97 protein-coding genes and 3 pseudogenes are annotated in these 90086 nt (G+C 72.7%); 58 read left to right on the forward strand and 42 right to left on the reverse strand.

Translation table 11 applies throughout. From position 1 onward, the window contains the following. Nucleotides 1-94 precede the first annotated feature (94 nt). From ACIBO8_RS18385 to ACIBO8_RS18395, 3 genes are read right to left on the reverse strand one after another with little or no spacing between them, the layout of a single operon-like run. A complete protein-coding gene (locus ACIBO8_RS18385) occupies nucleotides 95-1606 on the reverse strand; it encodes a GntP family permease (protein WP_396116429.1) in 1512 nt (503 codons plus the stop codon). 59 nt (nucleotides 1607-1665) lie between these two features. Continuing rightward, nucleotides 1666-2256 carry a TetR family transcriptional regulator gene (locus ACIBO8_RS18390; protein WP_396116430.1) on the reverse strand — a complete coding sequence of 197 codons (591 nt, stop codon included), beginning with the start codon at nucleotides 2254-2256 and terminating at the stop codon, nucleotides 1666-1668. Beyond that, nucleotides 2253-3779 (reverse strand): DHA2 family efflux MFS transporter permease subunit, encoded by a 1527-nt coding sequence (locus tag ACIBO8_RS18395; RefSeq protein ID WP_396116431.1) that lies wholly within the window; start codon nucleotides 3777-3779, stop codon nucleotides 2253-2255. Before ACIBO8_RS18395 ends, ACIBO8_RS18390 begins: the two co-directional genes overlap by 4 nt. 45 nt (nucleotides 3780-3824) lie before the next feature. Here ACIBO8_RS18395 and ACIBO8_RS18400 point away from each other — a divergent pair, with 45 nt between their 5' ends. The 4 genes from ACIBO8_RS18400 to thrS all read left to right on the forward strand — a co-directional run bounded on the left by ACIBO8_RS18400 (nucleotide 3825) and on the right by thrS (nucleotide 7199). Continuing rightward, on the forward strand, nucleotides 3825-4703 hold the full coding sequence (locus ACIBO8_RS18400) for an amidohydrolase family protein (RefSeq protein WP_396116432.1): 879 nt from the start codon (nucleotides 3825-3827) through the stop codon (nucleotides 4701-4703). Between the two features lie 100 nt (nucleotides 4704-4803). Then, nucleotides 4804-4959 carry a hypothetical protein gene (locus ACIBO8_RS18405; protein WP_396116433.1) on the forward strand — a complete coding sequence of 52 codons (156 nt, stop codon included), beginning with the start codon at nucleotides 4804-4806 and terminating at the stop codon, nucleotides 4957-4959. A gap of 5 nt (nucleotides 4960-4964) precedes the next feature. Then, a complete protein-coding gene (locus ACIBO8_RS18410) occupies nucleotides 4965-5813 on the forward strand; it encodes a PfkB family carbohydrate kinase (protein ID WP_396116434.1) in 849 nt (282 codons plus the stop codon). Between the two features lie 180 nt (nucleotides 5814-5993). Continuing rightward, nucleotides 5994-7199: a threonine--tRNA ligase gene (gene thrS, locus ACIBO8_RS18415; RefSeq protein ID WP_396116435.1), complete on the forward strand. Its 1206-nt coding sequence runs from the start codon at nucleotides 5994-5996 to the stop codon at nucleotides 7197-7199. A gap of 4 nt (nucleotides 7200-7203) precedes the next feature. Here the strand turns inward: thrS and ACIBO8_RS18420 are convergent, their stop codons facing one another. After that, nucleotides 7204-7605, reverse strand: coding sequence for an HIT family protein (locus tag ACIBO8_RS18420; RefSeq protein ID WP_396116436.1), 402 nt, complete (start codon nucleotides 7603-7605; stop codon nucleotides 7204-7206). On the opposite strand from ACIBO8_RS18420, the gene ACIBO8_RS18425 reads away from it, so the two are divergent. Further along, the gene (locus ACIBO8_RS18425) at nucleotides 7604-7927 is read left to right on the forward strand and encodes a hypothetical protein (RefSeq protein WP_396116437.1); all 324 of its coding nucleotides are present in this window, start codon (nucleotides 7604-7606) and stop codon (nucleotides 7925-7927) included. The two genes, ACIBO8_RS18420 and ACIBO8_RS18425, sit on opposite strands and share 2 nt — an antisense overlap. Before the next feature lie 11 nt (nucleotides 7928-7938). On the opposite strand, the gene ACIBO8_RS18430 is transcribed toward ACIBO8_RS18425, so the two are convergent. The 3 genes from ACIBO8_RS18430 to ACIBO8_RS18440 all read right to left on the reverse strand — a co-directional run bounded on the left by ACIBO8_RS18430 (nucleotide 7939) and on the right by ACIBO8_RS18440 (nucleotide 11671). Further along, nucleotides 7939-8946 carry an NADP-dependent oxidoreductase gene (locus tag ACIBO8_RS18430; protein WP_396116438.1) on the reverse strand — a complete coding sequence of 336 codons (1008 nt, stop codon included), beginning with the start codon at nucleotides 8944-8946 and terminating at the stop codon, nucleotides 7939-7941. Between the two features lie 68 nt (nucleotides 8947-9014). Then, nucleotides 9015-10859, reverse strand: a complete 1845-nt coding sequence (htpG, locus tag ACIBO8_RS18435; protein ID WP_396116439.1) for a molecular chaperone HtpG — start codon at nucleotides 10857-10859, stop codon at nucleotides 9015-9017. Between the two features lie 80 nt (nucleotides 10860-10939). Next, entirely contained in the window at nucleotides 10940-11671 is a 732-nt protein-coding gene (locus tag ACIBO8_RS18440; RefSeq protein WP_396116440.1) for a hypothetical protein, read from the reverse strand. A gap of 275 nt (nucleotides 11672-11946) precedes the next feature. On the opposite strand from ACIBO8_RS18440, the gene ACIBO8_RS18445 reads away from it, so the two are divergent. The 3 genes from ACIBO8_RS18445 (at nucleotide 11947) to ACIBO8_RS18455 (ending at nucleotide 13441) form a co-directional block, all read left to right on the forward strand. Continuing rightward, nucleotides 11947-12180, forward strand: coding sequence for a hypothetical protein (locus ACIBO8_RS18445; protein WP_396116441.1), 234 nt, complete (start codon nucleotides 11947-11949; stop codon nucleotides 12178-12180). A 46-nt stretch (nucleotides 12181-12226) separates the two neighbouring features. Further along, on the forward strand, nucleotides 12227-12997 hold the full coding sequence (locus ACIBO8_RS18450; RefSeq protein WP_396116442.1) for an alpha/beta hydrolase: 771 nt from the start codon (nucleotides 12227-12229) through the stop codon (nucleotides 12995-12997). Between the two features lie 75 nt (nucleotides 12998-13072). Beyond that, nucleotides 13073-13441, forward strand: coding sequence for a hypothetical protein (locus ACIBO8_RS18455; RefSeq protein WP_396116443.1), 369 nt, complete (start codon nucleotides 13073-13075; stop codon nucleotides 13439-13441). Here ACIBO8_RS18455 and ACIBO8_RS18460 read toward each other — a convergent pair. Beyond that, complete coding sequence (locus ACIBO8_RS18460) at nucleotides 13407-13781, reverse strand: hypothetical protein (protein WP_396116444.1); 375 nt, start codon at nucleotides 13779-13781, stop codon at nucleotides 13407-13409. The genes ACIBO8_RS18455 and ACIBO8_RS18460 overlap by 35 nt on opposite strands. 93 nt (nucleotides 13782-13874) lie before the next feature. Between ACIBO8_RS18460 and ACIBO8_RS18465 the strand changes: the two genes are divergently transcribed. Then, a complete protein-coding gene (locus ACIBO8_RS18465) occupies nucleotides 13875-14759 on the forward strand; it encodes an ABC transporter substrate-binding protein (protein WP_396116445.1) in 885 nt (294 codons plus the stop codon). Between the two features lie 6 nt (nucleotides 14760-14765). Here ACIBO8_RS18465 and ACIBO8_RS18470 read toward each other — a convergent pair whose 3' ends face one another. Then, complete coding sequence (locus tag ACIBO8_RS18470) at nucleotides 14766-15563, reverse strand: CDP-alcohol phosphatidyltransferase family protein (protein WP_396116446.1); 798 nt, start codon at nucleotides 15561-15563, stop codon at nucleotides 14766-14768. 128 nt (nucleotides 15564-15691) lie between these two features. Between ACIBO8_RS18470 and ACIBO8_RS18475 the strand changes: the two genes are divergently transcribed. The 9 genes from ACIBO8_RS18475 (at nucleotide 15692) to ACIBO8_RS18515 (ending at nucleotide 24072) form a co-directional block, all read left to right on the forward strand. Continuing rightward, nucleotides 15692-16675 carry a zinc-binding alcohol dehydrogenase gene (locus ACIBO8_RS18475; protein WP_396116447.1) on the forward strand — a complete coding sequence of 328 codons (984 nt, stop codon included), beginning with the start codon at nucleotides 15692-15694 and terminating at the stop codon, nucleotides 16673-16675. Continuing rightward, nucleotides 16676-17074: a 6-pyruvoyl trahydropterin synthase family protein gene (locus ACIBO8_RS18480; RefSeq protein WP_396116449.1), complete on the forward strand. Its 399-nt coding sequence runs from the start codon at nucleotides 16676-16678 to the stop codon at nucleotides 17072-17074. Next, complete coding sequence (locus ACIBO8_RS18485) at nucleotides 17071-18105, forward strand: glycosyltransferase family 4 protein (protein WP_396116450.1); 1035 nt, start codon at nucleotides 17071-17073, stop codon at nucleotides 18103-18105. The genes ACIBO8_RS18480 and ACIBO8_RS18485 overlap by 4 nt, the downstream gene beginning before the upstream one ends. Beyond that, nucleotides 18105-18902, forward strand: a complete 798-nt coding sequence (locus tag ACIBO8_RS18490) for a methyltransferase domain-containing protein (RefSeq protein ID WP_396116451.1) — start codon at nucleotides 18105-18107, stop codon at nucleotides 18900-18902. The genes ACIBO8_RS18485 and ACIBO8_RS18490 overlap by 1 nt, the downstream gene beginning before the upstream one ends. 60 nt (nucleotides 18903-18962) lie before the next feature. Then, entirely contained in the window at nucleotides 18963-19994 is a 1032-nt protein-coding gene (locus ACIBO8_RS18495) for a lysylphosphatidylglycerol synthase transmembrane domain-containing protein (RefSeq protein ID WP_396116453.1), read from the forward strand. A gap of 40 nt (nucleotides 19995-20034) precedes the next feature. After that, the gene (locus ACIBO8_RS18500; protein WP_396116454.1) at nucleotides 20035-20736 is read left to right on the forward strand and encodes a RibD family protein; all 702 of its coding nucleotides are present in this window, start codon (nucleotides 20035-20037) and stop codon (nucleotides 20734-20736) included. Continuing rightward, the gene (ribA, locus tag ACIBO8_RS18505; RefSeq protein WP_396116455.1) at nucleotides 20736-21377 is read left to right on the forward strand and encodes a GTP cyclohydrolase II; all 642 of its coding nucleotides are present in this window, start codon (nucleotides 20736-20738) and stop codon (nucleotides 21375-21377) included. The genes ACIBO8_RS18500 and ribA overlap by 1 nt, the downstream gene beginning before the upstream one ends. Nucleotides 21378-21481: 104 nt before the next feature. Next, entirely contained in the window at nucleotides 21482-23443 is a 1962-nt protein-coding gene (locus ACIBO8_RS18510; protein WP_396116456.1) for a SpoIIE family protein phosphatase, read from the forward strand. 29 nt (nucleotides 23444-23472) lie between these two features. Then, the gene (locus ACIBO8_RS18515) at nucleotides 23473-24072 is read left to right on the forward strand and encodes a DsbA family protein (protein ID WP_396116457.1); all 600 of its coding nucleotides are present in this window, start codon (nucleotides 23473-23475) and stop codon (nucleotides 24070-24072) included. A 541-nt stretch (nucleotides 24073-24613) separates the two neighbouring features. Here ACIBO8_RS18515 and ACIBO8_RS18520 read toward each other — a convergent pair. From ACIBO8_RS18520 to ACIBO8_RS18530, 3 genes and pseudogenes are all read right to left on the reverse strand, one after another. Next, nucleotides 24614-24976 carry a carboxylesterase family protein gene (locus ACIBO8_RS18520; RefSeq protein WP_396116458.1) on the reverse strand — a complete coding sequence of 121 codons (363 nt, stop codon included), beginning with the start codon at nucleotides 24974-24976 and terminating at the stop codon, nucleotides 24614-24616. A gap of 110 nt (nucleotides 24977-25086) precedes the next feature. Beyond that, nucleotides 25087-25357: pseudogene (locus ACIBO8_RS18525) on the reverse strand (carboxylesterase family protein); the annotation flags it as partial. Further along, nucleotides 25300-25494, reverse strand: a complete 195-nt coding sequence (locus tag ACIBO8_RS18530; RefSeq protein ID WP_396116459.1) for a hypothetical protein — start codon at nucleotides 25492-25494, stop codon at nucleotides 25300-25302. The gene ACIBO8_RS18530 and the pseudogene ACIBO8_RS18525, both read right to left, overlap by 58 nt. A gap of 78 nt (nucleotides 25495-25572) precedes the next feature. On the opposite strand from ACIBO8_RS18530, the gene recQ reads away from it, so the two are divergent. After that, nucleotides 25573-27414 (forward strand): DNA helicase RecQ, encoded by a 1842-nt coding sequence (recQ, locus tag ACIBO8_RS18535; RefSeq protein WP_396116460.1) that lies wholly within the window; start codon nucleotides 25573-25575, stop codon nucleotides 27412-27414. Here recQ and ACIBO8_RS18540 read toward each other — a convergent pair. From ACIBO8_RS18540 to ACIBO8_RS18550, 3 genes are all read right to left on the reverse strand, one after another. Beyond that, entirely contained in the window at nucleotides 27381-27872 is a 492-nt protein-coding gene (locus ACIBO8_RS18540) for an NUDIX domain-containing protein (protein WP_396116461.1), read from the reverse strand. The genes recQ and ACIBO8_RS18540 overlap by 34 nt on opposite strands. A gap of 4 nt (nucleotides 27873-27876) precedes the next feature. Next, nucleotides 27877-28638, reverse strand: a complete 762-nt coding sequence (locus ACIBO8_RS18545) for a class I SAM-dependent methyltransferase (protein ID WP_396116462.1) — start codon at nucleotides 28636-28638, stop codon at nucleotides 27877-27879. Between the two features lie 91 nt (nucleotides 28639-28729). Next, a complete protein-coding gene (locus ACIBO8_RS18550) occupies nucleotides 28730-28942 on the reverse strand; it encodes a hypothetical protein (RefSeq protein WP_396116463.1) in 213 nt (70 codons plus the stop codon). Between the two features lie 107 nt (nucleotides 28943-29049). On the opposite strand from ACIBO8_RS18550, the gene ACIBO8_RS18555 reads away from it, so the two are divergent. The 5 genes from ACIBO8_RS18555 to ACIBO8_RS18575 all read left to right on the forward strand — a co-directional run bounded on the left by ACIBO8_RS18555 (nucleotide 29050) and on the right by ACIBO8_RS18575 (nucleotide 32449). Next, entirely contained in the window at nucleotides 29050-29412 is a 363-nt protein-coding gene (locus tag ACIBO8_RS18555; protein ID WP_396116464.1) for a YybH family protein, read from the forward strand. Between the two features lie 175 nt (nucleotides 29413-29587). Further along, complete coding sequence (locus tag ACIBO8_RS18560) at nucleotides 29588-29896, forward strand: hypothetical protein (protein ID WP_396116465.1); 309 nt, start codon at nucleotides 29588-29590, stop codon at nucleotides 29894-29896. Beyond that, the gene (locus ACIBO8_RS18565; RefSeq protein WP_396116466.1) at nucleotides 29893-30177 is read left to right on the forward strand and encodes a hypothetical protein; all 285 of its coding nucleotides are present in this window, start codon (nucleotides 29893-29895) and stop codon (nucleotides 30175-30177) included. Before ACIBO8_RS18560 ends, ACIBO8_RS18565 begins: the two co-directional genes overlap by 4 nt. A gap of 113 nt (nucleotides 30178-30290) precedes the next feature. Further along, complete coding sequence (locus ACIBO8_RS18570; protein ID WP_396116467.1) at nucleotides 30291-31523, forward strand: EAL and HDOD domain-containing protein; 1233 nt, start codon at nucleotides 30291-30293, stop codon at nucleotides 31521-31523. 41 nt (nucleotides 31524-31564) lie between these two features. Continuing rightward, on the forward strand, nucleotides 31565-32449 hold the full coding sequence (locus ACIBO8_RS18575) for a glutathione S-transferase C-terminal domain-containing protein (RefSeq protein WP_396116468.1): 885 nt from the start codon (nucleotides 31565-31567) through the stop codon (nucleotides 32447-32449). Here the strand turns inward: ACIBO8_RS18575 and ACIBO8_RS18580 are convergent. The 4 genes from ACIBO8_RS18580 to ACIBO8_RS18595 form a co-directional block, all read right to left on the reverse strand. Then, on the reverse strand, nucleotides 32397-33095 hold the full coding sequence (locus ACIBO8_RS18580; protein ID WP_396116469.1) for a TMEM175 family protein: 699 nt from the start codon (nucleotides 33093-33095) through the stop codon (nucleotides 32397-32399). The genes ACIBO8_RS18575 and ACIBO8_RS18580 overlap by 53 nt on opposite strands. 18 nt (nucleotides 33096-33113) lie before the next feature. Next, on the reverse strand, nucleotides 33114-34358 hold the full coding sequence (locus tag ACIBO8_RS18585; RefSeq protein WP_396117092.1) for an RNA polymerase sigma factor: 1245 nt from the start codon (nucleotides 34356-34358) through the stop codon (nucleotides 33114-33116). Further along, nucleotides 34355-34711, reverse strand: coding sequence for a YciI family protein (locus ACIBO8_RS18590; RefSeq protein ID WP_396116470.1), 357 nt, complete (start codon nucleotides 34709-34711; stop codon nucleotides 34355-34357). The genes ACIBO8_RS18585 and ACIBO8_RS18590 overlap by 4 nt, the downstream gene beginning before the upstream one ends. A 99-nt stretch (nucleotides 34712-34810) precedes the next feature. Further along, nucleotides 34811-35812 (reverse strand): 3-oxoacyl-ACP synthase III family protein, encoded by a 1002-nt coding sequence (locus ACIBO8_RS18595; RefSeq protein ID WP_396116471.1) that lies wholly within the window; start codon nucleotides 35810-35812, stop codon nucleotides 34811-34813. Between the two features lie 184 nt (nucleotides 35813-35996). Here ACIBO8_RS18595 and ACIBO8_RS18600 point away from each other — a divergent pair, with 184 nt between their 5' ends. After that, on the forward strand, nucleotides 35997-37556 hold the full coding sequence (locus ACIBO8_RS18600; RefSeq protein WP_396116472.1) for a M4 family metallopeptidase: 1560 nt from the start codon (nucleotides 35997-35999) through the stop codon (nucleotides 37554-37556). A 64-nt stretch (nucleotides 37557-37620) separates the two neighbouring features. Continuing rightward, nucleotides 37621-37890, forward strand: a complete 270-nt coding sequence (locus ACIBO8_RS18605; protein ID WP_396116473.1) for a hypothetical protein — start codon at nucleotides 37621-37623, stop codon at nucleotides 37888-37890. 9 nt (nucleotides 37891-37899) lie between these two features. On the opposite strand, the gene ACIBO8_RS18610 is transcribed toward ACIBO8_RS18605, so the two are convergent. Next, nucleotides 37900-38712, reverse strand: coding sequence for a polysaccharide deacetylase family protein (locus ACIBO8_RS18610; protein WP_396116474.1), 813 nt, complete (start codon nucleotides 38710-38712; stop codon nucleotides 37900-37902). A 107-nt stretch (nucleotides 38713-38819) separates the two neighbouring features. Between ACIBO8_RS18610 and ACIBO8_RS18615 the strand changes: the two genes are divergently transcribed. After that, a complete protein-coding gene (locus ACIBO8_RS18615) occupies nucleotides 38820-39713 on the forward strand; it encodes an LLM class flavin-dependent oxidoreductase (protein ID WP_396116475.1) in 894 nt (297 codons plus the stop codon). 183 nt (nucleotides 39714-39896) lie between these two features. Here ACIBO8_RS18615 and ACIBO8_RS18620 read toward each other — a convergent pair whose 3' ends face one another. After that, nucleotides 39897-42770 (reverse strand): M36 family metallopeptidase, encoded by a 2874-nt coding sequence (locus tag ACIBO8_RS18620; RefSeq protein WP_396116476.1) that lies wholly within the window; start codon nucleotides 42768-42770, stop codon nucleotides 39897-39899. A 161-nt stretch (nucleotides 42771-42931) separates the two neighbouring features. On the opposite strand from ACIBO8_RS18620, the gene ACIBO8_RS18625 reads away from it, so the two are divergent. From ACIBO8_RS18625 to ACIBO8_RS18635, 3 genes are read left to right on the forward strand one after another with little or no spacing between them, the layout of a single operon-like run. Further along, on the forward strand, nucleotides 42932-44383 hold the full coding sequence (locus ACIBO8_RS18625; protein WP_396116477.1) for an FAD-linked oxidase C-terminal domain-containing protein: 1452 nt from the start codon (nucleotides 42932-42934) through the stop codon (nucleotides 44381-44383). Continuing rightward, on the forward strand, nucleotides 44383-45525 hold the full coding sequence (locus ACIBO8_RS18630; protein WP_396116478.1) for an FAD-binding oxidoreductase: 1143 nt from the start codon (nucleotides 44383-44385) through the stop codon (nucleotides 45523-45525). The genes ACIBO8_RS18625 and ACIBO8_RS18630 overlap by 1 nt, the downstream gene beginning before the upstream one ends. Beyond that, on the forward strand, nucleotides 45525-46895 hold the full coding sequence (locus tag ACIBO8_RS18635; protein ID WP_396116479.1) for a (Fe-S)-binding protein: 1371 nt from the start codon (nucleotides 45525-45527) through the stop codon (nucleotides 46893-46895). Before ACIBO8_RS18630 ends, ACIBO8_RS18635 begins: the two co-directional genes overlap by 1 nt. Here the strand turns inward: ACIBO8_RS18635 and ACIBO8_RS18640 are convergent. Beyond that, nucleotides 46888-47232 carry a putative quinol monooxygenase gene (locus ACIBO8_RS18640; protein WP_396117093.1) on the reverse strand — a complete coding sequence of 115 codons (345 nt, stop codon included), beginning with the start codon at nucleotides 47230-47232 and terminating at the stop codon, nucleotides 46888-46890. The genes ACIBO8_RS18635 and ACIBO8_RS18640 overlap by 8 nt on opposite strands. Nucleotides 47233-47280: 48 nt before the next feature. Here ACIBO8_RS18640 and ACIBO8_RS18645 point away from each other — a divergent pair. The 8 genes and pseudogenes from ACIBO8_RS18645 to ACIBO8_RS18680 all read left to right on the forward strand — a co-directional run. Then, nucleotides 47281-47394, forward strand: a pseudogene (locus tag ACIBO8_RS18645) (hypothetical protein); the annotation flags it as partial. 301 nt (nucleotides 47395-47695) lie between these two features. Beyond that, nucleotides 47696-47929: pseudogene (locus ACIBO8_RS18650) on the forward strand (IclR family transcriptional regulator C-terminal domain-containing protein); the annotation flags it as partial. Nucleotides 47930-48346: 417 nt separating this feature from the next. After that, a complete protein-coding gene (locus tag ACIBO8_RS18655; RefSeq protein WP_396117094.1) occupies nucleotides 48347-48778 on the forward strand; it encodes a hypothetical protein in 432 nt (143 codons plus the stop codon). Nucleotides 48779-48787: 9 nt separating this feature from the next. Next, nucleotides 48788-49327 (forward strand): SsrA-binding protein SmpB, encoded by a 540-nt coding sequence (gene smpB, locus ACIBO8_RS18660; RefSeq protein ID WP_396117095.1) that lies wholly within the window; start codon nucleotides 48788-48790, stop codon nucleotides 49325-49327. Nucleotides 49328-49540: 213 nt separating this feature from the next. Beyond that, nucleotides 49541-50764, forward strand: coding sequence for an ABC transporter substrate-binding protein (locus ACIBO8_RS18665; RefSeq protein WP_396116480.1), 1224 nt, complete (start codon nucleotides 49541-49543; stop codon nucleotides 50762-50764). Nucleotides 50765-50808: 44 nt separating this feature from the next. Then, on the forward strand, nucleotides 50809-51720 hold the full coding sequence (locus ACIBO8_RS18670; RefSeq protein WP_396117096.1) for a carbohydrate ABC transporter permease: 912 nt from the start codon (nucleotides 50809-50811) through the stop codon (nucleotides 51718-51720). Nucleotides 51721-51722: 2 nt separating this feature from the next. Next, on the forward strand, nucleotides 51723-52556 hold the full coding sequence (locus ACIBO8_RS18675; RefSeq protein WP_396116481.1) for a carbohydrate ABC transporter permease: 834 nt from the start codon (nucleotides 51723-51725) through the stop codon (nucleotides 52554-52556). A gap of 51 nt (nucleotides 52557-52607) precedes the next feature. Further along, on the forward strand, nucleotides 52608-53786 hold the full coding sequence (locus ACIBO8_RS18680) for an ABC transporter ATP-binding protein (protein WP_396116482.1): 1179 nt from the start codon (nucleotides 52608-52610) through the stop codon (nucleotides 53784-53786). Nucleotides 53787-53792: 6 nt separating this feature from the next. Here the strand turns inward: ACIBO8_RS18680 and ACIBO8_RS18685 are convergent, their stop codons facing one another. Then, entirely contained in the window at nucleotides 53793-54266 is a 474-nt protein-coding gene (locus ACIBO8_RS18685; RefSeq protein ID WP_396116483.1) for a hypothetical protein, read from the reverse strand. A 99-nt stretch (nucleotides 54267-54365) separates the two neighbouring features. Here ACIBO8_RS18685 and ACIBO8_RS18690 point away from each other — a divergent pair, with 99 nt between their 5' ends. From ACIBO8_RS18690 to ACIBO8_RS18725, 8 genes are all read left to right on the forward strand, one after another. Next, a complete protein-coding gene (locus ACIBO8_RS18690; RefSeq protein ID WP_396116484.1) occupies nucleotides 54366-55505 on the forward strand; it encodes a hypothetical protein in 1140 nt (379 codons plus the stop codon). A 15-nt stretch (nucleotides 55506-55520) separates the two neighbouring features. Then, entirely contained in the window at nucleotides 55521-56381 is an 861-nt protein-coding gene (locus tag ACIBO8_RS18695) for a hypothetical protein (RefSeq protein ID WP_396116486.1), read from the forward strand. A 112-nt stretch (nucleotides 56382-56493) separates the two neighbouring features. Beyond that, entirely contained in the window at nucleotides 56494-57615 is a 1122-nt protein-coding gene (locus ACIBO8_RS18700; RefSeq protein ID WP_396116487.1) for a helix-hairpin-helix domain-containing protein, read from the forward strand. 174 nt (nucleotides 57616-57789) lie between these two features. Beyond that, complete coding sequence (locus ACIBO8_RS18705; RefSeq protein ID WP_396116488.1) at nucleotides 57790-58500, forward strand: energy-coupling factor ABC transporter permease; 711 nt, start codon at nucleotides 57790-57792, stop codon at nucleotides 58498-58500. Beyond that, nucleotides 58497-58865: a PDGLE domain-containing protein gene (locus ACIBO8_RS18710; RefSeq protein WP_396116489.1), complete on the forward strand. Its 369-nt coding sequence runs from the start codon at nucleotides 58497-58499 to the stop codon at nucleotides 58863-58865. The genes ACIBO8_RS18705 and ACIBO8_RS18710 overlap by 4 nt, the downstream gene beginning before the upstream one ends. Beyond that, nucleotides 58865-59626, forward strand: coding sequence for a cobalt ECF transporter T component CbiQ (gene cbiQ, locus ACIBO8_RS18715; protein ID WP_396116490.1), 762 nt, complete (start codon nucleotides 58865-58867; stop codon nucleotides 59624-59626). Before ACIBO8_RS18710 ends, cbiQ begins: the two co-directional genes overlap by 1 nt. Then, nucleotides 59623-60363, forward strand: coding sequence for an energy-coupling factor ABC transporter ATP-binding protein (locus ACIBO8_RS18720; RefSeq protein ID WP_396116492.1), 741 nt, complete (start codon nucleotides 59623-59625; stop codon nucleotides 60361-60363). Before cbiQ ends, ACIBO8_RS18720 begins: the two co-directional genes overlap by 4 nt. A 218-nt stretch (nucleotides 60364-60581) precedes the next feature. After that, the gene (locus ACIBO8_RS18725; RefSeq protein ID WP_396116493.1) at nucleotides 60582-60971 is read left to right on the forward strand and encodes a hypothetical protein; all 390 of its coding nucleotides are present in this window, start codon (nucleotides 60582-60584) and stop codon (nucleotides 60969-60971) included. On the opposite strand, the gene ACIBO8_RS18730 is transcribed toward ACIBO8_RS18725, so the two are convergent. Together ACIBO8_RS18730 and ACIBO8_RS18735 are read right to left on the reverse strand one after the other, a co-directional pair. After that, nucleotides 60961-61671 (reverse strand): SGNH/GDSL hydrolase family protein, encoded by a 711-nt coding sequence (locus ACIBO8_RS18730; protein ID WP_396116494.1) that lies wholly within the window; start codon nucleotides 61669-61671, stop codon nucleotides 60961-60963. The two genes, ACIBO8_RS18725 and ACIBO8_RS18730, sit on opposite strands and share 11 nt — an antisense overlap. Nucleotides 61672-61713: 42 nt before the next feature. Further along, nucleotides 61714-62907, reverse strand: coding sequence for a thiolase family protein (locus ACIBO8_RS18735; RefSeq protein ID WP_396116495.1), 1194 nt, complete (start codon nucleotides 62905-62907; stop codon nucleotides 61714-61716). A gap of 81 nt (nucleotides 62908-62988) precedes the next feature. Between ACIBO8_RS18735 and ACIBO8_RS18740 the strand changes: the two genes are divergently transcribed. Then, on the forward strand, nucleotides 62989-63549 hold the full coding sequence (locus ACIBO8_RS18740) for a TetR/AcrR family transcriptional regulator (RefSeq protein ID WP_396116496.1): 561 nt from the start codon (nucleotides 62989-62991) through the stop codon (nucleotides 63547-63549). 9 nt (nucleotides 63550-63558) lie between these two features. Here the strand turns inward: ACIBO8_RS18740 and ACIBO8_RS18745 are convergent, their stop codons facing one another. Continuing rightward, nucleotides 63559-64083, reverse strand: coding sequence for a LytR C-terminal domain-containing protein (locus ACIBO8_RS18745; RefSeq protein ID WP_396116497.1), 525 nt, complete (start codon nucleotides 64081-64083; stop codon nucleotides 63559-63561). A gap of 108 nt (nucleotides 64084-64191) precedes the next feature. Here ACIBO8_RS18745 and ACIBO8_RS18750 point away from each other — a divergent pair, with 108 nt between their 5' ends. Further along, complete coding sequence (locus tag ACIBO8_RS18750; RefSeq protein ID WP_396116498.1) at nucleotides 64192-64617, forward strand: STAS domain-containing protein; 426 nt, start codon at nucleotides 64192-64194, stop codon at nucleotides 64615-64617. Here the strand turns inward: ACIBO8_RS18750 and ACIBO8_RS18755 are convergent. Next, a complete protein-coding gene (locus ACIBO8_RS18755) occupies nucleotides 64610-65191 on the reverse strand; it encodes a redoxin domain-containing protein (RefSeq protein WP_396116499.1) in 582 nt (193 codons plus the stop codon). The genes ACIBO8_RS18750 and ACIBO8_RS18755 overlap by 8 nt on opposite strands. 150 nt (nucleotides 65192-65341) lie before the next feature. Here ACIBO8_RS18755 and ACIBO8_RS18760 point away from each other — a divergent pair, with 150 nt between their 5' ends. Together ACIBO8_RS18760 and ACIBO8_RS18765 are read left to right on the forward strand one after the other, a co-directional pair. Then, entirely contained in the window at nucleotides 65342-65674 is a 333-nt protein-coding gene (locus ACIBO8_RS18760) for a hypothetical protein (RefSeq protein ID WP_366152341.1), read from the forward strand. A gap of 55 nt (nucleotides 65675-65729) precedes the next feature. Further along, nucleotides 65730-65975 (forward strand): DUF3040 domain-containing protein, encoded by a 246-nt coding sequence (locus ACIBO8_RS18765; RefSeq protein ID WP_396116500.1) that lies wholly within the window; start codon nucleotides 65730-65732, stop codon nucleotides 65973-65975. 12 nt (nucleotides 65976-65987) lie between these two features. Here ACIBO8_RS18765 and ACIBO8_RS18770 read toward each other — a convergent pair whose 3' ends face one another. After that, entirely contained in the window at nucleotides 65988-68603 is a 2616-nt protein-coding gene (locus ACIBO8_RS18770) for a CHAT domain-containing protein (protein WP_396116501.1), read from the reverse strand. Nucleotides 68604-68671: 68 nt separating this feature from the next. On the opposite strand from ACIBO8_RS18770, the gene ACIBO8_RS18775 reads away from it, so the two are divergent. Continuing rightward, nucleotides 68672-69982 (forward strand): S8 family peptidase, encoded by a 1311-nt coding sequence (locus tag ACIBO8_RS18775; RefSeq protein ID WP_396116502.1) that lies wholly within the window; start codon nucleotides 68672-68674, stop codon nucleotides 69980-69982. Between the two features lie 13 nt (nucleotides 69983-69995). Here ACIBO8_RS18775 and ACIBO8_RS18780 read toward each other — a convergent pair whose 3' ends face one another. Both ACIBO8_RS18780 and ACIBO8_RS18785 read right to left on the reverse strand, forming a co-directional pair. Then, nucleotides 69996-70505: a hypothetical protein gene (locus ACIBO8_RS18780; protein ID WP_396116503.1), complete on the reverse strand. Its 510-nt coding sequence runs from the start codon at nucleotides 70503-70505 to the stop codon at nucleotides 69996-69998. A 52-nt stretch (nucleotides 70506-70557) separates the two neighbouring features. Continuing rightward, nucleotides 70558-71151, reverse strand: a complete 594-nt coding sequence (locus tag ACIBO8_RS18785; protein WP_396116504.1) for an RNA polymerase sigma factor — start codon at nucleotides 71149-71151, stop codon at nucleotides 70558-70560. Nucleotides 71152-71320: 169 nt separating this feature from the next. On the opposite strand from ACIBO8_RS18785, the gene ACIBO8_RS18790 reads away from it, so the two are divergent. Further along, entirely contained in the window at nucleotides 71321-71878 is a 558-nt protein-coding gene (locus ACIBO8_RS18790; RefSeq protein WP_396116505.1) for a GNAT family N-acetyltransferase, read from the forward strand. Here ACIBO8_RS18790 and ACIBO8_RS18795 read toward each other — a convergent pair. Together ACIBO8_RS18795 and ACIBO8_RS18800 are read right to left on the reverse strand one after the other, a co-directional pair. After that, entirely contained in the window at nucleotides 71875-72294 is a 420-nt protein-coding gene (locus ACIBO8_RS18795) for a hypothetical protein (protein ID WP_396116506.1), read from the reverse strand. The two genes, ACIBO8_RS18790 and ACIBO8_RS18795, sit on opposite strands and share 4 nt — an antisense overlap. A 4-nt stretch (nucleotides 72295-72298) precedes the next feature. After that, nucleotides 72299-73483 (reverse strand): acyltransferase family protein, encoded by a 1185-nt coding sequence (locus ACIBO8_RS18800; RefSeq protein ID WP_396116507.1) that lies wholly within the window; start codon nucleotides 73481-73483, stop codon nucleotides 72299-72301. 111 nt (nucleotides 73484-73594) lie between these two features. On the opposite strand from ACIBO8_RS18800, the gene ACIBO8_RS18805 reads away from it, so the two are divergent. After that, nucleotides 73595-74263: a response regulator transcription factor gene (locus ACIBO8_RS18805; protein WP_396116508.1), complete on the forward strand. Its 669-nt coding sequence runs from the start codon at nucleotides 73595-73597 to the stop codon at nucleotides 74261-74263. Here the strand turns inward: ACIBO8_RS18805 and ACIBO8_RS18810 are convergent. Genes ACIBO8_RS18810 through ACIBO8_RS18820 form a run of 3 tightly spaced genes read right to left on the reverse strand, consistent with a single transcriptional unit; the run spans nucleotide 74239 to nucleotide 77199 of the window. Beyond that, nucleotides 74239-75837, reverse strand: a complete 1599-nt coding sequence (locus ACIBO8_RS18810) for a DNA polymerase ligase N-terminal domain-containing protein (protein WP_396116509.1) — start codon at nucleotides 75835-75837, stop codon at nucleotides 74239-74241. The genes ACIBO8_RS18805 and ACIBO8_RS18810 overlap by 25 nt on opposite strands. A gap of 2 nt (nucleotides 75838-75839) precedes the next feature. Further along, nucleotides 75840-76832: a Ku protein gene (locus ACIBO8_RS18815; protein WP_396116510.1), complete on the reverse strand. Its 993-nt coding sequence runs from the start codon at nucleotides 76830-76832 to the stop codon at nucleotides 75840-75842. A gap of 10 nt (nucleotides 76833-76842) precedes the next feature. Continuing rightward, complete coding sequence (locus tag ACIBO8_RS18820; protein WP_396116511.1) at nucleotides 76843-77199, reverse strand: PRC-barrel domain-containing protein; 357 nt, start codon at nucleotides 77197-77199, stop codon at nucleotides 76843-76845. Nucleotides 77200-77275: 76 nt separating this feature from the next. Here ACIBO8_RS18820 and ACIBO8_RS18825 point away from each other — a divergent pair, with 76 nt between their 5' ends. Then, on the forward strand, nucleotides 77276-78289 hold the full coding sequence (locus ACIBO8_RS18825; RefSeq protein WP_396116512.1) for a radical SAM protein: 1014 nt from the start codon (nucleotides 77276-77278) through the stop codon (nucleotides 78287-78289). Here the strand turns inward: ACIBO8_RS18825 and ACIBO8_RS18830 are convergent. The 5 genes from ACIBO8_RS18830 to ACIBO8_RS18850 form a co-directional block, all read right to left on the reverse strand. Continuing rightward, nucleotides 78274-79485: a threonine synthase gene (locus ACIBO8_RS18830; RefSeq protein ID WP_396116513.1), complete on the reverse strand. Its 1212-nt coding sequence runs from the start codon at nucleotides 79483-79485 to the stop codon at nucleotides 78274-78276. The two genes, ACIBO8_RS18825 and ACIBO8_RS18830, sit on opposite strands and share 16 nt — an antisense overlap. A gap of 16 nt (nucleotides 79486-79501) precedes the next feature. Further along, the gene (locus ACIBO8_RS18835; protein WP_396116514.1) at nucleotides 79502-80155 is read right to left on the reverse strand and encodes a putative glycolipid-binding domain-containing protein; all 654 of its coding nucleotides are present in this window, start codon (nucleotides 80153-80155) and stop codon (nucleotides 79502-79504) included. Next, nucleotides 80152-80355, reverse strand: coding sequence for a hypothetical protein (locus ACIBO8_RS18840; protein WP_396116515.1), 204 nt, complete (start codon nucleotides 80353-80355; stop codon nucleotides 80152-80154). The genes ACIBO8_RS18835 and ACIBO8_RS18840 overlap by 4 nt, the downstream gene beginning before the upstream one ends. 99 nt (nucleotides 80356-80454) lie before the next feature. Further along, a complete protein-coding gene (locus ACIBO8_RS18845; protein ID WP_396116516.1) occupies nucleotides 80455-80970 on the reverse strand; it encodes a MarR family winged helix-turn-helix transcriptional regulator in 516 nt (171 codons plus the stop codon). Nucleotides 80971-81022: 52 nt separating this feature from the next. Next, nucleotides 81023-83302 (reverse strand): putative bifunctional diguanylate cyclase/phosphodiesterase, encoded by a 2280-nt coding sequence (locus ACIBO8_RS18850; protein ID WP_396116517.1) that lies wholly within the window; start codon nucleotides 83300-83302, stop codon nucleotides 81023-81025. A gap of 82 nt (nucleotides 83303-83384) precedes the next feature. Here ACIBO8_RS18850 and ACIBO8_RS18855 point away from each other — a divergent pair, with 82 nt between their 5' ends. The 3 genes from ACIBO8_RS18855 to ACIBO8_RS18865 all read left to right on the forward strand — a co-directional run bounded on the left by ACIBO8_RS18855 (nucleotide 83385) and on the right by ACIBO8_RS18865 (nucleotide 87811). Beyond that, nucleotides 83385-84842 carry a peptide MFS transporter gene (locus tag ACIBO8_RS18855; RefSeq protein WP_396116518.1) on the forward strand — a complete coding sequence of 486 codons (1458 nt, stop codon included), beginning with the start codon at nucleotides 83385-83387 and terminating at the stop codon, nucleotides 84840-84842. Nucleotides 84843-84912: 70 nt separating this feature from the next. After that, nucleotides 84913-86637, forward strand: a complete 1725-nt coding sequence (gene lysS, locus ACIBO8_RS18860) for a lysine--tRNA ligase (RefSeq protein ID WP_396116519.1) — start codon at nucleotides 84913-84915, stop codon at nucleotides 86635-86637. A gap of 298 nt (nucleotides 86638-86935) precedes the next feature. Continuing rightward, entirely contained in the window at nucleotides 86936-87811 is an 876-nt protein-coding gene (locus ACIBO8_RS18865) for a hypothetical protein (protein ID WP_396116520.1), read from the forward strand. A gap of 241 nt (nucleotides 87812-88052) precedes the next feature. Here ACIBO8_RS18865 and ACIBO8_RS18870 read toward each other — a convergent pair whose 3' ends face one another. After that, a complete protein-coding gene (locus ACIBO8_RS18870; RefSeq protein WP_396116521.1) occupies nucleotides 88053-88415 on the reverse strand; it encodes a hypothetical protein in 363 nt (120 codons plus the stop codon). A 330-nt stretch (nucleotides 88416-88745) separates the two neighbouring features. Between ACIBO8_RS18870 and ACIBO8_RS18875 the strand changes: the two genes are divergently transcribed. Continuing rightward, nucleotides 88746-89423: an alpha/beta hydrolase gene (locus tag ACIBO8_RS18875; RefSeq protein ID WP_396116522.1), complete on the forward strand. Its 678-nt coding sequence runs from the start codon at nucleotides 88746-88748 to the stop codon at nucleotides 89421-89423. Nucleotides 89424-89439: 16 nt separating this feature from the next. Here ACIBO8_RS18875 and ACIBO8_RS18880 read toward each other — a convergent pair whose 3' ends face one another. After that, nucleotides 89440-89808: a hypothetical protein gene (locus ACIBO8_RS18880; RefSeq protein WP_396116523.1), complete on the reverse strand. Its 369-nt coding sequence runs from the start codon at nucleotides 89806-89808 to the stop codon at nucleotides 89440-89442. Between the last annotated feature and the right edge of the window lie 278 nt (nucleotides 89809-90086).

Below are 90086 nucleotides of genomic sequence, written 5' to 3' on the forward strand. Positions count from 1 at the left end.
GGCGCGGCGGGGGGCTGGGGGGGGGGCCCCCCCCCCCCGCCCCCCGCGCCCGCCGCCCCCCCCCCCCCCCCCCCCCGCCCCCCCCCCGCTCGGGTCAGACGAAGATGTCGAGGATCATCACACAGGCGAACCCGACCACCGAGATGATCGTCTCCATGACGGACCACGTCTTGATGGTCTGCCCGACGGTCATCCCGAAGTACTCCTTCACCAGCCAGAACCCGGCGTCGTTGACGTGCGAGAAGAACAGCGAGCCGCTGCCGATCGCCAGCGCCAGCAGCGACACCTCGGGCTTGTCGAGGGTGGCGGCCAGCGGCGCCACGATGCCGGCGGCGGTGATCGTCGCGACGGTGGCCGAGCCGGTCGCCACCCGGATGCCGACCGCGACGAGGAAGCCGAGCAGCAGGGCCGAGATGTTGGCGTCCTTCGCCGCGTCCGCCACCACGTTGCCGACGCCGGCGTCCACCAGCACCTGCTTGAACCCGCCACCGGCCGCCACGATGAGCAGGATGCCGGCGATGGGCGGCAGCGCGCCGCCGAGCACCGACGAGGTCTGCGCCCGGTCGAAGCCGGCCCGCTTGCCCAGCGTCCACATCGCCAGCAGCACGCCGAAGAGCAGCGCGACCACCGGCGTGCCGAGCACCTCGAAGACCTTCCGCAGGCCGGTGCCCTCGTCCAGGACGAGCTCGGCGACGGCCCGCAGAAGCATCAGCACGATCGGCAGCAGCACGGTGAGCACCGCCGGCCAGAAACCGGGCCCGCTCCGCCCGGCGGGCAGGCCGGCATCGACGGGCTCGTCCGGCTCGCGGGCGCCGGCATTGGCGAGGTCGTCACGGTCGACGAAGTCCTGACCGCCCACCGGGCCCGAGCCGGGACGGTCCCCCACGGCCGCCCGCTCCCGGGTCGCGCCGGTCATCAGCGCGCCGGCCGGCACCGCCACCGGCACCCGCTTGGCGATGAAGTTACCGAAGACCGGGCCCGCCACGATCACCGTCGGGACGGCGCAGATCAGTCCGAACGCCAGCGTGAGCCCCAGATCCGCGTTGAGGTTCGCGATCGCCACCAGCGGGCCGGGGTGCGGCGGGACCAGACCGTGCAGCACCGACAGCCCGGCCAGCGCCGGAATGCCGATCTTCAGCAACGGTACGTCGGTGCGCTGCGCCACCAGCAGCACGATCGGCACCAGCAGCACGACGCCGACCTCGAAGAACAGCGGCAGGCCGACGAGCGCGGCGACACCGGCCATCGCCCAGGGCAGCGCCGAACCGGAGAACCGGCGGACGATGGTGCCGACGATGCCGTCGGCGCCGCCGGACTCGGCCAGCAGCGCGCCGATCATCGAGCCCAGCGCGATCAGCAGGCCGACGCTGCCGGCGGTGCTGCCGACCCCGGCGGTGAACGAGGTGACCGTGTCGCCCGGCGCGGCGCCGGCGACGATCCCGAGCACGGCCGCGCCCAGGATCAGAGCGAGGAAGGGATGCCACTTCGCCCACGCGATGAGCAAAATGACCACGGCGATGCCGAGCACCGCGGCGAGGATCAGTTGGCCGGTACCGGCAGAGGTGATGGCCTCCGCCGCCAGCACAGGAGCGGCGTGCGCTGTCATGGGCGAGCCGTACCCGGATCGAGGGAAATCGAATCACGGTCGGGCCGGCACCCGGCTGATCAGCGCTCGAGCGGCAGCCCCGCCCGGAGCAGATCGAGGGCGCGGTCCAGCGCCACGAACTCGTGCTCCTCGAAGGACATCTCGCCGGGGGGCAGCGCCGCCAGGCAGACGCCCATCACGGCGCCGGCCAGGACCCGGGCCTGGAAGTCGTCGGCCGGCAGCCCGGCTCGCTCCGCGACGGCGGCGGCGAGCTGGCCCATGGTCGACGTGTACTGGTGCAGCGCCCGGGCACGCAGGTCGTCGACGGAGAGCAGGATGCGCTGCCGGCGGCGCTCCACGGCCCAGTCGTCGGCGGCGATGGCGCTGAAGACCTGCCGGATGGCGAGCTTGACCGCCTCGACCGGGTGCGCGTCCGCCGGCTGGTCCCGCAGCGCCTGCAGCAGCAGCGGGTCGTAGTCGTCGGCGAGGACCACGTCCTCCTTGGCCGGGAAGTAGCGGAAGAACGTGCTCGGCGAGACGTCCGCCGCCTCGGCGATCTGGTCGACCGTCGTGGCGGCGTACCCCTGTTCCTCGAAGAGCCGCAGCGCGTGCTCGCGGATCGCGGCGCGCGTCCTGGCCTTCTTGCGTTCCCGAAGTCCCGGCGACGTCATACCGTCGATTCTGCCGCCGGCTGCGGCGGTACGGGCGCGAGGGGGACGTCCGGCGCGTGTCGCGGGCGGCCGGGCAGGAAGATCGCCGCCAGTACCGCTCCGGCCGCCGCGACTACGCCGGCGACGAGCAGCGCCGTACCCATGCCGTCGGTGAAGGCCGACCGGACCACGTCGAGGGCGCCCGGATCACCGAGCCGGGAAGCCACCGCCATGCCCGCCGAGACGCTGTCGCTTGCGGCGCCCGGCAGCCCCGAGCCGTCGATCCCGTCGCGGTACGCCGCGTTGAGCACCGTGCCGAGCACCGCCACCCCAACCGCGCTGCCGACCTGCCGCAGGGCCTGGATCAGCGCCGAGCCGACGCCGCTGCGCTCCCGCGACAGCGCGCCGAGCGCCGCGTTCATGGCCGGCGGCATGGTGAAGCCGAGGCCGATCCCGGTGACGGTGATCCAGCAGGCGACGTACCCGTAGCCAGTGTCCGGTCCGGTGGCCGTGCCCGCGAACAGCCCGGCCGCCATGAGCACCAGGCCGGCCGGGACGACGATCCTGGCACCGAGCCGGGGGTCGAGCCGTCCGGCGATGCGCGCGCCGGCCATCAGCCCGCCGATCACCGGCAGCAGCCGCAGGCCGGTGCCGAACGCGTCGTTGCCGCGGACCGCCTGGAAGAACAGCGGCAGCGCGAAGAGCAGGCCGAACATGCCGAAGCTGGCCACCGTGGCCAGGATCGAGCCCCAGGTGAAGGCGCGGGACCGGAACAGGGCGAGGTCGATCAGCGGTGCCGGCGAGCGCCGCTGCCACAGGACGAAGGCGGCCATCACCACCGCGCCGGCGGCGATGGTCAGCAGCGAGCGCGGGTCGGCCCAGCCGCGTTCGCCGGCCTCGATGATCCCGTACGTCAGCGCGACCAGGCCGGCCGCCGACAGCGCGACGCCGGCCAGGTCGGGGCGCCGGGCCCGGTCACCGTGCGACTCGGGCACCCACAGCGCGACGGCGACCAGGCCGGCGACCACCAGCGGCAGGTTGATGAGGAAGACCGAGCCCCACCAGAAGTGGTCGAGCAGCCAGCCGCCGACCAGCGGGCCGAGCGGGATGCCGAGGGTGTTCGCGGTGATCCAGACGGTGAGCGCGCGGCTGCGCTCCCCCGGCTCGAAGATCACCGTGAGGACGGCGGCGCTGAGCGGCATGATCACCGCCGCGCCGAGGCCGAGCGCCGCGCGGGCGGCGATCAGCTGCCCGGAGGTCGTCGCGTACGAGCAGGCGGCCGAGGCCAGGCCGAAGATCGCCAGCGCGCCGAGCAGCAGGCGCTTACGGCCGAGGCGGTCGCCGAGCATCCCGGCCGGGAGCAGGGCCGCCGCCAGGACCAGCAGGTAGGAGGTGGTGAACCACTGGAGGTCCCCGGTCGAGGCCCGCAGGTCGCCGGCGAGCGTCGGCAGCGCCACGGACAGCACGGTGCCGTCCAGGCCGATGGCGATGGTGCTGAGCGAGAGCGCGGCGAGCGCCCACCAGCGCGAAGTGGAAGTAGCCATGAAATGACAGTAACTCTCAAAAGCTACCGACGGTCAGAATGTGAGATGCGTCATCATCGAGCGGTGAACGACTTCGCCCGCACGCTGGGCCTGCCGGGCCTGGCCGACGTGCACACCCATTTCCTGCCCGAGCGGATGCAGCGGCGCGTCTGGGCGCACTTCGCCGAGGCGGGGCCGCTGATCGGCCGCGAATGGCCGATCCGCTACCGCGGCACGGAGGCCGAGCGGGTCGCCGAACTGGGCCGGCTGGGCGTACGGGTCTTCTCCGCGCTCGCGTACGCCCACCGCCCCGGCATGGCCGCCGACCTCAACGCATGGACGCTGGACTTCGCCGCCCGCACCCCGGGCTGCCTGCCCAGCGCCACCTTCTTCCCCGAACCGTCCGCGACCCGCGACGTCCGCGACGCGCTGGACCGCGGCGCCCGGATCTTCAAGCTGCACCTGCAGGTCGGCGGCTTCGACCCGCGCGACGACGCCCTGCACGACGCGTGGGGGCTGCTGGCCGAGTCCGGCACGCCGGTGATCGTGCACGCCGGCTCCGGCCCGGTCCCGCACGGCTTCACCGGCCCGGGCCCGATCGGCGAGGTCCTCGCCCGCCACCCGCGCCTGACGATGATCGCCGCGCACCTGGGCGCACCCGAGTACACCGGCTTCCTCGAGCTGGCCGAGCGCCACGAGCGCGCCGGGCTGGACACCACGATGGCGTTCACGGGCTTCTTCGAGGACATGGCGCCGTTCCCCCGCGACCTGCTCCCCCGGCTCCGCGACCTCGGCCTGGCCGGCAAGGTCCTGCTGGGCAGCGACTTCCCGAACATCCCCTACCCGTACGCCCACCAGGTCGACTCCCTGGCCGCGCTGGGCCTCGGCGACGACTGGCTGGCCGCGGTCTGCTGGCACAACGCGGCCCGGCTGTTCGGCCTCTGACGGCGCGTTCGGCAGGCCGCGCGTGCGCCGCTGTGTCACGATCACATCGACCGCGCGCCCGGGGAGCGACGCGTGCTGGCAGGGGAGGTGACCGGCGACGATGAAGAAGGCCGTCGGCTGGATCGTGCTCGTCCTGCTCATCTTCTACATCGGCACCAATCCCGGTCCCGCGGCGGACATCGCGCGGGGCATCGGCGACGGCGTCGCGGAGGTGTTCCGCAACATCGGCGTCTTCTTCTCCGACCTGGCGTCCTGACCGCCGTGCGGGTGGTCTGCGCCGGCCTGGCCACCGTCGACCTCGTCCAGCGCGTCGAGCGGCTGCCCGGCGCCGACGAGAAGGTCGAAGCGCTCTCCGCCGAGGTCGCGGCCGGCGGCCCGGCCACCAACGCGGCGGTCACGGCCGCCGCCCTCGGCGCCGACGTCGTGCTGGTCACCGCCGTCGGCGCGCACCCGCTCGGCGATCTGATCCGCGCGGACCTCACCGCCTGCGGAGTGACGCTGATCGACGCCACGCCGGACGCCGCCGCAGCGCCGCCGGTCTCCGCGGTCACCGTTCTCGAAGGCACCGGGCAGCGCAGCATCGTCAGCCGTAACGCGCGGGGCGCGGCGGTGGGCGTACCGGAGGGTCTGCGGGAAGCCCTGGCCGCCGCGGACGCCGTGCTGGCCGACGGGCATCACCCGGCACTGGCCCGGGCCGCCGCGCGCAGCGGGCGGCCGCTCGTGCTGGACGCGGGAAGCTGGCGCGAGGTCTTCGCCGAACTGCTCCCCCGGGCCGCGTTCACCGCCTGCTCGGCCGCCTTCCGCCCGCCCGGCGACCTGCCGGTGGAGCAGTCGTTGCGAGCTCTGGGCGTCCGCCGTGGAGCGATCACCCGCGGCGCGGACCCGGTGCGGTGGTGGTCCGGCGACGACGCCGGCGAGATCGAGGTGCCGCCGGTCGACGCCGTCGACACCGCCGGCGCGGGCGACGCCTTCCACGGCGCGCTCGCCGTCGCGGTCGCGCGCGGCGCCGGCACGACCGAGGCCCTGCGGTACGCGGTCACGATCGCCGGCGTGCGCGTCCGGCACCGCGGCCCCCGCTCCTGGCTGGCCGCCCTGGAAAATCGGTCGTGACGACGGGCGGCCGCCCCTAGCATCGGCGGTATGCACGCCAGGATGGTGACGACGACGCCGGGACACCCCGGCGTACGTTCGCGCTGATCCTTCTTCGAGCGACGACACGGCCCCGGGCGAGATGCCCGGGGCCGTCGTGCGTCCCGGCACCTCCCCGGCCACGATCCCAGGGAGACCACCATGCCCGCCGACCACCGCAGACTCGGGCGCGAGCTCGACGTCTTCGACTCCGACCCGCTCATCGGCGCCGGGCTGCCGTTCTGGCTGCCCGAGGGCGCCGCGGCCCGCCACGAGGTGGAGTCGTACGTCCGCGACCTCGAACGCCGCGCCGGCTACCGCCACGTGTACTCGCCGGCGCTGGGCAAACGGCAGCTGTACGAGCTGTCCGGCCACTGGTCCCACTTCGCCGACGACATGTTCCCGCCGATGCACCTCGGCGCCGGTGACGACGCGCTGGTGCTGCGGCCCAGCCTCTGCCCGCACCACGCGCTCGTCTACAAGGCACGGCAGCGCTCGTACCGGGACCTGCCGTTGCGCATCGCCGAGCTGGGCACCATGTACCGCGCGGAACGCTCCGGCGTGCTGGGCGGCCTGGCCCGCGTACGGTCCATCTCGCTCAACGACGGGCATGTCTTCTGCGCCCCGGAACAGGCCGGCGCGGAGGTGGCCGGGGCGCTCGGGCTGCTGCGCCGGGCCCACGAGGCACTCGGCCTGGACGTCTCGTCGTACCGCCTGTCGCTGCGCGGCGACGGCGGCAAGTACGCCGGCGACGACGAGTCCTGGCAGCGGGCCGGCCGCCTGCTGCGCGAGGCGCTCGACGACGCCGGCGTACCGTACGCGGTGGCGCCGGGCGAGGCCGCGTTCTACGGGCCGAAGATCGACGTGCAGATCGCCGACCCGGCCGGCCGGGAGTCCACCCTGTCCACCGTCCAGGTCGATTTCCACCAGCCGGCCCGCTTCGACCTGTCCTACCGCGACGCCGCGGGCGGCCGGTCGCGGCCGGTGATGGTGCACCGCAGCCTCGTCGGCTCGTTCGAGCGGCTGTTCGCGCACCTCGTCGAGGCCCACGCCGGGGCGTTCCCGGTCTGGTACGCCCCGGTGCAGCTCGCGGTGCTACCGGTCGCGGCCGGCCAGCTGCCCGCGGCCGACGCGTTCGCCGGGGAGGCGGTCGCCGCCGGCCTGCGGGCCGAGGTCCGCGCGGACGGCACCGTCGGGGCGCGGATCCGCGAGGTGGCCCGGCGGAAGATCCCGTACGCCGCGGTGATCGGCGCCAAGGAGGCGCCGGGCGAGGTGGCGCTGCGCCTGCGCGACGGCCGGCACCTTCCCGCCCGGCCGGGCGGGCAGGCGATCGAGCTGATCCGCGACGCGGTGGCCGCGCGGACCTGACCGGTCAGGCGTTGCCCAGGGCCTCGAGGAGGCGCTTGTGGTTCGCGTCCAGTTCCTCGGCGCTGACGTCGGCGTTCGCCCGGGCGAAGTCGAAGTCCCCCATGTCGTGCGCCGCGAAGACGTGCACGTGGGCATGGGGGACCTCGAAGCCGGCCACGATCAGCCCGACCCGCGGCGCGTCGAAGGCCCGCTTCAGGGCGGCCCCGACGGTGCGGCTCACGGTCATCAGGTGGGCGACCAGCTCCGGCTCGAGGTCCGTCCACTCGTCGACCTCGTCCCGCGGCACCACCAGGGTGTGCCCCGGGGTCAGCGGTGCGATGGTGAGGAACGCGGCGACCCGGTCGTCGGACCAGACGATCCGGCCGGGCAGCTCGCCGTTGATGATTCTGGAAAAGATCGTCGGCATGCCCACCATGACATCACGCCGCCGGGGGCGTGAGCTTCCTGCACCCGCCGGGGCACCCGTGGCCGCGTCTGGCCGGCCCTCGCGGCGGTGGCGGTCGCCGGGGTGGCCGCCGTGTCGGCCGCGCGGAGCCGGGCACCTGCCCAAGGGGGCGGCCACGATCAACGCCCGGCTGCCCTCCGGGCAGGTCGTCACCGGCGCCCACGACGGCGACATCTTCCTGATCTGGGCGCCGGGCGCATCCGTGCGAGGCGCCCGGCTCACCGCGGCCGGGCCGGACGGATCGATCGTCGACACGGCCACCGCCCCTGACGCTGCTACCTAGTCCACGGCCGGTCAGGCGATCCGCACCAGGTTCTTGCCGACGCCGTCGCCGCGCATCATGGCCAGGAACGCCTCCGGCGCCGATGCCAGGCCCTCGAAGATCGTCTCGCGGTGTTTGATGCGGCCGTCCGCGAGCGCCGGCGCCACGTCCTCGACGAACTGGCTACGCAGGTCGCCGTGGTCGCGGACGAGCATGCCGCGCAGGGTCAGCCGTTTGGCGATGACCTCGGCGAGGTTGCGCGGCGCCGGCGTGGGCTCGGTGGCGTTGTAGACGCTGATCATGCCGCAGACGCAGATCCGGCCGTGGACGTTGAGGGCCGCGATCGCGGCCTCCAGGTGGTCGCCCCCGACGTTGTCGAAGTAGACGTCGATGCCGTCGGGGGCGGCGGCACGCAGCTGATCGACGACGGGGCCGTCGTGGTAGTCGAACGCCGCGTCGAAGCCGAGCTCGTCGCGCAGGTACGCCACCTTCTCCGCCGACCCCGCGCTGCCGATGACCCGGGCGGCGCCCTTGAGCCTGGCGAGCTGGCCCACGACCTGGCCGACCGCCCCGGCGGCGCTGGAGACGAAGACGACGTCACCGGCCTTGAACTCCGCGCTGCGCAGCAGTCCGGCGTACGCGGTGAGCCCCGTCATGCCCAGCACGCCAAGGTACGCGCCCAGCGGCGCCACGGACGGGTCCACCTTCGCCGCCGACTTCGCGGGCACGAGGGCGTACTCGCGCCAGCCGAGGCCGTGCAGCACGATGTCACCGGGTTTGAAGCCGTCGGCCTCGCTGGTGACCACCTCGCCGACCGCGCCGCCGTCGAGCGGCTCCCCCACCTGGAACGGCGGCACGTACGACTTGCGGTCGTTCATGCGGCCGCGCATGTATGGGTCGACGCTCATCAGCAGGTTGCGCACGAGCAGCTGCCCCGGTGCCGGGTCCGGCACCTCGGTGCGGGCGGTCTCGAAGGTCTCGGCGGTCGGCCAGCCCTGCGGGCGCGCGGCGAGACGGATCTCGGTCGATTGGACACTCATGTGCCGACCCTAGACCCGGCTCCCCGTCACCCGGGCCCTCCGCCGGGCCAGGGCGACGAAGATCATGATCAGACGGTACGGGCGAGCCGGTCGGCGAGCAGCTTCGCGAACCGCGCCGGGTCGGCCAGGTCGCCGCCCTCGGCCAGCAGCGCCGTGCCGTACAGCAGCTCGGCGGTCTCGGGCAGGGCCGGGTCGTCGGCCTGCCGTGCGTACGCGTCGCGCAGCGCGCTCACCAGCGGGTGCTCGGGGTTGAGCTCGAGGATCCGCTTGACCGGCGGCACCTGCTGCCCCATCGCCCGGTACATCTTCTCGAGCGTCGGCGTGATGTCGTCGGCGTCGCTGACCAGGCAGGCCGGCGAGGTGGTGAGCCGGGTGGACAGACGCACCTCCTTGACCTCGTCCAGCGTCTCGCCCAGCCAGGTCAGCAGCGGCGCGTACTCGCCGGTCCGCTCCTCGGAGGGTTTCTCGTCCGTGGCCAGGTCCACGGAACCACGCGCGATCGACTGGAGCTTTTTGCCGTCGTACTCGGGCACGGCCTCGACCCAGATCTCGTCCACCGGGTCGGTGAGCAGCAGCACCTCGTACCCCCGGGCCTTGAACGCCTCCATGTGCGGCGAGTTCTCGACCTGGGCCCGGCTCTCGCCGGTCATGAAGTAGACGGCTTCCTGCCCCTCCTTCATCCGCGAGACGTAGTCGGCCAGCGTGGTCGGCTCGTCCCCCGCGGTGGAGGCGAACGACGCGACGTCCAGGATCGCCTTCTGGTCGTCGGCCTCGCCGAGCAGGCCCTCCTTGACCGCCCGGCCGAACTCGCGCCAGAAGGTGCGGTACTTCTCCGGGTCCTTGGTCATCAGGTCCTTGACGGTGGAGAGGACCTTCTTCGCGAGCCGGCGCCGGATCATCTGGATGTGCCGGTCCTGCTGGAGGATCTCGCGGGAGATGTTGAGCGACAGGTCGGCCGCGTCGACGACGCCCTTGACGAACCGCAGGTAGTCGGGGATCAGCTCGCGGCTGTCGTCCATGATGAACACGCGCTTGACGTAGAGCTGGATCCCCCGGCGGGCATCGCGCTGGAAGAGGTCGTGCGGCGCCCGGGACGGGATGAACAGCAGCGCCTCGTACTCGAAGGTGCCCTCCGCCTTGAGGTTGATGATCTCGAGCGGGTCGGTCCAGTCGTGGCTGACGTGCCGGTAGAACTCGGCGTACTCCTCGTCCTTGACCTCGGACCGCGGCCGCGCCCACAGGGCCTTCATGGAGTTGAGCGTCTCCGGCTCGCCCTCGGCCTTCAGCAGCCGGATGGGGAACGAGATGAAGTCGGAGTACCGCTTGACGATCTCCCGGATCTTCCACTCGTCGGCGTAGTCGTAGAGCGCGTCCTCCTCGTCCTTGGGACGCAGGTGGACGGTCACGGCGGTGCCGATGGGCGCGTCCGCGACCTCCTCGATCGTGTACGTGCCCTCGCCGGCCGACTCCCAGCGCGTACCCGTGTCCTCGCCGGCCTTGCGGGTGACCAGGGTGACGTTGTCGGCGACCATGAACGTGGAGTAGAAACCGACGCCGAACTGGCCGATGAGCTCGGCCGACTCCTTGTTCTCGCGGAGCTGGCGCAGCATCTCGGCGGTGCCCGACCGGGCGATCGTGCCGATGAGGCCCACGACCTCGTCGCGCGACATGCCGATGCCGTTGTCGCGCACGGTCAGCGTGCGGGCGTCCTTGTCGGCCTCGATCTCGATGTGCAGGTCGCCGTCGCGCAGCGCCTCGTCGTGCAGGCCGGCCAGGCGCCGCTTGTCCAGGGCGTCGGAGGCGTTGGAGATCAGCTCGCGCAGGAAGATGTCCTTGTTCGAGTAGATCGAGTGGACCATCAGCTGCAGGAGCTGGCGCGCTTCGGCCTGGAACTCCAGCGTCTCGGTGCTCATGTCATCCCTCCGTGCGTGCTTTCCGGGTTCGCCGCCGGCGAACTCCCTTCCCGCCGCTGATCGTATGACCCGCCGTGGATCTATCCGAAGGGGTTCCCGTCCGGCACGGCGGGCCAGCTCACCGAGTTCGGGCCGGGCAGGCCGCCGGTGCCGGGCTCCCACGGGAAGTCGTGGCCGCCGTCGTCATCCGGTTCGGACTTCGCCGGGATCGGCTCGGCCGGCACCTCGGTGGCCGGTGTCGTGACCGGAGGTGCGGCGGGCGTGGTCGCCGGCGTGGTGGCGGGCGTCGTGGCCGGGACGGTGGCGGGCGTCGTGGCCGGGACGGTGGCCGGCGTCGTGGCCGGGACGGTGCCCGGCGTCGTGGCCGGGACGGTGCCCGGTGTGGTGGCGGGCGGCCTGGTGGGCCGGTGCGGCACCGGCCGGGTGGTGGCCTTCGTGGGCGTCGGTACCGGGGGGCGCACCACCACCGGCGGACGGGGGACGGTGGTGGCCGGTTGCGGCGCGACGGGGCCCGGGGCCGGCGCCGTGCCCGTCGTGGCGGCGGCGCCCGCGGCAGCCGTCGTCGCCGCGGTCGTCGCCGGGGTCCACGGCGTCAGCGTCCGGATCCGGGACGGGGCCGGGGTTCGCACGCCGGGCCGCTGCAGCGGGGTAAGCCCCGGGCGCGCGGCGACGCCGGGGCGGGCGGCGGCGCCCAGCGCCTCCTCGGCGCCCGCGATCACGGCTCGGCCGCCCGGCGGGGGCGCACCCCCGTGATCGTCCACGGCGCCCACCATCACGGCGCCCGTGCCGGACACCAGGCACACCAGCGCCATGCATCCGATGATGTTCTTTTCCCGCCTCGTCAACTCAACCATGAAACCGTCATACAGGTATGAACCGGACTCCATAGCGTGTTCTGCCTTATTTCCCTCCGTGTCGCCGACGAGTGCAACTCCGCCGGTGATTACTCGCGGTGAGTAAGCCCGGCTATTGCGGCCCGACGACTACTCTGTGTATCTTTCTCTCGTCTCGGCGGCACCGTGCTGTCGAGTTCTGACGGGGGAATTACGTGAGGTTGAGCGAGATGGCAATGGCTACTGCCATCACGATGAGTGTTGCTGGCCTTTCTTACGCTGCGCTCAGCACGGGTCCCGTCACCAGCACCGCCGTCAAGGTCTCGAACCAGGCGTCGTGCCGCACCGTCGACGGGGCGATCGTCGCGTACGTGGCCCAGCACGGCGCGGCCCCCAAGCGGACGGCCGACCTGAAGCCGTACGTGAACGGCGACATCTCGGCGTACCGGATCGTCCGGGGACAGGCAGCCGGGCCCGGCTGCGCCTGACCCGCGGAAGCCGTCACGCCGCCACCGGCGGCGCGTTGATCGGCTGATGGACAGACGCACCCTGCTGACCGGGGCCGGAGCCGCCGTCGCGATCGCGGCCGTCGGCGGGTACGCCCGGTCGCGCTACGCCGCCGAGCCGGTCGTACCCGGCGCACCCGTGGGCGACGAGCGCCTCGAGCAGCGGCATTCGCCCGCCCGCGGCCGTACCGTCGACTTCTACACCGCCGTCCCGGCCGGGCACGGCGACGGGCGCGGCCTGCCGGTCTGCCTGATCCTGCACGGCGCCTCCAAGACCGCCGCGGACTTCCCCGCACTCGGCCTGGGCCGGTTCGTGACCGACTCGGTCCGCCGGGGCAACGCGCCGTTCGTCCTGGCCGGCGCCACCGGGGGCCGGCTCTCCTGGCGGCCGTCCGGCAGCGACGACCCGCAGCGGATGGTGCGCGAGGACATCCCGGCCTGGTGCGCCGAGCGCGGCTTCGACACCGGCCGGTTCACGGTGGCCGGCTGGTCGATGGGCGGCTACGGCGCCCTCCTGTTGGCCGAGACCTTCCCCGGTCTCGCCCGGGCGGTCGCCGCCTTGTCGCCCGCCGTGTCGCCCGGGGATGAGGTCTTCACTCACGTGGCGGCGCTGCGCGGCGTCCCGGTCGGATTGTGGTGCGGCATCGGCGACGGCCTGCTCACCGACGTACGGGCGCTGGAGCGGGCGTTGCCGCAGCCCAAGGCGGCCGGGGGGTACACCGGCGGCCGGCACAACTTCGCCTACTGGAGCACGTGCCTGCCCGCCGCGTTCGACCTGGTGGCGCGAGTGAATGGCTAGAGGCCTTTACCGGGCGGTCGCGGCTTCCGTAGCGTCATTACTCAGTGCAACGGTTCCACACGCTCGGAGGAAACCATGCGTCGTGCCGCCGTCCTCTCCGGATCCTTCCTCGCCACGCTCTGGATCGCCGCGCCCGCGCAGGCGTTCGCCCACAACAACGTGCAGAACGCCAATCTGCACGCCCTGCTCGACGGGCTCACCCTCGCCGTGGTGTCCGCGCCGGTCTGGACCGCCCTGCTGTGGCGGGGCCCCCGCCGCCTCCTGCTCGCCGCCCTGGTCGCCGTCGTCCAGGTGCCCGTGGCGGTCATCGGGTTCATGCCGGCCGTGAACCCGTATCTGCACCTCACACTCTTCGTCCTCGCGCTCGCCCTGACCGGGATCTCGCTGCGGCTGGCCCGCCGCGGCGCGCTCAGCGCGCCGGAACCGGCCCGCGACCGGCGGTGATCCACTCGCCGGACGGCGCCCGGACGGCCAGCCCCGACACCGGGGAGTCCGGGCCCGGACCGGCCCGCAGCACCCGCACCACCGGGCAGCCCTCGGTCTCGCGATGCCAGAAGCCGCCCGGGTCCCGCACCGACGACCAGCGGCAGTGCTCCTCGTCCGCCCAGCCCCAGGCGATCAGGACGTCCCGGCCGCCCATCGAGTACCGCCCGGCCGAGGCGACCCGGTCCCCCTCGGTGCGGTGGAAGAACTCGGCGTGCAGGCCCGGGACCGGGACACCCTCGAAGGCGGCGTTCGCGACCGTCCGGTGCGGGGTGTAGGTGTCAAGATCGGGAAGTGGCACCGGCCGACCCTGCCACGCCGGCCGCCGGTTCACCGGCACGGACACGGGCCCGCACCCCTTCGGGGGACCGCCGGGTGCGGCAGACTGCGGGTCATGCGCCTGGTCTCCCTGCTGCCGTCCGCCACCGAGATCGTGTACGCCCTGGGCCTCGGCGACGACCTCGTCGGCGTCACGTTCGAGTGCGACGAACCACCGCAGGCGCGGCGGGACAAGGCGGTCGTGGTCGGCGGCCGGGACACCCGCGGCATGTCGCCCGCCGAGATCGACGCGTACGTGAAGACGCAGATGGCGGCCGGCGCCGACCTGTACACCCTGCATGCCGGAGCGCTGGCCGGGCTGGATCCCGAGCTGATCCTCACCCAGGACCTGTGCCGGGTGTGCGCGCTGCCGTCCGGTCACGTCTCCGGCGCGCTGGACCACCTCGGCTGCCGGGCGGACGTGCTGTCGCTGGACCCGTACTCCCTGGAGGAGGTGCTGGCGACGATCGTCGAGGTGGGAGAGCGCGCCGGGGTGCCGCAGCGGGCCGCCGCGCTGGTGTCGGGGCTGCGCGCCCGCCTGGACGCCGTGGCCGAGGCGGTCGCGGGACGGCCACGGCCGCGGGTCGCGATCGTCGAGTGGGTCGACCCGCCGTTCACCGGCGGGCACTGGGTGCCGGACCTGGTGGCCGCCGCCGGCGGTGAGCCGGTGGCGGCGCGGCCGGGCCGGCGTTCGGTGGAGACCACCTGGGCCGAGCTGGCTGCCGCCGCCCCGGACGTCGTGCTGGTCACCCCGTGCGGGTTCCATCTGGCCGGCGCGGTCGAGCAGGCCGCCCGGGTCGTGCCGCACTTCCCCGCGGCCCAGGTGTGGGCGGTCGACGGCGACGGCCTGATCGTGCGCCCCGGCCCGCGGCTGGTCGACGGGGTCGAGGCCGTGGCGGCGATCCTGCACCCGGACGCGGTCCCGGCCGCCCCGCCGGAGGCGATCCGGCGGGTGCGCTGAGGACGGTCAGGCGCTGGCCGAGGCGGGGCGGCGGAGGATGCGCCGGGCCTGGCGTACGCAGACCGCGGGCGTCGAGTCCGCGACAGCCGCCGTGGTGACGGCTGCCCGGCGGGCCCGCTCGGCGCGCCACAGCCACGTGATGTCCAGGCCGAACGACCAGACCAGGGAGATCGCGACCGCGGCCACCGCGACGAGCAGCACGGCGTCGGGCAGCAGCCGCGCCGTGGCGACCACGAGGACCACGCCCTGCACCGCCGCGACGACCTTGCGGGAGAACCGCGGCGGGAGGGCCGAGTCGAGCCACGGCGCCGCCCAGGTCGCCGCGACGAAGGCGTAGCGGAAGGCGCCCAGCGCCACGGCCCACCAGCCGAAGGTCTCGGCGACGAACACGCTCAGCACCAGGGCGAGGATGGAGTCGACCTCCATGTCGAAGCGGGCGCCGAGGGCCGTCGTGCTGTTGGTGCGGCGCGCCACCTGGCCGTCGACGGCGTCCAGCGCCAGCGCGACGGCGACCAGGCCGACCAGGACCGGCAGGGTCACCGGGCGCTGGAAGGAGGTGACCACCAGGGCGGTCACCGCGCCGACGAGCGTCGCGCGGGCCAGGGTCACCGTGTTCGCCGGGCCCAGCGCGGTCATCCCCGCGCGGCGCAGGCCCGTACGCAGGAGCATGCAGAGCACGACGGCGTAGGTCGTACCGGCGAGCCAGCCGGCGAGGCTCAGCCCCGACGTCGCTGCCAGGACGGCCATGAGCACGACCTGGACGGCCACGCCCACGAGCGGCCCCCGCCCCGAACGAGCCGTCATCGTGCCGATACTCATAGTCACTCTGCCTCCGGATCCGCAAGATCGGGTCCCGCGTATGGTTGCCGCAGTCCCCCGAGAACACGCGCCATCGCCACGTTCGGTTCACCGGTCCGAGGAGAATCCACCCCATGACACGTACGGCCCAGGCGTTCTGGTTGGCCACGCCGGGCGAAGGCGAGATCCGGGAGGTGGCGTTGCCGCAGCCCGGCCGCGGCGAGGTGCTGGTCCGCACACTGCATTCCGGGGTGAGCCGGGGCACCGAGACGCTCGTGTTCCGCGGCGGCGTGCCGGAGAGCCAGCACGCGGCCATGCGCGCCCCGTTCCAGGACGGCGAATTCCCCGCCCCGGTCAAGTACGGCTACCTCAGCGTCGGCGTCGTCGAGCACGGCCCGGAGCACCTGCTCGGCCGCACGGTGTTCTGCCTCTACCCGCATCAGACGCACTATGTCGTACCGGCCGAGGCGGTCACCGTCGTGCCGGCGTCCGTTCCACCGTCGCGCGCGGTGCTCGCCGGCACGGTGGAGACGGCCCTGAACGCGCTGTGGGACGCCGCGCCCCTGGTCGGTGACCGGATCGCCGTGGTGGGCGCCGGCATGGTGGGCGCGAGCGTCGCCGCGATCCTGTCCCGCTTCCCCGCCGCGAAGGTGCAGCTCGTGGACGCCGACCCGGCGCGGGCCGAGGTCGCCCGGGCGCTGGGTGTGGGGTTCGCGCTGCCCGCCGACGCCACCGGCGACTGCGACCTCGTCGTGCACGCCAGCGCCACCGCGGCCGGCCTGACCCGCTCGCTCGAGCTGCTCGCGCCGGAGGGTACGGTCATCGAGCTGAGCTGGTACGGCGATCGCGAGGTGGGCGTACCCCTCGGCGAGTTCTTCCACTCCCGCCGCCTGACGATCCGCAGCAGTCAGGTCGGCGGCATCGCCCCGGCCCGGCGCGGGCGCCGCTCGTACGCCGACCGCCTCGCCGTCGCCCTCGACCTGCTCGCCGACCCGGTGTTCGACACCCTGCTCACCGGCGAGTCGGACTTCGCGGACCTGCCCTCGGTCATGCCCCGGCTGGCCGGCGGGGAGCTGCCCGCGATGTGCCACCTGATCACCTATCCGACAGGAGAGTGAATGTTCAGCGTCACCGTCCGTGATCACATCATGATCGCCCACAGCTTCTCCGGCGAGGTCTTCGGACCGGCGCAGAAGCTGCACGGCGCGACGTTCGTCGTGGACGCCACCTTCAAGCGCCCCGAGCTCGACGCGGACAACATCGTGGTCGACATCGGCCTGGCGAGCCAGGAGCTGCACGCCATCTGCGGCGCCCTGAGCTACCGCAACCTCGACGACGAGCCGGACTTCCGGGGGATCAACACCTCCACCGAGTTCCTCGCCAAGGTGATCGCCGACCGGCTGGCCGGCAAGGCCGCGGACGGCGGACTCGGCGCCGGGGCGAGCGGGCTCACCGGCATCGCGGTGACGCTGCACGAGTCGCACATCGCGTGGGCGAGCTACGAGCGGGACCTGTGACCTCACCGCTGCATGTGGTGCTGCCGGGCGACATCGACGACCCGGCGGCGCCCAGCGGCGGCAACACGTACGACCGGCGGGTGCTGACCGGCCTGGCCGCGACCCGCGAGGTGCACGAGATCGCGGTCGCGGCGCCGTGGCCGTATCCGTCGGAGCAGGACGCCGCCCGCCTCGCCGGCCGGCTGCGGACGCTGCCGGACGGGGCCACGGTGCTGCTCGACGGGCTCGTCGCCGCCGCCGTACCCGAGGTGATCGAGGGTGAGGCCACCCGGCTGCACCTGGTCGTGCTCGTGCACCTGCCCCTCGGCGACGAGACCGGGGCCGCGCCGGCGCTGCCCGCCCGCGAGCGCCGCACGCTGCACGCGGCCCGTGCCGTGGTGGCCACCAGCACCGGCGCTGCCCGGCGGATCGAGGCGCTGCACGACCTGCCTGCCGGCAGCGTGCGGGTGGCCCCGCCGGGTGTCGACCCGGCGCCGCCGGCCACCGGCAGCGCCACCGGTGGGCGGCTGCTGTGCGTGGCCGCCGTGACACCTCGCAAGGCCCAGGACGTGCTCGCCGAAGCGCTGCGTACCCTCGACGACCTCGACGCGAGGTGCGTCTGCGTGGGCGCGCTGGACCGCGACCCGGACTTCACCGCCCGGGTACGCGCCCGCGCCGGGGACCGGATCCACTTCGCCGGCACCCGCACCGGTGCCGCGCTGGAGAGCTCGTACGCCGCCGCCGACCTGCTCGTGCTCCCGTCGCTGGCGGAGACGTACGGGATGGTCGTCACCGAGGCGCTGGCCCGGGGCATCCCGGTACTCGGCACCCGGGTCGAGGGCGTGCCCGAGGCGCTCGGGCAGGCCCCGGACGGCACCGTGCCGGGTGGGCTGGTGCCGCCCGGCGACGTACAGTCCCTGGCCACGGCCCTGCGAAGGTGGCTGACCGACGCGGAGCTGCGCCGGTCGTGGCGGGCCGCCGCCCGGGCCCGCCGGGCCGGCCTGCGCGGCTGGGACGAGACGACACGACGACTGAGTGAGGTACTGCCCTGATGACCGGAGAGTTCAGCACCGACTGGCTGAGCCTGCGCGAGCCGGCCGACGCCGCCGCCCGCGCCACCGACCTGCCCGGCCTGCTCCCGGTCGACGGGACCCTGGTGGTGCGCGACCTCGGCTGCGGCACCGGGTCGATGGCGCGGTGGCTCGCGCCCCTGCTGCCGGGTCCGCAGCGGTGGATCCTGCAGGACCGCGACCCGGCGTTGCTGGCGTACGCCGCCGCGCACGCGCCCTCCTCGGCCGCCGACGGCAGCCCGGTCACCGTCCAGACGGTCGAGGCCGATGTGACCACGCTCACCCCCGGGGACCTCTCCGGGGTGTCCCTGGTCACCTGCTCGGCGCTGCTCGACCTGTTCACCGCCGACGAGGTCACCGCGCTCGCCGACGTCTGCGTGGCCGCCGGCACTCCCGCCCTCTTCACCCTCTCCGTCGACGGCGAGGTGACGTTCGACCCGCCGCACCCGCTGGACGCCGAGGTCTCCGCCGCCTTCAACGAGCACCAGCGCCGCGAGACCGGCGGCCGATGGCTGCTCGGGCCGGAGGCGGTCGGCGCCGCGGCCGAGGCCTTCGCCAAGGCGGGCGCCGCGGTGACGACCCGGCCGAGCCCGTGGCGGCTCGGCGCGGACCGCGCCGGGCTGATCGCGGCGTGGCTGCGCGGCTGGGTCGGCGCGGCCGCCGAGCAGCGCCCCGACCTGCCCGTCGGCGACTATCTGGCGGCCCGGCTGGAAGCGCTGGAGGCCGGGACGCTGACGGTCACGGTGGGGCATCAAGATCTTCTGGCGCAGAAAGACTGAACCGCCTCGCGGCACTCGGACGTATTAGTCGCAGGGAAGTGACGTGGAGGGGGCTGGGGAATGAACCGATCGATCTGGGCGTGGGTGCGGCTGCTCGGCGGGGTGGGGATCCTCGCCGTGCTGCTCTGGCGCCTGGGGACCGGGGCGTTCCTCGACGGGCTGCGGGTGATCGACGCGGGCACGCTCGGCACCGCGTTCGCCATCGGCGTCGCCACCACGGTGCTCTGCGCCTGGCGCTGGTGCCTGGTGGCCCGCGGCCTCGGCCTGCGGCTCTCGCTGCGCAGCGCGGTCGCCGACTACTACAAGGCGCTGTTCATCAACGCGGCGCTGCCGGGCGGCGTGCTCGGCGACGTCGACCGGGCGGTGCAGCACGGCCGGGAGGAGGGCGACGTCGGCCGCAGCGTCCGGGCCGTCGTGCTCGAACGTACGGCCGGACAGATCGTGCTGCTGTCGGTGGGGACCACGGTGCTGCTGACCGTACCGTCGCCGGTGCTGACCCAGCTGCGCGCGCACGGCGCGGACGTCGCCGCCGCGGCCGCTACCCTCGCGGTGGCCGCGGTCGTGCTGGTCGTGGCCGTGGGCCGGCTGCGCAGCGGCGCGTCGCGATGGGCCCGCGCGGCCCGGACCGCGGTCGCCGAGATCCGATCCGGCCTGCTCGCCCGCCGCAACTGGCCGGGCATCGTGCTCGCCTCGACCGCCGTGCTGGCGGGCCACCTGGCGACGTTCGTGGTGGCGGCGCGGGCCGCCGGCTCCCACGCCTCGCTGCTGCGCCTCACCCCGTTGATGCTGCTGGCGCTGCTGGCGATGGCGCTGCCGCTGAACGTGGGCGGCTGGGGACCGCGCGAGGGCGTGACCGCGTGGGCGTTCGGTGCGGCCGGGCTCAGCGCGGCTCAGGGCCTCACCATCGCCGTGGTGTACGGGCTTTTCGCCTTCGTCGCCGCGCTGCCGGGCCTGGCCGTGATCCTCACCCGGGCGGTCGCCCGGCGCCGCGCGAAGCACGCCGCGCAGCCGCAGGTCACCGGTACCGGGCGCCCCGCGACGGTGGTCGCGGAGATCCTGCCGGTACGGGAGCTGGTCGGCAGCGGTGCCTGACGGTCATGCCGCCGTCCTCGGCGCGCACTATGTTGGGGCGGTGGAAGATCGGCCGTACGTGCTGCTGAGTTGCGGCATGTCCATCGACGGATACGTCGACAGCGCGGACGACGAGCGGCTGCTGCTCTCCAACGACGCGGACTTCGACCGCGTCGACGAGGTCCGGGCCGGCTGCGACGCGATCATGGTCGGCGCGGGTACGGTGCGCCAGGACAACCCGAGGCTGCTGGTGCGCGACGAGGCCCGGCGGCGCGCCCGCGTCGCCCGCGGGCTGCGGCCCGACCCGGTCAAGGTGACGGTGACCAGCAGCTGCGACCTCGACCCGCAGGCCCGGTTCTTCACCCTCGGCGAGTCCGAGAAGCTCGTCTACTGCGCCGGCCGGTCCGTGCCGTCGGCCCGGAGCAAGCTCGGCGGCCTGGCCACCGTGATCGACGCCGGCGACCCGGTGGACCTGGTACGGGTCACCAGCGACCTGGCCCGCCGCGGGATCGGGCGGCTGATGGTGGAGGGCGGCGGCACGGTACACACCCAGTTCCTGACCGCCGGCCTCGCCGACGAGCTGCAGCTGGTCGTCGCGCCGTTCTTCGTGGGCAACTCCAAGGCCCCCCGCTTCGTCGGCGACGGCGAGTTCCCGTGGGGCCCGCATCACCGCGCCGACCTCGTGGAGGTGCGCCAGATCGGCGACGTGGTGCTGCTGCGCTACGCGCTCTCCAGCCGATGCAGGATCCGGGAGGGGAATTGATGTCGGAAGCGTTCGGAGACCTTCCGCAGGCTTCGGTACGGACCCGCGTGACCGTCCCCCTGCGTTTCGCCGACGGGTACACGACGACCGCCCGCGTGCTGACCTTCGACGGCCTCGTGGACGGCCGCGAGCACATCGCGCTGGGCCTCGGCGACTGGGAGCGGGCGATCCGCGACGCTCCCCTGGTGCGCCCGCACAGCGAGTGCCTCACCGGCGACGTCTTCGGCAGCCAGCGCTGCGACTGCGGCCCCCAGCTGCGCGAGGCCGTCGAGCGCATCACCGTCAGCGGCGGCCTGCTGCTCTACCTGCGCCAGGAGGGCCGCGGCATCGGGCTGTACGCGAAGCTCGACGCGTACGCGCTGCAGGAGGCCGGGCTGGACACCTACGAGGCCAACGTGGCGCTGGGCCGCGGCGAGGACGAGCGGGACTACACCGCGGCGGCGCAGATGCTGCTGGCGCTCGGGGCCGACAAGATCCGGCTGCTGAGCAACAACCCGGACAAGGCCGCCCAGCTGCAGGCCTGCGGTGTCGAGGTCAAGGAGCGGATCCCGACCGGGGTGCACCTGTCCGCGGCCAACCTGCGCTACCTCGCGACCAAGGCCACCCACACGGCGCACACGCTCGACCTTCCGGGGCTGTGACCGTGCACCCGGCGGCTCCTTGACGGTGAATCCGGCCGCCACGGGATGCGTGGCGGGCGCCGGGGCACGATGATGGCACGGGGCCGACGGGAAGCGCGGGTGGGATGGGCGACGAGCGGGCCGGCGATCCGGAGGTGATCATCTCCGCCGCCGATCAGATGCCGTTCATCGTCATCGTGTGCGACGGCCCCGAGCTGCGGATCGCGTACGTGAACGCGGCGACCCGGCTGCTGCTCGGCGGCCGCGAGACGGTGGGCCTGCCGCTCGGCGAGGCGCTCGCGGACGTCAGCGGCCAGCAGTGGCTCGAGATGTACGCCGGCGTCTACGCCTCCGGCACCCCGGTCACCGGGGCCGAATGGCGGGCGACCCTGACCGGTCCGGACGGCTCGGTGCAGGAGATCTACGCGAATTTCACCATCTCCCCCTGGCGCCGCGAGGACGGCACGATCCGCGGCGTCATCGGCGCCGGCTTCGACGTGACGGAGTCCGTACGGGCCCGGCTCGCCGCCGAGAGCCGGACGGCGGAGCTGCAGGAACGCTACGAGCAGACCCGCGACGTGATCACCGCCCTGCAGCGCGAGCTGCTGCCCGGCGGGCTACCGGTGCTGCCCGGCGCCCAGATCTCGGCCAGCTACCTGCTGGCCGACAGCGACCGGGCGGCCGGCGGCGACTGGTTCGACGCCGTGGTACGCGCCGACGGCACGGTGGGGCTGGTGGTGGGCGACGTGGTCGGCCACGGTGTCACCGCCTCCGGCGTGATGGGGCAGCTGCGGGCGGTGCTGCGCGACCGGCTCGACGACGGCGCGGACATCGGCGAGGCGCTCGGGGCGGCCGACCGGTTCGCCCGCCGGCTGCCGGCTGCCCACGCCACCACGGTCTGCCTGGCACTGCTCGACCCGGCGGACGGCACGCTCACGTACTGCACGGCGGGGCATCCCGCGCCCCTGGTGGTGGCCGCGGACGGCGGCACCCGCTTCCTGGCCACGACCGGCGCCGCACCGCTCGGCACCGGCGGCGGCTTCCCCGTCCGCACCGGCCGGCTGGGCGTGGGCGATCTGCTGCTGCTCTACAGCGACGGCATCCTCGAGCGCCCCGGCGTCACCCCGGCGGACAGCGCCGCGGAACTGGCCCGCACCGCCGCCACGGCCGCGGCCGGGCGGGCATTGCACGACCCGGCGAGCACCGCGGCCGAGCGGGTCTGCGCCCAGACGGTGGAGCTGATGGTCCGCGCCACCGGGCACGGCGACGACATCACCCTGCTTGCCGCGCAGCGCGTGCCCGCCCCGCCCGAGCTCGACCTCGAGCTGCCCGCCGAGCTCTCCTCCCTGCGTACCTCCCGGGTGGCCCTGGCCGGCTGGCTCGCCACGGTGGGAGCGACCAGGGAGGACGCCTTCGTGCTCCAGCACGCGCTGGGCGAGCTCGTCACCAACGCGATCGAGCACGGCTACGAGGGCGTGCAGGGCAAGGACGTCGTACGCCTGGTCGTACGCCTCGCCCCGGACGGCCAGGTCGAGGCGGAGGTGACCGACCACGGGAGCTGGCGCGTACCGGCCCGGCAGTCCCTGCGCGGGCGGGGCCTGGCCCTGACCGCCCAGCTCGTCGGAAGCCTGCGGGTCGTGCCCGGGGAGACGGGAACCGCGGCGACGGTACGGCACCCGCTGCTGCGCCCGGCACAGTCACCCGGCCGCCCGGAACCGTCCCCGGCGGCGTCCGCGGACGCGACGCCCCTGCGCATCGACGAGGTGACCGGGACGGAGGTCCGGGTCAGCGGCACGATCGACGCCGCCTCCGCCGCGCAGTTGCGACAGGACCTGCTGCGCCGTACGCGCGGCGGGCACCTGCCGCTCAGCGTCGACCTCACCGGGGTGACCCACCTGGCCAGCGCCGGCGTCTCGGCCCTGCACCAGGTGGCGGAGCAGCACCGTGAGCAGGGCGGCGAGCTGGACCTGCACGCGGCCCGGGACAGCACGGCGCAGGCGGTGCTGGACATGGTGGCGCTGCCGCACCGGGTGGACGGGCACCGTGCGACGGACGCCACACCCCGATCCGACGCTTCGCGCAGCTGAGCCGGGGGCCCGGCGCCTATCGTCGGAGGATGACGACTGTCGACTTCTACTTCGATCCGGCGTGCCCGTTCGCCTGGATCACCTCCCGCTGGATCCTCGAGGTAAAGCAGCAGCGCGACCTGGACCTGCGCTGGCACGTGATGAGCCTCTACGTCCTCAACGAGAACCGGGACCTCCCGGAGTCGTACAGGGAGCTCATCGACCGTTCGCTGGGCACCGTACGGGTGGTCACCGCCGCCGCGCAGCAGCACGGCGACCAGATCCTCGGGCCGCTGTACACCGCGCTCGGCACCCGCATCCACAATCAGGGCAACAAGGACTTCGCGGCGGTCATCCCCGAGGCGCTCGCCGAGGTCGGCCTGCCGGCCGAGCTGGCCGCGGCGGCGCAGTCCGACGAGTACGACGCCGCCCTGCGCAAGAGCCATCACGAGGGCATGGACCCGGTCGGCGAGGACGTCGGCACGCCCACGATCCACATCGACGGCGTCGCGTTCTTCGGGCCGGTGCTCAGCAGCATCCCGCGCGGCGAGCAGGCGGCGCGCATCTTCGACGGTGCGGTGGCGCTGGCGGGCTACCCCGACTTCTTCGAGCTCAAGCGCACCCGTACGGGCGGCCTGAACTTCGACTGATCAGCTCTGGAAGTCCCAGGAACCGCACTGGTGCTCGGCGACGTAGCGTGCGTCGCCGATCTGGACGCTGTGCCCGCCCGCCCGCCCGCAGCGAGCGATAACCGATGGCCTTCAGTCCGTTTGTGGGTGGCGGCAGGGTGGTCGGACGGGCGATGCGGGGCCAGCCGGGGCTGCCGCGGAGCACGAACGCGCCCCAGTCGTGTTTCATCTCGCGCGCCAGCCGGCGCTCGGCGCGGTCGAAGGTGGGCGCGATCGCCGGTGCCGTTGTCGAACGACGGGGGTCAGGCCCCGGCCCGGTGCGGTGGTCGGATTCGTAGGCGTACGTGCGGGTCCAGCGGGCAAGGTCACGGGTGAGCCGGCGGTCGCTGCAGCCGCCGATGCCCGGGACCAGGCCGGAGTCGGTCATGATCGCGCCGATCAGGTACGCGGCGCTGAACCGGTCCGCGTCCGGCCGTGGTGGTGACCCACTGCTCGTACTGCTCGCGGGTCGCGCCGATGAACCCCTGCGCGAAGGTCCGGCCCTCGTCGCGGTTCGCGCCGATCACCACGGGTACGCGCGTGAAGTCCCCGGCGGCCACGGCGACGGCGGGATCGACCGCAGCGTCGGCGTGCCCCGGACCAGCGCGAACCCGCCGGCGGGCGCGTCGATCAGCCGGGCGACCGGAGTGGACCGCAGGCAGGCGACGTCGGCGCAGCGCACCGCCGCGGCCACAGCGGCACCCGCGGACGCGGCCTCCTGCTGCGTACGGCCGAGGCACGAGCCACTCTGGATCATCGCCTGCGTCAGCAGCCCCCGCGAGCCGGGCGCGACCGGGTGCCCGCCCACCGACCAGCCACCGGCCGACTCACCGCCGACCGTGACCCGCCGCGGGTCGCCGCCGAACGCCGCCACGTCGCGCTGCACCCACCGCAGGGCGGCCTGCTCTCGCCGCGCTCGGCGGTCAGGGCGGGCAGGCCCAGGAACCCCAGCACGCCGAGCCGGTAGTTGAAGGTCACCCCGACCACGCCCGTGGCGCGGACCATCACGGCCATGTCGGCCTGGTTCGAGCTGCCGTCGACCAGGCCGCCGCCGTGGATGAAGACGTACACCGGGCGACGGTCGCCCTTGCGGGAGGCCGGCCGGGCGCTGCACGTTGACGAACAGGCAGTCCTCAGCCTCGGTACGCGGCCCGGCACAGCGGGCGCCGTACGAGCCGGCGTCGGCGATGCCCGGCCAAGCCGTGGCCGTCACCGCCGGGCGCCCCACGGGCGGGGCGGCGTACCGGATGACCAGGAAGCTCTCCACTCCCCGGCCCGGACCCCCTGCACGATGCCCTTGTCGGTGCCGACCAGCGGTCCGCCGTGACCGTGCGCGGCGGCCCCGGCGGGCGCGGCCAGGACGGTGGCGAGGGCGGCGCCGACGAGCGCGGGAAGCAATCGCATGAGGATCAGCCGACGCCCGGGCCACGGGTTGTCCACAGGCCGCGGACCCGTCGCCGGCGCAGTCACTAAACTCGCGGGGTGACTTCCGCTCCCCCGCTCGCCGGTCCCGCCTACGACGTGCTCAGCCGGGTCTTCGGCTACGCGGACTTCCGGGGCGGGCAGCGCGAGATCATCGAGCACGTCATCGGCGGCGGCGACGCGCTCGTGCTCATGCCGACCGGCGGCGGCAAGTCGCTGTGTTACCAGATCCCGGCCCTGGTGCGCGACGGCACGGGGGTCGTGATCTCCCCGCTGATCGCGCTCATGCAGGACCAGGTCGACGCGCTGCGCACCCTCGGCGTGCGGGCCGGCTTCCTCAACTCGACCCAGGATCCCGGCGAGCGGCGGCTCACCGAGCAGCTGTTCCTCGCGGGCGAGCTCGACCTGCTCTACGTCGCTCCCGAGGGGCTCGGCGTGGCGGGCACCCAGCGGCTGCTCGACCGCGGCCGGATCTCGCTGTTCGCGATCGACGAGGCGCACTGCGTCTCGCAGTGGGGCCACGACTTCCGGCCCGACTACCTCAATCTGTCGATGCTGCACGAGCGCTGGCCCGACGTGCCGCGCATCGCCCTGACCGCGACGGCGACCAGCGCCACCCGGGAGGAGATCGCGGCGCGGCTCGACCTGACCGGCGCCCGGCACTTCACCGCCAGCTTCGACCGCCCCAACATCCAGTACCGCATCGTGCCCAAGAACGAGCCCCGCCGGCAGCTGCTCGACCTGCTGCGCACCGAGCATCCCGGCGACGCCGGCATCGTCTACTGCCTGTCCCGGGCCTCGGTGGACAAGACGGCCGAGTTCCTCACCCAGAACGGCGTCACCGCCCTGCCCTACCACGCCGGCCTCGACGCGGGCACCCGCGCCGCCAACCAGAGCCGGTTCCTGCGCGAGGACGGCCTCGTCATGGTGGCCACCATCGCGTTCGGCATGGGCATCGACAAGCCGGACGTGCGGTTCGTGGCCCACCTCGACCTGCCCAAGTCGGTCGAGGGCTACTACCAGGAGACCGGCCGCGCCGGGCGCGACGGGCTGCCGTCCACCGCCTGGCTGGCGTACGGGCTGCAGGACGTCGTCCAGCAACGCAAGATGATCGAGACCTCGGAGGGCGACTTCGCGCACCGCCGCAACCTCGCCGCCCACCTCGACGCGATGCTGGCTCTCTGCGAGACCGTCCAGTGCCGCCGCGCCCAGCTGCTCGCGTATTTCGGCCAGTCCGCCGACCCGCAGTGCGGCAACTGCGACACCTGCCTGACCCCGCCGGAGTCCTGGGACGGCACCGTCGCGGCCCAGAAGCTGCTGTCGACCGTGCTGCGCCTGCACCGCGAACGCGGCCAGAAGTTCGGCGCGGGCCAGTCGATCGACATCCTCCTCGGCAAGACCACCGAGAAGGTGCTCCAGTTCCGCCACCACGAGCTCTCGGTCTTCGGCATCGGCACCGACCTGCGCGAACAGGAATGGCGAGGCGTGGTCCGCCAGCTCCTGGCCCAGGGCCTGCTCGCGGTCGAGGGTGACTACGGCACCCTCGTCCTCACCGACGCCAGCAGCGCGGTCCTGCGTAAGGAACACCAGGTCATGATGCGCCGCGAGCCGGAACGCACCCGGGCGCCCAAGGCCCGGCGCTCCTCCTCCGCGGCGTCGGCACCGGCGGCGGACCTCGACCCGGCCGCCACCGAGCTCTTCGAGCGGCTGCGCTCGTGGCGGGCATCGGCGGCGCGCGAGGCCGGAGTCCCGGCGTACGTCATCTTCCACGACGCGACCCTCCGCCAGATCGCGGCGTTGCGGCCCGGATCGCTGGCCGAGCTGTCGACGGTCGGCGGGGTCGGCGAGAACAAACTGGCCAAGTACGGTCAGCAGGTCCTCGACACCCTCGCCTCCGGCTGACCCGCCGGTCCTTTCCCGGCCCGGGGCTGCCCATCCTCGAGGGTCGAGCCGTGTGGTCCGTCCAGCAGGCCGCACTCCACCAGCTGCGCGATGAGCTGCTGGACCGCGCCGGCGCACCGGCCGGCGTCCGCGGCGGTGAACCACGCCACCTCAGCGATCTCGCCGGTGGCTGTCGGGACTGCGGTGCTCGGGCCGGTGTAGCAGACGAGCCGGACGGTACCGGGCCGGCCGTACGCGGCGGAGACGATCTCCGTGAACAGCGTCAGCTCGTCCGGGCGCACCTCGATGCCGACCTCCTCCGCCACCTCTCGCGCCGTGGCCTCCGCCGGCGTTTCGCCGGGCTCCGGCACACCACCGGGCAGGAAGAAGGCGTCCCGGCCGTGCGGACGCACGACCAACAGCTGTCGCCCGCGGATGCAGGCCCACGTCGCCGCCGTCACTTGTGGAGACGAGGTCACGACGTCACTCCGTCTTGATGGCGATCACGAAGAGGCGGTCCGGCGTACGGCGGCCGACGCCACCGGTGATGTCGACGGTCTGCATGTCGTTTCGTCGCAGCACGGAGGACAGCTCGGCCCGCGACCACGGCCGCATCGTGAAGTCGTAGGTGGATTCGCGCTCGACCCGGCCGTCCACGACCAGGTCGTACCGCTCCTCCACCCGCAGCAGCCCGTCCTGCCACGTGGTACGGGTGATGAATCTCAGCTCCTCGTGCTCGCTCAGCGAAGCAACCACCCGGCGCGTCCCGCCGTGGGCCCGCAGCCGGGAGCCTTCCCCTTCCCGGACGTCCAGGAACAGCAGTCCCCCCGGCCGCAGGCAGGCGGCCAGCGACGCGATCGCCGATTCGCGTTCCTCGCCGGCGACCATGTCGTTGAGGACCCCGCGGCATGTCACCGCGTCGTACGACGGCCCGAGGTCCATCGCGCACAGGTCGACCAGCAACGTCCGCGCGCCCGGGCAGCGGGCACGGGCCCGCGACAGCAACTGCGGTGAGGCGTCGGCCATGTCGACCCGGTGGCCCTTGGCGGCGAGCGCCGCGGCGTGCCGGCCGGTGCCGCATCCGGCGTCCAGCACCGAGGCGCGGGGCCGGTCTGCTCGGATCAGTCGGTCGTGGACGGCGTCGACCCACGGCTCGACCGGATCGTCGATCAGGAGGTCGTAGGCGTCGGCGTGCAGGGCGTAGAAGGGACGCTCGGCACTGACTCGCGCGGACCGGGACGTCACCCGGCGATCATAAGGGGCGCGCGCACCACGTCCGGGGCGTCGAGCAGGCGGCACAACGCCGCGAAAGCGGGCGCCGGGTCCGGGGCGTCGGTCAGCGCGGGACCGGATCCGGTACGGACACCAGCGCCGGGTGCGCCGCCGCCAGCCGGGCGAGCACGCGCCCAGGTCGGGGGGTCAGCGGGGTGCCGTCCGGGCCGGTCCGCAGCAACGCGTCGAGGGCGAGGTCGGGCGGCCCCAGGCGTACCCATTCGAAGTCCAGGAGGGACACGCCGGCGGACGCACTCCAGGCGTACGCCCGCGGCATCGGGCACAGCCGCGACGGTAACAGCGGGTACGGGGAAATGCGGTGCCGCGCGGCCGCGGAAATGCCATGCTGCGCGCACTCCACACCGAGGAAAGGGCTACCGCCGCATGGATTTCGCCGCAGCACTCGAACAGCATCTGGCCACCATCAATGCCCGGGACGTCGAGGGGTTCCTGGCGACCGTGCACGACGACGTCACCGTCATCGCGCCGAACGGGCGGGTGCTGGCCGGGCGGGAGGAGGTCGGCGCGTTCCACCGGGACTGGTTCGGCGATCCGGACTGGAGCTGGAAGCTGGAGCCGCTACGGCGCACCGAAGCCGGGGACACCGCGGTCGCCACGTACGCCGTCACCTACGACGACCTGGACGCCGGCGGTCGTCCGTACACGATGACCTATGTGCTGACTTTGGTCTTCGCCCGGCTGGGCGGGGCGTGGCTGCTCCTGCACGACCAGAACACCCCTCGCTGAGGGCGGATTCATCAGCATCTGGCGCAAACGATGTTCCGCCCCTTTCGCCGGCGGCGAGGGCCTGACGGGAAAGGCAGCGACGCACGACACGTTGTCATTTTTCCGGCACTTTCCGTAATACGAGGTGCCTATCGTTGTCCTCCGGCTGTCCGAACAACGTCAGAGGGATCCGGAGGTGTCGCAGCTGATCGATGATGACGCCGAGACGCCGTACGAAGTCTTTGTCTTCACGGACGAGACCTACGAGAATCTCCTAGCCGCCCGGGTCAATCCCCTGTCGGTCATCGAGGTACTGCATGCTCACGGGGTGGTACGCCGTCATATCGGGCCCGCCATGCAGGTCGCCGGGCCCGATCGCAAGGGCACGTGGCTGGTGGTGGCACTGATCGAGGACAGCGATGACACGTACACGGTCGCCTCGGCCCGATATCTGGACGACGTGGAGATCGATGCGATCGCGCGGATCAAGGGAGACACCTCATGAGCAGGTTCGACGATGCCGCTGCCTCCGTCAACGACCGGGACTGGAACTCGGCGCAGCGTGACAACCGCCCCCGGGCGAGCGGGGTGGTGCACGCGGTGACGATGTCCTACGAGATGACGGAGCGGCTCGTCACGCTGGCGCAGCGGCGCGGCATCAGCCCTAACGACCAGATCCGGGAGATCGTCGAGGACTACCTGGACGACGGTGTCGACGAGCTGGTCAGCATCCGCCGCTCGGACCTGCACCGGGCGATCGACCTGGCCGTGAAGAACGCCACGTGAGGAGCGGCACCTGAGCGGAGAACCGTCGCACCCGAAGTGCCCCTGATTTACGCCCGTCCCGCAGAAAGCTCAAGCAAGGTGCCGGGCGGCCGATCAGTCAGGGCGTGAACCCCATGGTGCCGTTACCGCTGCCGGGCACACAGCTCGTGCACGTCGGCCGGCAGCCGATCTTCGACGTGACGGGCGACGTCGTCGCGTACGAGCTGTTGTTCCGGGGCAGCATGGACGCGGTCGAGGCCGGCCGCCGGGACACGTACGCGACCAGCCAGGTGATCGTCAACACGTTCACCGAGTTCGGCATCGACGAGGTCGTCGGGGACCGTACCTGCTTCATCAACATGACGCGGGAGTTCCTGACCGGGGTGCTGACCCTGCCGTTCGGCCCCGAGCACGTGGTGCTGGAGGTGCTGGAGTCGGTCGACGTGGACGACGAGGTGGTCGCCGGCGTCACCGCGCTCGCGGCGCAGGGGTATCGCATCGCGCTGGACGACTTCGTCTGGGGTTCCGGTCACGAGCGGCTGTTGCCGCTGGCCGACTTCGTGAAGCTGGACCTGCTCACGGCTGATCTCGCCCACCTGGACGAGGTCGTCACCGCGTGCCGCGCGTTCCCGGACATCAAGATCGTCGCAGAGGGCCTGGAGACCGGGGAGCAGCTGGCGCTGAGCAACCGGTACGGCTTCGAGCTGCGCCAGGGCTACGTGCTCAGCCGCCCGCAGGTGCTGACCGCGGCAAGCCTGACCCCGTCGAAGCTGCGCCGCCTGGAACTGATCGGCGCGCTGAGCGCCGCCGACGCCGACCTGGAGACGGTGCTCGCCATCATCGCCCGCGACCCCGCGCTCACCATGCGGGTGCTGCGGGCCAGCAACTCCGCGGCCGTCGGTGTCTATGCGCGCGTGTCCTCCGTACGCCAGGCCGTCGTGATGCTGGGCCTCGCCCACATCCGGCAGTGGGCGATGCTGATGGTCGTCGACGACGTCGCGGAGGCGACCGAGGAGCAGATGGCGGACGCGCTGACCCGCGCCCGGCTGTGCGAGAACGTCGCCGGCGCGTTCGGCACCAACTCCGACGCCGCGTTCATGGCGGGCCTGATCACGGCGGTGGCCCAGATGATCGGGCTGACCCCGGCGGCGATCGCCCACCAGCTGCCGCTGGACGCGGAGATCACGGCGGCGCTCGAGCGGGGGTCCGGCAGGCTGGGCCAGGTGCTGCGGGTCGTCAACGCGTACGAGCGGGGTGATCTGGGCGAGGTGGCCGCGGCGTACGCGGGCGACGATCTCTCGGGCACGGTCATGGCGGCGATGAAGTGGTCCCGGATGGCGGTAGCGGCGACGCAGAGCGCGGCCTGACGGCCCTTGCCCATCTCCTACCACGACTATAGGCTTTACCCATGGTGAAGCTCTCGGCAGCCACCCGTCTCGCCGGGCCCGTGGACGTCGCCACCTACGGCGAGTACCGCATCCCCGACACCCCCGGTCCCCTGCTGCGCTTCACCGGCCGCATCACCGCGGACGGCGAGTTCACGGCACGGCCGTTCCGCTACCACGTGTACGGCGGGTGGTTCTGTCCGTGGTCCCACCGCGTCGCCATCACCCGCGCCCTGGCCGGACTCGAGGACATCGTGACGATGTCGTTCGTCGACGGTGAGCGCGACGGACGCGGCTGGGCCTTCCGCGAGCAGTACGGCCCCGACCCGGTCAACGGCTTCACCCTGCTACGCGAGGTGTACGAGGCGACCGAGGAGAACTTCGACGGCCACGTCTGCGTGCCGGCGCTCTGGGACCGGGCCACGTCCCGCCTCGTCAGCAACGACAGCCGCGGCATCGGCATCGACCTGGCCACCCGCTTCGGGCACCTGGCGACGCCGGTGATCCACACGTACCCGCAGCGCCTGCGGGACGGCATCGAGCAGCTGGACGGCTGGCTGGGCCCTGCGGTGAACCACGGCGTCGGCGCGGCCGGGCGCCCCGGGCCCGCCCGCGACGCGCTGCTGGAGGCGTTCGAGCAGCTGGACGGCCGGTTGTCGCGCTCGCGCTACCTGCTCGGCGACGAGGTCACCGAGGCGGACATCCGGCTCTGGGTCACCCTCGTCCGCTACGACGTCGGCCCGAACGCCGGACGCACCATCAACCCGGGCCTGCACGTGTACCCGCACCTGTGGTCGTACGCCCGCGACCTCTACACGATCGCGGCCTTCCGCGACACGACCGACTTCGCGGCGTTCAGCCGGCCGGGCGCGGTGCTTCCGGACTGGTCCGCCCCCGCCGACCGCTGACCACCAGGCGGCGGACCACCGCGGTCAGCACCGGGACCCCGAACCAGAAGTCGTACGCGTACTGGGTGAAGAACGCGACGGGGATGGAGAGCAGGAACCCGAGCGCCAGGCTGCCCGTGCCGATGTACGCGTTCGCAAACATCGCCGGAGGCGTCTGCGGGCCGTACAGGTGATGCGTCTGCACCTGGCGGACCATGAGCATGAACAGTATTCCGGCGAGCGCCTGCACCGATGCGTACAGGATGAACCGGAACTGGAATGCGCCGTCGCCGCCGAGAACCTTGGTCGCGAACGGTGTGATGATCTGCATGAGCAGCCAGAGCAGGGTGAGCGGCGCGAGGCGGCCGCCGATCCGGTTGACGTGGCGGAACACCCGGTGGTGGCCGCTCCAGTGCGCGCCGATCACCACGAAGCTGATCAGGAATGCGATGTACTCGCCGCGTTCCCTGCTGATCTCGTGCAGCATCTCGCTGTTCGTCCCGCCGTGCGGCAGCGGCAGCGGCAGTTCGAGGGCGAGCAGGGTGATGGCGATGGCGATGACGGCGTCGCCGAAGAACGTCAGCCGTTCCGCGGCGACCGCGCTCGGGCCGGCCTCGGCGAGGTCCTCCAGCGGCAGGGTGGCGCGCTCGGGCGGTGCAAGATCCATGGCCGGGAAGCCTAGCGGTCAGCCGCGATGTGCGCGGACCTCGGCGAGCCTCGCGCCGAGGAACGCGCGTTCCACGTCGTTGGCGGTCAGGGTCACCGCCTCCTCGTACGCGACGAGCGCCTCGTCCCACCGTCGCAGGCGGCGCAGGAAGTCGGCGCGGGCGGCGCTGAGGTAGCCGTACGTGGCGAGGGCGGGCTCGCCGAGCAGCGGTTCCAGGGCCGCAAGACCGGCCTCAGGGCCGTCGCGCATGCCGAGGGCCACCGCCCGGTTCAGGTCCACGACGGGGTTGGGCCAGAGTCTCCTGAGGACCTCGTAGAGCCCGCAGATCTCGGTCCAGTCGGTGTCCTGCCAGGTGGGCGCCTCGGCGTGGACCGCGGCGATGGCGGCCTGCACGGCGTACCGGGCCGGCGGGCGCCCGGTGAGGGCCTCGGTGAGCAGGGCCGTACCCTCGGCGATCCGCCGGCGGTCCCAGCGGGTGCGGTCCTGGTCCTCGAGGAGCGCCAGGCCGCCGCCCGCGGCCGTCCGGGTCTCGCGCCGGGCGTCGGTGAGCAGCAGCAGGGCGAGCAGCCCGGCCACGTCGCCGTCCCCGGGCAGCAGGTCGTGCAGCATCCGGGCGAGCCGGATCGCGCTGTCGGCGAGGTCGTGGCGGGCCAGCCGGGCGCCGGCGGGCGCGGTGTGCCCGGTGGTGAAGACCAGGTGCACCACCTCGAGGACCGCGCCGACGCGCTGCGGCAGGTCCTCCGCCGCCGGCACCCGGTACGGGATCCGCGCCGCGGCGATCTTCTTCTTCGCCCGGGTGATCCGGGCGGCCATGGTGGGCTCGGGCACCAGGAACGCGCGGGCCACCTCGGCCGTCGACAGGCCGCACAGCAGCCGCAGGGTGAGCGCCACCTGCGCCTCGTGGGCCAGCGCCGGGTGGCAGCAGGTGAAGATCAGCCGCAGCCGGTCGTCCGGCACCGCCTGCGGCTCGCCCTCGTCCGGCCCCGGCTCGGCCTCGTCGATCACGAGCAGCGGCAGGGTCCGGCGCAGCACCGTCTCGCGGCGCAGCAGGTCGGTGGCCCGGTTGCGGGCGACGGTGGTGAGCCAGGCGCCGGGGCGGTCCGGGACGCCGTCGCGCTCCCACGCCTGCACGGCCCGGGCGTACGCGTCCTGGGCGCACTCCTCGGCGAGGTCCAGGTCGCGGGTGACGCGTACCGTCGCGGCGAGGACCCGGCCCCACTCGCGCCGGTACGCGTCGGCCAGCGCCGCGGCGACGCCGGTCAGTTCGGCTCCACCAGGGGACGGATCTCGATGCCGCCCCGGCCGGCGGTCGCTTCCCGCAGCCGGCTCGCCATGGCGATCGCGGCGTCGAGGTCGGGCGCGTCGACGACGTAGTAGCCGCCGAGCACCTCCTTGGTCTCGAGGAAGGGCCCGTCGGTCACGGCCGGCCGGCCGTCGGCGCCGGCGCGCAGGCTGGTCGCCGTGGCGGCGGGCTGCAGTTGCGCGCCGCCCAGGATCGCGGGCCCGGCCGACGCGGCGAACGCCACGTGGGCGGCGTGGCGGGCCTCGAGCTCCTGCGGCGGCACGGCGTCCCACGCCTGCTCGTCGCCGTAGATGAGGATCAGGTACCTGGCCATGTCGTGTCCGATCTCGTCGGGGCCCCTGCGGCCCGTTCCTTCCTCCGACGAACGGGCGGGACGCGGATCGACACTATCCCCGGTTGAATTCCCGCGGCGTCAGACGGCGTACCAGCGCAGCAGGGCCGCGCCGACCGACATGCCGCCGCCGAAGCCGGCCAGCAGGACCAGGTCCCCCGCCTTGAGGGCGCCGGAGCGGGCGGCGGTGTCGAGCGCGACCGCCGCGGAGCCGCTTCCGGTGTTGCCGTAACGGTCCAGGACCAGATGGGTACGGGCGGACGCCAGCCCCGCCGCGTCCACGAGCTCCTGGAGCATGACGCCGTTGGCCTGGTGCGGCACGAAGTGGTCGACCTGCCCGGCGGTGACCCCGGCGCGCTTGAGCAGCGTCTCGAGCACGGGCGGCACTCCGGCCATGACGAACTCGCGGACGCCGCGGCCGTTCATCCGGAAGTAATGGTCGCCGTCGGCGACCGTCTCCGCGGAGGCGGGCAGGCGGCTGCCGCCGGCCTTGATGTGGATCAGCTCGTGGGCGTCGCCGCGGGTGACCAGCTCGGCGTCGACCAGCCCGTACGGCGCGGGCACGGCACCCACGACGGCGGCACCGGCCCCGTCGCCGAACAGGATCGCGGTACGCCGGTCGTCGAAGTCCAGGATGCGCGAGTAGATGTCGGCGCCGACGACCAGCACCACGGCGCCGGGCCGGGTGGCGATCAGGCTGTCGGCCAGCACGAGGCCGAAAACGAAGCCGGCGCAGACGACGTTGATGTCGAAGGCGGCGGCCCGGTGGGCGCCGATGGCGTGCTGCACCAGCGACGCGGTCGGGGGCTGCGGCGAGTCGCCGGTCGACGTCGCGACGATGAGGTAGTCGACCCGGTCGGCCGCGATCCCGGCGTTCTCCAGCGCTGCGGCCGCGGCCCTCGTGGCCAGGTCGGAGGTGGCCTCCTCGGGCGAGGCGAAGCGGCGGGCCTCGATCAGGGTCTTCTGGGAGATCCACTCGGGGGTGGTGTCGGTGACCCGCTCCACCAGTGCCTCGTTCGTGACCTCGTGCTCGGGCACGTACGAGCCCGTGCCGAGGATCCCGACGCGCGGTGTCGACTGCATGTCCGGACAGATCGGCTCCGGAGCGCCCCGCTTGAGGACTCGGGAGGGTGGATCACGCCAAAGACGTCCGTATATGTTCCTCAGCGTCACACGTTTGTTACCAAAAGGCCTTCCGCTGCCGAAAAATATTCACGAAGCTCTATCTCAGTCCGGCCTCACCCCGGCCGGCACGAGAGGAGAAACGGTGCGCACCAGAGCCATCGTCACCGCGGCCGCCCTTGCATCGGCCGCACTCGCCGCTCCCGCCGCGGCTCACGCCGCCGAGCCGCAGCCCGTCACGCCCGCCCTGGCCGCCTCCCGCGCCACGTCCGCGATCGGCAGCCACGCCTCGGCGTTCGCCGCCGGCGCCTCGGACACGTTCGCCCAGCGCGGCGTGCTCGTCGAGAAGAGCGGCGTGAGCCACGTCCACCTCAACCGCGCGTACCGCGGGCTGGAGGTCATCGGCGGCGACGTCATCGCCCACCTCGGCCGCGACGGCGATCTGAGCGCCGTGACGAAGACCCAGCTGGCCCCGCTGACCCTGTCGGCGGTGCCCACCCTCAGCGCCGCGAAGGCGGTCCGCGCGGCGGCGAAGGCGCTCGGCGGCACCGCTGCCACGGGCGCACCCGCGACCCTGGCCGTCGACGCCCTGCCCGCGACGCCGGTGCTGGTGTGGCGCACGGTGATCACGGTGAAGGACCCGGCCGGCGGCGACGGCGTCACCCACGTCCTCGTGAACGCGCACACCGGCAAGATCGTCGACAAGTGGTCCGACGTCGAGACCGTCGAGGGCTCCGGCACCGGCTACAACGTCGGCACCGTGCCGCTGGACACCACCAAGTCCGGCTCGACGTACCAGCTCAAGGACCCGGTCCGCGGCGGCACCTACACCAACGACATGAACAACCGGCGCTTCGGCCAGGGCACCCTGTTCACCGACGCCGACAACGTCTGGGGCACCGGCTCGCTGAGCAACGACCAGACCGTGGCCGTCGACGCCCAGTACAGCGTGGCCGAGACCTGGGACTTCTACCTCGAGAAGTTCGGCCGCTCGGGCATCGCCGGCGACGGCAAGGGCAGCTACAACAAGGTTCACTACGGCACCAAGTACAACAACGCCGGCTGGTCCGACAGCTGCTTCTGCATGGTCTACGGCGACGGTGACGGCACGAACTACGGCCCCTTCACCTCGCTGGACGTCGGCGGCCACGAGATGACCCACGGCGTCACCTCGCGCACGGCGGGCCTCGTCTACAGCGGCGAGTCCGGCGGCATCAACGAGTCCATCAGCGACATCTTCGGCACCCTCGTGGAGTTCCACTCCAACAACACGAAGGACGTCGGCGACTACCTGATCGGCGAGAACATCGCGCTCGACCACACGCCGCTGCGCTACATGGACGACCCGTCCAAGGACGGCAACTCGGCGAAGTGCTGGAGCAGCACGGTGGGCAACCTCAACGTGCACTACTCCTCCGGCGTCGGCAACCACGCCTTCTTCCTGCTGGCCGTCGGCAGCGGCGCGCACACCGTCAACGGCGTCGCGTACAACAGCCCGACCTGCAACAACAGCACCGTGACCGGGATCGGCAACGACAAGGCGGGTGCGATCTTCTACAAGGCACTGACCACGTACCTGAGCTCGGGTTCCAAGTACGCCGACGCGCGTACGGCCACCCTGAACGCCGCCCGCGACCTGTACGGCGCGAACAGCGCCGAGTACAACGCCACGGCGGCCGCCTGGTCGGCGGTCAACGTCGCCTGATCCGCAGCACCGTCAGCGGGGCCGCGCACCACGGTGTGCGGCCCCGCGCCGCGCGGAGATAATCATGGACGTGACCAACTGGGAGTACGCACGCCTCGAGTACCGCGCCGCGGGCACCTTCGGCGCCGATCGCTTCATGGACTGGACGGCCACCTTCCACCACCCGGGCGGGGTGCTGCGCTGGGGCACCGACGAGCGCTTCGACGACCTGCGCCACCTCAACCGGGCCGGCGCGGCGGGGTGGCAGGCCTACGACCGGGCCGCCATCCACGTCATCAACGAACCGCACCGGCTGCACGGCGTCACGTACTCGATGCGCCGTCCCATCCCGTAGGGCCTGTCGCTACACGTAGTCCTCGAGCAGGGCCGGGGTGAGCCCGGCCTTCTTGATGGCCCGCAGCGCGCCGAGGAAGTCCTTCACGAACGCCTTCCGGAAGTGCATCAGGATGATGTCGCCGGCTCGCACCCGCTTGCCCTCCTGGAAACGGACCTTGCCCTTGTCGACGGTCTCCTTCCACATGAAGCCCGCCTTCATCCCGCAGTCGTGGGCCGCCTGGAGCGTGGTGGCGTCCTTGTTGCCGAAGGGCGGCCGGAACAGCACCGGGCGGCGCTGGTACCAGCCGGCCAGCCGGTCCGCCGAGCCGCAGATCTCCCGCTTCTGGAACGTGTACGGCCGGCCCCGGAGGCTGGCGTGGGTGATCGTGTGCGCCTCGACCACCGCCCCCGCCTTGATCATCGGCTTGAAGTAGCCCGGGTCGTCGGCGATGGCGTCCGTGGTCAGGAACAACGTCACCGGCACCCGCGCCGCCGCGATCAGCTTCGGCGCCTCGGGATGCTTGAGGTAGCCGTCGTCGATGGTCAGGAACGCCACCTTCTGCGTGGTCGGGATCCGCAGCAGGTACGGCACACTGCCGCCGGACGGCAACGCGATCTTCTCCGGCGCCGGAGCCGGCCCGAACACCGGGATGTCCGAGTCCCGCCACCCCGCGTGCTGCCGGTCGGGCCGCTTACCGACCGGCACGCCGGCGGAGGGGCCGGCAGCCGAGGCGGCCGGATGCGCCCCGGGGGCCGGCTCCCGATCCGCTCCGTGACCGGCGGAACACCCTGCCAGCACGAGCGCCATCGTCACCACCGGAACCGCACGCAAGATCGACATGGTGCGACATCGTGGTCCGCACCGTGTCAGACCGCGGTGAAGTGTCCCTCGGCGCTCAGCGCGCCACGTACAGTGATCAACCACTGTGGTCCGGCTAGGCTGCCCTCGTGACTGGTCGAGACTCCGGCGTACGGATCGGGTTCATGGCGGACCGCGACCGGGCCCCCGAGGAGCTGCCCGGCTTCGCCCGGGACCTGGAGGCGGCCGGCGCCGACGACCTCTGGGTCGTCGAGGACCTGGGCTGGGCCGGCTCCATCAGTGCGGCCGCGCTGGCCCTGGCCGCGACCAACCGACTGCGGGTGGGCATCGGCATCGCGCCGGTGCCGCTGCGCAACCCGGCACTGCTCGCGATGGAACTGGCGACGCTGGCCCGGGTGCACCCGGACCGCCTGGTCGCGGGCCTCGGCCACGGAGTGCCGGAATGGATGCGCAAGGTGGGCGCAGAAACCTCCGGAAAGCTCGCGCTCCTGGAGGAGACGATCCGGACGGTACGCGGCCTGCTCGCCGGCGAGACCGTCACCGAGCACGGCCGGGAGGTGACCGTCGACGGGCTCGCCCTGGTGCACCCACCGGCCCAGCCGCCACCGCTGGTCACCGGGGTGGTGAGGCCCCGCTCGCTGGAGCTGTCCGGACGGGTCGCCGACGGCACGATCCTGGCCGAGGGGACCGGGCCGGCGCAGATCGCCGACGCCCTCGGCTTCATCGGCCGGGGCCGCGCGGCGGGCGACCGCCCCGGGCACGAACTGATCGTGTTCGCGTTCCTGCACGTCAGCGAGGACCCGGCGGCAGCGGCAGCGGCCACCGCCGACATGGTTTCCGCTCAGGCGGCGTGGATGGGGGTCCCGCCCGAGGAGCTGTTCACCCTGATCGGCCCGGCCTCCGGCATCGCCGCACGGGTCGCGGCCCTGGGCGAGGCAGGGGCCGGCACCGTCGTGCTGCGCCCGCTCGGCGCGGATCCGCTGGGCCAGGCCACGGCGGCCCTGCGGGCCCTCGGTCGCTGACCCGCACGACCCGCTGGTCTACGCCGCTTCCGTCGCGAGCCTCGGCCTGCTGCTGGTCGACCTCACCGGCCGCCTGATCGACAACGGCTCCCAGAAGGGGCGCATAGCGGACGGTTCCTGATCAGTCTCGCCGTCCACATGCGGGGTACGCGGCCCGGGCGGGCCGCGTACCCTCGTGGACGGTCAGCTGCTGAACACCTGGAACTCCGCCGCGACCGCCGATGTCGCGGCCGGCGAGCTGGTGGCGCAGTCGGTGCTGGAGCGCGGGTCGTTCTCCTGCTCACCCGCGTAGAGCGGGTTGCCCGTGCACTGGTTGCTGAGGATCCGCAGCCGGACGTGCGTGGCCAGGGTCGGGCGTACGGTGAAGGACTTCAGCACCAGGTTGGGCACCTTGGGGCGGAACGGGCCGGTGTCGAAGGCGTTCGCCGGGCTGGTGTAGGCCACCCGGTAGCCGGTGTCGCTCGCGCAGTCGGCGCCCGCCGCAGCGTTGCAGGTGAGGATCTCGAACTGGCGCACCGTGCTGTACATCGTCGACGTCGACGCGCCCGCGCCCGGGAAGGCGCTGAGCTGGACCCGGGAGACGAGCTTGGCGGTGTCGGCCGGGAGGTCGACGGTGACCTGGCGGCCGGCGGCGCCGCCGGTTGCCGTCCAGGCGGTGCCCTCGGCGTCGTCGGTGAGGCGGCCGGGGTCGGTGCCGTCGCCGGTGATGGTGGCACCCGCCGCGGCGGAGGCCAGGTTCGTCGGCATGACCACGCCGATCTGGCCGGTGACGCCCGGATACACGGTCTGGGTGAACCGCTTGTGGCCGAAGCCCGCACCGATCGCCAGGAACCGGTACGTGCCCGGGGCCAGCGTCACCGTCTCGGGCAGCGCGGTGGCCGGGTCGGTGTCGGCGATCGGTGCCGCGCCGTAGTCGTAGTCGCCGACGTAGAGGCGGACGGGCTTGCCGGCGGCCTCGCCGAGGGCCTTGAACGTCACCTCGGCGTTCTGGGCGTACGGGGACGCGAAGCTGGCCACCGGGTCGGCGTCCGACGGGCCGCTGGACGCGCCGGCGCCCATGCCGCGGGCGGCGAAGGCGTTCCACAGCAGGTCGGCGTTCGCGCCGTCGAAGCGCAGCGCGTCCGCCGTGATCATGTTGTCGCGCATGTCGAGCATGCTGATCGAGCCGGTGGCCGCGAGCAGGAACGAGTCGAAGACCAGCTGCGCCCAGCGCCGGTTGCCCGGGCATTCGGTCGCCGGGGTGGTGCCGGCCGCGCAGCTCTCCTGCTGGGCACGGGTGCCGGAGCCGTAGCGGGCGATGAAGGCCCGGCGGACGTCGAAGTTGGTCGCGCTCCAGATCTCGCCGTCGGAGTGCACCGCCGAGCCGCGGTCGTAGCCGTAGTCGGAGTAGTTGAGCGGGCTGTTGCTCATGTCGTAGTTGCGGATGCCCGTCGCCAGGTCGCCGGTCACGTAGCCCCCGGTGACGTACGGCGTGTTGCCCCGCGGGGTGTAGCCGCTCTCGAACAGGTACTCCATGGCGATGAGGTCGGACCAGCTCTCCCCCATCGCGCCGCCCTGGGTGGAGCTGATGCCGCTGTCCGGGCCGGCGATCATGCGGTTGCTGATGGCGTGGCTGTACTCGTGGCCGATGACGGTCATGTCGAAGTCACCGTCGACGCACGGCGGGTACGCGGCGCCGGCGAACGGCTGCCACATGTACATGTTGGTGACCGGCTGCATGCCGTCCGGTGGGGTGTTCTGGTTGGCGTTGTTGCGGATCGTCGCCGTGGCCGCACCCTGCTGGGCGTTGCCGCGCTCGGCGTCGCCGCCCTTGCCGTACGGCAGCGTGTTGACCTTCTGCAGGTTCCAGGTCGCCTCGGTGAACCCCAGCTTGTACGACCAGTCGTGCATCCGGTTGTGCATGGCGAACAGGTTGGCGGTGGCCGCGTCGACGTCCGCCTGCTCGGGCGACGTGAGCGACTCGGGGTTGCACTTGCCGGCGTTCCACTGGTTGGTGAACGGGTAGACGTACTCCCGGTCGGGCTTCGTGGTGGCCGGCACCGCCGGGGTGCCGTTGCCCCACAGCCGTACGGACTCCGCCGAGTTGCCGGTCGTCGTGAACGTCGGTGTGCCCGTCGTGGCGTCGACGTCCCACGGCTTGCCGGTCGCCGGGTCGAGCACCTGCCGGGAGCAGCCGGTGGCGGTCGTGGCGCACCACGTCTGCCGGGTGTCGGCGCCGTTGGGCGGCGGGGTCGCGGGGAAGACCTTCCAGTGCGGATCGTCCTCGGCGAAGTTCACGAGGTTCTCCCGGAGCAGCACCTTGCCGTCGATCGCGTCGACGTACGTGGTGTAGCCGAGCGGGTGGTCGGCGTCCTTCGACAGGACCACGACCTGGTACGCCGCGCGTGGCTCGGCACCGGGCATGGGCACCGCGACGAGCCGCACGCGCGAATCGGCGAGCTCGCCGCGGGAGATGCCGGCGTCGGTGAGGGCAGCCTCGAGCGCGTCGGCGGCCTGGAGGCGGGCGGCCGCGGGCTTCGCCGTGCGGGGGCTCAGCGTCGAGGTGACGCGCAGGACGTCACCGCCCTTGACCGCGACCGCCACCAGACCGTCGTGGGCGGCGGGCAGGCCGCCGTACCGCTGGCGCATCAGCACGACCGTGCCCGCGCCGACCTTGGTCTGCGCGACCGTCTCCAGGTCGTCGACCGCCGCGGAGCGCAGCGCGAAGAGACGGACGCTGCTCTTCAGGTAGGCCCGGGCGACGGCCTGGGCGTCACCCTTGAGCCCGGATGCGAGGGGGCCCCGCACGGGTGTGACGGAGGCGGGCGTGCCGAGCTTGTTCCAGCGGGTGACGAGGTGGTCGTCGCGGACCAGTGAGCGCTGCGCGGAGGACGGTGCGGCCCGGCCCCCGCGGTTGTCGACGAACGCGTAGTCGTCGGCGGGGCGCTCGCCGGTGAGCGGCGTGGCCGCGGCGGGTGCGGGGCCGGCGGGCGACGCGCTCGCACCGATCGGCGCGCTCGCGATGAGGGTGGTAGCGGCAAGGATTCCGGCCACGGCGGACCGTCTGCGTAAGCGCACGCAAGCCTCCTGAGATCGTCCTGGAGGGTCTCCCCAGACGACCGAGACAATACGTGACCATAGACGGCCATAGATGAACTTTGGATATCAACAATGACGAAGATCGATGGAGCTCGACGCGCGGGGCGGCCGGCGCTAAGTTGGCGGCAGGGAGGTCGCCGATGACTCCGCTGCAGGAACTGGCCGCCACGCTGCGGGCCGCGCTGGGTGCCGACCGGATCGTCGACGACCGCCAGGAGCTGCGGACGTACGAGTGCGACGGCCTGGCGCACTACAAGGTGACGCCGGGGCTGGTGGTGCTGCCCCGCGACGCGCAGGAGTGCGCGCTCACGGTGCGGGCGTGCACCGCGCTCGGCGTGCCCTTCGTCGCCCGCGGGTCGGGCACCGGGCTGTCCGGAGGGGCGCTGCCCCACGCCGAGGGCGTGCTGGTGGTGACCTCGCGGATGCGCGAGATCGTCGAGGTCGCGCCCGCCGATGAGCGGGCGGTCGTGGAGCCCGGCGTGATCAACCTGCACGTCACGAAGGCCGCCACGCCGCACGGCTACTACTACGCCCCCGATCCGTCCAGCCAGCAGATCTGCTCGATCGGCGGCAACGTCGCGGAGAACTCCGGCGGCGCGCACTGCCTCAAGTACGGCTTCACCACCAACCACGTGCTCGGGGCGCAGATCGTCACGCCGGACGGCGACCTCGTCGAGCTGGGCGGGGCCGCCCCCGACACCCCGGGCTACGACCTGCTCGGCGCCTTCGTCGGGTCCGAGGGCACGCTGGGCATCGCCACGCGGGTCACCGTACGCCTGACCCGGCTGCCCGAGTCCGTGCGTACGCTGCTCGCCGCCTTCGCGACCACCGACCAGGCCGGCGCCGCCACCTCGGCCATCATCGCCGCCGGGGTGGTCCCCGCGGCGATCGAGATGATGGACGCGCTCGCGATCGAGGCGGCGGAGGCGGCCGTGGCGTGCGGCTACCCTTCCGGTGCGGGCGCGGTGCTGATCGTCGAGCTGGACGGGCCCGCCGCCGAGGTCGCGGCGCAGTTCGCGCAGGTCACCGCGCTGTGTGAGGCGAACGGCGCCTTCGAGCTGCGGATCGCCGCGGACGACGCCGAGCGGGCACTGTTCTGGAAGGGCCGCAAGTCGGCGTTCGCGGCGGTCGGCCGGATCAGCCCCGACTACATCGTGCAGGACGGCGTGATCCCGCGGACCGCGCTGCCCGAGGTGCTGCACCGCATCGGCGAGGTGGCTGCGGCGCACGGCGTCCGGGTGGCCAACGTCTTCCACGCCGGCGACGGCAACCTGCATCCGCTGGTGCTCTTCGACGCCGCGGTCGAGGGCGAGGCGGAACGCGCGGAGACGGTGTCCGGGGCGATCATCGACCTCTGCATCGAGTACGGCGGCTCGATCACCGGCGAGCACGGCGTCGGCACCGACAAGGCGAAGTACATGCCGCGCATGTTCACCGGCGACGACCTGGAGACCATGCACCTGCTGCGGTGCGCGTTCGACCCGGCCGGGCTCGCGAACCCGGGCAAGGTCTTCCCCACGCCCCGGCTGTGCGGCGAGGTCCCGCGGCGGCACTCCGCCTCCGACGCGCCGGCCGCGGCGGAGATCTTCTGATGGGGTGGCGCCCGGCGGGCAGCGATGACCAGGTCGGCGGCGTCCCGGCGCGGTTCGTCGCCGCGCCCGCGGACACCGGGCAGGCCGCGGAGATCCTGCGCGCCGCCGAGGCCGACGGCCTGGCCGTGGCGGTCCGGGGTGGCGGCACCAAACTCGACTGGGGCCTGCCGCCGCGCCGGCTCGACCTCATCGTCGACACGCACCGGCTCACCGGCGTCGTCGAGCACGCGGCGGGCGATCTCATCACCGTGGTCCGGGCCGGGACGGTGCTGTCCGAGCTGGACTTCGGCGCCCAGCAGCTGGCCCTCGACTCGCCGCTGCCGGGCGCCACCGTGGGCGGCGTGCTCGCGACGAACACCAGCGGGCCGCGCCGGCAGCTCTACGGCACCGCCCGCGACCTGGTCATCGGCATGACGGTGGTCCGGCCCGACGGCACGGTCACCCGCTCCGGCGGCAAGGTCGTCAAGAACGTCGCCGGGTACGACCTGGGCAAGCTCTTCACCGGTTCGTACGGCACCCTCGGGCTGATCACCGAGTGCGCGTTCCGCCTGCACCCGGTGCCCCCGGCGCGGGCCGTGGTGCTGCGCGAGGCGGACGTGCCGGAGGTGGGCCCGCTGCTCGCCGCCGTCCGGGGCGAGCAGGTCGTGCCCACCGCCGTGGAGATCGACCACGACGGGTCCGGCCCGGTGACGATCGCGGTGCTCGTGGAGGGCACCGCCGAGGGTGTCCGCGACCGGGCGGCCCGGCTCGAGAAGGTGCTGGGCGGCACGGTGGCCGACCTCCCCTCCTGGTGGGGGGCCCATCCGTGGCCCGCGGGCGGGGTGGGCGTGAAGCTCACCGCGCCGCTGTCCCGGGTGCCGGAGCTGCTGGGGATCGCACCGGGCACCACGGTCCGCGGGTCGGCCGGCAGCGGCGTCCTCTACGCCGGCGTCACCGGCGACGTCCCGCGCAGCATCGAGCTGCTGCGGGCAGCGGCGGTCCGCGCGGGCGGGCACGCCGTCGTGCTGACCGCGCCGCGGGAGGTCCGGGAGGCCGTCGACGTGTGGGGACCGGTGCCGGGCCTGGCCCTCATGCGCCGGGTCAAGGACCGGTTCGACCCGGGGCACCGCTTCGCGCCCGGCCGCTTCGTGGGAGGCATCTGATGGTCGACGCCACCTGGGGTACGCACGAAACCCCGCGCGACGTCCTCGGCCCGGTGGCCGGCACCCCGGCGTTCGACGGCCACCGGCCGCCCGCCCTGGAGCTGATCTCCGACTGCGTGCACTGCGGGTTCTGCCTCACCACGTGCCCGACGTACGTGCTCTGGGGCGAGGAGATGGACTCGCCCCGGGGCCGGATCTACCTCATGAAGGCCGGGCTGGACGGCGAGCCGATGAGCGACTCGATGGTCAAGCACTACGACCGCTGCCTCGGGTGCATGGCCTGCGTGACGGCCTGCCCGTCCGGCGTGCGCTACGACCGGCTCATCGAGGACACCCGGGCGCAGGTCGAGCGGCGTCACGACCGGCCGCCCCGGCAGCGGGCCCTGCGCGCGGCGATCTTCGCGTTGTTCCCGTACCCGCGGCGGTTGCGGCTGCTGCGCGGGCCGCTGCGGGCGTACCAGGCGAGCGGTCTGCAGGGTCTCGTGGCCCGCAGCGGGCTGATGACCCGGCTCGGCCCGACGCTGGCCACGCTGGAGTCGCTGACCCCGCGGCTGCGAAAGGTCCCGCGGCCGCCTCGGCTCGTGCCCGCGGTGGGAGCCCGGCGGGCGGTGGTCGGCGTGCTGACCGGCTGTGTGCAGAGCGCGTTCTTCCCCGACGTCAACTCGGCGACGATCCGGGTGCTCGCCGCCGAGGGCTGCGACGTGGTGATCCCGCCGTCCCAAGGCTGCTGCGGCGCGCTGAGCGTCCACAACGGCCGGGAGGCGGAGGCACAGCGCTTCGCCCGGCGGCTGATCGACACGTTCGACCGCGCGGGCGTGGACCATGTCGTGGTCAATGCGGCCGGCTGCGGCTCGTCGATGAAGGAGTACGCGGAACTGCTGCGCGACGATCCCGCGTACGCCGCCCGCGCGGACGCCTTCGCCGCCAAGGTCCGCGACCTGTCGGAGATCCTGGTGGAGCTGGGCCCCGTGGCGAAGCGGCACCCGCTGCCGATCACGGTCGCGTACCACGACGCCTGCCATCTCGGGCACGCCCAGGGCGTCCGCGCCCAGCCCCGCGCCCTGCTCGCGGGCATACCCGGACTGACGGTGAAGGAGATCGCCGACCCCGAGATCTGCTGCGGTTCGGCCGGCGTGTGGAACGTCCTGAACCCGGAGCCGGCGGCCCAGCTCGGCGAGCGCAAGGCCCGCACGGTGCTGGCCACCGGCGCCGAGCTGCTGGTCACCGCCAACCCCGGCTGCCTCATGCAGGTGGCCGCCGCGGTCCAGCGCCTCGGCGGCGAGATAGCGCTGGCGCACACCGCCGCGGTGCTGGACGCGTCCGTACGCGGGCTGGGCGCCGAAGGGCTGCTTCAGAAGACCGTCACTTGACCGCCAGCTCCCCCAGCTCGGACCAGTCGTCCTGGTCGACCGCCTGGCTGATGATCTTCGGCGTGGACCGCAGGTGCGGCGGCAGATCCTGCTGAGCCTGCTTGAAGTGAGCCGAGCCGACGTGTGCGGCGCCCGCGTCACCGTCGCGGAAGGCCTCGACGAGGACGTACTCGTGCGGGTCGTCGAGGCTGCGCGACCAGTCGAACCACAGGCAGCCCGGTTCGGCGCGGGTGGCCCGGGTGAAGGGGCCCGCGATCTCCGGCCACCGGTCCGCGGACTCCGGCTTGATGTGGAACTTGGCGGTAATGAAGATCATCTTTTTGTCCTCTCGTGCCATCCGTTGCCATGCTTCTTCCCGGCGGGCGCGGCGGCCGATGCCGGGCCGATGAGCAGCCCCCCGAACACCGGCCTGCTGCAGTCCGTCACCCGGGCGCCGCGGGTGCTCGACCACGTCGCCGCGGCGCCCGGCCCGCTGCCCGCCCGCGAGATCTCCCGTGCCCTCGGCCTCACCCTCCCGACCACCTACCACCGGCTCACCACCCTGGTCACCGGTGGCTACCCGGTCCATCTTGCCGACGAGAAGGCGTACGCGCTGGGTCACCGGGTGGACGGTCTCGCCCGGGGGCTGCACCGGCAGATCGCCGTGCCGCCCGAGATCCGGCGGGTCGCCGCGGTGACCCATCGCCAGGCCCACGCCGCGGCGTACTACGCGATGCTGCGGGACACCGAGATGATCGTCGCGCACGTCGCCGAGTGCCCGGAGCATCCGCGGATCCGGCGGCTGGGCGTCGGCTTCCACCATGCTCCGCACGCCACCGCCTTCGGCAAGCTCATGCTCGCCATCGCTGGAGCCGGCCGCCGCCGACGACGTGCTCGACGCGACCGGTACACCGCCGTTCACCGCCGCGACCGTCACCGACCGGCGGGTGCTGCGCCGCCAGCTCGAGCAGATCCGCGCCACCGGGCTTGCCGTGGAGGTCGCCGAGGTCCAGGCCGATCTGTCCTGCATGGCCGCGCCGGTCACCGACGCGGCCGGGCGGTTCGTGGGCGCGGTCGCCATCTCCATGCCGACCACCGAGCTGCGTGCTCACCGCTGGACCGGCCCGCGTTCTCGTGCCCGATGGTGTACGGCAGCGCGCCCCCGACTTCTCCGCCCACTGCCCCTCGACGATGTGCAGGTCGGTACGGCACAGCCCGGCGGCGCCGACCTCGACGAGCACGTCGCGCGGCCTGCCGATCGCGGGTTCCGGCACCTCGTCGATCGATCGGCGCTTGCCGTAGGCGTGCACACGGACGGCTTTCATCGGCCTCGACTCCTCGGTCCGGCTCTTCCCGCACTGTGGACCGCGGCGGGGCGCCGTCCCAAGGTGCGGTTCAGATGCTGCCAACGCGCTGTTGACAGCACCGGCCGGGGCGCGGACGCTACGGGGCAACCCCGCCGGGATCCCGCCATGAACCTCGCCAGAGCCGCGCAGATCACGCTGATCATGCTGTCGCCCACGCTTGCCATGGGCGCGGCGATCTATGCCTCGCGCCTCGCCCGGGCGCTGTGGCAGCGGGCCCGGCGGCCCGGCGACCCGCTGCGCGCCCGCTCCGCGCCGATCGAGCAGCTCGCCACGGACCTGCGGCGGCTGCTGCGCCAGCACGACGAGCTGCGCACCCGCACCGAGCCCGGCCTGCGCCAGGTGCGGCTGCGTGCCCTCGAGGCGGCGATCACGGACCTGGCCGTGCAGGCGGCGCGGGCGCTGGGCGTACCGGCCACCGCGCCGCCCGCGCACGCGGGACTGCGCCCCGCCGAGCTGAGCCGGCTGCTGCACGACCTGACCGAAGCGGGTCTGGCGCTGCCGGCCGTCGGCCTGCTGGCGGACGGTGGCGGCACGTAGGCTCACACCCTGTCAGCAAGGGAACGCCCGGCGGCAACGGGCCGAGGCAGGGAGACGGCCACGCCCAGGGAGACCGGTCGCAAGGTCATCGCGTCGAACCGCAAGGCGCGCCACGACTACGCGATCCTCAAGACGTACGAGGCCGGCATCGTGCTCGCGGGCACCGAGGTGAAGTCGCTGCGCGCCGGCTACGCGTCGATCGTCGACGCCTTCGCCCAGGAGCACGAGGGCGAGATCATGCTCTACAACCTGCACATCGCCGAGTACGGCTTCGGCTCGTGGACCAATCACGCACCGCGGCGGACCCGTAAGCTGCTGCTGCACCGGGTGGAGATCGCCCGCATCCTCGACAAGCTGCGCGAACCGGGCATCGCTCTGGTGCCGCTCTCGCTGTACTTCAACGACGGCTGGGCCAAGGTCGAGCTCGCCCTCGCCCGGGGCAAGCGCGAGTACGACAAGCGCCAGGCGATCGCCCGGCGCGACGCCGACCGCGAGATCGCCCGCGCCCTCGGGCGGCATCTGAAAGGGCGAACCCACCCGGCGTCCTAAATGGGTTTTGCAACGCAAAACCGGCGCGTCGGACGCGCCCCGAAGGGAATTTTTCGTCTCCGCCGATTCCCGCCTCGCGGATCACTGCGTTATCTGACAGTCTCGATGAGTAGCTGTGATCTGCGCCATATCTAGCGACTGTTTCCGGACGGAGGATCGCTGATGATTCAACGGCGGACGGGGGCGGCTCGGCGGCCCTCACGATGGGCGGTGGTGGTCGGTGCAGCGGCGCTGTTAGCCCCGCTCGCGGCCTGTTCCAGCGGCCCCAAGGGCACAGTGGTGAACCTCTACGGCGGCGCCAGCGGAACCGGGTTCGACAAAATTCTCCAGGACTGCAATCAGCGGGCGGCGGGCCGCTACACCATTGTCGGCAACCTGCTGCCCAGTGACGCCGACGGCCAGCGCGACCAGTTCGTCCGGCGGCTCGCCGCCCACGACGCCGGCATGGACCTGCTCGGCATGGACGTCACGTGGACGGCCGAGTTCGCCGAGGCGAAATGGATCAGGGAACTGACCGGCGACCAGAAGGCGCAGGCCATCAAGGACACGCTGCAGCCGCCGATCGACACGGCCACCTGGAAGGACAAGCTGTACGGCGTCCCGCGCACGACCAACGTCCAGCTGCTGTGGTACCGCAAGTCGCTCGTACCCACCCCGCCCAAGACGTTCGACGAGATGATCACGATGGCCCAGCAGCTCAAGGCCGCGGGCAAGCCGTACGAGATCGGCCTCACCGCGGCCCAGTACGAGGGTTACGTGGTCAACGTCAACAACCTGATCACCGCCGAGGGCGGCACCCTGGTCAACGAGGACAGCTCGGCGCCGACGATCGACGACAAGACCGTGCAGGCGCTGACGCTGCTCAAGCGGCTCGCCACCTCCGGCGTCACGAGCGCGTCGCTGTCGAACGCCCAGGAACCCGAGGTGTTCGCGGACCTGCAGGCCGGCCGGTCGGCGTTCTCGCTCAACTGGCCGTACGTGCTCAGCGCCATGCGCGACGCGAACCCGAAGCTGGTCGACGACCTCGGCTACGCGCCGTACCCGTCGGTCGACGGCAGCGCGCCGAAGGTGACGCTCGGCGGCATGAACTACGCCATCAGCAGTTTCAGCAAGCACCCGGCCGAGGCGTTCGAGGCGGCGATGTGCCTGCGCGACGAGAAGAACGCCCTGAGTGCCGCGCTCGACGCCGGTGACGTCCCGGCCCTGGCCACGGTCTTCGAGCTGCCGGAATTCCAGAAGGCGTACCCGATGGCCGACGTCATGAAGGCCGAGCTGCAGACCGCCGTCCCGCGGCCGGTCTCGCCGGTCTACCAGAACATCTCGACCATCGTGTCCACCACGTTGTCACCCCCGCAGAAGATCGACCCCCAGGCGGCGGCCAAAGAACTGCGGGACTCCATCAAGGATGCGATCGAGGGCAAGGGGATCGTTCCATGACCGCCACACCTACCGCGGCGGCCGCGCAAGCGGCCGAGGACCGCATGGACGACGGCACCACCGCAATCGCGCGCCAGCGCTACACCGATGCCAAGAAGGCCGAACGCAAGCTGGGCCTGATGCTCGTGGCCCCGGCCGTCGTGATCATGATCGCGGTGGCCGCCTATCCGATCCTCTACGCCTTCTGGCTGTCGCTGAACAAGGCCGACCTGCGGCAGCCGGATGCGAACGAGTTCATCTGGTTCGGCAACTACGTCACCGTGCTGTCCAGCCCGATCTGGTGGACCGCGTTCGGCGTCACGATGCTGATCACCGTGGTCGGCGCGAGCCTCGAACTCGTGCTGGGGATGCTGCTCGCCATCGTCATGCACCGCACGCTCGTGGGGCGAGGGCTGGTGCGCACGTCGGCGCTGGTGCCGTACGCGATCGTGACCGTGGTGGCGGCGTTCTCCTGGCGCTTCGCGTGGACCCAGGGACTGGGCTGGCTGGCGCCCGGTGACTCGGCACCGCTCACCCAGTTCTGGCCGTCGCTGTGGATCATCATCCTGGCCGAGGTGTGGAAGACCGTTCCGTTCATGGCCCTGCTGCTGATGGCGGGCCTGGCGCTGGTGCCCGAGGATCTGCTCAAGGCCGCGTCGATGGACGGCGCGAACGCGTGGAAGCGGTTCTGGATGGTGACCGTACCGTTGATCAAGCCCGCCATCCTGGTCGCGCTGCTCTTCCGCACGCTGGACGCGTTCCGGGTGTTCGACAACATCTTCGTGCTGACCAGCGGGTCCAACAAGACCAGCTCGGTGTCGATGGTGGCCTACAGCAACCTGATCCGCGGGCTGAACCTCGGCATCGGCTCGGCGATGTCCGTCCTGATCTTCATCACCACCGGGATCATCGCGTTCCTGTTCATCAAGTTCTTCGGTACGGCGGCGCCCGGGTCGGACCCGGAAGGGAGGCGGTAGTCATGCAGCCGGAGACCACGAACCGCAAGCTGATGTGGTGGGGCGTCAACATCCTCGTCCTGCTGTACGCGTTCATCCCGGTGGTCTGGATCGTCTCCCTGTCGCTGAAGGACGAGGCGACGCTGAACGACGGGAACTACTTCCCCACGTCGCCGACCGACGACAGCTACTCGGCGATCTTCTCGAACTCCGACTTCCTCCGGGCCCTCATGAACTCGATCGGCATCTGCATCATCGCCACGCTGATCGCCATCGTGTTCGGCACCATGGCCGCGTACGCCATCGCGCGCCTGGACTTCCCCGGCAAGAAGGCGATCGTGGCCACGGCGCTGCTCGTCTCGATGTTCCCCCAGATCGCCCTCGTGACCCCGCTGTTCAAGATCGAGACGGCGATCGGGCTGTTCGACACCTGGGGCGGCCTGATCATCCCGTACATCGCCTTCGCCCTGCCGCTGGCGATCTACACGCTCTCCGCGTTCTTCCGGGAGATCCCGTGGGACCTCGAGAAGGCGGCGAAGATGGACGGCGCCACGCCGTACCAGGCCTTCCGGCGGGTCATCACCCCGCTGGCGATGCCGGGCGTGTTCACGACGGCCATCCTCGTCTTCATCTCCTGCTGGAACGACTTCCTGTTCGCCCTCTCGCTGACCTCGACCTCGCGCGCACGGACCGTGCCGGCCGCGATGAGCTACTTCACCGGCGCCACCACGTTCGAGAAGCCCACCGGGCCGATCGCGGCCGCCGCCGTGGTCATCACCATCCCGATCGTGATCTTCGTGCTGGTCTTCCAGCGGCGGATCGTCGCCGGCCTGACCTCGGGCGCCGTCAAGGGCTGACCGGCCGCCGCAGCACCCACCCACCAGACCCGACACAGCAGAGGAGCTGAAGTGGCCGAGATCGTTCTGGACCACGTCGTGAAGCGCTACCCCGACGGCGCCCTCGCCGTGGACGACTTCAACCTCGACATCGCCGACGGCGAGTTCATCATCCTGGTCGGCCCGTCCGGGTGCGGCAAGTCGACGACCCTCAACATGGTGGCCGGCCTGGAGGACATCACCGCGGGCAAGCTCATCATCGACGGCCAGGTCGTCAACGACAAGGCGCCCAAGGACCGGGACATCGCCATGGTGTTCCAGTCGTACGCGCTCTATCCGCACATGACCGTCGGCGAGAACATGGGCTTCCCCTTGCGCCTGGCCGGCATGGACAAGGCCACCATCCGCACGAAGGTGGCCGAGGCGGCCGAGATGCTCGAGCTGTCCCAGCACCTGGACCGCAAGCCGTCGAACCTCTCCGGCGGCCAGCGCCAGCGGGTCGCCATGGGCCGGGCCATCGTCCGCCAGCCGAAGGCCTTCCTCATGGACGAGCCGCTGTCGAACCTGGACGCCAAGCTGCGGGTGCAGATGCGCACCCAGATCTCCCGGATCCAGAAGACGCTGGGCACCACGACCCTCTACGTCACCCACGACCAGACCGAGGCGATGACCCTCGGCGACCGGGTCGTGGTCATGCGCGGCGGCGTCGTGCAACAGGTCGGCACCCCCGCCTACCTGTACGCCCGCCCCGCCAACCTCTTCGTGGCGGGATTCATCGGCAGCCCGTCGATGAACTTCCTCCCCGGCCAGCTCAAGGGCCAGGGCACCGTCGTGACGGCGCTGGGCGAGGCGCAGCTGCCCGACCGGGTACGCCAGGCCCTCGACGGCGCGGCCATGAAGAGCCGCGACGTCATCGTCGGCATCCGCCCCGAGCACTTCGAGGACGCCTCGCTCGTCGGCGACAAGCCCGGCGCGACGTTCGACGCACCGATCGACATCGTGGAGGCGATGGGGTCGGACGTGTACGCGTACTTCACGATGAAGGGCGAGGAAGCCCGCTCGGCCGACCTCGACGACCTGGCCAAGGACACCGGCAACGACCTGCACAGCGACGGCGTGCTCATCACGGCCCGGCTGGACGCCGCGGCCGACGTCCGGCGCGGACGCAGCGCTCGGCTCTGGTACGACACAACGCGGCTGCAGGTCTTCGACCCCGCGACGGGCAAGAACCTCGTCCCGGCCACCGACTGAGAGCCGCTACTCGATCAGCGGAAGCTCCGCCGCCTCGCCCGTCACGGGCGGGCGAGCGGAGTGCTCGGGCGCGGGCAGATCGCTGCGGGAATACCGCCCCTGGTGGCGGTCCACCCGCAGGGCGACCACGTGGATCGGCGGCGGCGCCTCGGTGATCCGGCCCGGCCCCCACCGCACCCACAGCGGGATCCGGCCCTCCTCGGCCTCGGCCAGCAGCTTCTCGACCGTACGCCGCCGATCGGTGTGATCGACCTCCACCACGATCGGCGGCGCGGCGGGCCGGGCCAGCGCCACGTCCAGCACCGAATGCTGCCGGTCCATCGGCGGCGGCAGCCGCACGACACTGGGCGCCCGCCGGTAGACCCGCCACCCCTGACCCGCACCCCACGCCGCGACGGTGTCGATGATCAGCGCCGTCACCTGCTCCTGGGTGAGGTCCCGGAAGCTCAGCGCGGCGAGCCGCTCCCCCAGATCCTCCACCCCGCCAGCTTAGGCCGTGGGCAGAAGGTGACGACCCGGCCGATCCGCACGGGGGTTCCCGTACGTACCGGTTCGTGGCACCGACATGGAGGGAACACCATGCAGGGAACCCACGACCCGGAGTCCACCGGCCCGGAGGCCCGCACGTCACCGGCCGACTGGCCCGCGCCCGACACCCCGCTGCCCGAGGAGGAGCCGACCGTCGAGCTCCCGGCCGTGGCCGCGGACCGCCCGGCGGGCTGGAACGGACCGACCCTCGCCCGCGCCGCCCTGTCCCTCGTCATCACCCGGCGCGAGCCGGACCCGGACCCGGCCGTCCCCTCCCCGCCGCCCGAACCAGCCACGCCTTCCCCTTCGCCGGCCGCTCGTCCCGCGGCCGCCCTTCCCGCGGAACCGCTTGCCCCGGCGTCGCTTCCTGCGGACGCTCCTGCTTCCGCGTCCCCTCCTCCGGTTGCCGAACCCGGGCGGCGGTGGCTCGTGGGCGCCGGCATCGCCGCGGCCGCGCTCGTTCTCGCCGGGGTCGCGGTGGTCGTGGTCGGCCGGGACCGCCACGACGACGGCCGGCAGTGGGCGCCCCCGGCGGCGGCCGCCGAAGAGGACGGTGACCGCGCCCCGTCCGCACCGCCGCCGGCCACGGGACACACCGCCACCGGGCCGCGCGGCGGGCGTACCGCGGCAGCCCTCGACCTCATCGACGGCGCCCGGACGGTGACCTTGCGCACCGCCGACCTCGGCGACGACCTGTACCGGATCAGCACCCCCGCCGGTGAGCAGTCCGCGCCCCGCGCCGACCTGCGCGACGGGCGGGTACGGGTACGCCTGGACGGCAAGCCCGACGCCGTGGACGTGGCGCTCAACACCCGGGTGCGATGGGATCTGCGGATGGCCGGGGGCGCCCAGCTGAGCACGATCGACCTGTCCGGCGCCCGGGTCGGCGGGGTGGAGCTCAGCGGCGGCGCCAGCCGGATCAACCTCACGCTGCCCGAGCCCGACGGGACCCTGAGCGTACGCATGTCCGGCGGCGTCAGCCTCTTCGACGTGCGGACCGCCGGCTCCGCGCCGGTGCGGGTCCGGCTCGGCAGCGGCGCTTCGCAGGTCGTGCTGGACGGGCGTACGCATCGGGGCGTCGCGGCCGGCCGTACCTTCACTCCGCCGTCCTGGGCCGGCACCACCGACCGGGTCGACGTCGACGCCGTTGCCGGACTCTCCGCACTGACCGTCGCGCCTACCGGCGGGTAATGACAGGATGCGGGCATGACGACGCTCGATCCCGCGATTGCCCGCGAAGCCTGGCGGCTGGCCGAACCGCTGCACGCGATGGTCTACTTCGTGCCCGAGTCCAAGGAACGCTTCGAGGCGCTGGGAATCTCCGACCGGGCCGGTTACTTCGCCGCCCGCGGCGGCGTCTTCGGCCCGGTCGGCCCCGGCCCGGTCGTGGCGACCTTCTACAACTTCCGGCCGGACCTGGTGGCCCGCTTCCTGCCGGCGGTCTGGGAGACCGTCAGCCCGGCCGCCGTCATCGAGGCCCGGCTCGCGGCCGCGGACGCCGCCCTCGAACGTGGCCTGGGCGACACGCTGCGCGGCGACGAGGTGGCCGAAGCGGCGGCCCTGGCCCGGCGCGCCGCCGAGTCCGCGACCGCCCACATGGCGGGCCGCCCGCTGTACGCCGCCCACGCCGAGCTCGAATGGCCGAAGGAACCGCACCTGGTGCTGTGGCACGCCCAGACCCTCCTGCGCGAGTTCCGCGGTGACGGCCACGTGGCGGCGCTGCTGCTCGCGGGGCTCACCGGCCTGCAGGCGATGATCCTGCACACCGCCTCCGGCCAGGCCAGCGGCGGTTTCCTGCGCGCCAGCCGGGGCTGGACCAAGCAGGAGTGGGCGGCGGAGACGGAGACGTTGCGGTCGCGCGGCCTGATGACGGGAGACGAGCTGAGCCCGGAAGGCGCAGCGCTGCGGGCCCGCATCGAGGAGGAGACCGACCGGCTGGCGGCGCCGGCCTACGAGGTGCTCGGCACGGAGGGTTGCGCACGGCTGGCAGACCTCGTCCGGCCCCTGAGCCGCACCCTGGTCAAGGCCGGATTCCTGGCGGGCGTCGCCCCGGCCCGCCCGAAATGAGCACGGGGCTTACGGCTGTCACGGCATCGACGGCGGTTCGCCTGCAGCCCGGCGCGGGGTCTCCCCTATGATGCGCGCTACATCTGCACCTGAAGCCGTCCGGAGGCATGTCGTGGCATCGTTCCTCTCCCTCGTTGCCGGGCTGGTGGTCGGCGTGCTCGCCGGCTGGCTGCTGCGGGGACGCCAACTCGCCGCCCAGCACACCGGGGCGAGCACGACCACGCCCGCCGTACCCGAATCCGCCGCTGCCGAGCAGCGCACGGAGGAGACCGCCGATTCCGGCCCGGCGCCGGGCGAGGAGCCCGAGCCGGTGAGCGTGGCCGCGGAGCCGGAGCCGATCGCGGTGGAGGAGCCGCGGGAGGCCCCGGTCCCGGTGACGGCCGCCCGCCCGGAGCCGACGCCCGTCGCGGTCGCCGCCGAGCCGGTCGCCCTCACGACGGAGCCGGTCGCGCCGGAGCCGATCGCGCCGGCACCGTCCGCGCCGTCGCCCGTGGCGGAACCCGCGGCGAGCGGCCGGACGCCGGACGCCGAGCCGCTCCGGGCGGCCGAGCCGCTCCCGGTGGCCGAGCCGGGCCCGGCGGCCGAGCCGGAGCCGGTCGCGGCGGTCGAGCCCGAGCCGGTCGCGGCGGTCGAGCCCGAGCCGGTCGCGGCGGTCGAGCCCGAACCGGTCGCGGCGGTCGAGCCCGAACCGGTCGCGGTGGTCGAGCCCGAGCCGGTCGAACCTCAGCCCGTGGCCGCCGCCGAGCCCGTCGAGCCCGTCGCAGACGCCGAGTCCGTCGTACCCGCCGAGCCCGTCGCAGACGCCGAGCCCGTCGCAGACGCCGAGCCCGTCGCGGACACCGAGCCCGTCGCAGACACCGAGCCCGTCACGGCTCCTGAGCCGATCGCAGCTGCGGAACCGATCGCAGCTCCGGAGCCGATGGCGGCCCCCGAGCCAACACCGGCCGCCGTCGCGATCGCCGAGCGGGAGACGGTCGCGGTTCCCGAGACCACGATTCCCGCGCAGGCGGCAGCACCGGACGACGCGCCGGTCCGGGAGCCGGACGACCTCACGAAGATCGCCGGCATCGGGCCGAAGATGGCGATGGCGCTGGCCGCCGGCGGCATCACCACCTACGAGCAGCTGGCCGCCGCCGACGAGGCGGCCCTGCGCGCGGCGATCACCGGGGCCGGCATGCGCATCGCGCCCAGCTTCCGCACCTGGCCGGAGCGTGCCCGCGCCCTCGCCGGCTGATCCGGCTCCGTGCCGGTTCCCTCATGCCCGTCCGGTCACCCGGGCGGGCATGATGCTGGTCAGGCCCGGGAAGTGACCCCGCGCACAGGGTTCGCCACTGTGACCTAGTTGCCACAACTATGCAACAGCAACACCTCCCCAATATGCTGATCTCAGCCGGCAGCGGGAGGAACGATGGAAACAGTGGCGATGCACATCGCCAACGGGATCGTGAACGGTCCGGTGTCCGCACTCTTCGCCGTGTTCGCCGCTCTCGCGCTGGGGTTCTGCGTGTGGCGGGCCCGCGCCGACCTCGACGACCGGCTCGCGCCCATGGCGGGCCTGGTCGCCGCGTTCATCTTCGCCGTGCAGATGCTCAACTTCCAGGTGCTGCCCGGCGTCTCCGGGCACCTGCTCGGCGGCACGCTCGCCGTCGTCCTCGTCGGACCGTGGGTCGGTGCGCTGTGCGTCTCGACCGTGCTGATCGTGCAGTGCCTGCTCTTCGCCGACGGCGGCCTCACCGCGCTGGGCCTCAACATCACCAACATGGCCCTGCTCGGCACGGCGGCCGGATATCTGCTCGTCGCCGGCCTGATGCGGATCCTGCCGAAGACGCCCGCAGGCGTGGGCGCCACCGCCTTCATCGGCTCGGTCGTCGGCGTGGTGGTCGCCTCGCAGGGCTTCGTGCTGGAGTACTGGCTGGGCGGCACCACCCAGCTCTCCCTGGCCTGGGTCTCCGGGACGATGGCCGGCGTGCACACGCTCATCGGCATCGGCGAGGGCCTGATCGCCGCCACCACCGTCGCGACCGTCGCCCGCGTACGCCCGGACCTGGTGTACGCCCTGCGCCGGTTCCGCAAGCCGCCGGTGGCCGAGCCGGCGCCCGTCTCCGGAGGTGTGGCATGACGAAGCGGCTCGGCTGGTTCCTGGCCGGTGGGCTCCTCGTGGCCCTGTTCCTCGCCGGGGTGGTGAGCAACTTCGCGTCCGGCAGCCCCGACGGCCTCGACGCCACGGCCCGCCAGGGATGCACCTTCGACGCCCACGGCGAGATCACCGGCGGGACGTGCATGGCGCAACGGGAACGGCAGCATCAGCTCGCCGGCAGCCCGATGGCCGGCTACGGCATCCGCGGCCTGGGCGACGGTCCGCTGTCGACCGGCCTGGCCGGCGCGCTCGGCGTGGCGATCACCTTCGCGGTGGGCGGCGGGGTGTTCTGGGCGGCCCGCCGCCGGCCCGCCGGCGCACGCGAGCGGTCGGAAGCCGGGGTCTAGTGGGGGCCGGTCACGCGCACCCGCTGCACCTGGACCGCCCGAGCCCGGTGCACCGCCTGGCCCCCGAGGTGAAGATCCTGGCGACGCTGCTCTTCACCGTCGTCGTGGTGGTGACACCCCGGGAGGAGTTCTGGGCCTTCGCCGGTTACGCCGGCCTGCTCGCCGGGGTCGCCGCCCTGGCCCGGGTCCCGGCGTTGTGGCTGGCCAGACGTGCCACCATCGAGCTGCCGTTCGTGCTGCTCGCGGTCGCGCTGCCGTTCGCGGGGAGCGGCGAGCGGGTGCACTGGGTGGGCCTGTCGCTGTCGGTGGACGGCCTGCACGGCGCGTGGAACATCTTCGCCAAGGGCACGCTCGGGGTGCTGGCGTCGCTGCTGCTGGCCGCCTCCACGACGATGCGCGACCTGATCCTCGGGCTGGACCGGCTGCGCTGCCCGGCGGCGTTCACCCAGATCGCCACGTTCATGCTGCGCTACCTCGACATCCTGGCCGACGACGCCCGGCGGATGCGGATCGCCCGGCTCTCGCGCGGGTACGATCCGAGATTCCTGTGGCAGGTCAAGGCGTTCGCCGTCAGCGTCGGCTCGCTGTTCCTGAGGGCGTACGAGCGGGGCGAGAGGGTGTATCTGGCGATGGTGTCGCGCGGCTACGACGGGCGGCTGCCCCGGCCGGAGGCGGGCGGCGCGACGGCTGCGCAGTGGGCCCAGTCGGCGGTGCTGCCGGTGTCGGCGGCCGCCATCGCGCTGGCGGCGGTGCTGGGATGAGCCTGCGGATCGCCGGCCTGACGTACGCGTACCCGGACGGCACCGCCGCCCTGCGCGGCGCGAACCTGACCGTCGCCGAGGGTGAGCGCGTCGCCCTCCTCGGGCCCAACGGGGCCGGCAAGACGACGCTGGTGTTGCACCTCAACGGCGTGCTGCACGGCGGGGCGGGCACGGTCGAGGTCGGCGGCCTGCGTGTCGACGCCCGGGACCGGTCGCGGCTGGCCGAGATCCGCCGGCGGGTGGGGATCGTCTTCCAGGACCCGGACGACCAGCTGTTCATGCCGACGGTCGCCGAGGACGTCGCGTTCGGGCCGGCCAACCAGGGCCTGCGCGGCGCCGAACTGGCCGCCCGGGTCGACGAGGCGCTGGCCGCGGTCGGCATGGCGGCGCACCGCGACCAGGTGCCGCACCACCTGTCGTTCGGCCAGCGGCGCCGCGTCGCGGTGGCCACGGTGCTGGCGATGCGACCCCAGCTGCTGGTGCTCGACGAGCCGTCGTCCAACCTCGACCCGGCCAGCCGGCGCGAGCTCGCGGAGATCCTCGAGCGCCTGCCGGTGACCGTGCTGATGGTCACCCACGACCTGCCGTACGCGATGCAGCTCTGCCCCCGCTCGGTGATCCTCGACGGCGGCCGCATCGCGGCCGACGGGCCGACCCACGACATCCTCGCGGACGAGGACCTTCTGCGCGCGCACCGGCTGGAGCTTCCCTACGGCTTCCGACCGGTACGCCGCTAGGGAGTGTCTTCAAACGATCATCGACTCACATGATCTGGCGGGTGATCCGCCGCTATGAGCTGACTGACGCCGAGCGGGACTGGTTGTCGAGGTACTTGCGGCTATGACCCTTTGACGACACTGCCTAGCGCCTGCGTGGCAATGTCCGGCTTCCGCTCACGAAGCAGGACCGGACAGGCCACAGTGAGGAGACCACAGCAGCGGACGGGGGGGCACCGGTGACCGGATCACGCATCGCAGACCTTTGTCATCGGGTGCTGCCGGCCGTGCTCGTGGTCGCCGGTCTCGCCGTCATGGGCACCGCGATCGTCGAAGCGACCATCGACTACGGCTTGACTTTCGGCCCCGCGGATCCGACCGACGACACCGGGATGAACGGCCGCATCCGTGTGGCCGGCCTGCTGGTCCTCGCCGCAGCCTTCTGGACGGTCCTGACGGGGCGGCGCTGGTGGGTGCCCGCGACGCTGGCCGCACCCACGATGCTGGTGACCTTGCCGAGCCTGTTCGAGGAAGTGCCCCGCAACGGCCTGCCGATCCTCGGCTTCGTGCCCGCCGCGATGCTGGTCACGGTCGGCATGGTGGGCAACGCCATGGCGCTCACCCGGTAACGCCCGTAGCCGCCGAGGCCGGCCCGGGTACGGGCGTAGAGCCGGCCTCCGTGAGAGCGGCGTACCAGATGCCGGCGATCCGGGCGTAGCCCGCATCGCCCGGGTGCACGTCGTCGGTCAGGTCCCCGAGGCCGAGGGCATGGCTCTGGTCGACGTAGACCACGCCGTGGTGGCCGGCGAGCAGGGCGGGCAGCCGGGCGTTGAAGGCGTCGATGCGGGCGTCGATGACGGGGTCCGCGGAGGCGACGAGCGAGGAGACGTAGACGGTGGCGCCGGTGGCGGCGAGCCGGTCGGCGAGGGCGGCGAGGCGGTCCGGGGCGGTGGGCGTACCGAAATTCTGGATCATGTCGTTGGTGCCGAGGTGCATGACCACGATCTGCGGACGGTACGTGCGCATCCACTCGTCGGCGCGGGCGGCGATCTGGTCGATGCGCCAGCCCGGGTGGCCCTCGTGATCGTTGTCGGCCATGGTGCCGGAGCGTTGCGAGCCGACGAAGTCCACGGTCATCCCGGCGTCGCGGGTGAGCCGGTCGTGGAGCACGCCGCGGTAGCCGTTGCCGTCCGAGGAGCCGTAGCCGTACGTGATGGAGGCGCCCAGGGGCATGATCGTCACCGGCCGGGCGGCCGCCGCGGGGTTGATCACCGTCGCGGCGGCGCCCAGGCTGAGCAGGACCGCCATCACCCGTCGACCGATTCGCACGCAGCATGTGTACCGGTCCGGGCAAAGGGGCGGATCGGGCGATCAGGCGGATATGCGTTCGACGATCGTCGCATTCGCGGTGCCGCCGGCCTCGCACATCGTCTGCAGGCCGTAGCGGCCGCCCGTGCGTTCGAGGGTGTGCAGCAGGGTGGTGGCGAGGCGGGCGCCGCTCGCGCCGAGCGGGTGCCCGATGGCGATGGCGCCGCCGTCGATGTTCACCTTCGCCGGGTCCGCGCCGGTCTCGGCGAGCCAGGCCAGCACGACGGACGAGAAGGCCTCGTTGACCTCGAAGGCGTCGATGTCCGCCAGGGTGAGCCCGGCGCGCGCCAGCACCTTCGCGGTGGCCGGGACGATGCCGGTGAGCATGTGAATCGGATCGTCGCCGACGGCGACCGCGGTGTGGATGCGGGCCCGGGGCCGCCATCCCCGCCGGGCCGCGATGTCACTGGTGGTGACGAGCAGCGCCGCGGCGCCGTCGTTGACCGGGCTGGAGTTGCCGGCCGTGACCTTCCAGTCCAGGTCGCCGAAGCGCTCGCGCCACCGGGGGTCCGCAAAGGCGGGGCGCAGCCCGGCGAGCGTCTCGACGGTGGTGCCGGGCCGGATCGTCGCGTCCGTCGCCGGCCCGGCAGCGGCCGGCGGCACCACCTGGGCGTCGAACCAGCCGTGTTTCCAGGCCTCGGCGGCGCGCTGGTGACTGGTGGCGGCGAACTCGTCGAGCTGCGATCGGGACAGGCCCCACCGGCGGGCGATCAGCTCGGCGCTGACGCCCTGCGGGATCAGCCCGCCGGGATACCGGCGTGCGACGGACGGGCCGCCGACGTCCGCGCGCTCGCCGTCGACCAGGGCGGAGCTGCCGATGGGTACGCGAGACATCGACTCGGCACCCGAGGCGACCACGATGTCGTACGCGCCCGAGGCGACACCCTGGGCGGCGAAGCTGAGTGCCTGCTGGCTGCTGCCGCACTGGCGGTCCACGGTGGTGGCGGGCACCGATTCCGGCCAGCCGGCGGCGAGCACGGCCATCCGCGTGGTGTTGGTGCTCTGCTCCCCCACCTGGGCGACGGTGCCGCCGATGACGTCGTCGACCTCCGCGGGGTCGAGGCCGGGCACCCGCTCGACGAGTGCCGTGAGGACGTGGGCGTGCAGGTCGACCGGGTGCACGCCGGCGTAGGCGCCTCCCGGTTTGCCCTTCGCGACCGGGGTGCGTACGGCTTCGACGATGACCGCATCACGCATGGCGTGGCTCCTTCTGAATAACGGACCGATCGGTCCGACTCTAGAGCAGCCGTGGACCGATCGGTCCGTTATATTGGCCACATGGCGAGAACCGCGGCAGCCGGCACCCGTGAACGGATCCTTGCCGCGGTGGTGCCGCTGTTCTACCGCCACGGCGTGCGCGCGGTCGGCATGGCTCAGGTGATCGAGGCCGCGGGCTGCGGCAAGAACCTGGTCTACCGGCACTTCCCCGGCAAGGCCGACCTGGCGGCGGCCTACCTCGAGGAGGTACGCGGCCGGCGTGAGCGCTCGGCTCGCCAGGCGGTGCACGAGGCCGGCGACCCCCGGAACGCGGTCCTGGCGCTCGTGGGCGAGATCGCCGGCCTGGTACGGGACCCGGAGTTCCGCGGCTGCGCCATGCGCAACTACCTCACCGAGTTCCCGGGCGAGGACGACGCACCGGCGCGGGTCGCCCGCGACTACCTCACGACCACCCGCGCCCACCTCGACGACCTGGTACGCCGGGCCGGCGGCGGCCCCGGAACGGCAGACCGCATCTGGCTCGTCATCGAAGGCCTGTACGCGAGCGCCGGCCGCCCGGACGCGGCACGCGCCGCGGAGGTGGCGCTGACTCTGACGGCGGACCTGCTCCCCCGCCCGTGAGCGCCGGATTCACGCCTTGGCGGCGCAGGCCCCCGGGGGCAGCTGAGCCTCGCCGAGGATGCCCAGCGACTGCTTGACCTCGGTCGTGGTGCCGAGCTGGCGGTACCGCTCCCCGATCACGACGTCGACCACGGCACCCTTGCGCTTGGGGTCGTACGCGCGGGTGGCGTCGCCGAGGAAGTACGCCTGGATGAGCTGGGCGTCGCCGACCGCCGCGGGGCCGTACCGGAGCAGGGCGACCTCGTCGAAGTGCTTCTTGTTCTCGCCCGGCTTCTCCACCTTGAACTCACGGTTGGCGAACTCGGCACTGACGTCCCTCGCCCGGCCCTGCGTCCGGGTGCCGTTGAGCACCTTGACCGTCACCTCCTTGGGCCCCTTCGGCAGCCGGAGGTCGGCGATCGGCGCGCCGGCCGGACAGCCCGCGGCGACCGCGTCGGCCTGGGTGTCGCGGACCACCGCGATGACGACAGTGACGATCGCCGCTACGGCGAGGAACCCGACAACGATGAAGGCGCGGACGCGAGTGAAGCTCACGGTGCGCGAGAGTAGTGCCCGGACGCAACGGACCGGCGCGCGTCAATCCACCGGACGCCGTCGCCCGATCGGGGGAAGCGCCGGACCGCTGTTGGTACAAAGGTGGCCATGCGCCCCGAGCACTTCAGGATCGCCCGTGTCATGATCGACGGCGGGCGGGAGGTCTGCGTACGCCTCTTCGGTGACCTCGACGGCGACGCCCGCGACGAGCTGCGCCGGGAGCTCGTCGACGCCGTGCACGACAACGCCGCTCCCCTCGTGGTCGTCGACCTGCACGGGGCCCGGTTCCTCGACTCCGAGGCGATCGGGGTGTTGCTCGACGGTCTGCTGCGCGTCCAGGAGGCGGGCAAGACGGCCTGCATCGTCAACGCGCGCGGCGTGGTGCGTACGGTCCTGCAGGTCACCGGGATCCTCGACCTCTTCGGGGCGACCGCCGAGTCCTCCGCCGGGCTCGGCGTGCCCGGCGGGACGAGGGTCCTGCCACTGCCGGACCGTCCGGGCCCAGCGGAGTCCTTGCCGCGAGAGGCTACATAGGAGCCCTGCCGCGGACCGCGGCGATGACGGCCTCCGGGGCGGTCCGGACGGCGGGACCGGGGCTGACCTCGACGAACCGCACGAGACCCGACCGGTCGGCCGTCACCACCGTGGGGTGCGGCAGCGTGGCGCGGCCGGTGCCCAGCAGCTTCGCCGACTCGGGGCTGCTGAACCCGATGCCGAACGCGTCGATCAGGGCGTGCCGTCCGTCCGAGGCGACGAGGTAGCTGAGGTCGTGCCGCCGCTTGAGGCCGGCGAGCCGGTCGGCGCGCTGCGGGCTCACCGCCACCAGGTGGGCGTTCAGCTCCGTGAGCACGGGCGCGAGCCGCGTCTCGTACGCCGCGAGCACGGCGTCGCACTCCGGGGACGCGGCGTGGCGGAAGAAGACGAGCACCAGCGGGCCGGTGTCCAGCAGCCGGTGCAGGTGCACAGGCCCGAGGTCGGCCTCGACGACCGCCAGGTCGGGGATCCGGCCGCCCGGCGCGATCATCCGGCTCCAGACCGCGTCGCGCTCCAGCTGGCGCCGGAACGCCTGGTCGGTGGCCGGCGAGCCGTGCAGGGAGGTGGTGGTCATGACCACGATAATACCTATCCAATTGATAGGTATTGGTTACAAGGTCACGACCATCGGGTGTCCGGATCGCGTCTGGCCGACCGCCCGTCCCGGCGGCTGAAATACACTTATTATGGCGTTTCGTACAGGAACGAGGTCGGGATGAGCGCCATGACGCATGCAGTGCCGGAGCCCCCGGTGCCGGAGGAGCTGGAATGGGCGCTCGAGGAGGCGAACAAGGAGGTCGTCGCCATCGCGCCCGGCTGGTTCCGCGCGTGGCCGACCGCCGACGAGAAGTGGTCAGCCGTCAACCTCCGGGCCGCCACCCAGGTGATCGTCAACCACAGCCGGGAGGACGACCGGCATCCCGACAGCTGGACGGTCCGGGCACTGTTCGGCGACAAGGCGGTGGAGCTGCGGGTCGGGCCGTACGACAACAAGGCGCAGGCCATCTGGGTGGCGCACGCGATCCTGAGCATCGCCTTCGGCAACGACGGCCACTGAGCGGTCCCCCGGAGCCGGCCGCGCGGTACGGTGGTCGGAGCCGGGAGGTGACGACGTGGCCGATCCCGAGGAGACGCGCCGCTTCGACGACATCGTCGCGCACCTGCACGAGGACGATCCCGGGTTCACCGCCGCCTTCCACGAGCCCCGCCGGCCACCCGGGCGGCTGCCGATCATCATCGGGGCCGTCCTGTGTGCCGTGGCGCTGGCCCTGCTGATGTTCGGCGGGGCGAAGGGTGCGGTGCTGGCCGTCCTGCCCTGGCTCGCCGGCATGGCCTTCGCCCTCAAGGGCCGTGGCTGAGAGCGGCGGGCGTCACCCCGGGCCGTAGGCCGTCAGCCCGCACCAGGCGACGTACTGCTCCGGGCCGCCGTCGGCCAGCGACTGCCGCGCGTGCCACACGGCCGAGGCCAGGGAGTCGCCGCGGCTGATCCGCTCGTGCAGCACGGCCATGCAGCCCGCGCACGCGCCGTCCGGGAGCGGCAGGTCGGTCGCCGTGATGCCCGCGCTGCCGTTCGACATCATGGCGCCCACGAAGCCCAGGACCTCGTTGCCGCCGTACGAGCGCTGCGCCCCGGAGTTGCAGGAGGCGAGCACGATCCGGTGTGGTGCCACCCCTCGGGCCAGCATCTCGTAGAGCGTCAGCCGGCCGTCGCTGAGCTCCAGGGCCGAGAACAGCGGACTGTCCGAACGGAACAGCCCGTGACAGGCCAGATGGGCCAGGTCGGCGTCCTTGACGAGGTCGATCGTCGCGTCCACCGTGCTCTCCGGCGGCAGCAGCGTCCGCGCGCCCGGATGCGCCGCCGCCACGGCCTGGGCCTCGGCGAGGGCGCCGGTCAGATCCGGGCCCGCGACCACGGCCACCCGGGTGCGGACGGCGTCGTCCGGTGGCCCCTTCGGCGGCGTACGGCGGGCCCGCGCCCACAGCGCGGCGGACGGCGACACCGAGACCGGCGCGGGGTGCAGTGCCGACCACGGCATGCCGAGGAAATGGGCGGAGGGCACGACCACGAGCGGCACGTCCGGCGGCGTGCCGATCGGCGTGATCAGCAGCCGGGTCAGCGCCTCGACGGCGTCGCGCGCCGCGCCGTGGGCGACCGCCGAGAACCTGGTGCCGTGCAGCAGCCGCCGCAGGCCGAACATCAGCGCGCCGGCCTCCTGCCGGATCGGGTCGAGCGCGCCGAGCTCGACGATGCGGATGCGCTTCGGCTCCACCACGACGGCGAGCACGCGATCGCCGGAGACCGCGTACTCGACCAGCCATTCGCCGTCGAGGGCCCGCCGCAGCCCGGCGACGCCGGCCGGATCGGTCTCGCCGGCGGGATCGTCGCCGGCCCAGGAACGGCGCCGGATCCGGGCCTCGAGGGCGCTCTGCCGGTTGAGCAGCACGGCCGGCTCCTCGCCCCGCTCCAGCCGCGCGACCCGCAGCTCCTGCGCGATGCCGCGCAGGGCGATGACGTCGTCGTCCACACCGGTCGCCGGTGGTTGCACGCGTAGCAGCGCCGCCGCCCGGGTGCGCTCGAGCCATTCGAAGATGCTCGACGGCGAGCCGGCGGGCAGCAGCCGGCGCAGGCCGACCTCGCCCAGCTCGGCGCCGTGGCCGGAGGCGAGCACGCGTAGCTCCAGCGACGGCAGGGCCGCGCGGTGCCGGGCGAGGTCGCGCAGGCCGCGTACGCACTCGCGCAGCACGTCACTGGACTGTTCGGCCTCGGCCAGCAGGGCCCGGGCCAGGCGTCCCCGCAGGCGCACCAGCAGCGATTGACCCTCGGCGAGCCCGCCGACCGCCGTGAGCTCGGCGCGCGCCACGGCCCGGCGGCTCAGGGCGAGGGCGGCACGGCCGGCCGCGAGGTGCGCGTACGCCGCCTCGGCCCGCAGCCCCAGGCCCTCCAGGGTCGCCGCGGCCTTGCGGAGGCGGCGCAGCACCTCGGGAGAATAGCCGTCGCGCGCCGCCAGGGCCTCCGCCTCCGCGACCGTCGCCCGGGCCGTCCAGGCGGGACGCCGCTGCCGCCGGAAATCCCGCACCGCCGCCTCGGCCTCTCCCAGGGCGGTCGCCGGGTCGCCGAGCTCGACCGCGACGTGCGCGACGCGGAGCCGGGCCTCGGCCGCCATCAGCCGGGCGCCGTGCCGCTCGAAGTCGGCCGCCGCCGACCGGGCCGCCGCCATGGCCTCGTCGAGCAGGCGCAGGTCCCGCAGGACGTCGGCGTACTCCAGGAGGTGCTCGCCCAGCGGCAGGCCGGCGGCGGCGTGCAGGCGGCCCGCCTCTTCGAAACGGCGTACGCTCTCGGCCAGCCGTCCGGCGTGGAAGCTGGACCACGCCCGGCTGTTCGCGATGACCGCCGGCAGCTGGGGGCCGAGGTCGTCGGCGAGGACGGCGGCACGGTCGAGGTGGACCAGGGCCTCGTGCGGGCGGCCCAGCAGGGTCTGCGCGTTGGCCAGGTTGTTGGCGGCCTTGACCAGGACGATCGGCGGGCACCGCGGATCGTCGAGCAGCTCGCGGTAGGCCTGCGCGGCGGCGACGATCCGGCCGCGGTTGTGATCCAGGACGGCGAGCTGCAGGCGCAGGTCCGGCCGGTCGGCCGGATCGATCAACGGCTCGGCCAGCCGCAGATCGCGGGCGGCGGCGTCGTAGCGGCCCAGCTCGTGCAGGGCCACCGCCCGGGTGACGAGCACCTCGCCCAGCCGGCGCGCGAGGCCGTGCCGGCGGGCCAGGCGGACGGCCTGGTCGAGCAGCGTACGGGCACCCTCGTTGTCCAGGGCGGCGTGCCGGGCCCACGCCGCGGCGCGCAGGGCTGCCACGAGGGCCTCGACGTCCGAGCCGGACCGGGCCCGCCGCAGTGTTACTTCTGCCGCACCCGCGTATCTGACCGGATCGAGCGTGACTCTCCTGTAAGCGGCGTCGGCCTCCTCCCGAAGGCCCACCTCTGTGTCCACCTGGCACCATCCGAGGGCGTGGCGGGGAAGGTCGTCGTCAGCGTACCGACGGAAAGGGAGAGATATCCATGACCATCGCCTCACAATGGCCGCTGCGGGACACGCGTTCCGCAGCGCAGCTGGCGCACGACAAGGAGGACGTCCGCCGCCAGGTCGACGTGCTCCAGACGGCGCAGCACGACGTCGTGGAACGGATCCGCGCTCGCCGGCGCTCCGTGGGCAGGCCCATCGTCAGCTTCGCGCCGGACTCCGGCGACCGCCGGATCCTGCTCGCCGAGAACCAGCTCGTCGTCGACCCCACGCCGGAGCAGCAGGACCGCCTGGGCGACCTGCTGGACGGTTACGACGCGGGCGACCGCGAGGGACGCAGCCGGCGCCGCCGGACCCGCGTCTTCACCAGCCGCTCCGGGCGGCCCCTCGCCGACCTGCGCGCCGACGCCAGGCGGCTGCGCACGCAGGGTGTCTCCGCCAACGTCAACATGATCGTCCCGCTCGGATACGTGATCAAGGGTTCGTCGTATCCGGGCGTGACCGTGGCTCCGCGGCCGTTCGCGACCAACGGCGCGACCGCACCGGTACGGGTGGCGATCGTGGACACCGGGCTGACCGGGCAGCCGCGCACCGACACCTGGATCCAGCAGGTGCAGAACCGGGGTACGGACCCGCTGGACGAGGTCCCGCCGTCACCGCGCATCGACTGGTTCGGCGGCCACGGCACCTTCGCGACCGGCATCGTCCGGCAGCTGGCGCCGGACTGCGAGGTCTGGGTCTACCGCTTCACCGGCCCCGACGGCCTCGGCACCGACGAGGCGGCGGCCGACATGCTCATCCAGGCCGCCGACGACGCCGCGGGCCGGCGGCTGATCATCAACGCCTCGTTCGGCGCGCCCGCCGTCGACGGCGTCCCGCCCCTGGCGATGCAGGAGGCCGTGGCGTACATCCACGCCACGTACCCGAAGGCGTTGATCGTCGCGAGCGCGGGCAACGACGGTCAGGACGTGCCGCAGTATCCGGCGGCGTTCCCGGGCGTGAAGGCGGTGGGGGCGCTCAACAGCGACCTGACCCCGGCGGCGTTCTCCAATCACGGGTCCTGGCTGCACTGCTCCACGGTGGGCGTCGGCATCGTCTCGACCTTCGTGGAGGGACTGCTGCCGCCGGAGCCCAACATCGGCACCGACATCACCTTCGGGCAGAACCCCTGGGCGACCTGGAGCGGCACCTCGTTCACGGCGCCGCAGATCAGCGCCGCCGTCGCCGCCCTGTGCGGGGAGGAGGCCTCGCTGACCCCGCGGGACGCCTTCGAACGGCTCATCACGAACCGGACGGACCGGCCCGGCTACGGCAAGGTGGTGCACCTGCTCCCGGGAACCCCCGTGTGAGCGGGTGACGGCATCACACCAGGGTCCACTGCGTGGCCACGTCGGGCGCACCGGCCCGCCGGCAGGTCAGGCTCATCGGTCCCGGGAGCACGCCGTCGACGACGAACAGGCCCCGGCCGTCCGCGTCCACCCGGCGGGCCTCCGGGGCCATGGGCTGCCGTACCTCGATCCGCGCGGGGCCCTGCGGTGCGAGGTGACCGGTGAGCCGGCGGTGCGGGCCCACGGACTCCACCTGCACCGCGATGATCACCTCGTCGCCGCCGTGCGGGCCGACGACCTGGAAGGTCAGTTGCCGGGGCTGGGGCGCGGTGCCGGGATCCCGGACGGCGACGGCCTGCCGGTGCACCCCGGCGTCGCCGCCGGCCGACTCCGAGTCCTCGACCAGGGCCGCCAGCTCGGCGTCGAGGGCGCGCAGGACGAAACTCTGCCGGGCGAGCTCGACGGCGTCGGCCGGGGGCGGATCGGACTGCGCGAAGAGGTCACCGAGCCGGGCGAGGAGGCTGTCGTCGCGCGCGTCGTTCACGGTGTCTCCTCGGGCCGGTGGGAAAAGGCGTTGCCTGTTGCATCCATCAGTGTCATGAATCCCCAGCGGCGTCCCCGATACCTTCTGTCAGGAATCGGCGCAGCTGTGTCAGGCACCGCCCGCGGGTGGGCCCGAGGCTGCCGATCGGCATCCCCAGCGCCGCCGCGGCCAGCTCGTAGGAGGGCCGGCCGCCCTCCGCGTCGACGACGAGAACCCGCAGGACGTCGCGGCACCGGCGGTTGAGCCGCCGGAAGGCCCGCCACAGCTCGGCGTCGCGGTCGGCGACCAGGAACGGCAGCTCCGGATCGTCGTCCGGGTCACCGGGCCGGTCCACCAGCCACGAATCGTCGACGGGCTGGGCGCGCCGGGCCCGCCGGATCGCGGCCAGCGCCTCGTTGCGGCAGGTGGTGCCGATCCAGGCGCCGAACTTCGCCGGGTCCCGCAGGGAGTCGAGGTTCTCCAGCACGCGCAGCCACGTCTGCTGGAAGACGTCCGCCGCGTCGGCGGGGGCGAGCCGGTGGACCCGGCACACCGCCCACACCCGGCCGCTGTACCGGCGCACGATCTCGTCCCACGCCGCATGGTCACCGCCGGCCGCCTTGCCCACGAGCGCCGCCATGTCGTCGGCCGGTCCGCCGTCGCTCATCCCGCCTCCGATCGCGGCGCACGGAGGCCGGCCGCGGCTCGCACGCCATCGGCCGCCCTGGATGTACCGATTCACCATAGACCACCGGCCGCCACCGGTATCAGGGCCGGCGCCCGCGCCGTCTCCCTGACGGACGAAACCCGCGGTCGAAAAGCGCTATGGTCCTGCGATGTTCGCGATCGATCTCGGTGACGGCGCCGAGCTGCGCCCCCTGGAACCGTGGCAGGCCCCCGAGTTCCTCCAGCACATGGACCGCGCCCGGGAGCACGTCGACCCCTGGATCCCCTGGGCGGCCCGCAGCACCGACCTCGAGACCGCGACCGCCACCCTGCAGCGGTACGCCGACCTGACCGCCCGCGACGCCGGCCGCATCTACGGCATCTGGCTCGACGGCACGCTGGTCGGGGGCACCATGTTCGTCTCCTTCGACACCCGGACCGGCAGCTGCGAGGTGGGCTGCTGGCTGGAGCCCGCCGCCACCGGCCGGGGCCTGGTCACCCGGGCCGTCCGCAGGCTGGTGGACTGGGCCCTCACCGAGCGCGGCATGTGGCGGGTGGAGTGGCGCTGCCGCCCGGACAACACCGCCAGCTCCAACGTGGCGCGCCGGCTGGGCCTGACCCTTGAAGGGGTGCTGCGCGGCAGTTTCCCGTACGGAGGCGTGCGGCACGACACGCAGGTGTGGGCGGTGACCGCCCCGGAGTGGGCCAAGGAGTCCCGCCCGGCCTAGGCGCCGGGTTCGTGCCGCTCCCGGACCGCGTGGTCGCCCAAGGCGGCCTCGCGCCGGTCCAGCCGCCGTTCCCGCTCGTCGGCCGCCCGCTGTCGGGCGTCGGCGTCGCGGTCCCTGCGGTCGGCCGCCGCGCTGCGCCGGTCGGCGGCCAGGCGGCGGCGCAGATGCCGCTCGTTGTCCAGGATCTCCCGCTGCTCCTGGAGGATCTCCCGGTCGGTCAGGTCCGTCTCCCGGTCGTCGAGGAGCTCCTCCTGCTCCCCGACGAGCCGCTCGCGCTGCGACAACGCCGCCTCGCGTTCCTTCGTCCACCGCTGCTCCGGGCGCGCCGCCGACGGGCCGGCCCGGGATCCGTCCGGCGCACGGGAGGGTACGTGCCGGACCGGCGCTTCCTCCGCGTCCCCGCTTCGCCCTGCCATGCCGTCACGATAGGTGACTGCGGCGCTGATCGGCAGTCGCCGGACGACCCGAAAGCGCGCGCTCGGGCCGCGGCGGCAGGGTGGCGGTGATCCAGCGGGATGGCGCCGGGTCCGCGCGCCTGGCCGCCGCGAGTCCGCGTCGCAGCGCGTCGCGCATGCGGGGGCCGAAGGGACGCTCGACGAACCGGTGCACCAGCCACGCGGGCAGCAGGACGAACGCGACCGCGCCCGCGACGAGCACCCCGACGGGAAGTCCGGTGTGCTCGTAGCCGTACCGGATCAGCACGTAGCCGATGCGCTGGTGCAGGAGGTAGAAGGGGAAGGTGAGGGCGCCCGCCACGGTGAGCCAGCGCCAGGTCAGGCGGTCGGTGCGGCCCAGGGCGATCAGCAGCAGGACGGCGTACGCCACCGTCATGATCAGCACCGCCGGCCAGAGCGGGACCTTCCAGCCGGGGTCGAGGCGTACCCGTTCGCCGAGGTTGTGCAGGTTGATCAGCCAGGAGAACCCGATGATGCCCCACAGCAGGGGGCTCGGCCCGAACCGGCGCATCAGGTACATGGTGATGCCGGCGACGAAGTACGGCGCGTAGTGCCGGACGGTCAGCATGGTGAAGACCGGGTTGTCGATCGCCGGGGCGATGGCCGAGGCCGTCATCCACACCGCGCAGAAGACGACGGTACGCCGATAGGTGACCCCGGGAACGACGACGAAGAGCGCGAACAGCAGATAGAACCGCAGCTCGCTCCAGAGTGTCCAGTACACGTTGTCCACCGCGGGGACGCCCAGCGGTTCCTGCAGCATCGTGAAGTTGACGCCGATCTGGGCGAGCGTGTGGCCCGAGGGGATCGGCAGGTAGCCGCGGATCGGGAAGAGGACGGCGACCGCCGCGGAGACCACGATGCCGGCCCAGTACGCCGGGTAGAGCCGCGCGGCCCGGGAGACGAAGAACTCGCCGAGGCTGCGGCCCCAGCCACTCATGCAGATCGCGAAGCCACTGATCATGAAGAACAGCTCCACGCCCAGGAACCCGTAGACGGTGACCCGGGTGGCGTTCGGCAGGAAGTACGACGGCAGGTGCTCGCCGTCGAGCTGCCAGAAGTTCGTGTAGTGGTAGACCGCGACGGCGATGGCGGCGATCAGGCGCAGGGCGTCCAGGGCGGCGAGCCTGCGCGGGGGTGCCTCCGGCACGTCGAAACCTCCTGATGGTGGGAAGACGCCGATCTTGGCCGGGTGCCGGTCGGGCGGCGGTGAAAGATCCTTTGACGAGCGCGTTATGTCTCCGCTGGCACACTCCCCCGCGTGCGAGTGCTGATGGCGGACGATGAGCGGCTTCTGGCGGACACCGTGGCGCAGGGGCTGCGGCGCCTCTCGATGGCCGTGGACGTGTGCTACGACGGTGACACCGCGTTCGAACGGATCAGCGTCAACCGCTACGACGTGGCGGTGCTCGACCGGGACATGCCCGGGCGCTCCGGCGACGACGTCTGCCGCTGGGTGGCCGGCGCCGAGGCGGTGGAGACGCGGATCCTGCTGTTGACCGCCGCGGCCGGCCTGCGGGACCGGGTGGAGGGCCTCGGGCTGGGCGCCGACGACTACCTGACCAAGCCCTTCGCCTTCGCCGAGCTCGCCGCGCGGGTGCAGGCGCTGGGCCGGCGCTCGACGCCCGCGGTCCCGCCGGTCCTGGAGCAGGAGGGCATCGTCCTCGACGTGGCCCGGCACGTGGCCACCCGCGACGGGCGGGTGCTGAACCTGACGAACAAGGAGTTCGCCGTGCTGCACGTGCTGCTGGCCGCCCGCGGCCGGGTGATCAGCGCGGAGGAGCTGCTCGAGCGGGCCTGGGACGAGAACACCGACCCGTTCACCCACGTCGTCCGCGTCACGGTGATGAACCTGCGCAAGAAGCTGGGCGAGCCCGGCGTCGTCCACACCGTCCACCGCTCCGGTTACCGGATCGGCGGCAGCCTCTGACCGTCGTCCAGCACGTCGCGGAACAGGTCACCGCGTTCCCGCAGCCGGGGCAGGATGGTGCGGACGGTGAATCCGTCCGGCCGCAGGCCCGGGTCGTCCAGCTCGTCCCAGTCGATCGGCGCCGACACCGGGGCACCGGCGGCCGGGCGCGGGCTGTACGGCGCGACGAGGGTCTTGTTGATCGCGTTCTGGGTGTAGTCGAGGCGCGCCAGCCCACCGCGGTCGCTCTTCTGCCACTTCCAGCTGACCAGCTCGGGCAGGACGGCGCCGACCGTACGCGACAGCTGCTCGACCCACGCCCGGGTCTCGCCGAAGCCCGGGCCCGGCGCGATCGGCACCCAGATCTGGATGCCCCGGCGGCCCGTGACCTTGGGCCGCGCGCGAACGCCGAGATGCTCGAACGCCGTGCGGTGCAGGCGGGCCAGCGCCAGCAGGTCGTCCCAGCCGGTCGTGTTCCCAGGATCAAGATCGATCAGCGCGTACGTCGGCAGCCGCGGCGCGTCGGTCCGCGAGGTCCACGGGTGCCACTCCAGCGCGCCGAAGTTCGCCGCCCAGACGAGGGCCGCCGGCTCGTCGACCACCAGATAGGTGCGCGTCTCGCCGGGGCCGGCGTCGGGGTTGTCCCAGCGCGGCAGCCACTCCGGCGCGTGAACTGGCACCTCCTTCTGCCAGAAGCCCTTGGTGCCGGCACCGTCCGGGTAGCGATGCAGGTTGAGGGCCCGCCCCCGCAGGTACGGCAGCAATGTCGGCGCGATCGTGGCGGTGTAGCGCAGGAACTCCCGCTTCGTGACCGGCTCCTCGCCCGGCCGGGCCGGGAACAGCACCTTGTCCAGGTTGGTCACCCGTAGCCGGCGGCCGAAGACGGTCCACGTGCCCGCCGAGCGGAAGGCGTCGAGCTCGGCCAGCTCGTCGTCCGTGACGGGCGCGGCCTTCAGCGTCACCGAGGCGCGTGCGGCCGGCGCGCCCGAGCGCCACAGCCGGTCGGGATCCGCCTTGACCTCGTCGTTGGTCCGGCCGCTCAGCACCGAGCGCGGGTGGGCCTCGGCGTCCCAGCCGCTCACCGCGTACTCGTCGCGCTTGTGCAGCAGCAGCCATTCCTCCTTGCCGGACGCCGCTGTCCGGGTGCGGACCAGCACGAACCGGCCGTGCAGCTTCTCGCCCTCGAGGTCGAAGTGCAGCTCGCCCGCGGCCACCTCGGCGGCCGGGTCGACGGTCCGGCCGGCGCGGCGGGCGTGCGGTTCCCACGTGCCCGCGTCCCAGACGATGACGTCGCCCCCGCCGTACTGCCCGGCCGGGATGACGCCCTCGAAGTCGAAGTACTCCAGCGGGTGGTCCTCGACGTGGAACGCGGCCCGGCGCACGGCGGGATCGAGCGTCGGGCCCTTGGGCACGGCCCAGCTGACCAGCACGCCGTCGATCTCCAGCCGGAAGTCGTAGTGCAGCCGGGTGGCCCGGTGCCGCTGCACCACGAACCGGCGGACCCCCTCGGCGGCGGGCAGCGGGCGCCCGGCGGGCTCCGGCGTCCGGGCGAAGTCCCGCTTGCGCCGGTATGTCGTGAGCGGATCGGCCGGCACGGTCAGGAGGCGCGCTTCCTCGCGGTGGTCTTCTTCGCCGCGGTGGTCTTCTTCCCCGTGGTGGCCTTCTTCGCCGCGGTGGTCTTCTTCCCCGTGGTGGCCTTCTTCGCCGCGGTGGCCTTCTTCGCCGCGGTGGCCTTCTTCGCCGTGGTGGCCTTCTTCGCCGCGGTGGCCTTCTTCTTGGGCGCGGCCTTCGTCGCGGGAGCCTTCGCGGACTTCTTGGCGGCCTCCACGCTGCGACGCAGCACCTCGAGCAGGTCCGTCACGTTCGTGGGCTCCGGCGCCTCCGCCGCGACGGTGACCTCCTTGCCCTTCTTCTTCGCCTCGATCAGCTCGTTGACCCGGTCGGTGTAGGTGTCGCGGTACTCCGACGGCTTCCACGGTCCGGACATCGAGTCGATGAGCTGGGCCGCCATGCTGAGCTCGGCGGGTTTGGCCTTCGCCTTGCCGGGGATCCGGTCCAGCTCGGCCTTCGGGTCGCGGACCTCGTCGGCGAAGTACATGGTCTGCAGCACGAGCAGGTCGCCGTCCGGGCGGATCGCCGCCAGGTACTCCTTGCCCCGCATCACCAGCGTGCCGATCGCCGCCCGGTTGGCGTCGCGCATCGCGTCCCGCAGCAGCGCGTACGTCTTCATGGTCTCGTCGCTGCCCGGCGCCAGGTAGTAGGTCTTCTGGTAGAAGATCGGGTCGATCTCGTCCAGGTCGACGAACCGGTGGATCTCGAGGCTGCGCGAGCGGCCCGGCGCCACCGAGTCGAGCTCGTCCTGGTCGAGCATGACCAGCTTCCCGCCGCCGACATCGGTGCCCTTGACGATGTCGTCGAACTCGACCTCTTTGCCGGTGCGCTCGTTGACCCGCTTGTAGCGGATCCGGTCCGCGGTGCCCTTCGCGAACTGGTGGAAGGACACCTCGTGCTCATGGGTGGCCGAGTAGAGCCCGACCGGCACGGAGACCAGGCCGAAGGTGATCGAGCCGGTCCAGATCGGGCGCGCCATGACCGCTGCCTCAGCGGCGCCCGAGCCGGCGCTCGCCCGAGGCACCCGGCTGGTAGCCGAGGCCGTAGTGGGCGTACACGGCGGGCTCGTCGGTGGCCGTCAGCTCGCCGTCGAGGTCGATCGAGGGCGCCTCGGTGGCCAGCTTCTTGTCGTAGCGGACCCGGACCGCCGAGGGGCTGACGGTCGCGCCGTCCACCGGCACGAACACGAGTTTGTGCCGCCCGATGAAGCCCACCTTCACGGTCACGAAGGCCGGCTCGTCGGTGGCGGTGTCGACGTAGACGGCCTCGAGCTCGCCGATCTTGTCGCCGGCCGGGTCGATCACCTTCTCGCCACGCCAGTCGCGCAGGTTCTCAGCGGGGAACATGCCCCTGTACCTTCCCGGACGCGGCCGGTCGAAACGGGCCCGGTTTGTGATCGGCGGCGCGGGGCACTCCCGGCCTATGTCGACCGTTCTCGATGACCCGCCGCTTCCCCGGCACCTACAGCTCGAGATCACCTCGGCGTGCAACCTGCGCTGCCTTATGTGCCTGGTGCGCTACCGCCCACCGGTCAACAAGCTGGCCGGGGCGATGCGGCCGGAGCTGTTCCACCGCGTCGTCGCCGAGGTGCCGGAGCTGCGGCGGCTCACGTTGCAGGGGCTGGGCGAGCCGTTGCTGTCGCCGTACCTGCCGGAGATGATCAGCACGGCCGTGGAGCGGGGCATCACGGTCGGCTTCAACACCAATGCCACCCTGCTCACCGCGCGCCGCGCCGCGGAGCTGGTCGAGAGCCGGGTGGACTGGCTGCACGTCTCCCTGGACGGTGCGCACGCCTCGGCGTACGAGAGGATCCGCGACGGCGCCGACTTCGAGACCGTGGTGCGGAACCTGGCCGGGCTCGTGGCGGCGAAGCGCGCCGCCGGCAGCGCGACGCCGTGGATCCGGGTCGTCTTCGTGGCGATGCGTGACACCATCGGCGAGCTGCCCGACCTCGTGCGGCTGCTCGGCGACATCGGCGTCGACGAGCTGCACGTGCAGAACCTCTCCCACAGCTTCTCCGACACGGACCCGGCCGGGCGGTACGAGGACATCCGCCGGTTCACCGCGGACCAGGCCCTCTGGACCGGCGCCGACGAGGAACGGGCCCGGCAGGTCTTCGCGGCCGCGTCCGAGGTGGCCCGGGAACGCGGGCTGAAGGTACGGCTGCCCACCCCCGGCGCCCCGGCCGACGGCCCCGGGACGAACCGGCGCGGCTGCTCCTGGCCGTGGGAGGCCGCGTACGTGACCAGCGCCGGCGTGCTCCAGCCGTGCTGCATGGTCATGGGCGACGACCGGGTGTCCCTGGGAAACCTCGCAGAGCAGACGTTCCCGGAGATCTGGCGGGGTCCGGCGTACCGGGACTTCCGGCGCCGCCTCGCGGGCGACGAGCCGCCTGAGGTCTGCCGCGGGTGCTCGCTCTATCAGCGCACGTTCTGACCCGGCGCAAGGGTCGGGACGTCCACCGGGATCGTCTCCGGGTACTTCAGGCCCGTACCCGTGTTCAGGACGACCACCCGCTCACCGCCGGCGATGAAACCCGCCTCGCGCAGCTGCCGGGCCGCGGCCAGGCAGGCCGCGCCCTCAGGGCAGATGAACGTGCCCTCGTCGCGGGCCAGCGTGCGCTGCTCGGCGAGCAGGGCGTCGTCGGTGACCGCGACGGCCGTGCCACCGGTCTCCCGGACCGCGCGCAGCACCAGGAAGTCGCCGAGCGCCTTGGGCACGGTGATGCCGAACGCGGCGGTGGCCGGGTCCGGGAAGGGCTCGCTGACCTCGGCACCGGCCTCGAAGGCCCGCACGATCGGGGCGCAGCCGGCCGCCTGCACCGCCACCAGCCGGGGCAGGCGCTCGCCGATCCAGCCCAGCTCCTGCATCTCCCGCAGCGCCTTGTGGATGCCGATCAGCCCGACGCCGCCGCCGGCCGGGTACAGGATCACGTCCGGAACCTGCCACCCGAGCTGCTCGGCGATCTCGTAGCCCATCGTCTTCTTGCCCTCGAGGCGGTACGGCTCCCGCAGCGTCGACACCTCCTGGTAGCCGCCGCGCTCGCGCACCGCCGCGGCGACCAGCCGGCCGGCGTCGCCGATCAGGCCGTCCACCAGGTAGAGCTCGGCGCCGGCCGCGACGCACTCCGTGCGGGTGATCGCGGGTGCCGCGACCGGCATGGCGATGAGGCAGGCCAGCCCCGCGCGGGCCGCGTAGACCGCCCAGGCGGCGCCGGCGTTGCCGTTGGTCGGCATCGCGACGCCCTTGACCCCCAGCTCCGCCGCCCGGGACACGCCGACGGCGGCGCCGCGCGCCTTGAAGGTCCCGGTCGGCGTCAGCCCCTCGTCCTTCATGAGCAGATCGGGTACGCCGATCCGCGCGCCGTACCGCGGCAGGGGCAGCAGCGGCGTCATGCCCTCACCGAGGGAGACGACGGACGCGGGGTCGCGTACGGGCAGCATCTCCCGGTAGCGCCAGAGGGTCGCGGGGCGGGCGGCCAGCGCCTCCCTGGTGAGGGTGCGGGCGGCGCGTTCGACGTCGTACCGGGCCAGCAGCGGCATTCCCGCCGCGCTCACGCCCTGCACGGCGTCGGCGTCGTACCGCTCGCCGGTGCGGGAGCATTCGAGGTGGCTGAGGGCGGACACGCTCATGTCCGCCCACCCTAGGTCAGTGGACCAACCGGTACCGCCCAGGCTGGTACGTGACGACCCCGGCGTCGTCCACCTCGTAGGTGCACGCCGGGTCGTCGCCGGTGACGCGCAGCCGGTGGGGGCCGAGCATCTGGTACGTCGACACCCCGGGAAGGACCGCGAGCGACGGCACGAGCACGCGCACGGTCGGCACGGTGACCGGGCCGGAGGCCGGGGTCAGCCCCAGCCGGCGCAACGCCCAGCCGAGCGAGGCGGGTGAGTCGCCGAGCCGCACCACCGCGGCGTCGGCGAGCCGCAGCGGGTCGTCGATACCGGGCGGGGGCTGGCCGCCGCGGCCGTGCGCGGCGAGGTCCCCGGTCTCCTCGGTGCGGCAGGACCACTCGTCGTCCTCCCGGCTCAGGTCCAGCGTGCGGGCCCACTGGGCGCCCCGGCACGTCACCGTCAGCCGGCGCACCGCCCCGGTCCCGTCGAAGTCGGCATGCCACTGCGAGGCGTACGCCACGGGGCCGGCGATCACGGCCGTACCCTCGGCCGACGCCCGGGAGGGGAACACCAGCTCGGTGCCCACCGTGTCGGTGCGCTGCCAGGCCAGGTGCGCCGCCGGAGCCGGTGGCGCGGGAGGTGCCGGGGCCTTCCGCGGCGCCAGCAGCTCGGCGGGCCCGGCGGTCACCGTGATCCTCCGTCCGCCTCGGCGGGCGGTCCGGCGTGCCGGTGCCGGCGTCCCTGGGTCAGCCCGGCGGCGATGGCCTCGACGGTCTGTTCCAGGTAGTTGAAGTCGGGGACGGCGACCGCTTCGGCGCGGGCGTGCAGCGTGCCCGGGGTGACGGTGTCGTCGATGCGGGCGACGTGGTGTTCACCGTTGCTGTCCATTGCTGCTCCCCTCGTACGCTCACTTGCAATGCATAGAACCATCTTTGCACTGTGCAAGCTTTCTTGCCAGGAGGATGCGCGAACGAGCCGTGCCGGAGGTCAGGCCGAGACCTGCTCGCCCGGGTCGTCGTCGCGGTGCGCTGCCCAGCCCAGCCACCAGTCCGGCTCGGAGGCCTCCCCCGCGGCGTCGGCGAACGCGCTCAGCGCCTCGATCACCGCCGGCTGCCACAGGCCCTCGGTCTCGGCGACCAGCCGCTCCAGCTCCGTACGCCGGCGCATCAGCACCCGCTCGACGATGTCGTGCCCGGCCGGCGTCAGACGTACCCGGACCACCCGGCGGTCCGACGCCGACCGCATCCGGCGCACCAGCCCCTTGCGGATGAGCCGGTCCAGCATCCGCGTGCCGGTGGACGGGTTCACCCCCAGCTCCTCGGCGATGTCGATGCTGCGCTGCGCACCGCGCACGGCCAGCACCACGAGTGCCCGGAACTGCGGCAGGGTGACGTCGTTCTCCACGGCGGCCAGCGAGCGCGCGGTCATGCCGACGAAGGCACGACTGGCCCGCATGAGCGCCTGCACGGTGGCGTCGCCGGGAGCCCCGGAAGATGGTTGCATAGGGACATAATTGCACGATGGCGGATCGATGCGCCCGCCTGCTCCCCCGCCCCTACTCCTCGGCGCCGACACCGCGGTACGTCCGGCGCAGCACCTGAGCCGCGGTCCGGCCGTGCAGCGGCTTGCAGAAGTGGAAGCCCTGGCCGAAGCCGCAGCCCATCGCGGCCAGGATGCGGGCCTGGTCGGCGGTCTCGATGCCCTCCGCGACGACGCTCATCCGGAACGCCATGCCCAGCCGCACCACCGCCTCCGCGACCGTACGGGCCTGCGGATCGTCCGCGATGCCGGTGACGAACGAGCGGTCGATCTTCAGCACGTCGACCGGGAGGCGGCGCAGGTAGCTCAGGGCCGAGTAGCCGGTGCCGAAGTCGTCGACGGCGATGCTGATGCCCAGCCGGCGCAGGCTTTCCAGGCGGGCGACGACCTGCGAGTCCGGTTCCAGGATGACGCCCTCGGTCAGCTCGAGCACCAGGCGGTTCGCCGGGAAGCCGGTCTCCGTCAGGATGTTGCGGATCGTGTCGACCAGGGCGGGCTGATGCACCTGCGCCGGCGACAGGTTGACGCTGAGGCGCATGTGCTCGGTGCCCGGGACGGTGGCGCGCCAGCGGGCGGCCTCGTGGCAGGCCTCGCGCAGCACCCACTCCCCGAGCGGCACGATCGCGCCGGTCTCCTCCGCGAGCTCGATGAACTCGGCGGGCATGAGCAGGCCCCGCTGGGCGTGACGCCAGCGGACCAGCGCCTCCACGGCCACGACCGCGCCGGTGGCCAGATCGACGGCGGGCTGGAAGAGCACGACGAGGTCGCCGTCGTCGATCGCCCGGCGCAGCTCGGCGTCGCGGGCGCGGGTGTCGAGCTCCGGCGTGAACATCGCGTAGCGATCGCGGCCGGCGCGCTTGGCCGCGTACATGGCGGCGTCGGCGTGCTGCATGAGCGGGTCGCCCTCGGGCGTGAGCTCGTCGCGGACGGCGACGCCGATGCTGGCGCTCGTCTCCAGCAGGTAGTCGCCGAAGATCACCGGGGTGTGCAGGGCCTCGACGAGGCGCTCGGCGATGCGGGCGGCGGCGGCACGGTCGGGCAGGTTGTGCAGGATGACGGCGAACTCGTCGCCGCCGAGGCGCCCGGCGGTGTCCCCGGCGCGCAGCACCGAGCGCACGGCGGCGGACGCGGCGGAGAGCACCGCGTCGCCGGCGTTGTGGCCGTACCGGTCGTTGACCGGCTTGAAGCGGTCCAGGTCGATGACCATCACGGCGGCGTGCCGGCCCTCGTCCAGCGGCTGGGCGGAGAGCTCGGCCAGGCGCTCGGCGACCAGGGTGCGGTTGGCCAGGCCGGTGAGCGGGTCGGTGAACGCGAGCTGCCGGTTCTCCCGCAGCGCGTACATCTGCCGGGCGACGATCAGGGTGGTGAGCAGCACGGCCCCGGCGATCATGCCGCCGAACGGGTACATCCCCTGCTCCCGGGCGAGGGCGCCGAACAGGCCGTAAGCCAGGGCGATCGCACCGTACGGGAGCCAGTTGATCGTCGTCCGCGACCCGGCACCGCGCCCACCGGCGGCCCGGGCGGTCCGGTACTGCCGGTGCGCGGAGAGAATGAACATGAAGCAGCCGGCCAGCCAGAACAGGTCGGGCCAGGTGCCGCCGACGAAGCCGGCGTGCAGCTGGATCCAGCCGTAGTAGAGGTCCGCGACGACGTAGACGGCGACCCCGCAGGCCAGCAGCCGGATCGGCGCCCGCGTCGCGGCCGAGCGCCGGAGCAGCACCGTCGCCAGGGCCACGATCAGCACCAGGTCCCCCACCGGCAGTGCGGCCGAGTAGAAGACCTGCTCGAACGAGGCGCCCTCGCTGCACACCATCGGGCCGAGCACCAAGTACCACACCACCATGAAGGTGCTGGCCCCCACGATCAGCGAGTCGAGCGCCAGCTTGATCTTGTCGCGCCGGTGCCGGTGCACGCCCGGGAGCAGTAGCAGCCCGATGAACAGGAACGGCACGAAGGCCAGGAACCAGTAGTCGGCGAACGACGGATACGTGTCCGAGTGCAGGATCACGTCCCCGACGAACCACGACGCGTGCGCGACGAACTGGCAGAAGAAGGCGGCGGTGATGAAGCGCCAGGCCCGCCGCGCCCGGGCGTCGAGCCCGCCGCGCCGCACGACCCGCAGGCCCAGCACCGTGGAGAGCAGCGCGAGCGGCGGATACATGCCGTCGGTGACGTACGCCCGCAGCGTCTCGCCGCCCCACCCGCCGACGTACCAGACGAGGAAAGCCGCCAGCAGCACACCGCTGCCCGCGACGGCCGCATCGGCCACGCGGTCCCCGAGCTCGCGCCTGTTCATCACGCAGGACCATCGACCGTGACGCAGGTCTCTTGAGAAAATAGTCGTTTATCGATCCGGCCGGTGCGGTAGTTCCCGGGGCATGACGACGCAGCAGGCCTCCCGCCGGGAGAAGACGTTCTTCGGCCAGCCGCCGGTCCTTGCCAACCTTTTCGGCGTCGAGCTGTGGGAGCGGTTCTCCTTCTACGGCATGCAGGGCATCCTGCTGATCTACCTCTACTACGGCGCCGACAAGGGCGGGCTCGGGCTCCCCGAGGCGACCGCGACCAGCATCGTCGGCGCGTACGGCGGGGCGGTCTACCTCTCGACCATCCTCGGCGCCTGGGTGGCCGACCGCCTGCTCGGCCCCGAGCGGGTGCTGTTCCTCAGCGCCATCCTGGTGATGGCCGGGCACATCAGCCTTGCGGTGCTGCCCGGACTGACCGGCGTCACGGCCGGCCTGATCCTCATCGCCGTCGGCAGCGGCGGCGTCAAGGCCAACGCGACGTCGCTGGTCGGGACGCTCTACGACGAGCACGACGAGCGCCGCGACGCGGGGTTCTCCCTGTTCTACCTGGGCATCAACCTGGGCGCGCTGGTCGGGCCGCTGCTCACCGGCCTGCTGCAGAAGAACTGGGGCTTCCACTGGGGCTTCGGCCTCGCCGCCCTCGGCATGGCGGCCGGTCTCACCCAGTACGCGCTGGGCCGCAAGCGGCTCACCGGCGCGGCGCGGGTCGTGCGGAACCCGCTGCCCCGGCACCGCCTCGTGCCGGTCGCCCTCATCGTCGCCGCGGCGGCCCTGCTGGTCGTCGTCCTGGCCGTGACCGGCGTGCTGCGGGCCTCGTACCTGTCGACCGTGGTGGTGGTGCTGAGCGTGGTGGCGGCCGTCGCCTATTTCGTGGTGATCCTGAGCAGCCACAAGATCACCCGGGTGGAGCGCCGCCGGGTGTACGCGTTCATCCCCCTGTTCGTCACCAGCGCCGTGTTCTGGTCGCTGTACCAGCAGCAGTTCACCGTCGTGACGATCTACTCGGACCAGCGGCTGGACCGTGACCTGTTCGGCTGGGAGATGCCCGTCTCCTGGGTCCAGTCGATCAATCCCGTCTTCATCATCATCCTGTCCGGGGTCTTCGCCGCCCTCTGGACCCGGCTCGGCCCGCGCCAGCCGTCCACCCCGGTCAAGTTCGCGCTCGGCACCGTGATCATGGGCGTGGCCTTCCTGCTCTTCCTCCCCCTGGCCGGCGGCGGCCCGAACAGCACGCCGCTGCTCGCCCTCGCCGGGATCCTCCTGGTGTTCACGGTGGCGGAGCTGCTGCTGTCGCCGGTGGGCCTGTCGCTGGCCACCAAACTGGCGCCGACGGCCTTCCACACCCAGATGGTGGCCCTGTTCTTCCTCTCGGTCGCCCTGGGCACGGCCGCCTCGGGCACGCTGGCGAACTACTACAGCGAGGCGCACGAGACGGCGTACTTCGGGATCCTCGGCCTGGTCGCCATCGCCGCCGGCGCCGCGCTGTGGCTCGCCGCGAAGCCCATCGCCCGGCTGATGAGCGGGGTGCGCTGACCCGGGCTCAGGCTCCCCGGGACGATCCGCGAAAATGGGTGCGATCGTACGAGCACGGAAGTTGGGGATCGTGGCAGAAGCAGCAGGAGCCGTCGACTGGGTGAGCCGGTTCGCCGACGAGGTGATCGCCGAGGCGCAGCGCCGCTCGCCGGGGCAACCTGTGGTGTGCGCGTCCGGGCTCAGCCCGTCCGGGCCGATCCACCTGGGCAACCTGCGTGAGGTGATGACGCCGCACCTGGTCGCCGACGAGATCCGGCGGCGGGGGCACGAGGTGGTGCACCTGATCTCGTGGGACGACTACGACCGGTTCCGCAAGGTGCCGGCCGGCATCGACGCGTCGTGGGCCGAGCACATCGGCAAGCCGCTGACCGCCGTGCCCGCCCCGCCGGGCAGCCGCTTCCCCAACTGGGCGGAGCACTTCAAGGCCGCGATGATCGACTCGCTGGCCGAGCTCGGCGTCGAGTATCGCGGCATCTCCCAGACCGAGATGTACACCTCGGGCGCGTACAGGGAGCAGATCCTGCTGGCGATGCGCGAGCGCGCCCGCATCGACGCGATCCTCGACCGCTACCGCACCAAGGGCCGCACCGCCACGCCGAAGGCGAACGCCAAGCTCGACGAGGCCGACGCCGCTGCGGCCGCCGAGGCGGCCGAGGGCTCCGGCGCCGCGGACGAGGACGACGGTACGGCGAGCACCGGCTACTACCCGTACAAGCCGTACTGCGGCGGGTGCGGCAAGGACACCACGACGGTCACCGGGTACGACGACGCGACGACCGCGATGACGTACCTGTGCGCTTGCGGGTTCACCGAGACGGTGCTGCTCAGCGAGTTCAACCGGGGCAAGCTGGTGTGGAAGGTCGACTGGCCGATGCGGTGGGCGTACGAGGGCGTGCACTTCGAGCCCTCGGGCGTGGACCACTCCTCCCCGGGCTCCTCGTTCGTCGTCGGCGGCCAGATCGTCCAGGAGGTCTTCGGCGGCGTGCAGCCGATCGGCCCCATGTACGCGTTCGTCGGCATCAGCGGCATGGCCAAGATGTCCAGCTCCCGCGGCGCGGTCCCGACCCCGGCGGACGCGCTCGCCATCATGGAGGCGCCGCTGCTGCGCTGGATGTACGCACGCCGCCGCCCCAACCAGTCCTTCAAGGTCGCCTTCGACGCCGAGATCCAGCGCCTCTACGACGAGTGGGACGCGCTCGAGGCCAAGATCGAGGTCGGTACGGCCGCACCCGCCGACGACTCCGCCCACGACCGGGCGGTGCGTACGGCGTCGGTCACGCTGCCCCGGACCCCCGTGCCGGTCGCGTACCGCACCCTCGCCTCGATCGTCGACATCACCACCGGCCACGACGAGCAGACCCTGCGCATCCTGAGGGACCTCGACCCCCGCCGCCCGGTCACCGACCTGGCCCAGGTGCGCCCCCGCCTCGACCGCGCACAGGCGTGGGTCATGACGCAACTTCCCGCGGAGGCCCGCACCCAGGTCCGCACCGAGCCGGACAAGGAGCTCCTGGCGTCCCTCGACGACGACCAGCGCGAATCCCTGCGGCTGCTGGCGGCGGGCCTGGACGAGAACTGGTCGCTCGACGGCCTGACGACGCTCGTGTACGGCGTACCGAAGGTCATGGCCGGCCTGCCGCCGGACACCAAGCCGACCGCGGAGCTGAAGGTCGCGCAGCGGTCGTTCTTCGTGCTGGTCTACCGGCTGCTGATCGGCAAGGAGACCGGCCCCCGCCTGCCCACGCTGCTGCTGGCGGTCGGCGCCGACCGCATCCGCACGCTGATCGGCGCCTGACCCACCGCGAACCGGGCGGCGGACGCCGAACCGCCGCCCGGAGGAGCCCACGGCCGGCCCGCCGTGGCGATCGACAAAGACCGGTAGGCCGGTATCCACTTGCGGTCGAACGCGGGCCACCATACTGTTCGATCATATTGTTGCGACCGCGTCCGCGACCTCGGTAAAGCGTTGCAGCGGGCGCCTCGATCTCATTCCGCTTCACTCATTCCGGCGGCGATCAATGATCACCGAATCTTGAGACCATAAAGAGCCGGATCGCGATGCGTCCGGCGGCTCACCGGGGAGGCGGATTTCGATGACGCTCGAACAGCTGATGGACAAGCCGGCGTTGAAGAACACGCGGACCATCGCCGCGACGATCAATTCCTTCGTCCTTCTGGGTTCGATTGCCGCCGGCGTTCTGCTCACCCTGATCGTGAACGTCAGGGTCAGCCCGGCGCTCGTCGCTCCGGCATCGATATCGGTCCTCGCCGTGGTCTTCTGCGGGGCCGCCTACCTGCATCGCACGCTGCGCTCCTCCAATCCGACCGCTTATCGGATACGGCGGCTCGAGGGCCGCCTGACCGTCGAACCGCTCGGCGACCACCGTCGCTACCACTACCAGCGTTTCCAGACCGTCGAAGCGACGCGGGACGACGTGCGGCTCGTCGAGCTGAGGGAACATTGGACGGGCAAGGGAAGTCGCGACTCCTTGACCGTCACGTGCGTGAAGCCCGCCGATGGGGTGCTTCTGGACGGAAAAGTTCCGGAGGAGGACGGCCGGGTACATCGCTGGGTGTATCCGACCCGGCCACTGGGCCGCGGTGAAACCCTCGACGTCGAGGTACACCAGACCCATATCGACGATGTCGAGACGCAGCGACCCTATTTTCGGCAGGGCGGCGGAAGGTACGACACCGACGCGATACGCGTCCAGGTCAGTTTCCCGGCCGGCTACGAACCCACCGACATACGCGGCGGCGTCTGGAACACCGGGCGCCCGCTGCTGCACAACCAACTCATCCGCACGATGGATTGCGCTCGTACGGAGGACCGGGCGGCCGGATCTGTCACGTACTCCGTCGAGGCGCAGCGCACCCCGCATCACCACTCGGTCGGACTCTTCTGGACGTGGCCCCCGTCGACGAGCCCGCAAGGCCGACCTTCCGCGATCCCGGCGGTCACCACCTGACCGGGCGCAGAAAGGTGCGCCACTGTCTCGCTTTACCGCGGAATGGCCCGAGGTCGAGAATGAGCACAGAGGCGCCACCCCGCTCAGTCGCCTCCCATAGGGCACACTCCTACAATTCCTCGCCGTCAAGATCGTCCCGATCCTATAGCACTTCCTGCCATGGACCGGCGTTGTCCCGCGCCGCGCCCGGCCCGGGCCACGGCGCTGTTCGTACGTGGCGGACCGGGCTCCGAAGAGCCGCTCAGCCGCCCTGGCTGGCCAGGAACGCGATCAGGACGATCAGAGCGAGCGGGATGGCCAGCCCGATGATCGTCATGGGCCGCTGCAGCAGACGCGGCCCCGGATCCATCGGCGGCCGGCTCGGGCCGAACGGGTTGGGCTGCGGCGCGGACAGGCCGGCGACCTTGCCCCGGCGGACCAGGTTCAGCAGCACGGTGATGGGCGTGATGAGGAACGACGCCCAGCCGTACCAGCCCTGCACCAGGGTGCGGGAGGTCATCGACCGGAACGTGGCCAGCCCGCAGTCCCGGCAGAACGGCCCCGGCATGCTCAGGAACCGCATGACGATGACGAACCCCTGATGCCCGCGGAACGTCGTCCGCACCGCGGGCACGCTCCCGCACATCCGGCACGAGACCACGGCAAAGCCTCCGGCCTGGCCCGCCGCCCCATGGCCCGGCTGCGCGGGAACGGGAACGGAGTAGGGCGCGGCATGGTGCGACTGAGCCGGTGCACCATAGGGCGCTTCGGCCTGCGGCGCCGCGCCGAACGAGGACGGCGCCCCGTAGGGAAGCTCCGCGGACGGCGGACCGGGCTGCTGGGGGTAGGACACGACGAAACTCACCTCGGTGCTGGGGGCTGAACGAGCCGCGCCAGGCTACTGGTTCGACCCACATCTTCGCTGCCCCGCCGGAACCCCTGAGAGGATGCCGCGGTGACGATCGCCCACGTCCTCATGCACAGCCCCCTGGTAGGACCGTCGACCTGGGCGCCGGTAGCCCAGCGCCTTCCCCACGCCCTGGTGCCGTCTTTCCTGCACCTCGCCGACGCGCAACCACCGTTCTGGCCGCACGTCGCAGGCACCGTGGCCGCCGCGGCCGCCGCCCTTCCGCCGGCCACCGAGGTGGTGCTGGTGGCCCACAGCAACGCAGGCCGTTTCCTGCCGGTCGTGGTCGACGCGATCAACCGCCCGGTGCGAGGCTGCATCTTCGTCGACGCCTCCCTGCCCGCTCGCGAAGGACCGACCGACGCCGTCAAACCGGCACTGCTCGAGCTGGTCCGCCGCAAGGCGCAGGGCGGCCGACTGCCGCCCTGGTGGCAGTGGTGGGACGAGGCCGACATCGCCGGGCTCTTCCCGGACCCCGCCACCATGCGAGCGATCTGCGACGAACAGCCCCGGCTGCCGCTCTCGTTCTTCGAGGAGCGCATCCCGGTGCCGGCCGGCTGGGACGACCGGCGGTGCAGCTACCTGATGTTCGGCTCCGGCGCCGACGACGACAAGGCGGCCGAAGCCCGCGACCGAGGCTGGCGGGTCGACCACCTGACCGGATCCCACCTGCACCAGCTCGTCGACCCCGACGCCGTCGCCGCCACGATCCAGACCCTGGCCTGACCCGGCGATGCCGCCCCTACTTGCAGGCCTCGGTCATCTTGACACTCGCATCGGTGAACGCACCGGCGTCCGGCACCTGCCCGTCACCCGAGCTGAGCGTCGTCCCGAACTTCTCCATCACGTCGGCCAGAGCGTCCGCGGTGCTCTCCACATCCCCACCGGCCTTCTTGCCCTCAGCCCGCACGTTGGCCGCCCCGTCGGCGTACGTCTTGGCGAGCCCCTTCGGGTCGGAGATCTGCTGCATCCCCTTGCTCGAAATACTCGTCAGCTCCTTGCTGATAGCCGCACACGCCGCCTTGTCGTCACTCCCGCCCAACCCGCAGCCCCCGGCGCCCGCGACTGCGGCAAGCACGACGGTCCCCACAGCGATCTTGAATGCGCGCACAGTCTCTCCCCGTGATCATGGTGAATGTCCGACCCGGCACCGTACCAACGCCATACGACCCCGCCCCGCGGCCAGCCCGACCGACGGACGAACCCCGACCCCAGCGCGGCAGCCAGACCACAAACCGCAAGGTGAGCGGCAAGCTCAACCCCGCACGAGGCAGCGAGCGCCGCCCAACGAACCCGGAGCGAAAATCATGCAAGGTGGGGGGGGGGGGGGGGGGGGGGGCGCGCGGGCGGGCGGCCCCCCCCCCCCGCGGGGCCGCCGCCCCGCCCCCC

This window comes from Actinoplanes sp. NPDC049681, assembly GCF_044465265.1.
Lineage (GTDB): Bacteria > Actinomycetota > Actinomycetes > Mycobacteriales > Micromonosporaceae > Actinoplanes.

Coding starts and splice junctions, on each gene's coding strand:
- ACIBO8_RS18385 (WP_396116429.1), bottom strand. CDS start 1,606: ATGACAGCGCACGCCGCTCCTGTGCTGGCGGCGGAGGCCATCACCTCT.
- ACIBO8_RS18390 (WP_396116430.1), bottom strand. CDS start 2,256: ATGACGTCGCCGGGACTTCGGGAACGCAAGAAGGCCAGGACGCGCGCC.
- ACIBO8_RS18395 (WP_396116431.1), bottom strand. CDS start 3,779: ATGGCTACTTCCACTTCGCGCTGGTGGGCGCTCGCCGCGCTCTCGCTC.
- ACIBO8_RS18400 (WP_396116432.1), top strand. CDS start 3,825: ATGCGTCATCATCGAGCGGTGAACGACTTCGCCCGCACGCTGGGCCTG.
- ACIBO8_RS18405 (WP_396116433.1), top strand. CDS start 4,804: ATGAAGAAGGCCGTCGGCTGGATCGTGCTCGTCCTGCTCATCTTCTAC.
- thrS (WP_396116435.1), top strand. CDS start 5,994: ATGCCCGCCGACCACCGCAGACTCGGGCGCGAGCTCGACGTCTTCGAC.
- ACIBO8_RS18425 (WP_396116437.1), top strand. CDS start 7,604: ATGCCCACCATGACATCACGCCGCCGGGGGCGTGAGCTTCCTGCACCC.
- ACIBO8_RS18420 (WP_396116436.1), bottom strand. CDS start 7,605: ATGCCGACGATCTTTTCCAGAATCATCAACGGCGAGCTGCCCGGCCGG.
- ACIBO8_RS18430 (WP_396116438.1), bottom strand. CDS start 8,946: ATGAGTGTCCAATCGACCGAGATCCGTCTCGCCGCGCGCCCGCAGGGC.
- htpG (WP_396116439.1), bottom strand. CDS start 10,859: ATGAGCACCGAGACGCTGGAGTTCCAGGCCGAAGCGCGCCAGCTCCTG.
- ACIBO8_RS18440 (WP_396116440.1), bottom strand. CDS start 11,671: ATGGCGCTGGTGTGCCTGGTGTCCGGCACGGGCGCCGTGATGGTGGGC.
- ACIBO8_RS18445 (WP_396116441.1), top strand. CDS start 11,947: ATGAGTGTTGCTGGCCTTTCTTACGCTGCGCTCAGCACGGGTCCCGTC.
- ACIBO8_RS18450 (WP_396116442.1), top strand. CDS start 12,227: ATGGACAGACGCACCCTGCTGACCGGGGCCGGAGCCGCCGTCGCGATC.
- ACIBO8_RS18455 (WP_396116443.1), top strand. CDS start 13,073: ATGCGTCGTGCCGCCGTCCTCTCCGGATCCTTCCTCGCCACGCTCTGG.
- ACIBO8_RS18465 (WP_396116445.1), top strand. CDS start 13,875: ATGCGCCTGGTCTCCCTGCTGCCGTCCGCCACCGAGATCGTGTACGCC.
- ACIBO8_RS18470 (WP_396116446.1), bottom strand. CDS start 15,563: ATGACGGCTCGTTCGGGGCGGGGGCCGCTCGTGGGCGTGGCCGTCCAG.
- ACIBO8_RS18475 (WP_396116447.1), top strand. CDS start 15,692: ATGACACGTACGGCCCAGGCGTTCTGGTTGGCCACGCCGGGCGAAGGC.
- ACIBO8_RS18480 (WP_396116449.1), top strand. CDS start 16,676: ATGTTCAGCGTCACCGTCCGTGATCACATCATGATCGCCCACAGCTTC.
- ACIBO8_RS18490 (WP_396116451.1), top strand. CDS start 18,105: ATGACCGGAGAGTTCAGCACCGACTGGCTGAGCCTGCGCGAGCCGGCC.
- ACIBO8_RS18495 (WP_396116453.1), top strand. CDS start 18,963: ATGAACCGATCGATCTGGGCGTGGGTGCGGCTGCTCGGCGGGGTGGGG.
- ribA (WP_396116455.1), top strand. CDS start 20,736: ATGTCGGAAGCGTTCGGAGACCTTCCGCAGGCTTCGGTACGGACCCGC.
- ACIBO8_RS18510 (WP_396116456.1), top strand. CDS start 21,482: ATGGGCGACGAGCGGGCCGGCGATCCGGAGGTGATCATCTCCGCCGCC.
- ACIBO8_RS18515 (WP_396116457.1), top strand. CDS start 23,473: ATGACGACTGTCGACTTCTACTTCGATCCGGCGTGCCCGTTCGCCTGG.
- ACIBO8_RS18530 (WP_396116459.1), bottom strand. CDS start 25,494: ATGCGATTGCTTCCCGCGCTCGTCGGCGCCGCCCTCGCCACCGTCCTG.
- ACIBO8_RS18550 (WP_396116463.1), bottom strand. CDS start 28,942: ATGCCGCGGGCGTACGCCTGGAGTGCGTCCGCCGGCGTGTCCCTCCTG.
- ACIBO8_RS18555 (WP_396116464.1), top strand. CDS start 29,050: ATGGATTTCGCCGCAGCACTCGAACAGCATCTGGCCACCATCAATGCC.
- ACIBO8_RS18565 (WP_396116466.1), top strand. CDS start 29,893: ATGAGCAGGTTCGACGATGCCGCTGCCTCCGTCAACGACCGGGACTGG.
- ACIBO8_RS18570 (WP_396116467.1), top strand. CDS start 30,291: ATGGTGCCGTTACCGCTGCCGGGCACACAGCTCGTGCACGTCGGCCGG.
- ACIBO8_RS18575 (WP_396116468.1), top strand. CDS start 31,565: ATGGTGAAGCTCTCGGCAGCCACCCGTCTCGCCGGGCCCGTGGACGTC.
- ACIBO8_RS18580 (WP_396116469.1), bottom strand. CDS start 33,095: ATGGATCTTGCACCGCCCGAGCGCGCCACCCTGCCGCTGGAGGACCTC.
- ACIBO8_RS18590 (WP_396116470.1), bottom strand. CDS start 34,711: ATGGCCAGGTACCTGATCCTCATCTACGGCGACGAGCAGGCGTGGGAC.
- ACIBO8_RS18595 (WP_396116471.1), bottom strand. CDS start 35,812: ATGCAGTCGACACCGCGCGTCGGGATCCTCGGCACGGGCTCGTACGTG.
- ACIBO8_RS18605 (WP_396116473.1), top strand. CDS start 37,621: ATGGACGTGACCAACTGGGAGTACGCACGCCTCGAGTACCGCGCCGCG.
- ACIBO8_RS18610 (WP_396116474.1), bottom strand. CDS start 38,712: ATGTCGATCTTGCGTGCGGTTCCGGTGGTGACGATGGCGCTCGTGCTG.
- ACIBO8_RS18625 (WP_396116477.1), top strand. CDS start 42,932: ATGACTCCGCTGCAGGAACTGGCCGCCACGCTGCGGGCCGCGCTGGGT.
- ACIBO8_RS18630 (WP_396116478.1), top strand. CDS start 44,383: ATGGGGTGGCGCCCGGCGGGCAGCGATGACCAGGTCGGCGGCGTCCCG.
- ACIBO8_RS18635 (WP_396116479.1), top strand. CDS start 45,525: ATGGTCGACGCCACCTGGGGTACGCACGAAACCCCGCGCGACGTCCTC.
- ACIBO8_RS18640 (WP_396117093.1), bottom strand. CDS start 47,232: ATGGCACGAGAGGACAAAAAGATGATCTTCATTACCGCCAAGTTCCAC.
- ACIBO8_RS18655 (WP_396117094.1), top strand. CDS start 48,347: ATGAACCTCGCCAGAGCCGCGCAGATCACGCTGATCATGCTGTCGCCC.
- ACIBO8_RS18670 (WP_396117096.1), top strand. CDS start 50,809: ATGGACGACGGCACCACCGCAATCGCGCGCCAGCGCTACACCGATGCC.
- ACIBO8_RS18675 (WP_396116481.1), top strand. CDS start 51,723: ATGCAGCCGGAGACCACGAACCGCAAGCTGATGTGGTGGGGCGTCAAC.
- ACIBO8_RS18690 (WP_396116484.1), top strand. CDS start 54,366: ATGCAGGGAACCCACGACCCGGAGTCCACCGGCCCGGAGGCCCGCACG.
- ACIBO8_RS18695 (WP_396116486.1), top strand. CDS start 55,521: ATGACGACGCTCGATCCCGCGATTGCCCGCGAAGCCTGGCGGCTGGCC.
- ACIBO8_RS18705 (WP_396116488.1), top strand. CDS start 57,790: ATGGAAACAGTGGCGATGCACATCGCCAACGGGATCGTGAACGGTCCG.
- ACIBO8_RS18710 (WP_396116489.1), top strand. CDS start 58,497: ATGACGAAGCGGCTCGGCTGGTTCCTGGCCGGTGGGCTCCTCGTGGCC.
- ACIBO8_RS18720 (WP_396116492.1), top strand. CDS start 59,623: ATGAGCCTGCGGATCGCCGGCCTGACGTACGCGTACCCGGACGGCACC.
- ACIBO8_RS18735 (WP_396116495.1), bottom strand. CDS start 62,907: ATGCGTGATGCGGTCATCGTCGAAGCCGTACGCACCCCGGTCGCGAAG.
- ACIBO8_RS18740 (WP_396116496.1), top strand. CDS start 62,989: ATGGCGAGAACCGCGGCAGCCGGCACCCGTGAACGGATCCTTGCCGCG.
- ACIBO8_RS18750 (WP_396116498.1), top strand. CDS start 64,192: ATGCGCCCCGAGCACTTCAGGATCGCCCGTGTCATGATCGACGGCGGG.
- ACIBO8_RS18755 (WP_396116499.1), bottom strand. CDS start 65,191: ATGACCACCACCTCCCTGCACGGCTCGCCGGCCACCGACCAGGCGTTC.
- ACIBO8_RS18760 (WP_366152341.1), top strand. CDS start 65,342: ATGACGCATGCAGTGCCGGAGCCCCCGGTGCCGGAGGAGCTGGAATGG.
- ACIBO8_RS18775 (WP_396116502.1), top strand. CDS start 68,672: ATGACCATCGCCTCACAATGGCCGCTGCGGGACACGCGTTCCGCAGCG.
- ACIBO8_RS18785 (WP_396116504.1), bottom strand. CDS start 71,151: ATGAGCGACGGCGGACCGGCCGACGACATGGCGGCGCTCGTGGGCAAG.
- ACIBO8_RS18790 (WP_396116505.1), top strand. CDS start 71,321: ATGTTCGCGATCGATCTCGGTGACGGCGCCGAGCTGCGCCCCCTGGAA.
- ACIBO8_RS18795 (WP_396116506.1), bottom strand. CDS start 72,294: ATGGCAGGGCGAAGCGGGGACGCGGAGGAAGCGCCGGTCCGGCACGTA.
- ACIBO8_RS18815 (WP_396116510.1), bottom strand. CDS start 76,832: ATGGCGCGCCCGATCTGGACCGGCTCGATCACCTTCGGCCTGGTCTCC.
- ACIBO8_RS18820 (WP_396116511.1), bottom strand. CDS start 77,199: ATGTTCCCCGCTGAGAACCTGCGCGACTGGCGTGGCGAGAAGGTGATC.
- ACIBO8_RS18825 (WP_396116512.1), top strand. CDS start 77,276: ATGTCGACCGTTCTCGATGACCCGCCGCTTCCCCGGCACCTACAGCTC.
- ACIBO8_RS18830 (WP_396116513.1), bottom strand. CDS start 79,485: ATGAGCGTGTCCGCCCTCAGCCACCTCGAATGCTCCCGCACCGGCGAG.
- ACIBO8_RS18840 (WP_396116515.1), bottom strand. CDS start 80,355: ATGGACAGCAACGGTGAACACCACGTCGCCCGCATCGACGACACCGTC.
- ACIBO8_RS18845 (WP_396116516.1), bottom strand. CDS start 80,970: ATGCAACCATCTTCCGGGGCTCCCGGCGACGCCACCGTGCAGGCGCTC.
- ACIBO8_RS18850 (WP_396116517.1), bottom strand. CDS start 83,302: ATGAACAGGCGCGAGCTCGGGGACCGCGTGGCCGATGCGGCCGTCGCG.
- ACIBO8_RS18855 (WP_396116518.1), top strand. CDS start 83,385: ATGACGACGCAGCAGGCCTCCCGCCGGGAGAAGACGTTCTTCGGCCAG.
- ACIBO8_RS18865 (WP_396116520.1), top strand. CDS start 86,936: ATGACGCTCGAACAGCTGATGGACAAGCCGGCGTTGAAGAACACGCGG.